Origin of the sequence: Nocardiopsis mwathae (assembly GCF_014201195.1) — a bacterium.
GTDB lineage: Bacteria > Actinomycetota > Actinomycetes > Streptosporangiales > Streptosporangiaceae > Nocardiopsis_C > Nocardiopsis_C mwathae.
On the sequence record NZ_JACHDS010000001.1, the window covers coordinates 3,448,124 to 3,563,466 of the forward strand.

Consider the following 115,343-nt stretch of genomic DNA (forward strand, 5'->3'; position numbering starts at 1 on the left):
AGCGGCGCGGCAACCTGGTGCGGCTCGCGGCCGAGCTCTTCGCCGAGAAGGGCTTCCAGGCCACCACCGTCCGCGAGATCGCCGACGAGGCCGGGATCCTCTCCGGCAGCCTCTACCACCACTTCGACTCCAAGGAGTCGATCGTGGACGAGGTCCTCTCCTCCTTCCTCGACGACCTCCTGCGCGACTACCGCGCCGCCGTCGCCGAGGGCGGCGACCCGCGCGAGCTGCTGGGCCGCCTCGTCCACGCCGCCTACCGGTCGCTCCGGCCGCACCGCGCCGCCATAACGGTCGTGCAGAACGACTGGAACTACCTCCGCCAGTTCCCCCGCTTCGACTACCTCGGCACCTGCGAGCAGGAGATCCGCGACATCTGGATCGACGTCATCCGCGACGGCCAGGCCCGGGGCGTCTTCCGGACCGACATCGACCCCAAGCTCACCTACCGGATGATCCGCGACACCATCTGGGTGACGGTGCGCTGGTACCGGCCCGAGGGCGCGCTGAGCCCCGCTGACCTCGCCGATCACTTCATCTCGGTGTTCTTCGACGGCATCGTGCTGGGCGAGCGCGGCACCGCGCCACGGCCGGCGGCGCCGCCCTCCGCATCGACCTCCCCGGACGACGCATGACCGCGCACCTCGGGCTGATCGCCGCCGTCCGCGACCGGCTGTGCGAACTCGCCGACCCCGACAAGGCGGGCCCGATGCGCGCCTACATGAAGTCCGAGCTGCCGTTCCACGGGGTGCAGGCCGGGCCGCGGCGGCGCGCGATGGACGAGATCTTCGCCGCCTACCCGCTCGACGACGCCGCGGCGTGGGGGGACACCGTCCGCACCCTGTGGCGGGCGGCCACGCACCGCGAGGAGCGCTACGCCGCGGTCCAGCTGACCGGGCACCCCCGCTACCTGGACTTCCAGGGCACCGCCGCGGTGGGCCTGTACGAGGACCTGATCGTGGCCGGGGCGTGGTGGGACTACGTGGACGAGATCGCGGTCCGGCGCATCGGCCCGCTGCTGCGCGAGGACCCCGAGCGGATGCGGCCGCTCGTCCGCGGCTGGGCCCTGTCGGGCGACCTGTGGCTGCGACGCACGGCCATCATCTGCCAGAACGGCGCCGGTGCGCGGACCGACCCGGGGCTGCTGTTCGGCGTCATCGAGCCGAACCTGGACCACCAGGGGTTCTTCATCCGCAAGGCCATCGGGTGGGCGCTGCGCTCGTATGCGCGCGTCGAGCCCGACGCCGTGGCCCGCTTCGTGGCCGACACCGGGCAGCGGATGTCGCCGCTGTCGCGGCGCGAGGCGCTGAAGCACCTGCGGGTCCCCGAGAACGGACACGGCGCCCGCGCCCTCGTCTGACCGGCCGCGCCGACCCTGCGCCGGCCCCGCACCTCCCAGGAAATTCCCAGCGATCCGCGTTCCGGCCGTGACCCGAAGGCCGGGCGGCGTTACGCTGAGCGGGTTCGCCGATCCCCGGTGGTTGGACGGAGGGTGCCCATGGCCGAGCGGACGTCGTCGGCCGCTCAGCGGCTGCGTACCCGCAGGCGCACCTGGTACGGGATGAAGAGGCACGTCAAGCGGGTCCTCGGGTGGAGGCTGCCGAACCTGGCCATGCGCGGTGCGGTGCGGGTGGCCGCGCCCTCGCTGCGTGCCACCGGTCGGCTGCCGGCCCCCGCCGGGATCCCGGAGGTCACCGGCCGCGTCTACGGCTCGGAGTTCGCCATGCTCCGGCCGGCGCGGTGCGTGGTGGCCAAGGAGCTGTACTGGGGCGGCGGTCACCGCCCGCAGCCCGCCGACGACTTCGCGGTCCGGCTCTTCGCGGCCGTGGCCCGGCGCTGCGGCACGATGTTCGACATCGGCGCCTACACCGGGCTGTTCACCCTGGTCGGGACGGCCGTCAACCCGCGGATCCGGGCGCACGCCTTCGAGATCGCCCCCGAGGTCTACCACGCCCTGTTCGACAACTGCGTACGCAACCGGGTGCTGGACCGGGTCACCCTGCACCACACGGGTGTGGGCGACCCGGCGCGGCGGGCCACCATGCCCGTGCGCTCGGCCGACTCCGCCCTGCCCTGCTTCTACTCCGACGACATGGCCTTCGACGACGGGGTGCCCGTCGAGATCGTCGCCCTCGACGCGTTCACCGACACGGTGCCCCAGGGCGGCTCCACCGTGCTCAAGGTGGATGTCGAGGGCACGGAGACCGCGGTGTTCGAACACGGGTCGCGGTTCGTCAAGGAGCACCGCCCCGACATCCTGTGCGAGGTGCTTCCCGGTGCCGACACCGGCCGGCTGCACGCGCTGCTGGAGCCGCTGGGCTACCGGTTCCACCTGGTCGGCGAGCAGGCACTGGCCCCGGCCACCCCCGTACGGGGCCATGACCGGTTCCGCGACTGGTTCTTCACCACCCGCGCCCCCGCCGGGCTGCGGGAGCTCGGGATCCCGGTGGCGCGACTGCCGGAGGGACGGCGACCGGAGTCCGCCACGAGCAGCGCCGCGCTGCCGTAGGCGCCGCCGAACCCGGTGCACAGCGCCACCTCGGCGCCGGGAACCTGGTTCACGCCGTCGCCGCGCAGCTGGCGCACGGCCTCGGCCACGTTGTTCAGCCCGTGCACGTAGCCCTCGGAGAGCAGTCCGCCGTGCGGGTTGACCGGGATGCGTCCCGTGGCGCCGATGGCCCCGGTACGCAGCGCGTCGGCGAGGCCGGCCGGCGCGACCAGCCGGAAGTCGGTCAGCTGGCGGGGGACGAGGAAGGAGTAGGCGTCGTAGAGCAACGCCACGTCCACGTCCCGCGGCCCCATCCCGGCTGCGGCGTACAGCCGCGGGGCCAGGTCCGAGGAGAACACGGCGGCGGGATCGGGGCTGCGGTCGAGTCGGGAGAGGTCGGGGCGGCCACCGCGCACCACCGCGCGCACGCGCGGAGCACCCGCGGCGTCGGACCGGTCGGCCGCGGTGAGAACGAGCGCGCAGGCCCCGTCGGTCTCCTGGCAGCAGTCGGCCCGGCGCAGGGGGTCGGCCACCATCGGGGCGGCGCGGTGGTCGGCGGGCGGCAGGGGTGCACGGCGAAGGGCGCGCGGGTTGGCGGCGGCGTGGTCGCGCGAGGCCGCGACGACGGCCGCCAGGTCGTCGGTGTCCAGGCCTGCGGTGTGCAGGTAGGCGCGGGCCACCAGGGCGAAGTGTTCGACCGGGCCCAGGACGCCGTAGGGGAGGGTGAACTGGGCCTCGATCCCCGTGCCCAGGCGCAGGCCCTGCCGGTTCATCCGGTGCCCGGAGCGCCCGTTGAGGGCGCGGGAGACGAGCACGGTGGCCGCCTGCCCGGTGGCGATGAGCATGGCGGCGTCGCCGAGGAGGGAGGCGCACTGGGTGCCGCCGCCGTGGACGTCGTTGTGCCAGCCGAGCCGGGGCAGGGCGAGTTCGCGGGCGAGGCCGGTGGCGGGCGCCTGGTCCGCCTCGCCGAGGTGGTAGGTGAGGATGGCGTCGACGTCGGTCGGCTCCAGTCCGGCGTCGGCCAGCGCGGCGCGGGCGGCCTCGGCGGCAAGGGACAGCGCACTGCGGCCGGAGGAGCGGGTGAGGGCGGTCATTCCGACGCCGGTGACGGCGGCGCGGTCGGCGATCCCGTCGTGGCGGCGCATCGGTGCCCTCCGTCGGTGCGGCCGATCGCGCGGCGGTTCGGCGGAGGTGGGCGGCGCGGTTCGACGCCACCTGCCGGAGAAGGGGCGCGATCCATCTCCGACAGGCGACGCGTTCTTCCATGCCTGCCGTCCGGCACACCCGGCGGACCTGCGGTCCGCCGAACGCTCTCACCGGGCTGCGGCCATGTCCCGACGCTAATACCGAATCATGTTCCGGGGCAAGCCTCGAAAAGGAACTTGTTACAGTTCGTTCCGCCCGACCACAGGAGACCGAGAGAAGCACCTGGGGGCGTGATCACCGGGTTCCACGCACGGCGGACACCCCACTTTGAAACCAGAACAAGAACATGATCTAACTCAGTGTCGCCCACCGGAGAGCATCCGCCGGACACGACCTAACCGGGGTCGGTGATGCGGATCTGCGCCGACGCGCGGTCGGCGAGCAGCGGGCGGATCAGGGCCAGCACCTCCTGGTGGTCGGGGTGGTCGCGGTACACGTCGAGCGCCTTCTCGTCGGCCAGGTCGGCGACGACCGCGAAGTCGTAGGTGCCCTCGCTGACACCGAGGTCCGACCCGAAGGTGTAGTCCCTCAGCTCGGGGATGCGCGAAGGCAGCCGGGACAACCCGTCGACCACCGCCTCCACCTGGTCGGGGGTGACGCCGTCGGTCCAGCGGAACAGTGCGATATGCCGAAGTGCCATGGTCGCGAACCTACCGCGCGCCGGTCGGACGGGGACAGGCGGCAGGCGGCAGGCGGTGCGGGGCGCCGCCGCATCGCGCCGCCCGTGGATCTGGCCGCCCTCCGACCGCCCTGTTACGCTGACCAAGCGAGCGCTTGGTGAACTTGGTGTGCGCACGGCGCCGCCGCCATCCGCGTGAGGAGCGGCTCCCGATGAGGTTCTCCACCTTCCACCTGTTCCACCGGTTCGACGGCCAGTCGCACCGGGAGGTCTACGACCACCACATCGAACTCGTCGAGCTGGCCGAGGAGCTCGGCTTCGACGGTGTCCGCCTGGCCGAGCACCACTTCCGCGACTACGGGGTGGTGCCCTCGATCCTCACCTTCCTCGGCCACCTCGCGGCGCGCACCGAACGGCTGCGGCTGGGCACCGGCATCGTGGTACTGCCGCTGCACCACCCCGTCCACGTCGCCGAGCAGGCCGCGCTGGTGGATGTACTGTCCGGCGGGCGGCTCGACTTCGGGGTCGGCCGCGGTTACCAGAGCTTCGAGTTCGACGGCTTCGGGGTCGACCTCGCCGAGGCGCGGGCGCGCTTCGACGAGTCCCTGGACGTCGTCCTGGGCCTGTGGAGCGGCAAGGAGTTCCGGCACACCGGGGACTTCAGCCGGGTCGCACCCGGCCTCGCCGACGGCGTGCGGCTGCACCCCGCGCCCTTGCAGGCGCCGCATCCGCCCGTGCACGTCGCCGCCGTCAGCCCGGAGACGGTCGAGCGGTACGCGGCGCGCGGACTGCCCATCCTGGCCGACCCGGCCGCGCCCTTCCGCCGGGTCGCCGAGGCCGCCGCGGCCTGGCGCGCGACCGCGACCGCCCACGGTCACGACCCCGAAGCGGCGGAGCTGGTCGTGAGCCGGTCGGTGTACGTGGCGCCCACCGCCGAGCAGGCCCGCGCGGACCTGGAGCGGTTCGAGGCCTCCTTCGACCGCGCACGCCTGTTCAACCGGCGCAGCGCTCCCATCGACGCCCGCACCGGCGAGGTGGCCCAGGGGTTCGAGTACTGGCAGAACCGGTACCTCAAGGGCGGCTCGGTCGGCCCCGACTTCCGCTGGGAGCAGCTGGAGGTCATCGGCGACCCCGGGCGGGTGATCGGGCAGATCGGCATGCTCCGCGACATGGGCTTCGACCACCTCCTCTGCGACTTCGGCAGCACCCGTCCGATGCCCGTCGAGGAGGCCCGCCGCGTGCTGTCCTTCTTCGCCGCCGAGGTCATGCCCGCGTTCCGGTGACGCCCGGGACCCGCTCCCCCCTCCCCGCCCCGTCCACCCGGTGTCCTGACGCCCGACCCCCCCGCGACGAACGGAGACCCCCATGCCCGAGCCCGCCGCGAGCGGCACCGCCGCGCTGCCCGCGACCCGGCCCGACACCGTCCACCGGCTCACACTGGGCGACATCCTGCGCGAGCACCGCCGCAGCCACCCGCACACCACCGCCGCCGTCGACGGCGGCATCCGGCTCACCTACCCGCAGCTCGACGACCGGGTGAACCGGCTGGCCGAGGCCCTGCGCGCGGCCGGGGTGGGGCGCGGGGACCGGGTGCTGCACATCGGCCGCAACTCGGTGCGCCTGCAGGAGGCGCTGCTCGCCGCCGCCAAGCTCGGCGCCGTCTTCGTCCCCGCGAACTGGCGGCAGAGCACCGACGAGCTCGCGTTCGTCCTCGGCGACCTCGCCCCCGCCGCGGTCTTCTGGCAGCCGCGGACCGCGGCCGAACCGCTCGCCCGGGACCGGGCCGCGGCGGGAGCCCCGGAGCCGTGGATCCGGTGCGGCGGCCCCGACGACGCCTACGAGCGATTCCTCGCGTCCGGGCCGGCCCACGACCCCGAGGAGCCGGTGCACGGCGCCGAGCCCGTCCTCGGCCTCTACACGGCGGCCTTCGACGGCCGCCCCGACTGCGCGCTGCTCAGCCACGACGCACTGGTCGCGCACAGCACCACGCTGCTGTGGCTGCGCCGCATCCGCCCGGGATTCACCTTCCTCAACAGCGGCCCGCTGTTCCATGTCGGCACCCTCATGTTCCACCTGGCCGCTTTCCACGCCGGGGGCACCAACGTCTTCATGCCCGACTTCGACCCCGCCGAGGCGGCGCGGCTGATCGAGGCGGAGCGGGTGGACCACATGTTCGGCTTCGGCCCGATGCTCGACGCCGTCGCCGCCGCCAACACCGCCGGGGACGGCCGCCCCCGGCACGACCTGTCCAGCCTGCGCTTCACCTCGCACTCCCCGGACTGGGACGCGCAGATCACCGTGGGAACCGACCCGTGGAACGCCTCGGGGATGGGCGGCTACGGCCAGACCGAGGTCGGCGGCATGCTCACCTTCCTGGCCCTGGGCATGGGCGGGGCGGGGACGGCCGGACGGCCCTCGCCCCTGGCGCAGGTGCGCGTCGTCGGACCGGATGGCACGGAGCTTCCGGTGGGCGCGACCGGCGAGCTCGTGGCGCGCGGGCCGAGCCTGTTCAGCGGCTTCTTCGACCGCCCCGCGCTCAACGCCCGCAGGGCGGCGGGCGGCTGGCACCATACCGGCGACCTCGGGCGGCGGGAGCCCGACGGCACGATCACGTTCATCGGGCCGTGCACGCGGATGATCAAGTCCGGCAACGAGAACATCTACCCGGCCGAGGTGGAGCGCGCGCTGGCCGCGCACCCGGAGGTGGCCGAGGCCGCGGTGATCGGCGTCCCCGACGGCACGTGGGGCCAGAGCGTCACCGCGATCGTGCGGCGCGCGCCCGGCTCCGCGCTCACCGGGGAGCGCCTGATCGAGCACGTGCGCGCGGCCATCGCCTCCTACAAGAAGCCGCGCCGCGTGGTGTTCGTCGACGAGGAGCTGCCGAAGTCGGGGCCGGGCCCCGACTACACCGCGCTGGACGCCGCCTACGGCGGCGGTGGCTACCCGGGGGCGTCCGGCACCTGACCCCGGGCGCGCCGTGCCATGGCGCGCGGTCGGGGCCTTCGTCTCCCGCTCCTCGTGGTCCCTCGACCACCGGCGGTCCGCCGACCCGTCCGCCGGGTCGGGGAAACCGGCCCCAGGAGCGGGGGACAGCCCCTGGGACCGGAGTGGGGGATGGGCGGTCCGGCCAGCGGCTCCCGGGATGGTGCTCGGACCGGGTGCGCGACCGGAGGGGGGTTCCGCACGCCCATGACGTTAGCGGGGTCTAGGTCACGCCGACGGTCTATTCAGATAACCGGAATGTCTCGATTCAATGGAGGAGGCAACCATCCGCAATAAGGCTGACCTGCCACCATAAGCGGAACATAAAGCGAAACTCCAGAGGTTCCGGTATGTCCGTTCCTACAGAACTCTCCGGGACGATCCCATCGAACCGGCTAGAGGACCGCCAGCGGATTGATCGGACTTCCGGTCCCGCCCTCGATGGGCAGGGGAACCGCGATGAAGAGGAAGTCGCAGCGCCGCGCGGCCGCGGCCGCCTCGGCCAGCTCCTCCAGCCACAGCAGCTCCGCCAAGTGGATGCCGTGCCGCCAGAGGAGTGTCAGGTGCAGGTCGTCGTCGACGTCCTCGGCGGACCGGCCGTCGGCGCCGAGCCCCTGCACGGCCGCGTTGTCCATGGCGACCATCACCACGTCCCGCTCGGCCAGCCAGCGCCCGGCGTCGGCCGCGAGGCCCGGCTGGCCCGACCGGTACAGCGCGGGGTCCTCGGCCCAGGCCCGCGGCCAGCCGGTGCGGACGACCGCGACGTCGCCGGGGCCGGGCTCGGAGCCGACGCGCGCGCAGATCTCCGCCAGCTCCGCCGCGCCGATCCGGTCGGCGGGTTCCAGCCGGGCCGCGCCCCGGTGGGCGGCGGCGTCGAGCAGCACCCCCCGGGCGACCACCCCGCGCGCGGCCGCGTGCTCGATGCCCAGCCGTGTGGCCCCGTAGCTGCGGACGCGCGCGGCAGGGTGTCCGTTGTACAGCTCCTCCCCCGCCCACATGTGGCACAGCGCGTCCATGTGGGTCGTGGTGCCGTGCGGTGAGAGGAGCAGCGCGTCGTCGGCGATCCTCGCCCCGTCGGAGCGGACACCGGCGGCGTAGTCGCCGCCGTCGACGGACATGAAGTGCTGCGGGAGGGGTCTCCCGGCCAGGTGCGGGACGGTGGTGGGGGCGGGCCCCGAGGTGGCGCCCCGGATCGGCATGGCGAGGCTGACCACCCGCCCGTCCCGCGCCGCCCCGAGCGCGGCGAGCACGGTCGCCGGGGTCAGGAGGTTGAGGGCGCCCTGCTGGTCGTCGTCCCCCCAGCGGCCCCAGTTGTGCGGTGGTTTCGGCATACCTGACACCCTCTCGTGTGGTTCGGGTGGATTACAGTCGGTCCGGCAGGGGCGCCCGCGCCCCGCGCAGGGACGCCGGGGGCGGCCACGAGGCGAAAGGGAGTGGGACGTGGCGATCGCGACGGGGGAGGCCGGGATCCACGGCGCCTGCGCACCGGAGTTCGCGCGGGTCCGCGAGGTCTTCGCGGACAACTTCGCGCGCGGAACGGAGACCGGCGCGGCCTTCGCCCTCTACATCGGTGACGAGCCGGTGGTGGACCTGTGGGGCGGCCTCGCCGACCACAGGGCGCAGACCCCCTGGGAGCACGACACCCCCTGCCTCGCCTTCTCCTGCACCAAGGCGCTGACCGCGGCCGCGGCGCTGCGGGCCGCCGAGCGCGGCGGCCACGACCTGGGCGCGCCGGTGGCCTCGTGGTGGCCGGAGTTCGCCGTGCGGGGCAAGGAGCGCGTCACCGGCGAGCAGCTGCTGGCGCACCAGGCCGGGCTGCCCGCCTTCGACCGGGGCGTGTCGGTGGCCGAGGCCGCCGATCCCGCGGCCATGGCCGACCGGCTGGCCGGGCAGGCGCCCGAGTGGGCGCCGGGCACCGCGCACGGCTACCACGCGCTGACCTACGGGTGGCTGGCCGGCGAGATCGTACGCCGACTCGACGGGCGCACGGTCGGGCGGTACGTGGCCGAGGAGATCGCCGGTCCGCTGGGGCTCGACCTGTGGGTCGGGGCTCCGGACGGGGTCCTGGACCGCACGGCCCGGCTGACCACCGGCCGGACCGGCCGGACCGACCGGGCACCGGCCGCGAATCGGACCGGTACGGACGGCGGGACCGCACCGCCCGCCGCCTCCGGGGCCCGCCCGGCGGACGGCCCACCGGCCGACGGTCCGCGGGCGCGGCTGGCCCGCGACGCCGCCGACCCGCTGAGCATGTTCTCCCGCGCCTTCGCCAACCCCGACGTCGCCGCCGTCCCCGGGCGCTACAACAACCGCGAGGTACTGCGCGCGGGCTGGCCGGCGTCCGGCGTCATCACGACCGCCCCCGCACTCGCCGGGTTCTACCGCGACCTGGCCGCAGGTCGGATCGTCTCCCCCGATACGCTGCGCGACGCGCTGCGGCCCCGCGCCACCGGCCCGGACCGGGTCCTGCACCTGGACAGCTCCTTCGGCCTGGGATTCATGCGCCCCTCGCTGACCTTCGCCGTCCCCCGCGCCGCCCGGCAGGGCGCGTTCGGCCACACCGGAGCGGGCGGCTCGATCGGCCTGGCCGACATCGACCACGGCATCGCCCTCGCCTATGTGATGAACCGCACGGGCACCGAACTCTCCGGCGGCCTGCGCGCCATGCGCCTGATCAAGGCCGCCTACGACTGCCTGCGCTAGTCGTACTGCTCCGCGAGGCCGGTGACGCGGGAGGCGGGAGGTCCGCTCATCGCGGGGTGGAAGCGATGGCGATCGCCGGGGTTCGGCCGTCCGGCGGACGCCCTCCGCGTCTCGGTTGCGGACCGGTGGGGGCGTGCGCAGGCCCGTTCTCCGGACATGGTCCGTTCGGAGCGCTCGACCGTGCCGTAGGTCCGGGACCGGTACGGGCGGGTGCGCCGGTGCTGGGTCCCGTGCCGGAACGCGGCGGCGGTCGCCGTCTTCCGGCCGGGCGGCATCGCGCCGCAGGCCCGGCGGGAGTGGTCGTCGACGGCGCCGGGGATGCGGGCGGCGCCGGAGGCCGCCGCGGCCCACCGGCCCCGGGGCCAGGGCCCCGCGTCCGGACCGCGCACCCCGCACCCCGCGCATGCGCGGGCCAGGTGCCGTCATTGCATGGTGATCCCGCCGCTGACCGACAGCGTCTGGCCGGTGATGTAGGCGGCGGACGGGGAGGCGAGGAAGGCGACCGCCGCAGCCACGTCGGCGGGGGTGCCGAGGCGGCCGGCGGGGATCCGCCGGGTGAGCTCGGCCACGAGACCGGGGTGGCGGGCACCGACCTCGCGCAGCATGGGGGTGTCGGTCGGGCCGGGGCAGACCACGTTGCTGGTCACCCCGTACCGGGCCGTCTCCCTGGCCAGGGTCTTGGCCAGGCCGAACAGGGCCGACTTGGTGGCCGCATAGGCGCCCTCCCCGCCCGCCCCGGCGCGGGCGCCGTCGGAGGAGACGAACACCAGGCGGCCGCGGCCGCGCGCGATCATCCCGGGCAGGAACGCGCGGGTGAGCAGCATGGGGGCGCGGGTGTTCACCCGCCACATGAGGTCCCAGTCGGCGGGGTCGCTCTCGGCGAAGGGGCCGAGGACACCGATGCCCGCGTTGTGCACGAGCACGTCGACGTGCGGGGCGATGCCGCGGATCCGTGCCACGCCCGCCTCCACCCGGGACCGGTCCCCCAGGTCGATGCCGACGGCCCGGCCCGCGGGCAGGGTCCGGGCGACCTCCCGCGCCCGGTGTTCGTCGAGGTCGCACACGATGACCTCGGCCCCCGCCTCGGCGAGTGCCGCGCAGACGGCGCGACCGATACCGCCCGCGCCGCCGGTGACGAGCGCGGTGGGGGCGCGGGTTCCCTGCGGTGTGCCAAGCGACTCGGCCATACGTCTCGCCCCTTCTCCCACCTGGCTCCGCGGGCGCCGGACGCGCCTCATCGCCGGTCCGTTTCCGGCATATTGTCGACCACCCAAGCATACGCTAGGTTGGTTAACCGAACGTGCTCCGTCGGCGCTCCACCGGCACGGGAGGAGGCGGGCCGGCAGGATGAACACCCAGCAGCAGCGACCGCACCCCGCCCCCACCGCGCTGACCGAGCCCTACTGGGCCGCATGCCGTGCGGGCCGGCTCGCCATCCAGCGGTGCGCCGACTGCCGCCGCTACGTCCACTTCCCCGAGCCGGCCTGCCCGTTCTGCCGCTCCCGCTCACTCGGCTTCGAACCCGTCTCGGGCCGCGGCCGCGTCGTCACCTACACCGTCGTCCACCGCCCCTTCGTCCCCGGCTTCGCCGACCTGGCCCCCTACCCCGTGGCCTGGGTGGAGTTGGCCGAACAGCCCGGCCTGCGCGCCTTCGGCGGGATCCGGGACTGCGCACCCGACGACCTCGCCATCGGCATGCCGGTGGCCGTCACCTTCACCGAACTCCCCGGCTTCGGCCCGATCCCCGACTTCCGCCCCCGATGACCGAACCGCGGTGAACCGGACCGCCCCGGCCCCCGTGCTGTAGGCGAACACCCGGCCCGACCCCCACCGACACGACGCCACCGAGGAGGCCGCCGTGACGCGGACCGGAACCGTCAACTCCTTCGGCAACTACGGCTACGCCGTCCTCACCGCCGGGGCGCTGGCCATGCCCGACAAAGTGGCGCTGACCTACTGCGGCACCCGCAGCCTCACCTACGACCGGCTCAACCGGGCCGTCAACCGCCGCGCCCACGCACTGGCCGACTCCGGGGTCCGCCCCGGGCAGCGGGTCGCGGCGCTGATCAGTGAGACACTCGGCGTCGCCGAGGTCTACCTCGCGCTGTTCAAGACGGGAGCCGTCACCGCCGCACTCAACCCGTTCTGGGACGCCGACGTGCTGGCCGGCGTGGTCGAGCGCTGCGGCGCGACCGCGCTCGTCTACGACCCCGGCATGGACGCGCTGGTCGACCAGGTGCGCCCGCGGCTGGCACGCGTCCACACGTGGATCCGGCTGGGCGGCCCGGTCAGGGAGACCGTCGACCTCGACGCGCTCAGCGCCCGCGCCCCGGACACCGAACCGGAGATCCACGGCACCGGCGACGACCCCATGGCGCTCTTCTTCACCTCCGGATCCACCGGGCCGCCCAAGGCCGTCGTGCACACCCACGCCAGCTCCCTGGCGAGTGCCCGGCTGTGGCTCGACATCCCCCGCGGCGCCGACTCCGTCTTCGGCACCGGGGCGATCATCTGGGGCATCGGTTTCACCGCCATCGCCGGTCCCGCGCTGTACGGCGGGCTGCGGCTGGTGCTGGAGCAGGACTGGGGGCCGAAGGACTTCCTGGCGGTCGTCCCCCGCGAGCGCGTCACGCACGTCAGCCTGATCCCCAGCTTCTTCAGCGCGCTGTTCGCCGATGATGAGCACACCGGGGCCGACCTGTCGTCGGTGACCACCGTCATCCTCGGCGGGGAACCTCTGGCCCCGGCCCTGCTCCGGCGGATCAAGGAGCGGATGCCGGGCGCGGCGGTATACGGCTACTACGGCCAGACCGAGGCCCCCTACTCCGCCTGCGGCCGCCTCGACGACGGCAGCCAGGACCTGCGGTCGGCCGGGCGCGCCCGCACCGGCTTCGCCGTCCGGGTCACCCGCCCTTCCGGTGAGCCGGTCGTGGGCGAGGTGGGCGAGATCCACCTGGCCGGTGCGCACCGCATGGCCGGTTACGACGGGGACGCCGACGCCACCGCGCGGGTGCTGCGGGACGGCTGGTACGTCGGCGGCGACCTCGGCCGCCTCGACGCCGACGGCCGCCTGTACGTGCTGGGCCGCCGCTCCGACGCCATCCTCAAGGGCGGCCGATGGACCCGGCCCGCGGAGATCGAGGAGGCCGCCGCCGAACTCGACGCGGTGGCCGAGGCCGGGGCGGTGGGCACCCCGGCCCACGAGGAGACCGCCGGATCCGGGGAGCCGGTGGAGCAGAAGGTGCTCCTGGCCGTGGTGCCGCGCGCCGGGTCGAGCGCGACCGAGCTGGGTATCCGCGCCGAGCTGGCCGCTCGGCTCCCCGAGCACCGGCGCCCCGACGCCGTCGTGCTGGTCGACGGGCTGCCGCACGGCCAGGACGCCTCGGGCGGGCCGGGCAAACTCCTGCGCGACGAGATCCGGGCCCGCTACGGGCACCTCGCATGACCGCGGCCGGCGGAGACGCCGCGCCCCCCGTCCCCCTCGCCGAACCGCGGGTGAAGCGGCTTGCCGCGCAGGCCGGCATCCCGGTCCCACGCGGCGCGACGGCGGCGGCCCCGGGCGACCTCGCGACCGCCGCGTCCGGGCTGGCCGCACCGCTGGTGCTCAAGGCCTTCGGCCCCGGGATCGACCACAAGAGTGACGTGGGCGCGGTGCGCCTCGGTATCCCCACCCCGGTCCGGCTGGTCGGGGCCGCCGAGGAGATGCGGGCACAGCTGGCCGGACACGGGATCGAACCGGCCGGGTTCCTGGTGGAGGAGCAGGCGGCGCCGGGCCTGGAGCTCATCGTCGGCGCCGTCCGCGACCCGTCGTTCGGCCCCGTCCTGCTGGTGGGGCTCGGCGGGATCTGGGCGGAGGCGCTGGGCGACACCGCACTGCGGCTGTGCCCGGTCACGCGCGCCGACGTCGAGGCGATGCTGGCCGAGCTGCGCGGCGCGGCACTCCTGGACGGCGTGCGCGGCCGACCCGGCGTCCACCTCTCCGCGCTGACCGACCTGGTCCTGGCCGTCGGCGGCCCGGGCGGTCTGGTCGACCGCCTCGGCCGCGACTGGCGGGAGTTCGACCTCAACCCCGTGGTGTGCACACCTGAGGGGGCGACCGCCGTCGACGCCCGGCTCCTGCTCGTCCCAGGCGCCGCCGAGCCCGCCGACCTGCCGGCGCCGCCGGCCCCGCAGCGTGCGGCCGGGCGCTCACCCGGTCCCCCCGCGGAACCGCCGGGCACCGACTTCTCCCCGCTCTTCGCACCGCGCGGCATCGCCGTCGTCGGCGCGTCGGCCTCCAAGACGACCTTCGGCAACATGTTCCTCGCCCAGTACCGCGCCCTGCACGCCGAAGGGGGACGCCGCCCCCGCCTGGTGGCGGTGCACCCCGAGGCGCACATCGTCGGCGGCGTGCGCGCCGTCCCCTCCCTGGCGGACGTCCCCGACGACGTCGACTACGCCCTCGTCGCCGTCCCCGCCGCGGCGTGCGCCGACGCGGTGCGCGCGGCCCAGGGGATCGCGTTCGTCCAGGTCATGAGCGGCGGCTTCGCGGAGGCCGGGCGGGCTGGGGCTCGGTGGGAGAAGGACCTGCTCGCCGCCGCCCGCGAGAGCGGGACCCGCATGCTCGGCCCCAACTGCATGGGCGTCTACTCCCCCGCCGGAGGGCAGACGTTCCTGGGCGGGGAGCACGGCGCGCCCGGCCACATCAGCCTGGTCTCACAGAGCGGCGGGCTCGCCGGAGAGGTCGTCAAGGTCGGCGAGCGCCGCGGGCTGCGCTTCGCCAAGGTGGCAACGGTCGGCAACTGCGCCGACGTCACCCCCGCCGAGCTGGTCCGCTACCTGGCCGCCGACCCCGACACCCACGTCCTCGGGCTCTACCTGGAGGACCCGCGCGACGGCCGCGCCCTGTACGAGGAGCTGTCGGCGGCCCGGGGGCGGTTGCCCGTGGTGGCGCTCGTCGGCGGGCGCAGCGCGCAGGGGCGTCGGGCGGCCGCGTCGCACACCGGAGCCATGGTCGGCGACGCCCGCGTGTGGCGCGCACTGGCCCGCCAGTGCGGCGTCGCGCTGGTGGACGGCCCCGGCGCGCTCATCGACGCGCTGGACTTCTGCGACCTGCACGCGCGACGGCCGGTGGGCGGCGGCCCGGACGTGCTGGTGGTCGGCCCCAGCGGAGGCGCCGGGGTGCTGGCCGCCGACGTGTTCGACGCGGTCGGCCTCAGTCTGGGTCCGCTCACCGGCCAGGCCCGCGCCGCCCTGCGCGACCTGGGCCTGGGCGCGGGGACGCCGCTGTCCAACCCGCTGGAGGTCCCCCTCGGCCCGCGGTCGGCCACGGACCTCGTACGGCGGGCCGTGGAGAGCGTGGAGAGCGCCGCAACGGCCACGTTCCGGCCACCGTTCCCCGACGTGGTCGCACACGTCAACGTGCAGAGCTTCACCACCTTCGCCGGGTCCGGCCGCAGTGCCCCCTCCCGCACCGCGGCCGGACTCACGGGACTCCTGGAGTACGTCGACCACATCGCCGCCCTCCAGGCCGCGCTCCCCGGATCCCGGGTCACCCTGGTACTCCGCAACACCGAATGCGGCCCACCCGAGGTCGCCGACGACGCCCGCGCGACGGCCCGCGCCGCCGGAGTCCCGACCTACCCGACACTGGAGGCGGCCGCCGCGGCCATCCGTGCCGGAAAGACCGTCGCCCGCGCGCGATCGGACCTCTGAGGAGTTCGCCGGCGGAAGGGCGCTCGTCCCACCCCTTCTCGCCCCCGCGCGCGGCCGATCGGCGGCTGTTCGGACTCGGTGGACGGTTGGGGGTGGGAGGACCGGGGCTCCCCGAAGATGATCGGGGGCTCGCATCTCACGGTGTCCGGATTGCGCGATTTTTTTCCATGATCATCGCACGGAGGAGAGGAAAGGGCGCGGCTCGGGCTAGGTGTCGCCGTTCCGGCGGGAGCCGGAGCCCTTGAGACGGCCGACCACGGTTTCGAAGTCGGTGCTGAACGGGTGGTCGTGGACCATGTAGGTCCAGGTCATGGAAGGGCGCTTGACGCCGATGACGGTGACGTCGATCTCTCCGTCGGCGACCTCGGCCTCGGCGAAGGTCTCCGCCGCGCGGGCGCGGGCGCCGTCGAGAAAGCCCTTGAAGGCCGGGACCGCGTCGCGGTTGAACTCGTCGAGTGGGTCACGGCGGCCCAGGAAGCGCAGGTGGATGCCCTCCCGCAGCTCGGCGAGGAACGCGTTGTGGTCGGTCCAGCCGCGGTCGAGGTGGTAGAGCGTGATCAGCCGGGCGGCACGGGCGACCTCCTCCGCGCCGACCTCCTCCACCAGGTCGGCGTGCTGGGCCGGGCAGTCGATGGCGAGCTGCTTGTCGCCCAGGGCCTCGGTGAGCACCGCTTCGCGGTGCTCCAGCACGACACTGCGCTGCACGTCGATCAGCTTGTTGTAGCGCCAGGTGTTGCGGTGGATGTCCAGCAGCTGCCCCTCGGAGACCCGCTGGGCGTGGTCGACCGTGCTCAGCCAGCTCGGGTCGGTGATCTCGCCGTCGGCCTCGGGCCGGTAGCCGGTGGTCTCCGGGACGTTGTTGGCGACGAGGTCGTCCTCGACGCTGACGAAGAAGACCGATCCGCCGGGGTCGCCCTGGCGTCCGGCGCGGCCGCGCAGCTGGTCGTCGAGGCGGCTGCTGGGGTAGCGGCCGAAGCCCATGACGTAGAGCCCGCCGGTCTCCACCACCCGGTCGCGGTCGCTCATGTCGCTACCGCCGAGCCGGATGTCGGTACCGCGTCCGGCCATCTGCGTGGAGACGGTGATGGCGCCGTACTGGCCGGCCTCGGCGATGATCGCGGCCTCGTCCGCGTCGTTCTTGGCGTTGAGGACCGCGCACTCCAGGCCCTCGTCGGCCAGGCGCTTGGCCAGCAGCTCGGACTCTGCGACGTCCTGGGTGCCGATGAGGACGGGCCGACCGGTGGCGTGCACCTCGGTGACCTCGTCGACGAGGGCGTCCTCCTTCTCCTCGCGCGTGGCGTACAGGCGGGTGTCCTCGTCGACGCGGACGTTGGGCTTGTTCGGCGGGATGACGGCGACTTCGAGTTCGTAGAACTCGCGCAGCTGCTCGGCGACGGACATGGCGGTGCCGGTCATGCCGCAGCGGGTCGGGTAGCGCAGCACCAGCGCCTGCACGGTCATCGAGTCGAGCACCTCCCCGGTCTCGCTGACCGCGACCTTCTCCTTGGCCTCGACCGCCGCCTGCAGGCCGTCGGGCCAGCGCTGCAGCAGCGCGATGCGGCCGCGGGACTCGTTGACCAGGCGGACCTCGCCGTCGCGGACGACGTAGTGGACATCGCGCTGCAGCAGCACGTGGGCGTGCAGGGCGAGGTTGACGCGGGGCAGGACGGAGGTGTCGTCCTCGGAGTAGAGGTCGACGCCGCCCAGCGCGCGCTCCACGGTGTCGATGCCCGCGTCGGTCAGCTGGACGTTGCGGCCGTCGCCGTCGATCTCGTAGTGGACGGAGGGCTTGAGCGTGCGGACGAGTTCGGCCATCTCCTCGTCGGCCTCGGAGCTCTCGGCCGCGCCCGCGAGCACGAGGGGGACCCGGGCCTCGTCGACCAGTACCGAGTCGGCCTCGTCGATCAGGGCGACGCCCGCCTCGGGCACGACCCGCTGCTCGGGGTCGGTGGCCATGCGGTCGCGCAGGACGTCGAAGCCGAGCTCGCTGACCGACGCGTAGGTGATGTCGGCGGAGTACGCGAGGCGCCGCTGCGCCGTCGTGGACTCCTCGCCGATCCACGCGACGGCCACGCCGAGGAGGTCGTAGAGCGGGCGCATCCATTCGGCGTCGCGCCGGGCCAGGTAGTCGTTGACGCTCAGGACGTGCACGCTGCGGCCGCGCAGGGCGAACCCGGCGGCGGCGAGCGCGCCGGCCAGCGTCTTGCCCTCGCCGGTGGCCATCTCGGCGATGTGTCCGTCGAGCAGCGCCATGACGCCCAGCAGCTGGACGTCGAAGGGGCGTTCGCCGAGCGTGCGGCGCGCGGCCTCGCGGCCCACCGCGCACAGCTCGATCAGATCGTCGCGCTCGTAGGGCAGCTCGGCGTTGCCGAGCTCGGTGGCCTTCTCGGTGAGCTCGGCATCGCTGAGCTCGCGAAGCTCGGGCTCACGGGCCTCGATCGATTGCAGAAGCTTGGTATAGGGCCGCACGTCCACCGCGCCGGGCTTGCCCAGGAGCCGGCGGACGCTCTCAGCCATTCGTCCGAACACCACGCAAGAGTAACGCCGCCGGACGCGACCGGGTTCCCTCGCACGTTCACGATTGGGTCTCCGCCGGGTCTCCCCGCCGTGCCGCACCGTGCGACCGCGGCTCCGGTCCGGGCGCCCCTTGCCTTCGGCGATGCCGCACGCGGAAGGCGGAACATCGGCCCGACCGCGACACCGAGACCCCGGGGCGCCACGTTCGGTTGCGGAGCGCATATAGGGAAAAAGGGGGAGTTGACACCCGCGTTCGGCGGATGCACTCTTTTCCTATACGTTCGACATTGTCGAACGATGGTCGACAGTGTTATCCGCGCTTTCCGCCTGTAGATGGACCGGCACGTCGGCCGACACAGCCGAAGATGCGGCGCCCGCCGGGGTGTCGGGGCCTGAGAGAGCCGACACTAGGGCACGCGCCGCACCACTGGCGGCGTCTCGCGGGGGCGGGCGGCCGCCGACGCATCCGCCCACGACCCGACAGCGCCCACCCTCCACCCCGACGAGCCCACCCGACCACCGGATCGAACAGGTTGACCCACAGATGAGCACGACCACCACGCCCCAGCTCACCCACCCCACACGGGAGCAGGCCCGCGCCGAGATCACCCGCGGCACCTTCGACCTGCTCGTCATCGGTGGCGGCATCCTCGGGACGTCCGTCGCCTGGATGGCCACGCAGGCCGGTCTGCGGGTCGCCATGGTCGACGCCGGTGACTTCGCGGGTGCCACCTCCAGCGCCTCCTCGAAACTCGTCCACGGCGGCCTGCGCTACCTGCAGACCGGCAACGTCAAGCTCGTCGCCGAGAACCACCGAGAGCGCCGCGCCCTGTCCAAGGACGTCGCGCCGCACCTGGTCAACCCGATGCCGTTCCTCGTGCCCGTGTACAAGGGCGGCCCGCACGGCGCCGCCAAGATGGGCGCCGGCGTCTTCCTGTACTCGGCCCTGTCCGCCTTCGGCGACGGTGTCGGCCACGTCAAGTCGCCGCAGAACGCGCAGCGCCTGGCTCCCGGTCTCAAGACCCAGGGACTCAAGGCCGTGGCCGCCTACGGCGACCACCAGATGAACGACAGCCGCGTGGCCATCATGACCGTGCGCGCCGCCGTCGACGCCGGTGCCGTCGTCCTCAACCACGCGCGCGTGGAGGGCCTGCGCACCACGAACGGCCGGGTCACCGGCGCCGACCTGCGCGACGGCGTAGACGGCGCGGAGTTCGGGATCGACGCCCGCCTGGTGCTCAACGCCACCGGCCCGTGGGTGGACCACCTGCGCCGTATGGAGGACGCCGCCGCCGACCCCAGTATCCGGCTGTCCAAGGGAGCGCACCTGGTCGTCAAAGCCGACCGACCGTGGCGCGCCGCCCTGACCATCCCGGTCGACAAGTACCGCGTCTCCTTCGCCATCCCGTGGGAGGGCCAGCTGCTGCTGGGCACCACCGACGAGGAGTACGTCGGCGACCCGGCCGAGGTCGGCGTGGTGCAGAGCGACATCGACCAGATCCTCGGCGAGGCGAGCACCGCGATCGACTCCGCCCAGCTCGACCCCGCCAAGATCAACTACGCCTTCGCCGGCCTGCGCGTGCTGCCCGGCGGCCCCGGGGGCACCAGCTCCGCCAAGCGCGAGACCGTGGTGACGCGCGGCCGCGGCGGGATGCTGTCGGTCGCCGGCGGCAAGTGGACGACCTACCGGCACATCGGCCAGATGGTCATCGAGCGGCTCAAGACGCTCGGCTCGGTGCCGCTGGCCGAGGAGATGAGCCCGACCCTCAAGACCGTCCCGCTGCCGGGGCTGGGGAGCCCGGCCGCGGTGGCCCACCGGCTGGTGGTCGACCAGGAGCCGCCGGTGCGCATGGACCCGCTGGTCGCCCGGCACCTGGCCACCCACTACGGCAGCGTGTCGATGGACATCGCCGAGCTGGTGCGCCGCGACCCCGCCCTGGGTGAGCGCATCCACCCCGACGGCCCGGACATCTGGGCGCAGGTCGTCTTCGCCCGCGACCACGAGTGGGCGGTCACCCCCGAGGACGTGCTGCGCCGCCGCACCACGGTCACCATCCGCGGCCTCGACGACGAGGACGTCCGCAAGCGCACCGAGGTGCTGCTCACCGAGGGCGTCGGGTAGGGCGGGATCCGCACCGGAAACCGCGCCGGAGGCCACCGGGGAGACCCGGCCGCACCGCGAGGGGTGCGGCGCCACCGTCGCCGATGAGCCCGCGCGCCCGTGTCCGTCGACCTTCCCACTCCATCCCCGATGGTCACGGGCGCGCGCCCTCGCCGGATCGGGCGGCCGCCGCCCCACTCAATCCTCGTACATGGTGATGTAGGCGAGGTAGCGCGCGGCGCCGACCGGGTCCAGGAACCACGATTCCAGGTCGGTCGGGTCGTCGAAGCCGTTGGCGAAGCGGTCGGCGATCCCCCTGTGGCGCTCGGCGGCCTCGATCAGCCGCAGCATGTGCGGTGCCGGTGGCGCCAGCATGGCGTCGGTCCACTCGGTGACGGGCCGCGCGTAGGACCAGTACCGCTCGAACGTCCGGGCCATGAACTCCGCGTCGAACGGCCGGTCCCCGTGCTCCCGGATGGCCTGCCGGTACAGCGCCGCGCACTTGCTCGCGGAATTTGAGCCCTGGCCGGTGATGGGATCGTTGGCCACGACGACGTCGGCCATGCCGAGCACGGCCCGCCCGTTGGGCAGCCGCCCCACGGGGCCGCGCACCACCGGGGTGTAGCCGCCGGTCAGCACCGCTCGGGGATCCGTCAGCTCCACGTTCCGGCAGCGCCCGTACTCCCACGGGGTGAAGAGCCGCATCAGCTCCAGTGTCCGCCACAGATGCTCGTCCGGGGTGCGGATGTCGCCGAAGACGTCGAGCGGGCCGCCGGGGATGCCCTCGAAGAACAGGATGTCGCAGGGGCCGGTGTGGGTCAGCGCCGGCATGACGAACAGCTCGCCCACGCCGGGGATGAGGTTGCAGCGGACCGCCTGGACGCCGGGGTGCTCGGGGCGGGGCGCCATGCCGTGCACGTAGACCACCGACAGGGAGCGCTGCGGCGCGGTATGCCGGGAGCGGGCGTCGTCGCGGTCGAAGAGGTGGACGATCTCGCCCTTGCCCGCCGCGACGATCACCAGGTCGTACAGGTGGGCGTAGCCCTCAAGGTCACCGACGGTGGCACCGTGGACCACGACCTTCCCGCCCCGGCTCTCGAACTCCTCCAGCCAGCCCGCCATCTTCACGCGCTGATCCACCGACTGCGCCGGGACGTCCAGGTGCCCGAGCCAGTCGATGGCGCGTCCGCCGAACCCCACGGCGCCGACCGAGACCCCGAGGCCCTCGATGGCGGGGGCGGAGGAGTCCCACAGGTTGAGCCGCTGCTCGCGCTCGATCGCCAGCGCCCGGCCGAACATGCACTGGGTGGAGGTGACGTACCCGGCGCGGATCTCGTCCGACGTGCGCGCGGACACGACGGTCACGTCGTATCCGTCGTCCAGCAGTCCGAGCGCCAGCTGCAGTCCCGACTGGCCCGCGCCGCACACCAGGATCCTGCGCATTCGAGCCCGCCCCTCTGGACTGTGATCACGGTGACCGTGGCGAGCGAAAGTGTAGAGGGGTCGTGCAACGGCCCGGAAACGCGAAACCGCCCACGGGGACGGGGTTCCGGCGGCCCTCCCGCCCGCGGCCGCGCCCCGGCGTCAGGCCGGCCGACGCACCGGAGCGGGGTCGGCGGACTCAGTGGACGAGCTGGCCCCGCTGCCGCGCCTCGACGTCCATCGCATGCTTGACCAGGGCGACCAGGACGTTGAGCACCGACTGGCGGTCGCGCGCGTCGCACCACATCACCGGCACGTCCGGGGTGAGGTCCAGTGCGTCGCGCAGGTCGTCGGCGGTGTAGCCCGGGTCGTCGTCGAAGGCGTTGACCGCGATCATGAACGGCAGTCTGTACTGCTTCTCGAAATAGTCCAGGGCCTGGAAGGAGTCCTCCAGGCGGCGGGTGTCGACGAGGATGACCGCTCCCAGGGCGCCGCGGACCAGGTCGTCCCACATGAACCAGAACCGCTGCTGGCCGGGGGTGCCGAAGAGGAACAGGGTCAGGTCGGTGTCGAGCGAGATCCGCCCGAAGTCCATCGCGACCGTGGTGCTCGTTTTGTCGGGGGTCTTGGAAAGGTCGTCGATCCCCGCGGCCGCCGAGGTGACGGCGGACTCCGTCCGCACCGGCGGGATTTCCGAGACCGCCCCGACCAGGGTGGTCTTGCCGACACCGAAACCGCCGGCGACGATGATCTTGGTGGAGAGTTTCGGCGACTCGTTCACTGGTTCCTCTTGTCCTCACGGCACGTGGTCCGGCGCAGCGAATTCTCTCGGAGGCGTTCTGCGGACGCGGACCCTGCGCCGTTCGGGGATCGTGGCCCACTGGATAGCAATACCACGGAGTGAACCTAGCACCGCGGGGCTCCGTCGGGTGACCGCTTCGCCACAGTTTCCCCGGCATGAGACGCGGCGCACATCCGGTGCCCGGTATCGGCGGCTCCGGATCCGCACGCAGAATCCCCCCGGCCGCGATGTCAAGGACCCCCAGTCAAACGTCATGCCCACATTGCCCGGCTTTATGACATTGTGAGCGGCCCATTTCGGCCGCCGCGAATACTGGGCCTCGCTCTCTCCGAGGTCTAACGTGAAGAAGAGGCACGCCCCTGCAGCGACCGCGACCGCGCACCTGGCACGTGACGGTGTCGCGGCCGCGACGGGACGGACCTCGCCGGCACGCCGAGCGTGGGGCCGTTCGCCGACGTCGCACCGCGACGCCGGCCCGTATCGGTCGATGCTCCCCCGTGCCCGACGGCCCCACCGGCGCGCACTCCGTCCACGTGAGCCGGTGGGGCCTCATCGCCGCGGCACGCGGCCGCCACCCGGCGCCTCCGCCGCGCGTGCCGGGCCCGCTCACCTCGGCTGTCGGTTCCCCGTCGCGCCGGGTGAGGGCCTACCATTGAGCTCATCGCGGCCGACCCGATCCGCACCGGATCCCCAGGGGCGGCCGGCGCGAAAGATCCCGAGGCGCCGCGTCGCCGGCGCCAGCCCTAAGGAGCCCTCCGCACCCATGTCCGATCAGCGCGTCGTCCGTCCCACGCCCATCAGCGGCTTCCCCGAGTGGTCGCCCGAGATCCGGTCCGTGGAGCAGCGCTGGCTGGACCATATCCGTGCCGGGTTCGAGCGCTACGGCTTCGCGTCCGTCGAGACGCCCTCGGTGGAGAACCTCGACGTGCTGCTGGCCAAGGGCGAGACCTCCCAGGAGGTCTATACGCTGCAGCGGCTGCAGGCCGACGACGGGGACGAAGAGGACACCGCCGCCCGGCTGGGGCTCCACTTCGACCTCACGGTGCCCTTCGCGCGCTACGTCGCCCAGCACTTCAACGAGCTGGTCTTCCCGTTCAAGCGCTACCAGATGCAGCGCGTGTGGCGGGGCGAGCGCCCGCAGGAGGGCCGCTACCGCGAGTTCACCCAGTGCGACATCGACGTCATCAACGTCGACAGCGTCCCGCTGCACTTCGACGCCGAGCTGCCGCGCATCGTGCACGAGGTCCTCTCCGGCCTGGACATCCCGGCCTGGACGATCTGCGTCAACAACCGCAAGGTACTCCAGGGCTTCTACGAGGGCCTGGGCATCGACGACCCGCTCGCGGTGATCCGCGCCCTCGACAAGCTGCACAAGATCGGCGAGGAGGGTGTGCGCACCATCCTGGCCGACCCGGGCGAGGGCCACCCGGGGCTGTCGGAGGAGCAGATCTCGGCCTGCCTGGAGCTCGCCCGCATCCGCGGCGCCGACACCTCGGTCATCGACCAGGTGCGCAAGCTCGGCGTCACCTCCGAGCTGCTCACCGAGGGGCTCGACGAGCTCGGCTTCGTGCTGGACTCGCTGTCGGACCTGCCCGACGGCAGCGTCGTGGCCGACCTGTCCATCGCCCGCGGCCTGGACTACTACACCGGCACGGTCTACGAGGCCGCGTTCGACGACGACCCGGGCTACGGCAGCATCTGCGCGGGCGGCCGCTACGAGGACCTCGCCGGGCAGTTCATCAAGCGCAGGCTTCCGGGCGTGGGCATCTCCATCGGCCTGACCCGGATCTTCGCCAAGCTCGTCGCCGAGGGTCGGATCACCGGCGGGCGCACCTGCCCGACCGACGTCATGGTCGTCGTGCCCAGCGCCGAGCGCCGCGGCGAGGCGCTGCGCACCGCCGCGGTGCTGCGCGGGCGGGGGTTCAACACCGAGGTCTTCCACCAGGCCGCCAAGCTCGGCAAGCAGATCCAGTACGCGTCCAAGAAGGGCGTGCCCTTCGTCTGGTTCCCGCCGTTCGAGGACGGCGGCAAGCACGAGGTGAAGGATCTGACCACCGGCGAGCAGAACGAGGCCGACCCCACGACCTGGACCGCCAGACCCGCCGCAGGGTGATCCGCGCGGGCCGGCACCGGGCGGGCGGGCCGCCGAACGGCGCGTCCGGTCCGCCCGCGCCGTCCCCGTGCTCCCTTGACGTGCGCCTGACGAGCCGATGAACATGGGCCTCACCTGACCCCTGGAGTCCACCCCGCAACCGGAATCGGTCACCGCTGCAGACAGGCGCCCCTCCGCATGGAACACTACGAACCAGTGCCCACGCCCGCGCCGGCGCGCCCCGCCTGCGCGCCCGAACGGCTCCGTGGAACGCGGCCGCCCAGTGAACGAGGCCATGTCAGACCCTCGCCATAATCTGCCCCTGTCCGCCGACGACTTCATCGGACGCGAACGCGACATCAGCGATCTGTGCCGCCTTCTGGGCAACTCGCGGCTGGTGTCGCTGACCGGAACCGGCGGCATCGGCAAGACCCGGCTGGCCGTCCACGTGGCCGACCGGCTGGTGTCCACGTTCCCCGACGGCGCCTGGTTCGTCGACCTCAGCGAGAGCACCACGGCCGAGCAGGTGGTCCGCTCGGTGGCGCGGGTGCTGCGGGTGCGCGAGGGCCACGGGGAGGAGACGGCCGAAGCCGTCGTCACGTCGCTGCGCCCGCGGCGCGTGCTGCTCCTGCTCGACACCTGCGAGCTCGCCACGGCCGCCATCGGCGATCTGTGCAGGCGGTTCCTGGAGAGCTGCCCGGGCGTGCGCATCCTGGCCACCAGCCGCCAGCCGCTGCGCGTGACGGGCGAGAACATCTGGCGGGTCCCTCCTCTGTCCCTGCCCGCCCGGCCGGCGCCGGTGGCGGTGTCCGGCAGCGCCCTGGTCCGGCTCCCGCACCGCGAGGCACTGCGCTACGAGGCGGTGCAGCTGTTCGTCAACCGGGCCCACACGGTGCGCCCCGGCTTCGCGATGACCCGGGAGAACTCCGAGCAGATCATCGACGTCTGCCGGATGCTCGACGGGGTCCCCCTCGCCATCGAGTTGGCCGCCGCCCGGATCCGGATCCTGTCCGTCCAGCAGATCCTGCACCGCCTCGACGACCGGTTCCGGCTGCTCGCCACCGACGGCCACGACCTGCCGGCCCGACAGCGCAGCATGCGCGGGGCCCTGGAGTGGAGCCACGACCTGCTGACCGAGGCCGAGCAGGTGCTGCTGCGCCGGCTGGCCGTGTTCTGCACCTGGAGCCTGGAGATGGCCGAGGAGGTCTGCTCGCACGACGGCATCGACCGCGAGGACGTCCTCGACCTGCACTGCTCCCTGGTCGACAAGTCGCTGATCGTCGTCGACAACGAGGTCGACGGGACCGTGAACTACCGCCTCCCCGACACCGTCCGGGCCTACGCCGCCGAACGGCTGGCCGAGGCCGGGGAGGAGGACGAGCTGTGGGAGCGCTGCCTGCGCGAGTCGGTGTGCTGGGCGGAGAACATGGCCGCCGCCGTCGGCGGCCCACTGCCCTGGCCCGACCGGCTCCGCTACCTGCGGCGGCTGGACCACGACAGGGAGAACGCCACGCGCCTGCTCGACTGGGTGAAGCGGAAGGGCCGCGCCGAGGAGGGCATCCGGTTGTGCCTGGCGCTCCGCACCTACTGGTTCGTCCGCGAGCTGTTCACCGACGGCAGCGCGCACCTCAGGGAGCTGCTCGACACCGACCCCGAGCGGCAGACGCGGCCGGTGCGCGCCCGGGGGCTGGCCCTGTACGCCGAACTGTGCCTGGACGTCGACGGTGCCCAGGCGTCCGACGCCTCGGCCCAGGAGGCGCTGGTGCTGGCCCGCGCGTGCGGCGACCCGCACGCCACCGCCGTCGCGCTGTCCGCCCTGTGCACCATGGCGGTGCGCACCGGGGAGAACGCCAAGGCCTACGACTACGGCCACCGGGCGCTCCGCGCCGCCAAGGAGGTCGACGACCACTTCACCGAGGTCACGGCGCTGGACGTGCTCGCCCGCGTCGCCAAGCGTCGCGGCGAGAACGAGGCCGCCGAGCAGCTGCTCAACGCCAGCATCGGCATCGGCGAATCCATCGGCGACCAGTGGTCGGTGGCCCGCTGCCTGAACCGGCTGGGCATCCTGTCCACGGAGCGCGGCGACCTCGACGACGCGACCCGCCGGCTCGACAAGGCGCTGCGGCTCTTCGCCGAGCTCGGGGTGGCCCCCGAGACCGCCCGCTGCACGGCCGCCGTGGGCTACCTCGAACTGGCCCGGCGCGACATCCCCGGGGCCCGCCGCCACTTCTCCAGTTGCCTGCGGATCAGCGTGGCCTCCGGCCGCCGCGGCGGCATCGCCCGCGCCCTGGAGGCCCTGGCGGCGCTCGCGGTCGCCGAGGAGCAGGCCGACCGCGCCGCCTCGCTGGCCGGTGTCGCCTCCTACCTGCGCGACCGGCTCGACCAGCCCTCCGACCACGCGAAGCGCCTGCTGGCCGAGGTCAAGGAGATGCTGCCGCCCGAGGCAGCGGACAAGGCCTGGGAGGCGTGGCGCAACCTGCCCATCGAGCAGGTGGTCGAGCGGGCCCTGGCCTTCCCCACCGGAGCGGCCACCCGGTGGGAGACCCCACCCTCGGCGCCACCCCCGCCCATCGACGCGCCGCCGACCCCCGACACTCCGCAGGGCGCCCCCGAGCTGCCGTCCTCCCTGCTCTCGGCCGCTCCGTCCGTGCTGACCCCGCGAGAGCGCGAGATCGCCGCGCTGGTCGGCGGCGGGCTGACCAACCGGCAGATCGCCGAGCGGCTCATCATCAGCCAGGCGACGGTCGCCCGCCATATCGCCAACATCTTCCGCAAGCTCCTCTTCACGTCGCGGACCCAGCTCGCGGAATGGGCCCGGCGGCACGGACTCGGGTCCTGATTCGGTCCGCCGAAGCCGCTCGCCCCGAGCACGCTTCCGACGCGCGTCCACAAGATTCCCGGTATCGCTTGCACCGGCCATCGACACCTACTAAGACAGAAGCTCAAAGGTATCGACGCCGCAGTCCCCCGAAAACCCCGGTACAGATTCCGTTTCGCCCCGAACCACACCGAACTCGACACACCGCGCTCGCCTCCAGGCAAGGTGAGTGCGGCCCCCGACCGCCTATCGCGTGAAGGCCATGGCACCTCAGACCGCGCCGGCGCGGCAGAACCTCCCACTGGACTCCGACAGCTTCGTCGGCAGAGAGCGTGACCTCAGCGACCTCCTCCGGCTGCTCGACGCGGATCGCGTGGTCACGCTGTGCGGCGTGAACGGTATCGGTAAGACCCGGCTCGCCCTCCGGGTCGCCGCCCATGCCACCGGCTCCTTCCCCGACGGCGTGTGGCTGGTGGAACTCGCCCAGGCCCGCGGCCGCGACGAGGCCGTCGCCCGCATCGCCGCCGCGGTCGGGGTCGCCGAGGAGGCCGGTCGCGACCTGGAGTACACACTGCGCGACGCCCTGGCCCGGCGCCGCCTGCTGCTGGTCCTCGACGGCTGCGGACCCGTCCTCGACCTGCTCCCCGACATCTGCCACCGGCTGCTGGCCGACTGCCCCTCGGTGTCGCTGCTGATCACCGCCGAGGAGCCGGTCCGGTTGGAGGGCGAGGCCATCTGGCGGGTGCCGCCGCTGTCCCCGCCGCCCCGCGAGAAGGAGCGCGACCCCACGTCCTCCGAGGCGGTCCGCCTCTTCGTCGACCGCGCCAGAGCGGCGTCACCGGGTTTCTGCGCCGACTCCGACGACCTTCGGGTCGTCGCCGACATCTGCGGCGCGGTCGACAGCATCCCCTACTGCGTCGAGTTGGTGGCCTCGTGGGTGCGCCGGATTCCGCTGCCCGAGATCGCCGCGGAGATCCGCGCACGAGTCGGCGAGCTGTACTCGCGCCACACCGGCGCGGCCGACCGCGCCCGGCTGATGACCGAGGTCATCCGGTGGAGCTACGAGCGGATCGGGCTGCGTGAGCGCATTCTGCTGCGGCGGTTGGCGGTCTTCGCCGACTGGGACCTGGAGCTGGCCGAGCGGGTCTGCCCGGACGGCCCCCTGCCCGAGGCCGAGATCCTCGACCTGCTGTCCGCCCTGGCCGGCCGCTCGCTGATCACGCTGAACGGTGAAGCACAGGGCCGGGTCCGCTACCGGTTCCCGGCCGTCGTACGCCGGTTCATGGCGCACCGCCTGGCCGAGGCGGGCGAGGAGGAGGCGTTCCGGCTCCGCCACCGCGAGCAGATGGTCCTCATCGCCGAGGACCTCGGCCGCAGCGCCGTGCTGGGCCGCGCCGTGCCGTGGGCGCAGCGCTTCGCTTCCTGGACACGGGTCGTGACCGAGTACGACAACATCCGCGAGGCGCTGCACTGGTCGGCGGAGCGCGGGGACGCCGAGGCGGGGCTGCGGCTGTGCATCGGCCTGTCCCCGTTCTGGGTGACCGGCTCCCGCTTCATCGAGGGCGGCGTGTGGAGCGACCGCTTTCTGGAACTTCCGGGTGCCGCGGAGGGGCTGCGCGGCCGCGCCATGGTGCGCCGCGCCGAACTCGCCCGAGCCGAGGGCGACCGGCGCTACGCGTCGGAGATCGGCGAGGCCGGCCTGCAGCGGTGCCGCGCCGCCGGCGACACCGAGTCGCTGATCATGGGGCAGAACCTGCTGGCCATGGTCGACGTGCGGGAGCACGCCGACGACCGGGCGCACGAGCGGCTGACCGAGGTGCTGGAGCTGTCCCGCAAGACGGGCGACCTGTGGAACGAGGCCGTCGCTCTGGGCACCCAGGGCATGCTCGCGACCCGCTGCGGCGACTTCGACCGGGCCGACGTGCACTACAGCACGTCCATGATGATCCTGCGCGGCATGGACCACCGGTGGGGTGTGGGGGCGATGCTCATCGGCCAGGGCATCGCCGCGGAGGCGCGCGGCGACCTGGCCGGGGCCGACCGCTGCTACCGGGAGTCGCTGGACATCCAGCGCGACTTCGGATCGGCCGCCGAGCTCGCCCGCTGTCTGGCCGGCGTGGGGCGCATCGCGCACGCCCTGGGGGCCACCACCCAGGCCTTCGACTACCTCTCCGAGAGCCTGTCCCTGAGCCACAGCGCCGGGCTGCGCCGCGCCGTGGCGTCCGCGCTCGCGTCCATCGCCAAGGTCGCCGCCGGCGAGGGCATGGTCGAGGGTGCGTGCCGCCTGGGCGGGGCGGCCGCCGCCATCCGGGAGGAGACCGGGCCGGCCACCGCCACGCGGTCCTGGCCGCTGAAGGGTACGGGCTGCGACGGCGAGCCCGCGGCCCTGTCGCAGTGGTGGGACGAGGGGTTCGCGATGGGTGTGGACGACGCGGCCGCCCTGGCGCTCCACATCACCGAGACCGGCCGGGTGCCGCGGCCGCGGCCCTCCCGGACCACCCGAACGGCGTCCCCCGAGCAGACGCTGACCCGGCGCGAGCACGAGATCGCCCGGCTCGTCGGCGAGGGCAGGAGCAACCGCGCCATCGCCGAGCAGCTGTTCATCACTCCCGCCACCGTCGCGCGCCACGTCGCCAACATCAACCGCAAGACGGGGTTCAGCTCGCGCAAGCAGATCGCCGCGTGGCTCAACGACCATAAGGCTTCCCGATAAACCCATATCGACCTGCACTTTCGTTGTCGCATGCATACGCACCCGCAAAAACTACATATGCAACTGCACACGAGGATGCATGTGCAAAAGCGCGCGAGAACGCTAGGGTCTGAGCCATGAGATCGCACTCCGCCGTGACCCGTACGGCGACCGGCACGAGGGCGCCTCATGCGCCCTGGAGCGCCGATCTCCAGGGAGCCGCGGAGGCGACGACCGTGTGGGATGGAACAGCCGGCCGATGTCGGCCCCCGTCCGGCGCGGGGGCGACGGGGCGGGCCCTGCCCGCCTCCTCCGCCACCTCCGGGGCATCGCTGAAGAACCGTGCGTCCGCGGGTGCGCAGAGGGGAGGCACCCGCGGCACCGACAGGCACGGTGCCTCCGGGCTCGCCACGTGGAGGGGGCGTGACGAGCCCGGACGGCGATATCGCGGCCGGCGCGCCGGCGCCCGCACCGGCTTTCCCATGACGACCGGCCCTTCCGGGAGCGGGAACCGCCCCGGTCGGGGCGCGGGTGTCGGCCTCGGTGACGGTGCGGACTTCACCAGCAGTGGCGGCTTGGATGTGGGGGATGTATGAGGGTCGGCCGATTGACCGGACGCTCCGGCCTCGAATGGCCGTTTCCGGCGGATGACGGCACCGGGCCCGTGGGGTCGCTCACCGGCGGGCTGGCCGACCGCCTGCGGCGCCGCGGCGGGCGCGCGACGGTGGCCCCGGCCCGGGACGGCCGCCCGGTGGACACCCTGTCGTTCGCGGTCACCGTCGAACGGGCCGCCGCCGGGCTGAGCCGCAGGGGGATGTGCCCCGGTGACGTCGTGGGGGTACTCGCCCCGGTCTCACCCGAGCGGCACACCGCCATCTACACGGTGATGGCCGTCGGCGGCATCGCACTGCCCCTGGAGCTCACCTCCGACCTGGAGACCCTGATCGAGGTGCTCACGCGGACGGACGTCCGGCTGCTGCTGGTGACGGTCCCCCTCGCCGGGATCGCGCTGGAGCTCGCCGACCGCTCGCGGGTCCGGCAGATCATCGCGTTCGGCGAGGCGCCCGACACCACGCCGTTCAGCGAGCTGCTGCTGCCCAGCCCCGACGGCAGCGGGTACGACCCCGCGCGCGGGCTGTTCGACAACGGGATCCTCGCCTACCAGGGGTCCGCCAACAGCGTCCTGACCACCCTGCACAGCCACACCGACCTGCTCGGTACCTTCCGGCGGCTCTCCGCCGACCTGACGCTGACCGCCGAGGACACCGTCGCCGTCGACCCCCACATGCCCGAGACCGTCCGGTCCGCGCTCGTCGCGGTCGCGCTGTGGAACGGGGCGTCGGTGGTCACCACGACCAGCGAGACCGAGGCCGACCTGCGCGAGGACCTCAAGGCCTTCGACGTCACCGTGCACGGCTCGCCGGTGCCCGCCCGGATCTGACAGCGCGTCCGGACGATCACCTCCGGCCCGCGGCCGACCGGCCCGCCCGCCGGGGGCGGCGGGCTCAGCCGGCGCCGGGGGACCCGCCCGGGTCGGGGACGTCGATCTCGAACCACGCCACGTGCGTGCTGTCGGTGCGGTACTCGCCGCTGCGCGAGGTGCAGCTCTCGATGATGAGCTTGCCGCGGCCGTAGTCCCCGTGCCCCTCGCGACTGTGGCCGCCGGAGGCCGCGCCGTCGCTCTTTTCGCCCTGGTCGGCGACGGCGACGCGGACACGGTCGCTGTCGCGGCGGATGAACAGCGTCATGACTCCGCCCACCTGGCCGGAGCGCGAGTGCAGCAGCGCGTTGGTGGCCAGTTCGCTCGCGGCGAGTTCGGCGTCGTCGAGGAGGGGGGTGGGGATGCCGGTGCCGGTGAGGAAGTCGCGCACCCGGGCGCGGATGGAACGGACGGCGGTCAGGTTTCCGACGCAGCTCCACACCGTGTGGTCGGTGGCCGGTTCGGCGAGCTCGGTCGCCTCTAGCGTGGGCGCGTCGAAGGGGTCGGCAGCGGCGTACTCCCGGAGTCGCTGCGAATCGGTCATCCCCGTGTCACTCCCATCACCCGGCTGTGGCCGATGGCCTCACCTTAGACAACGGCGCACCATGAACAGGACAGCACACGGCGGCCCCGATGATCTCGCATACCCCACAAAACATGGCCACGTGTCCCATCGCGATACGACAAAGGAAACGGTCGCCGCTTCACGAAATCACCTCTGACCAGCAAGTTCGTGGCAATCGCCCGGTCCGGGCGGCCGGGCGCGGCCACAACCGGCCCGATCCGCCGCGGCCGCGGCGGATCGGTAACGACACGATCCGGTGAAATCACCGTCACCACTCCGAATGTGCAACGATAATCGTTTCCATCGGGATGCCCCCGGCGGCGCCCGCGTCCGCCGCGGTTCCGGCCGCGCGCTCCCGCGGCGCCCCCACGGCACATCCGGCCCGCCCTCCGAGCGGTCGCGCCCGGCCCGACCGGGCCACCCGCTTCCCGCGGGCACCGCCGCACGCCCGCCGGGGATCCCGACCGGCTGTACACCCGAAACGGAAACGGAAGAGGCCCCAGGTGCGAATCGCATTCGCCGGTAAAGGCGGTAGCGGGAAGACCACGCTCTCCGCCCTGTTCACCCGCTACCTCGCCGACACCGGACTCCCGGTGGTGGCGATCGACGCCGACATCAACCAGAACCTCGGCGCCGCGCTCGGCGTCGAGGACGGCGCGTCGGCCCGTGTGCCCCCGCTGGGGGCACACGTCCGCGAGATCAAGGAGCTGCTGCGGGGCGACAACCCGCGCATCGGATCCGTCGACGAGATGGTCAAGACGACACCGCCGGGGCGCGGCTCCCTGCTGCTCGACCTCTCGGCCGCCAATCCCCTCCACCGCCGCTTCGGGTGCCCGGCGGGGGGTGCCACCCTCATGGCCACCGGCCCGTTCGAGGAGAGCGATCTGGGCGTCGCCTGCTACCACTCCAAGATCGGCGCGGCCGAGCTCTACCTCAACCATCTCGTCGACGGCCCCGGGGAGTACGTGGTGGTGGACATGACGGCCGGGGCGGACTCCTTCGCGTCGGGGCTGTTCACCCGCTTCGACGTGACGTTCCTGGTGGCCGAGCCGACGGTGCGCGGCGTCGGTGTGTACCGCCAGTACGCCGACTACGCCCGCGATCACGGCGTCGCCATCCGGGTCATCGGCAACAAGGTCCAGGACGCCGAGGACGTGGAGTTCCTGCGGGAGCAGGTCGGCGACGCGCTCGCCGCCTGCTTCGGCCGGTCGCGGTTCGTGCGCGCGATGGAGAAGGGGCAGCACCCGCCGCTGGACCGGCTGGAGGGGGACAACCTCAAGACGCTCGCCTGGATGCGCGACACCGTGGACGCGACGCCCAAGGACTGGGCTCGCTTCACCCGGCAGGGCGTGGAGTTCCACCTGCGCAACGCCCGCGCGTGGGCGGACCGGGCGACCGGCGCCGATCTGGCGACGCAGGTGGACCCGGAGTTCGTCATGGGGCCGGAGGCGCTCGCCAACCAAGCAGTCGCTTGATATGCGACAAAAACCCACAAATCAACCTTAAACAACAAGGTTTCGCTACCTGACGACATCGATTGCGTCACGCCGCCGGAGCCCCGAGACGCGCTTTCGGGGCTCCGGCGCACGCTTTTCCGCAATGCGCACCGACCACACGGCGCCACTCCCCCACACGCCCAACCCCGCTGCTCACCAACGCTTCCGCGCACGAATCCGACACATCCCGAAATGCTCCGATCGGACACGACTCGCACTCATCGTAACCAGATGAACACGGTTTGACGTAGGAATCGGGGCTGGTGAACATCTACAAGGTCTGGCGCGAGCCGTGCGCGCCGCGGACTGGGCCCACCATGACCTGCGTTCACCACGAACCGTGCGCACGGTGGACCCCGACCGCGGTGCTTCTCGGCGCGCGCCGCCCCCACCCACAGGGCTCATCCCCCCGTCACCCGGTCGGCTCTCCGCACGGGGCCGCCGCCTGGTGCCGTGCCCGCACTCCTGTCCCCGGCTGAACGAGGTCCCCAGTGCCGTCTCTGCCCCTGCCCGACCACCGCCCGCACTCGACCCCCGCGCCCAGCCGCCGCACCGTCCTGATGGCCGGTGCCGCCGGAGCCGCCGTCCTGCCCGCCCTGTCCGCCTGCGGCGGTGGCGACTCGGGCGGCACCGAAGGCGGGCGGCTCCGGGTCGGTGTCGCCGGCGGCTCCGCCAAGGACACCCTGGACGCGCACAAGGCCACCGACAACACCGACATCGCTCGCGTCTACAACCTCTACGACGGCCTGTGCGGCTTCAACCCCGACTACTCCATCGAGATGGTGCTCGCCGAGTCGGTCGAGCCCAACGACGACGCCACGATGTGGACCGTCAAGCTCAAGGAGGGGCTGAAGTTCCACGACGGCTCCGACGTCACGGCCGACGCCGTCATCTTCACGCTCAACCGCATCACCGACCCCGACGACCCGGGCAGCACCGCGGAGCAGTTCGCCACGCTCGACCGCGACAACATGGAGAAGGTCGACGAGCTCACGGTCGAGCTGCCGTTCACCGATCCCTACGTCAACCTGCTGGAGGTCTTCGCCGAGTACGGCGTGGGCATCGTCCCGGAGGGCTACGACCCGCAGAACCCGGTCGGCGCCGGCCCCTTCAAGTTCTCCGAGTTCACCCCGGGCGAGCGCAGCCTGTTCGTGAAGCACGAGCAGTACTGGCGCGACGGCGAGCCGCACATCGACGAGCTGGAGATCCTCAACTTCCCCGACGAGACCGCCCGGGTCAACGCGCTGGTCGGCGGGCAGGTCGACGTGATCAGCCAGCTGCCGCACAGTCAGATCAAGGTCGTGGAGGCGGACGACAACCTGGACATCCTCGACTCCGAGACCGGCATGTGGCTGCCGTTCACCATGCGCGTCGACCAGGAGCCCTTCGACGACGTCCGGGTCCGCCAGGCCTTCCGGCTCATCGTGGACCGCGAGGAGATGGTCGAGCAGGCCCTGTCCGGCTACGGCAGCGTCGGCAACGACATGTACAGCCGTTTCGACCCCGGCTACAACGACGACCTGCCGCAGCGGGAGCAGGACATCGAGGAGGCCAAGAAGCTGCTGGCGGAGGCCGGCTACTCCGACGGCCTGGAGGTCGAGCTGGTCACCGGAGAGATCAGCCCCGGTGCCGTGGGCGCGGCCCAGGTCTTCAAGGAGCAGGCCAAGAAGGCCGGGGTCACGGTCGACCTCAAGCAGGTGACCTCCACCGAGTTCTTCGGCGACAACTACCTGCAGTGGACCTTCGCCCAGGACTACTGGAGCAGCCGCAACTACCTCGCGCAGGCCGCCCAGGGCTCCATGCCCGACGCCGCCTACAACGAGACCCACTGGGACGACGAGGAGTGGATCGAGCTCATCCAGAAGGCCCGGGGCACCGTCGACGACGACGAGCGCGCGGAGATCCTCAAGGAGGCCATGGAGATCGAGTACGAGCGCGGCGGCTACATCGTCTGGGGCTTCGTCAACACCGTCGACGGCTTCCACAAGAAGGTGAAGGGCCTGGAGCCCTCGGTCACCGGTCACCCGCTGACCTCCTACGGGTTCCGCCGGGTCCGGATCGACGACTGACGCGACCGGCCGCCCACGAAGACTCCGCCAGAGAGTGACCAACGATGATACGCCTGATCCTGCACCGCCTCTTCTACGGGTTAGTGACCCTGTTCGTGGTCTCACTCGTGGTGTTCCTGGCGACGCAGGCGCTGCCTGGGGACGCCGCTCAGGCCATGCTCGGCCGTGAGGCCACCCCCGAGCGCCTCGCGGCGCTGCGCGACCAGCTCCGGCTGAACGACCCCCTGGCCGTCCAGTACGGCAGCTGGATCGCCGGGATCTTCACCTTCGACCTCGGCATGTCGTACGCGGCCAACATGCCGGTCGCCGACCACCTGGCGCCGCGCGTCACCGCGAGCCTGTCGCTGATGGCGATCGCGGCCCTGGTGGCGACCCCGATCTCGCTGCTGCTGGGCGCTTACAGCGCGCTGCGGCGCGACCGCGCCCTGGACCACGGCACCTCGATGGCGACGCTGATCCTGGCGGCGATCCCCGAGTTCGCCGTCGGCATCCTGCTGATCCTCGCCTTCTCCACCGGATGGCTGCAGCTGTTCCCGGCCGTCTACGCCGGGAGCGCGAGCGACGTCATGCGCGACCCCCGGCAGCTGGTGCTGCCGGTGGCGACGCTCGTGCTGGCGGTCAGCCCGCCGATCATCCGGATGATGCGCGCCTCGATGATCGAGGTGCTGGAGAGCGAGTACGTCCAGCAGGCCCGGCTCAAGGGCCTGCCCGAGCGCACCGTGATCCTGCGCCACGCGGGCCCCAACGCGATCGGCCCGGTCGCCCAGGTCATCGCGCTCCAGCTGGGCTGGCTCGCCGGCGGTGTGGTCGCCATCGAGTTCCTGTTCCGCTTCCCGGGCATCGGCCTGGCGCTGATGGACGCGATCGACACCCGCGACATCCCGGTCATCCAGGCGGTGACGCTCTTGATCGCGGTCGTCTACATCGTCGTCAACCTGCTCGCCGACGTCGTGGGCCTGGCCGCCAACCCGAAGGTGAGGGTGTCGTCCCGATGAGCAGCACTGTGACCCCCGCCGCGTCGGCCCCGCCCACCCCCGCCAGGCGCCCCGGCCTGATCCGGACCGCCTGGGGGCACGGGCGCACCCGGGTCGGCGTCCTCTTGGCCGGACTCATCGTCCTGATCGCGGTGGTCGGCCCCCTGGTCAGCCCGTACAGCCCCACCGAGTTCGTGGGCACGCCCAACTCCACCGACGTGGAGGGGGCCCTGTTCGGCACCGACCAGTTCGGGCGCGACGTCCTCAGCCGCTTCCTGCACGGCGGCTACACCCTGATCTCGATCGCCGTCGTCTCGGCGCTCGCCGGCGTGACGGCCGGCGCGGTCCTGGGCATCGTGGCCGGCTACCTCCGCGGCAGGACCGACGAGTTCGTCATGCGCGCCAACGACATGATGCTCGCCTTCCCGCAGCTGGTCCTGGCCCTGCTGGTGATGTCCATCATCGGCCCCAAGGTGTGGCTGATCATGGTGCTCATCGCCGTGTCCCACGCCTCCCGCGTCGCCCGGGTCGCCCGCGAGGCCACGCTGAAGGTGGTCGAGCAGGACTTCGTCAAGGCCGCCGAGGCCATCGGCCTGCCCCGGGCGCGCATCATGGCCACCGAGATCCTGCCCAACATCACCAGCCCGCTGCTGGTGGAGCTGGGCCTGCGGATCACCTACTCGGTCGGCCTCATCGCCACCCTCAGCTTCCTCGGCATGGGCCTGCAGCCGCCCATCGCCGACTGGGGCCTGATGATCAACGAGAACCGGGTCGCCATCACGGTCCAGCCGTGGGCGGTCGCCCTGCCGGTGGCCGCGGTCGCGATCCTGACCATCGGCGCGAACCTCATCACCGACGGACTCTCCCGGGCGTCCATCGGCATCGACCGAGGGGTGGAGAAGTGATGACAGCACCGTCAGCGAAACCCGCGGGGGCCGCCAAGCCCGCCGCCGACATCGCCCTGGACGTCCAGGGCCTGACCGTCATCGGCCGCCCGTCCGACGTCGAGATCATCTCCGACATCACCCTGCGGGTGCGGCGCGGCGAGATCCTCGGCCTGGTCGGCGAGTCCGGCTCCGGCAAGACCACGCTCGGACTGTCCCTGCTGGCCCACTGCAAGCGCGCCACCGAGGTCGTCCGCGGGGACATCACGGTCTCCGGCACCTCGCTGGTCGGCCGAACGCCGACCGAGATCCAGCGGCTCCGCGGGCGGAAGGTCGCCTACATCCCGCAGTCGCCGGCCTCGGCGCTCAACCCCGCGCTGCGGCTGCGCACCCAGCTGGGCGAGGCGCTGCACAACTGGGACGAGGCCGCGATGCCGGCCATGGACCGGGTCCGGGAGGTGCTGCGCGAGGTCGTGCTGCCCGACGACGACGCGTTCCTGGCCCGCTACCCGCACCAGCTGTCGGGCGGGCAGCAGCAGCGCGTGGCCATCGCGATGGCGTTCGTGGGCCGCCCCGACCTCATCGTCCTGGACGAGCCCACGACCGGCCTGGACGTCACCACCCAGTCGCACGTGGTGGAGACCATCCGCCAGATGACCCGCGACTACGGCACGGCCGGGGTCTACATCAGCCACGACATGGCGGTGGTGGCCGAGCTGGCCGACGACATCGCGGTCATGTACCGCGGCGACGTCGTGGAACGGGGCCGGGCGGCCGAGGTGTTCGCCGACCCGCGGCACCCCTACACGCGCAAGCTGCTGCGCGCCGTGCCCCGGATGAAGACGGACGGGCACACCGCCGACGCCTCCGGCACCGCCGACCTGTCCGACGCGCCCCTGCTGCACGTCCGCAACCTGCAGGCCAGCTACGGCAGGACGGTGGTGCTGGAAGGCATCGACCTGGACGTCATGCCCGGCCAGTGCGTCGCCCTGCTCGGCGAGTCCGGTTCGGGCAAGACCACCCTGTCGCGCGCCATCGCAGGGCTGCACCACCAGTTCACCGGGAACGTGACGTTCGACGGTGACGAACTGCCGCCCAGCAGCTACCGGCGTACACCGGAGCAGCGGCGCCGGGTGCAGTACATCTTCCAGAACCCCTACGAGGCCCTGAACCCCCGCAAGCGGGTGCGCGACCTGATCCTGGGGCCGGTCACGCACCTGCAGGGAAAGGTCGCCGACCCCGACGCCGCCGTGGCCGACGCGCTCCGGCGCGCCGCGCTCCCGGCGGCCTACGGGGACCGTTTCCCCGAGCAGCTGAGCGGCGGCGAGCGGCAGCGGGTGTCCATCGCCCGCGCGATCGCCACCGGCCCCGACATGCTCGTCTGCGACGAGATCACCTCGGCGCTGGACGTGTCGGTGCAGGCGGAGATCGTGCAGCTGCTGCGCGGACTGCAGGACGACGGGCTGTCCCTGCTGTTCGTCACGCACGACATCGCGCTGGTGTCCAACATCGCCCAGCAGGTCGCGGTGTTGAACAAGGGCCGGATCGTGGAGTACGGGCCGGTGGGCGAGGTCGTGTCCGCCCCGCAGCACGACTACACCCGGGCACTGATCGCCGACACGCCGGTCTTCGGCGACGCCGCCGCGGAGCGGCGCGCGATCGCCTGACACCGGGCCGCACATCACCGTGGGGGCGGCGCACACGCGTCGTCCCCGCAGTCGTCCGTCGCCCGGCTCCGACCCCTCAGAAGTGGAACACCGCGCGGGTGGAGTCGCGCAGCACGCATTCGTTGGGGAAGGTCTCCGCGTACCGCTCGGCTCCCTGGGCGAACGCCGTGACCGGGTCGTAGCTGAGGGGGCAGATCTCGCCCCGCGCCGGGATGCCGGCGATGGAACCGAAGGCGTCGATGTCCTCGCACGCGTGGCGCGCCTGCGAGTGGGTGCCACCCGCCGGGTTGCAGGTCAGCACCGCGCTGCGGGCCCCTTCCCACTCCAGCGACCGCCCCCGGTCGGACTGCGACCCCGGGACGACGGCGATGTGGTAGATATCGGCGCCCTGGCCGTCCACCCCCTGCGGCGCGGCATGGGCCGCTCCGGTGACGAGAGGCGCCGCGAGCGCGAAGGCACCGGCGACCGCGAGAGTGTGCCGAATCCTCATCGGGTTTCCCTTCCCCTTTCCTGCACTGTCCTGCACTGACCGGCCATGGGGCGGCACGACGAACGCGCCACAGCGGAAGACTACCGAATTTTCACGGCCAAACACTCAGAGTGACCACTCTCGCCCCGCGCCATCCGCCGGGACGCCCCGCGCCGGGGGCGCCGGGTCCCCGACGAGGCGGCCGGGCGCCTACACGCGCGCACTCCCCAGCGCGGCCGTCGCCGCGTGAGCGAGGCGGTCGAGGTAGTCGGCCGCCGCGGCGCCGCGCGTCACGGCGAGCCGCCAGTACAGCGGGCCCAGGATCATGTCGAACGCCAGGTCCACGTCGGTGCCCTCGGGCAGCTCGCCACGCTCCACCGCGTTGCGGATCACCACGGAGCTGATGTTCTGCTGGGTGTCGCGGATCGCGGTCTCCAGCGTCCGGGCGATCTCGGGGTTGCGCGCGGCCTCGGCGAGCAGGTCGGGAACGATCTGGGACGCCAGGGGATGCCGCAGCGCATAGGCCCCGGCCTCCAGCAGGTCGCGCACGTCGCCGTAGAGCGAACCGGTGTCGGGCACCGGGGTGACCTGGGCCGCGGCGACCGAGACCACGTCGATGACCATCGGCAGCTTGGAGTTCCAGCGCCGGTAGACCGCCGTCTTGCCGACTCCGGCGCGTTTGGCGACCGCCTCGATCGACAACCGCCCGTACCCCACGGCGGCGAGCTCGGCGAAGACCGCGGCGCGGATGGCCTGGGTGACGTCCTCCTGGAGCACGGCGGCTCCGGCCGGGGAGCGGCGGCGCGGCGGCTTCGCCTGCACCGGTTCCTTCCCCGACCGGTTCACCGACTGTTCGTCCTTCTCGGGTATCGCGGCGGCGGACATGCCCCTACCCTAGCCGAGCGCGACGACGAAACGGTTGCGTTCTATCGATGTGTCGCGTACGCTCACGTATCGACGAAACGGTTGCGTCCCATCGCTGGGGCGGTCGACCGCTCTTCCACCACCTTCGAGGGCCCATCCGCAGTGAGCACACAAGCAGTACCGGCAGACTCGGCAGAGCAGGCCGTGAGCCCCGCGGCACTCGCGGCACTCCACGGCCTCACGGACTCCAGCGCCCGCCCCGGGCTGCTCGACTACGTTCGCCGGTTGTGGGGCCACCGGCACTTCATCAGCGAGTTCGCCAGGGCGAAGTCCACCACCAAGTACAGCGGCGCCCGGCTGGGCGGACTCTGGCACGTCATGACGCCGCTGCTCAACGCGGCGGTGTACTACCTCATCTTCGGTCTGCTGATCGGCACCAGCCGCGGGGTCCCCGATTTCATCCCCTTCCTGGTCACCGGCGTCTTCATCTTCACCTTCACCCAATCCTCCGTGCTCAGCGGCGTCCGCGCCGTCTCCGGCAACCTCAGCCTCATCCGCGCCCTGCACTTCCCCCGCGCCGCACTGCCCATCGCCCTGACACTGGTCCAGCTCCGCCAGCTGCTGGTGTCGATGCTGGTCCTGCTGGCCATCGTGCTGGCGATGGGGCAGGTCCCGCAGTGGTCCTGGCTGCTGGCGGTCCCCGTGCTCGCCATCCAGTCGCTGTTCAACACCGGCCTGGCGCTGATCGTCGCCCGGCTCGGCAGCACGATCACCGACCTCGCCCAGCTGATGCCGTTCGTGCTGCGGACATGGATGTACGCGTCCGGGGTCATGTACTCGATCGCCCACATGGCGGCGCACGCCCCGGCGGCCGTCCGCACCCTCCTCGACCTCAACCCCGCGGCGATCTACATCGACCTGATGCGGTTCGCCCTCATCGACAGCTTCACCGCCGCACAGCTGCCCCCGCACGTGTGGGCCATCGCCCTGGCCTGGGCGCTCACGGCGGCCGTCGGCGGCTTCGTCTACTTCTGGATGGCAGAGGAGCGCTACGGCCGTGACTGACCAGCAGACCCTCCCCCCCGCCGAGCCGACCGCCCCCGGGGCCGCACCGGCCCCGCCGACCGTCATCGTCGACGACCTGCACGTCACCTACCGGGTCCACGGAGCGGGCGGCGGCAAGGTCGACCGCGGCGGCGGCGCCACCGCGGCCCTCGCGCGCATCCTCACCCGACGGCGCGCCACCGGAGCGCGGACGGTGCATGCGGTCAGGGGCGTCGGCTTCACCGCCCATCGCGGCGAGGCGATCGGCCTGATCGGCTCCAACGGCTCCGGCAAGTCCACCCTGCTGCGCGCCATCGCCGGGCTGCTGCCACCCGCGAGCGGCCACGTCTACACGGCCGGCCGGCCCTCGCTCCTCGGCGTGAACGCGGCACTGATGAACGATCTCACCGGTGAGCGCAACGTGATCCTCGGCTGCCTCGCCATGGGGATGACGCCGGAACAGGTGCGCGAGAAGTACGACGGCATCCTGGAGTTCTCCGGTATCAACGACAAGGGCGACTTCGGCTCGCTTCCGATGCGCACCTACTCCTCCGGGATGTCGGCGCGCCTGCGGTTCGCGATCGCGGCGGCCAGGAGCCACGACGTTCTGATGGTCGACGAGGCCCTGGCCACCGGCGACGCCGCCTTCCGAAAGCGATCCGAGGCGCGCATCCGCGAACTGCGGGAGAAAGCCGGAACCGTCTTCCTGGTAAGCCACAGCAACAAGTCCATCCGGGACACCTGCGACCGGGTGTTGTGGCTGGAGCGCGGCGAACTGGTCATGGACGGCCCCACCGACGAGGTCGTCACGGCCTACCAGGAATTCAACGACAAGGAGAAGTAGCCGCCCCTAGAACTGGAAGACCGCTCCCTTGTCGGAGTTCAGGCACCACCGGTTGGAGTAGGTCTCGCGGTATTTCTCCGACCCCACGGAGAACGCGGTGACCGGGGAGTAGATCCTCGGACAGTACGCACCCTGGGCGATGCGGGCGATGGATCCGGACTCCGCGATGAGCTCACACGCCTTCTCCGCCTGGGGGTGCGAACCGCCCGCCGGGTCGCAGGTCAGCGTCGCCGACTCGGCCTTCGACCAGTCCAGCGGCCACTGCGGGTCGGTCATCGAACCGGGGACGACGGTGAGCTTGTAGACCGAGGCGGCAGCGCCGGCGTCGACACCGTCCTGCACCCCGGCGTGCGCGGCCCCGGTCGACATCGCACCGGCGACCACCGCCGCACCCACCACCGCACCGAAGTTCTTCCAGAAGCTCATGAGGGGTCTTCCTCTTTTCTACGTCCTACGCCAGGTAAGCGATAGGCCGACAAGTCGTGCGCCCCAATACGGACGCGACCATGTATAACACATGATCGCGAATTCCGAATATCACTACAGAATTCAACAGAATTCCGACGAGAAATCCAGGCCCGCCGGTCGGCCTTGTCGGTGATCGGCCTTTGCGATATGCGGCGGAAGGTGGCGCCGAAGGCGGTGGGGGCCGGGGCGCCGGTCGTCCGGCCGGTGGGCGGGCGACCGGGTCGGCGGAGGAGGCCGCCCGGCACACGCAAGGCCCCGGCCCGCCGGGGCGGCGGGCCGGGGCCTTGCGCGCGTCCCTCCGACCTCTCGATCAGGGGGCGGTGGTTCAGGGTCTCAGCGGCCCAGCAGCTCCAGGGACTGGACCGCGATTTCCAGCTCCTCGTCGGTCGGGATCACCATGACCGGGACCTCCGCGCCCTCCGGGGAGATGACCTGCTCGGTGCCGCGCACCAGGCCGTCGTTCTTCGCCGGGTCGATCCGCAGGCCCAGGCGCTCCAGGCCGGCCACGGCCCCCGCCCGCACGCGCTCGTCGTTCTCGCCGACGCCGGCCGTGAAGACCAGGGCGTCGACGCTGCCGAGCACCGCGTAGTAGGCGCCGATGTACTTGCGCAGGCGGTGGCAGTAGACGTCCACGGCCAACCGGGCACCCTCGTGCCCCTCGTCGACCATGCGCCAGACCTCGCGCATGTCGTTGGCGCCCGCCAGCGCCAGCACCCCGCTTCGCTTGTTGAGCGCGGTGTCGACCTCGGCGGCCGACATCCCGGCGTTGCGCGCCAGGTAGGCGGGGAGGGAGGGGTCGACGTCACCGCTGCGGGTGCCCATGACCAGGCCCTCCAGCGGGGTCAGGCCCATGGAGGTCTCGACGCTGCGGCCGCTCTCGATGGCGGTGGCGCTGGCGCCGTTGCCGAGGTGCAGCACGATGACGTTGGTGTCCGCCGGGTCCTGGCCGAGGATCGCGGCCGCGCGCCGCGAGACGTAGGCGTGCGAGGTGCCGTGGAAGCCGTAGCGGCGCACCTTGTGCCCGGTCCGCCATTCCTCGGGCACGGCGTAGGTGTAGGCGGCGGGGGGCAGGGTCTGGTGGAACGCCGTGTCGAACACCGCCACCTGCGGCACGTTCGGAAACGCCTTGCGCGCGCCCCGGATCCCGGCGAGGTTGGCCGGGTTGTGCAGGGGTGCGAGCGGGGCCAGTTCCTCGATCGCGCTCTCCACCCCGTCGTCGACGAGGACCGCCCCGCCGAAGCGGTCGCCACCGTGCACCACCCGGTGCCCGACCGCGGCCGGCCGGATTGCGTCCAGGTCCGGCCCGGCCGCGGCGAACGCGTCCAGGACCGCCTTCAACCCGGCCTCGTGGTCGGCGTAGGGCTCGGTGCGCTCGTACCTGCGGGTCTCTCCCCCGGGGTCGGCGGCCGGGACCTTGTGGGTGAGGCTGCTCCGCCCCTCACCGATCCGCTCCACGATGCCGGAGGCGACCGGGGTGCCCTGCGCCATGTCGAGGAGCTGGTACTTGATCGACGACGATCCGCTGTTGAGAACGAGCACGTGGCTCATGAACCACTTCCTTGTGTTCCTTGGGCCTGGACGGCGGTGATCGCCACGGTGTTGACGATGTCCTGCACGGTGGCGCCCCGTGACAGGTCGTTGACCGGCTTCTGCAGCCCCTGCAGCACCGGGCCGATCGCCACGGCCCCCGCGCTCCGCTGCACGCCCTTGTACAGGGTGTTGCCCGTGTTCAGGTCGGGCACGACGAACACGGTCGCACGCCCGGCCACGAGGCTGTCCGGCATCTTGGTCCGCGCGACCCCCGGGTCGATCGCGGCGTCGTACTGGATCGGTCCCTCGACCAGCAGGTCGGGGCGGCGCTCCTTGACCAGCTCGGTGGCGGTGCGCACCTTGTCCACCCCGGCTCCGGACCCCGAGGCGCCGGTGGAGTAGGACAGCATCGCCACGCGCGGCTCCACGCCGAACTGCTCGGCGGTGGCGGCCGAGTCGATGGCGATGTCGGCGAGCTGCTCGGCGGTGGGGTCGGGGTTCACGGCGCAGTCACCGTAGACCAGCACCCGGTCGGCCAGGCACATGAAGAACACGCTGGACACCAGCGACGAGCGCAGGATCTCGAACGATGGCCGGATGGTCTGCGCCGTCGTGTGCGCAGCGCCCGACACCATGCCATCGGCGAGCCCACACTGCACCATCAGGGTGCCAAAGTAGGACAGCTCCCCGACGGTGTCCATGGCCAGTTCCTTGGTGACGCCCTTGTGGGCGCGCAGCCGCGCGTACTCCGCGGCGAACCTCTCCCGCAGGTCGGAGGTGTCGGGGTCGATGATGGTGACCGCGCTCAGATCGAAACCGAGGTCGGAGGCCTTGGCGTTGACCTCGCGTGGGGAGCCGAGGAGGACCAGGTCGGCGACGTCGCGGCGCAGCAGCAGATCGGCGGCGCGCAGCACGCGCTCCTCGGTGCCCTCCGGCAGCACGATGCGCTTGCGGTCGGACCGCGCCCGCTCCAGCAGCGTGTGCTCGAACATCAGCGGGGTCACCGTCTCGGTGCGCGCGACCTGGAGCCGCTCCAGCAGCGCCTCGCCGTCGACGGCCTCGGCGAAGGCCGCCAGCGCCGACTCGATCTTGCCCTCCGCGCCGGGGGTGATCCCGCCCCGGACGGCGGCCAGGCGGGTGGCGGTGGAGAAGGTGTCCTGGTCGGTGGCGATCACGGGCAGCCGGACGTCCATGCCGGCGAGCAGGCGGAAGACCGGTTCGGACATGTAGATCTCACCGGTCAGCACGACTCCGGCGACCGACGGGAAGTCGGTGGAGTGGTGGGCGGCGATCAGCGCGGGCAGCATCGCGCCGGCGCGGTCGGCGGCCATGATGACGAGGCGGTCGGCTTCCATCCGGTCGAGCACGTTGGGCAGCGACATAGCGGCGACCACCAGGCCGGAGGTCTCGCGGCCGAGCCGCTTCTCCTCGCCGAAGATGAGTCGGCCGTCGCACGCGCGCTGCAGGTCGCGCACGGTCGGGGCGCTCAGGCCGGGGACCTCGGGCAGCACGTAGGCGGCACCGTCGAGTTCCTTGCGCAGCGACTCGGCGCGCCCCGGGTCGACGCGGTCGACCACCGTGGCGAGCCGGGTGGCGTGTTCGCGCGCGAGCTCCTGGCGGGCGAGGCCGGTGGCGTCGCGGATCTCGGTGTAGTCGCGCTCGGCGCCCGAGACGACCAGCAGGACGGGGGTGGCGAGGTTGGCGGCGACCCGGGCGTTGAAGGTGAACTCGGTGGGGGCGCCGACGTCGGTGTAGTCGGTGCCGACCACGACCACGGCCGAGCAGCGCGCCGCCAGGGCGCGGTAGGAGCGCATGATCGCGGCCATGGCGGAGTCGGGGTCGGCGTGGACCTCGTCGTAGGTGACGCCGACGCAGTCCGAGTAGTTGGCCTTGAGCTTGAAGCGGCGGCGCAGCGTCTCGATGACGGAGTCGCGCCCGGACGCGTCGACGACCGGGCGGAACACCCCGATCGAGCCCACCGTGCTCGACAGCAGCTCGGCCATGCCGAGCGCGATCGTCGCCTTGTCGCTTTCCGCGTCGCTGGACGCGATATAGACACCGTGCGTCATGTTCACTCTCTCCGGCGGCCGGTGTTCAGGGGTCGCGGGCAAACGGCGACCGCTATTTGCGAGTTTACGTCCGGTTTACCCCGTCTCCTGGCGGTTTCCGCAGTTCACGGCGGTGGTGTGCGTCCCAGGGGGGTATGGCGTGGGACGCTCTCGCCGCCCCCCTTCCCTTCCTCGGGCCGCCCACCCGCACCATCGCCCACTCCCACAATGAACCTAGCGCTCGCTTGGCACTCGGTTTAGGATGCAGCCCACACCGCCCCGGGAGGCCATGGACGATGACCGCACCGAGCGCCCTCACCGACTACTGCAACTTCATCGCCGGGGAGTTCCGCCCCGCCCGCGGCGGAGAGTGGCTGGACAGCGTCGACCCCGCGACCGGCCGGGTCTGGGCGCGTGTCCCCGCCTCCGACGCGGCCGACATCGACGACGCGGTCGCCGCCGCCCGGCACGCCTTCCCCGGCTGGCGCGCCACCCCTCCCCCGCAGCGCGCCGCCCTGCTGCACCGATGGGCCGAAGCGGTGCTCGCGCGCACCGGCGAGCTGGCCGCCATCGAGAGCCGCGACAACGGGCGGGTCCTCAAGGAGACGCAGGGCGGCGACGTCCCCGGTGGCGCGATGAACATCCGGTACAACGCGAGCCTCGCCGACAAGATCACCGGAGACACCATCCACCTGGGCCGATCCGTCAACTTCACCGTCCACGAGCCCTACGGCGTCGCGGGCGTCATCATCCCCTGGAACGCCCCGCTGGCCATGTTCTTCGCCAAGGTCTCCGGCGCGCTGGCCGCCGGGAACACCGTCGTGGTCAAACCCGCCGAACAGGCCGCCTGCTCGATCCTGGCCGCCTGCGAGCTGTTCGCCGCGGCCGACCTCCCGCCCGGCCTGGTCAACGTCGTGTGCGGCACCGGACCCACCGCCGGCGCCGCCCTGGTCGACCACCCCGACGTCGCCAAACTGCACTTCACCGGCTCCACCGACACCGGACGCCGGATCGTCCGGCGCGCGTCGGCCGACCTCAAGGACGTCACCCTGGAGCTCGGCGGCAAGTCACCGAACATCGTCTTCGACGACGCCGACCTGGACGCCGCCGCGCGCGGCGTGGCCGCGGGGATCTACACCGGCGGAGCCGGGCAGTCCTGCGTGGCCGGGTCGCGCATCCTCATCCACGACACCGTGTTCGACGAGTTCACCGAGCGCCTGCGCGGCCGCGCCGCCGCCATCCGCCTGGGCGACCCCCGCGACCCCGCCACCGACATGGGGCCGATCGCGTTCGCCGGACAGTACGACCGGGTGCGCGGGTACTTGGAGCTCGGGCCGCAGGAGGGCGCGAAGCCGCTCTTCGGCGGCCGGACCGGCGCGGACGCGGCCGGGCGGCCGGCGCTCGCGGGCGGCTACTGGGTCGAGCCCACGCTCCTGGCCGCCCCCGACAACGGGCTGCGGATCTGCCAGGAGGAGATCTTCGGTCCGGTGGCCGTGGCGATCCCCTTCCGGTCCGAGGGCGAGGCCTACGCGATCGCCAACGACACCCGCTACGGCCTGGCCGCCGGGGCATGGACGCGCAGCCTCGACCGCGCTCACCGCGCCATCGCCGCCCTCCGGGCGGGAACGGTCTGGATCAACACCTACCGCCGACTGCACTGGGCGGTCCCCTTCGGCGGGCACAAGCAGAGCGGCAACTACCCGGCGAACGGGGTGCGCGGGCTGCACGAGTGGCTCACCCTCAAGGCCGCCTGGATCGAACCGGGAGGGGAGCACGGAAGGTGACCACGATGAAGATGCGCGCGGCGGTCCTGGCCGAGTTCGGCGCCCCGCTGGAGGTCCGCGAAGTCGAAGTGGCGGACCCCGGCCCCGGAGAGGTCCGGGTGCGGGTCGCGGCGTCCGGAGTGTGCGGATCCGACCTCAAGGCCGTGGACGGCGCGAGCCCGGTCGTGGCCGGACCACCCGTCGTCTGCGGACACGAGAGCTCGGGCACGGTCGAGGCGGTGGGTGCCGGCGTGACCGCCTTCGCCCCCGGCGACCCGGTGCTGATCGCGCTGAACAGGTCGTGCGGCCGGTGCCGGATGTGCGGCCGCGGCGGGGGCCACCTGTGCACGGACGGCGCGCGGCTGCGGGCGATCATGGGGCTCATGCCCGACGGTTCCACCCGGCTGCGGCTGGACGGTGAGGCCATCCGCCCCTACCTGGGTATCGGCGCGTTCGCCGAGTACGCGGTGGTGCACGAGCGGCAGCTCGTCGGGCTCTCCGGCGAAGCGGACCTCGTGGCGATGTCGGTGCTCGGCTGCGCCGTGGTGACCGGGGTCGGCGCGGTGCTCAACACGGCCCGGGTCGAGGCGGGCGCGACCGTGCTGGTGGTGGGCTGCGGCGGCGTCGGCCTCAGCGTCGTGCAGGGCGCGGTGCTGGCGGGTGCGTCGCGCGTCATCGCGGCCGACATCGCGCGGCCGAAGCTCACCGCGGCCGAACTGTTCGGCGCCACCGACACGCTGCCGATCAGCGCCGCCTCCGACCCGGCCGACCTGGGCACGCGCGTCCGCGACCTGCTTCCGGACGGTGCCGACCACGCGTTCGACGTCACCGGCGTCCCGTCGGTACTGGCCGCCGCGTTGGCGGCGACCCGGCCCGGAGGCACCACGGTCATGGTCGGCAGCCCGCCGCCCGGCTCCACCGCGGCCGTCCCGACCGGCGCGCTCTTCGCCTCGCGCCGCCTGATGGGCTGCCAGGGCGGTGACGGTTCCCCCGCCGCCGACCTCCCCCGACTGGTCGACCTGTGCCGCTCCGGGCGCCTGGACCCCGGCGGCCTGATCAGCGAGCAGGTGGGCCTCGACGACATCAACGACGCGATCGACCAGGTGCGCGCGGGCGAGGTCGTCCGGTCCGTCGTGGTGTTCTGAGACCGCCCCGAACCACGCGCGCACGTTCCCGCCCCTTCCTTCGTTGATCTCGGAGATATCGGGGTCTCGCGGCCGATTTTCACCCCGATATCTCCGAGATCAACGGATGAGATGAGGGGGCACCGCGGAGAAGGCCGCTCGGCGGTCCCCCGGTTCCACTCCCGCACGTCCCTTCGAGAGATCGAGCCAAGCAATTGCTTGGTTGCTTCTGGCGGGTTACCGTTGGCGTGGGCGGAAACCGAAGCGGGTTCCGCCGTGCGGCGACGGAAAGGAGCCCCCGTGCCGTTCGCCGACCTCCCCGATGTGCGGATCTTCCATACGGTGGACGGACCGGCCGACGACCCGTCCTCCGGCCCCCCGGGTAGGCTTCCGGTGCTGCTGGTCCACGGGTGGGGGTCCGACTCCCACGAGTGGGTGCGCCACATCCCCGCGCTCGCCGCGCGGCGTCGCGTGATCGCTCCCGATCTCCGCGGGCACGGGGCATCCGGCGTTCCCCGGCGCGGGAACACTCCGCGCGCGATGGCCGGGGACCTCGCCCTGCTGCTGGAGCGGTCGGCCATGGATCGGGTCGCCGCGGTCGGCCACTCGATGGGCGGTCAGGTCATCGGCCATCTGGCCACCGAGCGCCCCGATCTCGTCTCCGCCCTCGTGACGGTCGACCCCGCCTACGGGTTCGGCCCCGAGCTCGCCGACTCCTTCCCCGTCCTCGCCGACAGGCTCGCCGGGCCGCGCGGGACCGCGACCGCGCTCGCCTTCGACGCCTGGGGGTCCACGCCGGCCACGCCGTCCTGGGTCCGCACCTGGCACACCCGGCGGCTCCTCGCCACCCCGCCGCACGTGCTCGCCGAGGCGTTCACGGCCATGTTCACCGATCCGGGCGCCATCGGGCCGCGTGAGGAGGCCGAGACGCATCTGCGGCGCCGTGCGCAGGCCACCCTGTCGTTCCGGGTCGACCCGGCCATGGCCGAGTGGGAGCGGCCGCTGCTCACCGCACCGGGGTCGGCGGTGGTCTGCTGGCCCGGGTCGGGGCATCGGCTGCACGAGGAGCGGCCCGAGGAGTTCGTGCTCGTCTGCACCCGCTGGCTCGACGAACTGGAGGCACGATGAAGTTCGCCATCTTCATGAACCCGCAGATCCCCGGTTCCGGGTTCGCGGCCGAGGAGCACGCCCGCGCCCACCGGCCCATCGGGCGCGACGTGCACGCCTACCAGGACCTGCTGCACGAGGTGCGGGAGATCGCCGTGCACGCCGACCGGATCGGCTTCGACGCGCTGATGCTCACCGAGCACCACTTCCACTCCGAGGGGTTCGAGTTCTCGGTCAACCCGCTGATGGTCCTGGCCGACCTCGCCGCCCGCACCGAGCGCATCCTGCTCGCCCCGCTGGGCCTGGTGCTGCCGGCCTGGGACCCCATCCGCGCGGCGGAGGACGTGGCACTGCTCGACCACTTCTGCCGGGGCCGCCTGCGCCTCGGTGTGGCCCGCGGCTACCAGTCGCGGTGGGCCAACGTCCTGGGCCAGCGGTGGCGGTCGCAGGCCGCGCGCAGTGACGGCTCGGCGAGCGACGACCGGAACTTCGACGTCTTCGGCGAGCTGCTGAAGATCATGAAGATGGCGTGGACACAGGAGACGCTGCGGTATAAGAGCGATGTCGTGGATTACGAGATCCCGTCTCCTTACAGCGGGATCGAGGGGTGGCCGGCCCAGGAGTGGACGCGCACCTTCGGCGCCCCCGGTGAGCTGGACGGGGAGGGTCGCGTCCGGCGCGTCTCGGTCGTGCCGCGCCCCTACCAGGACCCGCACCCCGAGCTGTGGCAGCCGTTCACCATCAGCGACCGCTCGGTGCGACGCTGCGCCCGGGAGGACATCCTGCCGTGGATGTTCACCCCCCTGCCGGGGGAGCACCGCAAGAAGGCGGAGCTGTACCGGGAGGAGGCCGCCCGGCACGGGCGCGACTACCGGTTGGGAGAGCACACCGGGATCCTGAAGATCGTCGGCATGGCCGGCAGCAAGGAGGAGGCCGTCGCGACCTACGGCGCCGGCATGCACCGCGACTTCTCGTCGTTCTTCGGCCCGTTCGGCTACCTGGAGGTCCTGCGCACGGCGGAGGACGACGCCCGGCGGCCGATCAGCGCGGAGAAGGGCGACTTCCGGCGGATGGCACAGGTGCGGATGGCACTGGTCGGCAGCCCGGACGACGTCAAGCGCGGCATCGAGGAGACGCTCGCCGAGGTCCCCGACCTGGAGTGGTTCGGGCTGTTCATGCAGGGCCAGCAGGGCGTCCTGCCGCTGGACGCGGTGAAGCGCAATCTGGAGATGTTCGCGGAGAAGGTCATCCCGGAGTTCCGCGGCTGAAGCCGCTGGTGAACCGCCACGTCAGGACCCCGACGGGGTCCTGTTTTTTTGGCCCCTCCCAAACGGGGAACGCGGGCTATGGGAAAAACGGCCGAAACCGGCCATAATCTATGACCCGCCGTGGCCGGATAACCACAATAGAGAGCACCGCATGGAGCTGGAAAGACTCGTCTTGGGCCTCATCACCGCCATCCTGCTCCCTTATTCGATTCCGGCCATTCGCATGCGGCTGGCCGTCGCACTGGCCGTGAGCACCGGTTATGCGGTTTACACACTGCTGCCCGTTGCACTTTCAATCAAACCGCTGGTCCTGCTCCCCCTGTGCCTGGCCGCCAGCTGGGCCCTGGCACACCTGGTCAGAGGCGACGAGGACATGCAGGGGTCCCCGCGGATCTTCCTCCCGGACGGGGTACAGAAGTTCACACTCGTACCCACAAGCCTGACGGCACTGACGGTTCTGTCCGCCGCGGCGGTGTACGGGGTGCCTCAGATGCTGGAAGCGACCGGTGAGATTATCATGGATGACGGGATGGCGATCGTGATCTCCGGATTCCTGATCTCCACCTTCGTCGGGGGTGAAGTGGTCACACACATACTTCGCCCCTTCTCCGCAGAACTGAAAAAGGTAGACGAAGAACAAATGGCGCCCCTGAAGGGGGCAGGCACGGTCATCGGCTGGCTGGAGCGCTCGCTCACCTTCATCTTCGTGGTGGCCGGGCGGCCGGAGGCCGTGGCCGTCGTCGTCGCAATAAAGGCACTGGCTCGATTCCCAGAACTACAGAGCCATCAGAAAAGATTCGCGGAGTACTTCCTCATCGGCACGATGACCAGTATCGGTGTCGCGTTACTCACAGCGGTGATCGTCCGCATCGCGATAGGGGTAAATGCATTAGGATAACGGAGCACAAGGGTGACCGAACAGATCACAATTCATCAGCACCCGTTGTTCATCGCACTCGAAGAACTCGATCTCCCCCGGCAGGACTTCATCATCGCGGGCAGCGGCCCCCTCCTCGCCCACGGCATCCGCGACAACATCACCGACCTCGACATCGTCGCGCGCGGCCCGGCCTGGGAACTGGTGCAGACGATGGCGCCCATCCAGCCCGCCCCCTGGGAGGACGTCGCCCGCGTCCTGCTGTTCGACGGTCGGCTGGAGATCCTCAACGGCTGGTTCCCCTCCATGTGGGCCGTCGACGAGTTCATCGACGACCGGGAGATCCGGCACGGTCTGCCGTTCGCGCCGCTCGACCGGGTCCTGCGCTGGAAGAGCCGCCTGGGGCGTGCCAAGGACCTGGCCGACATCGACGCGACGCTGCGCTACTTCACGGCCGCGGCGCTTCCCCCGGGAGGATAGACGGCGCCGCCCCCGGAAGGCGCGGGGCCGCGGGCCTGAGGGACCGGGGCTTCCGGGCGGACCCGCCCCCGGCTCCCGTGTGCCGCCGGAACGGACGGACGGCGGACGGCACGGGGGTCGGCGGCGGGACGCGGCGCCGGGTCAGAACAGGACCGACATCACCGCGCCCACCTCGCGGAACCCCACGCGCCGGTAGGTGGCCCGCGCCGGGGTGTTGTAGTCGTTGACGTAGAGGGTGACCCGGGGGGCGATCACGGCCTGCGCCATGCGCGCGACGGCCGCCACACCGCCTGCCGCGTACCCCCGGCCGCGCAGGTCGGGGTGGACCCAGACCCCTTGGATCTGGCAGGCGTAGGGGGTGACCGCGCCGATCTCCGCCTTGAAGACGATGCGCCCCTCCTCGATGCGCGCGAACGCCCGCCCGGTCCGCACCAACTCCTCGACCCGGGCGCGGTACAGCGCGCCGCCGTCGCCGGAGTCCGGTGGCACCCCCACCTCCTCGGTGAACATCGCGACGCAGGCCGGGACCAGCATCCCGATCTCGCTCACCCGCACCCGGCGCACCAGCGGGTCGGACGGGACGTGCGGGTCCTCACTCAGTTCGAGCACCGGCTGGTTGGCGCGGATCGCGCGGGCCGGGCCCCAGGCCGGGCCGAGCCGTTCCCACATGTCGGTGACCTGGTCGATCGGTCCGACGATGGAGGAGCAGCGGCGGCCCTGCCAGCGGGCATGGTCGGAGAACTGCCGGATGGCCGCGGGTGACGCGCCGACGGGGACCAGGTTGGCCCCGGAGTAGCAGAGCGCCGAGAGCGCACCGCGCTCGATGTAGCCCCACACCTCGGTGCCCAGTCGCCCGGTGTCCAGGCCGGTGGCGCGCACGCGGGAGCTGACGAAGACGTTCCCGACGGGGTCGGCGTCGAGCAGGGCGTGCACGGCGGCGCTGTCGCGCTCGCCGAGGACGCGCACCGACGAGGTCCGCAGCACCCGCATCACCTCACCTCGTAGCGGCCGCTCCGGTCGTCCGTTCGGGGGCGCCCAGGAGGCGTTCCCGCGGATCCGGCCACTGCCGCGAACCGTCGTGATCCTCGCGTTTCCAGCCTAATCGACTGGTTACCGACCCGTTCACCGGTTGATCCGCGCAAGGGCGCCGATGGCCGGGATGACGGGGAAGCCCGCGGAAGCGCCGGACGTGCTCGGTGGTGCCGATCCGAGCGAAACGCCGGGGTCCGGGGCCGCCTGCCGCTGCGGTGCGGGCGACGGCTTGCGCGGCTCGGGCTCGGGGCGGGCGCCGCAGACGAGGTCGCCGCCGTCGGGGGTCCCTCCGGCGTCCGGGAGGCGCCCCTCGCGCAGGTAGTCGATGACGGCGTCGTCCACGCAGGTGTTGCCGCGCAGGGCGACGCCGTGGGAGAGCCCGCCGTCCTCGATGACCAGCCGCGCCTCCGGGAAGCGCCGGTGCATCGCGTAGGCGCCGCCCACCGGTGTGGGGCCGTCGCCGGTTGCGTGGACCAGCAGGGCGTTCTCCACCCGCTCTCCGTCGACCTGGAACCACTCGCCCGGTTCGGCCGGCCAGAACGCGCACGGCGCATTATACCAGATATTGTACCAACCGAGGAACGGGGCGTCGGCGTGGACGCCGCGGGCGTCGGTCCGCCACCGCTGCCAGGAGCGCGGCCAGGGCGCGTCGGTGCACTCGGTGGCGAGGTAGGCGGCGAACGACGGGTCGTGGTCGGGTGACTCGCCCATCCGGTCGAAGGCGCTGACGAGCCGGGCCGGGCGGTTGTCGTTGGACAGGTCGGCCAGGGCGCTCGCGAGAAAGGGCCAGGCCTGCGCGGCGTAGGCGGCCACGAGGAAGGTGGACTCCAGCTCGGTGGGTCCGATGCGGTCGTCGACGGGCCTGGCGCGGAGCGCCTCCCGCGTGGCGTAGTAGCGTCCGGCGACCTCCTCGGCGGTGTCGCCGAGGCCGTAGGCGGAATCGTGGCGCGCGACCCAGTCGAAGAAGCGGCCCGCGGCGGCCTCCAGCGACCGGCTCTGGGCGAGGTTGCCCTGGTACCAGCTGCGGTCGGGGTGGACGACGCTGTCGAGGACCAGGCGGCGGACCCGTTCGGGGTAGAGCGTGGCGTACACGCCGCCGAGGTAGGTGCCATACGAGTAGCCGAGGTAGTCGATGCGCTCGCGGCCGAGCGCGGCGCGGATCGCGTCGAGGTCGTGCGCGCTGTCGGTGGTGCGCATGTGGTTCAGCAGCGCGCCGCCGGTCCTCTCGCAGGCCTCGGCATAGGTGCGCGAGCGCTTGACCATCAGCCGCTCGTCGTCGGCGGTGGCCGGCACGGAGTCGGGCCGGGGTGCGGTGAAGTAGTCGGGGTCGCAGCCGACGGCGGGGGTGCTGGCCCCGGTTCCGCGCGGATCGAAGCCGATCACGTCGTAGGAGTCGCGCAGGTCGCCGGGGAGGCTGCCGGCCGTCCGGGCGGCCAGGAAGCGCCCGCCGCTGCCAGGTCCGCCGGGGTTCACCAGCAGGGCGTCGGTGGCTTCGGCGCGCGCGGGGACACGGGACAGCGCGATCTCGACGACCGCGCTGCGCCCTCCGGCGTGGTGGTCGAGGGGGACGGGCAGGGTGGCGCACTCCAGTTCGATGCCCTTGGGCGCCTCCAGGTCGGTACAGGCCGCCCAGTCGAGCCCGGCGCCGACTGCGGGCGGGTCCGCGGCCGCGCCCGGTGGGGCGGTGGCGGCCGACGCCTCCCCGGCCATCGGGTGGGCCAGTGCCACCATCGTCGACACCAGGAGCAGCCCGGTTCCGGCCGCCGTATACCTGTGTGCGTTCCCTCGCACCTCGCCCCGCCTTCCGCCCGTCGGTGATCACTCGAATTCTCTACGTGATCGTGCGCGGCGGGGTGAAACGACACGGTGGCCGCCGACGATGTGATGGCTCGATAACATCGTTCTCCGACCTGCGGAGCGAGGGAGCCACATTGCGTTTGGATCGCGTCGACGAGCGGATCATCGCCATTCTCGGCGCCGACGCGCGGACCAGTTTCGCCGATATCGGCGCGGCCGTGGGGCTCTCCGCGTCGGCGGTGAAGCGGCGGCTGGACCGGCTGGTGGAGTCGGGTGCCGTGCGCGGCTTCACCGTGATCCTGGAGCCCGCCGCCATCGGCTGGACCACCGAGGCGTTCATCGAGGTGTACTGCCGCCCCCGCACGTCGCCGGCCGAGATCAAGGCCGGGCTGACCGGGTACGCCGAGGTGACGTCGGCCTGCACCGTGACGGGTGAGGCCGACGCCATGGTCCAGGTCCGGGCCAGGGACATGCAGCACCTGGAGGAGACCATCGAGCGCATCTGCGCCGAGCCGTTCGTGGTGCGGACCAAGAGCACGCTGGTGCTGTCCCGGCTGGTGGACCAGTCGATGCTGAGCGGGTCGGCCGACCGCCCGTCGGCGGGCGGTCGGCCCTCGGCTCAGTCCTCGGGGAGCTCGACCGGCGCGACGTCGTCGTAGCGGTCGCCCGGTCCCGGGTTGAGGGGGTCGGTGGAGCCGCCGAAGTGGGTCATCACGCCCCACACGGCGTTCAGCGCGGTCTGCACGGCGCCTTCGGCCCACCCCGCGGTCCAGGAGATGTCGTCGCCCGCGAGGAAGAGGCCGCGGTGGTGCTCCTCCAGCCGGTCCTGCTTGAAGTGGGTGAACAGGCGGCGCTGGTAGCGGTAGTGGCCGGGCAGGTTGGCCTTGAACGCGCCCATGAAGTAGGGCTCGTCCTCCCAGGAGACGGTGACGGGGTCGCCGATGATGTGCGAGCGGATGTCCACGTCCGGGTAGACCTTGGCCAGCGAGTTGAGCATGACCTCCATGCGCTCGTTGGCCGACAGCGGCAGCCACTTCAGCGAGTCGTCGCACCAGGTGTAGGACAGGCAGATGGCGGCGGGGCCGTCCCCGTCACCGTCCAGCAGGTAGGTGCCGCGGGTCATCCGGTCGGTGAGCGTCATGCTCATGGTCTCGCGCCCGGTGGCGGGGTCGACGTCGCGCCAGAACGGGCGGTCCACGGGCACGAACAGCTTGGAGGACTCCATGTAGTGGGTGCGCTCGATCGCGGTCCAGTGGTCGATGGGCAGGAGTCCCTCGTCGCACTCGATCTTGCTGAGCAGCATCCAGCTCTGTGCGGTGAAGACGGCGGCCGGGTAGGTGCGGATCGAACCGGAGGCGTCGGTGACGGTGATGTTGCCCGGTCCCCCGCCCGGGGCCGCGGTGCGGCGCAGCCCGGTGACGGCCGGCCGGGGTCGGCCGTCGTGCAGCGAGGAGAGGCTGGTGCCGGTGGGCCAGTGGACCAGCTTGGCCGGCGCGTCCTCCCACAGCCGCTGCGGGAGCTGCTGGCAACCGCCGACGATGCTGAGGTGGTCGTCGTCGGCGCCGGTGTAGGTGACGCGCAGGATCTCCAGGATCGAGTTGGGGAAGTCGGTGTCCCAGCCGCCGGTGCCGAAGCCCACCTGGCCGAAGATCTCCCGGTAGCGGAAGGAGGAGAACTCCGGGGAGTCGCAGAGGAAGCCGTAGAAGGTCTGGTTGTCCAGCTCCGCGACGAGCCCGTTCCAGATCTCCTTCATCCGGGCGACGTCGCGGTCGCGGATGGCCTGCTGCATCTCGGTGTGCCGGGCGCCCCGCTCCAGGGTGTCGTTCCAGGCGCGGGCGACCGCACCGTAGACCTCGGGGAGGTCGTCGGTGGTGCGGGCGTAGTGCGACTCGCCCTTGAGGTCGATGACGGTGCTGGGGGTGTCGGGGGCCAGCGGGTTGGGGAACGGGGTGGTGCCCAGGCCCATCTTGTCGACGTAGTGGAAGAAGGTGGTCGAGGACGGCGGGAAGCGCATGGCGCCCATCTCGGCCACGACGTTCTCGGCGGAGTCGGGGACCGACGGGAAGCGCTCGGTGCGCAGCCGCCCGCCGATCCGGTCGGCCTCGTAGACGACCGGCTTGAGGCCCATCTTCATCAGCTCGTAGGCGGCCACGATGCCCGACAGGCCGCCGCCGATGACGGCCACTTCGGTGCCGTGGTGCTCGGCGGGGACGGAGCCGAGGCCGGCGGGGTGCGCCAGGAACTCGTCATAGGCGAACGGGAAGTCGGGGCCGCACATGTTCAGCGGCGCCTGCGACGACGCGGCGGCGGACTCCGATGCCTCGGTGTTGGGCACGGCGGTGGGCACAGCGGACGTCATGGGGGTGGTTCCTCCAGGTGGGCGCGGTCAGCGGATGAGCGGCGCGGGGTGTCGGATGGCGTCGACCGCGGGAGCGCGGCCGGTGGCCCGGGTCAGGGGGCGGTGAGGGCCGAGTACAGCTCGGGTCGGCGGTCGTCGAGGTAGGGGGTGGCGGCGCGGGCCGCCCGCAGCACGGCGGTGTCGACGTCGGCCACCAGCAGCCGCTCGTCGGCCCCGGCGCGCAGAACCTCGCCGCCGTCCGGCCCGACCAGGCAGCTCAGCCCGCAGTAGTCCAACTCGCCCTCGCGGTCGCAGCGGTTGACGTAGGCGACGAAGAGCCCGTTCTCCAGCGCGCGGGCCGGGACGATCGTGGTGGCCACGCCGGTGTGCGGGAGCATCAGCGCGGTGGGCACCAGCAGCAGTTCGGTGCCGGCCAGCGCGTGGGCCCGGACGATCTCGGGGAACTCGACGTCGTAGCAGATGAGCAGGCCGAGGCGGACACCGTCGAGGGTGGCCTGGACGACCGGTCGGCCGCCCGGGGCGAAGGCGGCGCGGTCGAGGTCGCCGAAGAGGTGGTTCTTGCGGTACTCCGCGAGCACGGCGCCGGAGGGGTCGACCAGGCGCACCGTGTTGTACACCCGATCGCCGTCGCGCTCGGGATACCCGTAGAGGAGGGCGATGCCGCTCTGTGCGGCGATCCGGGCGACCTCGGTGTGCAGCGGTCCGTCGGCGCCCTCGGCCAGGCGGGCGATGCCGTCGCCGATGTTGTAGCCGGTCATGGACATCTCGGGGCCGACCATGAGTCGGGCTCCGGCCGCGGCGGCCGCGTGGGCGCGGCCCTCCAGCCGCCGCAGGGCGCTGTCGACGTCACCGCTGGTGCCGGTGCCCTGGTCCAGGGCGACGCGCAGCACCGCTCCCGGGTCGGTGGCACCGGCACCGGTCGGGTTCGCAAGCCTGGTCATGGGGGTCCTCCCATCGTTCCCGTCGACGGCGGGCCGATCCGCGGTGGCCGGCCGCCCGATCCACTGTAGACGCAATGCCCGGCCAGAATATTGCGCTCCACCTGGATATTCATTGCGTTGTTCCGGAACGCTCAAGCGAATCGTTGACGACTCGTGGGAAATCACGGACGAAACGGGAGCGGGGGTGGTGCCGACGGTCGGACCGTCGGCACCACCCCCGCGTCGCCGGCTCACGCCCTGGGGCGTGTTTGGCGGATGCTTTCCGGTGAGCGAGCGGCCGTCCGGGGCGGCGCTCGCAAGCCGCTTCACGAAGTCAATCCAGGTCGGCTTCACGAGTGGAGCGGCGCAGCGAGCGTCGTTCCGGTGGCCGCGAGCCGGGAATGATCCGTCAAACACGCCCTAGGGGCGCTGCTCCGCGGGGGCGGCGGTGGCCTCCGCCTCCAGCCGGGAGTTGCGCATGCTGTAGCCGAAGTAGATCACCAGGCCGGCGGCCAGCCAGAGACCGAAGGTGACCCAGGTGGCCACGCCCATGCTCAGCATCAGGTAGGCGCAGGACAGCACGCCCAGTACCGGGGTGAGCGGGGCGAAGGGCACCCGGAAGTTGCGGGGCAGCTCCGGGCGGTTCCGGCGCAGCACCAGCACGGCCACGTTGACCAGCGCGAAGGCGAACAGGGTGCCGATGCTGGTGGCGTCGGCCAGGTGGCCGAGCGGGACCAGGGCGGCGAGCACGGCGATGAACGCGGTGATGATGATGGTGTTCCACCGCGGGGTGCCGTTGGCGTCGACCTTGGAGAAGATCTTCGGGATGAGGCCGTCGCGGGACATCGCGAACAGGATGCGGGTCTGGCCGTAGAGCACGACCAGCACGACGCTGGCGATCGCGATGACCGCGCCGGCCGCGAAGACGACCGACCAGATCGGGGTGCCGGTGACCTCGGTGAGGATCTGGGCCAGGGTGGCCTCGGTCTCGCCGAAGATGCCCCACGGCACCGCGCCCACGGCGGCGAAGGCGACCAGGCAGTACAGCGCGGTCACGATGATCATCGAGAGCATGATCGCGCGCGGGAGGTCCCGCTGCGGGTTCTTGGCCTCCTCACCGGCGGTGGAGGCGGCGTCGAACCCGATATAGGAGAAGAACAGGGTGGCGCCGGCGGCACTCACGCCCGCCATGCCCAGCGGCATGAAGGGGGCGAAGTTGCCGTCCTGCACGGCGGTGATGGCGATGGCCACGAACATGACCAGCACGCCGAGCTTGATGACGACCATGACGCTGTTCAGCCACGCGCTCTCGCGGATGCCGACCAGCAGCGCGGCCATCGCCAGCACGACCACCACGGCCGCGGGGATGTTGATGATCCCGCCCTCGGCGCCCGGCGGCTGCGTGAGGCCTTCCGGCAGGCTGATGCCGGTGACGAGGAAGAGGAGCTGGTTGATGTACTCACCCCAGCCCACGGCGACGGCGGCCACCGACACCCCGTAGGTGAGCATCAGACACCAGCCGCACACCCAGGCGACGAGCTCGCCCATGGTGGCGTACGAGTAGGAGTAGGCCGAGCCGGAGGCCGGGATCATCCCGGCGAGCTCGGCGTAGGCGAGCGCGGAGAAGAGCGCGGTGATGCCCGCGATCACGAACGCCAGGATGACGGCCGGCCCGGCGACCGGCACTGCCTCGCCGAGCACGACGAAGATGCCGGTGCCCAGGGTGGCGCCGATGCTGATCATCGTCAGCTGCGCCAGTCCCATCGACCGCCTCAGGCTGCCGCCCTGGCCCTGGCCGGTCTCGTCGACCAGCCGCTCCACCGGCTTGCACCGCTTGATGCGCGTACCGATCCCGGTCGGAGCCGGGGCTGCGGCTTGTTTCTGCGCGGTGTCCTCGACCAACTGCATGCTCCTCGGGGGGTGTCGGAGGGAACGCACGGCGTGCACGACGACGTACGGACGCACGTGGATGTACGGGAGAGCGCCTCCGGCGACACGGGAAGGTCGGCATCATGCGCCACACATGTACCGATATGCCGGAAAAGCACCGTTGCAACGGTACCCGTGTTACCTGGGCAACAGAACCATCATCCTTTGCAGGATCAAGGTGAACACCCTGCAAACGTTGCCCCCACGCGCAATGAAACGCACGCAATTGTGCGTGATGTCACATTTGCCTGTGGCGCGGACGTCATGATCGACATCACCCCACACCAGAACGCGAGGTGGTAAATTTCTGTGTCTCCTACTCCGACCGTGTGCTCCCGATCACCGCGGACATAACCGAGGAGTGGGGGCGCCTGAGCGTTCCCGACCCTCTGCCCGTGATCGACGGCCTGTCGGCGGCGACGGCAAAGGTGCACGGACTGACGCTCGTGACCCGCAACACCAAGGACGTCCGTCGACCCGGCGTGGACCTGCTCGACCCTTTCACCTTCGGGAAGTAGCACGAACGGGCGGGGAGCCGTCGGCTCTCCGCCCGTTCGTGGGGTCGGGTGCGGTGTCCGCGACACCGGGAACTCGGTCAGTCGGCCACCGAGACGCTGGGTTCGCCCGACTCCGCGCCGGAGTCCTTCATCTCCTCGGCCAGCCGCATGGCCTCCTCGATCAGCGTCTCCACGATCTTGGACTCGGGGACGGTCTTGATGACCTCGCCCTTGACGAAGATCTGGCCCTTGCCGTTGCCCGAGGCCACACCGAGGTCGGCGTCGCGCGCCTCGCCCGGCCCGTTGACGACGCAGCCCATGACGGCCACCCGCAGCGGCACGTCCATGCCCTCCAGGCCGGCGGTGACCTCGTCGGCCAGCGTGTAGACGTCGACCTGGGCGCGGCCGCAGCTCGGGCAGGAGACGATCTCCAGGCCGCGCTCACGCAGGCCGAGCGACTCCAGGATCTGGTTGCCGACCTTGACCTCCTCGGCCGGAGGCGCCGACAGCGACACCCGGATCGTGTCGCCGATGCCCTCGGCGAGAAGCGCTCCGAAGGCCACCGAGGACTTGATCGTGCCCTGGAAGGCCGGGCCGGCCTCGGTGACGCCCAAGTGCAGCGGGTAGTCGCACTGCTCGGCGAGCAGGCGGTAGGCGTTGATCATCACGACCGGGTCGTTGTGCTTGACCGAGATCTTGATGTCGCGGAAGCCGTGCTCCTCGAACAGCGAGCACTCCCACAGCGCCGACTCCACCAGCGCCTCGGGGGTGGCCTTGCCGTACTTGGCCATCAGGCGCTTGTCCAGCGACCCGGCGTTGACGCCGATGCGGATCGGCACACCCGCGTCGCTCGCCGCCTTGGCGATCTCGCCGACCTTGTCGTCGAACTTCTTGATGTTGCCCGGGTTGACGCGCACCGCCGCGCAGCCCGCGTCGATCGCGGCGAAGACGTACTTGGGCTGGAAGTGGATGTCGGCGATCACCGGGATCTGCGACTTCTTCGCGATGATCGGCAGTGCCTCGGCGTCGTCGGCGCTGGGCACCGCGACCCGCACGATCTGGCAGCCGGAGGCGGTGAGCTCGGCGATCTGCTGCAGCGTGGAGTTGATGTCCGCGGTCACCGTCGTCGTCATCGACTGGACGGACACCGGCGCGTCGCCGCCCACGGGCACGTTTCCGACCATGATCTGCCTCGATCGGCGCCGGGTCGCGAGCGGGCGCGGGGGCGCTGAGGGCATTCCGAGATCGATGGTCACGCAGTCTCACTCCTCGGCCACCGGAGTCGGCCGGCGGCGTCGCTTGACGAAGTCATGAGTACCTAGGGGCACTTGGGCACCTGGCGGTACGCGGGGGCCGACGAGGCACCACGGTACCGGGAGGCACCGACGTACCGTCCTGGCACGCGCGCGGCGCCTCGGGCGGACGCGGAAGGGACCTCGCGTGCCTGCGTCCGCGTATGCCAGATTACCGGCCCTGCGTGGGACAGTGCGCCGAATGTGGGCGAAACAACGGGTGATGAGACGTCTGCGTCCTGTGTCTTCTCACGCCCGCACCTCGCCCGCGCCCGGCGTCACTGGACCAGGCGGACCGGGTTCACCACATCGGCGACGAGCAGCATCAGGCTGAACGCGATGAAGCACACCACGACGATGTAGGCCACCGGCATGAGCTGGGCGACGTCGAACGGCCCGGGGTCGGGGCGGCGGAAGAGCCGCGCGAGGTTGCGGCGCAGCGACTCCCACATCGCCCCCACGATGTGGCCGCCGTCCAGCGGCAGGATCGGCAGCATGTTGAAGGCGAACAGGAACAGGTTGACGCCGGCCAGCATGTTCAGCAGGAAGGCGGTGCGCTCGACGAGCGGGATCGGCTGGGAGAGGATCTCCCCGCCGATGCGCGAGGCGCCCACGATGCCGACCGGGGAGTCGATGGTGCGCTGCTCACCGAGGAAGGCGGCCCGGAACACGTCGTCGACCTTGGACGGCAGCGCGATGATCGCCTTGCCGACACCGACGACCATGTCGCCCATGTAGGCGGCGCTCTCGCCCGGCCCCATCGCCTGGCGCTCGCGGTCGAAGGTGATACCGAGGAATCCGGCGGTCTGCAGCTCGGGGACCTGTATACCCCGGTCGTCCTTGACCGGGTTCCCGTCGGCGTCGGTCTTGTAGACGATGTCGCCGTCGGCGTCGCGCGCCACGACCTGGTTCTCGATGAGGTCGGGCGTGAGCGTGTGGATCTCGCCGTCGCGCCGGACCTCGATCTCGGTCGGCCCGATCGCGTCGCGGATGGCCAGGTTGGCCGCCGCCCAGGTGGGCGTGGGCTCGCCGTCGACCCGGACGATCTCGTCGCCGGGCCGGAACCCGGCCGCGGCGGCCGGGCTCGGCGTGGCGTCCGCCGGGCACTCCGTCGACGTGGCGTCTGCGGGGACGACGCACTCGCTGACGGAGCCGACGGTCGTGGTGGGCTGCATGACACCGATGCCCATGAGCACGATCGAGAACAGGATGACCGCGAGGATCAGGTTCATCGCCGGGCCGGCCACCATGACGATCAGCCGCTTCCACGGCGCCCGCTGGTAGAAGAGGCGGTCCTCGTCACCGGGCCGGATCTCGACGTGGTTGGCCTCGCGGGCGTCCTCGATCATCGCCCGCCAGCGCGACATCGGCTTGCCGGAGGTGTCGCGCCGCTCGGCGGCCGGGGGGATCATCCCCACCATCCGGACGTAGCCGCCGAGGGGGATCAGCTTCACGCCGTACTCGGTGTCGCCCCACTTCCTCGACCAGAGGGTCTTGCCGAAGCCGACCATGTACTGGGTGCACCGGATGCCGAACATCTTCGCGGTGCCGAGGTGCCCGAGCTCGTGCCAGGCGATGGAGAACAGGAGCCCGAGGAAGAAGAGGATGATCCCGAGCGTGGTCAGAAGCGTGACCATAGACCTTCCATGCCTCTCGTCATGCGGACCGGGAGATCAGCTCCCGGGCCCGGTCGCGGGCCCACGCATCAGCCGCGTAGACATCGGCCAACGTGAGAGTGGAGCCGGTGTCCGGCTGCTGGTGCTCTGAGACTACCTGGGCGATGGTGTCCACGATCGCGGGAAATGCCAGCCTCCCGGCGAGAAACGCGTCGACCGCCTCCTCGTTGGCCGCGTTGTACACGGCGGGGGCGGTGCCCCCGGCGGCGCCGACCTCGCAGGCCAGATCGACCGCGGGGAACGCCTCGCCGTCCAGGGGTTCGAAGGTCCAGGTGTGCGCGGCGGTCCAGTCGACGGCCGGGGCGGCGGCGTCGACGCGGTGCGGCCAGCCGATGCCGTAGGCGATGGGGATGCACATGCTGGGCGGGCTGGCCTGGGCCAGGGTGGAGCCGTCGGTGTATTCGACCATGGAGTGGATCACCGACTGCGGGTGCACCACCACCTCGACCTTGGCCAGCGGGACGTCGAAGAGCAGGTGCGCCTCGATGACCTCCAGGCCCTTGTTGACCAGCGTTGCCGAGTTCACGGTGATGACCGGTCCCATGCTCCACGTGGGGTGGTCCAGCGCCTCCGCGGGGGTGACCGCGCCGAGTTCGGCGCGCGACCGGCCGCGGAAGGGACCGCCGCTGGCGGTGATGACGAGTTTGCGCACCTCCGCCGTCGGGGCGTGCACCTGGCCCATGGCCAGGCTGGTCAGCTCGTCGCCGAGGGCCCGGGGGTAGCACTGGGCGAGCGCGAAGTGCTCGGAGTCGACGGGGACGATCTGGCCGGGTTGGGCCACGGCCCGCACCAGCGGGCCGCCGATGATCAGCGACTCCTTGTTGGCCAGGGCGAGGAGGCTCCCGGCGCGCAGCGCGGCCAGGGTGGACTCCAGGCCCAGCGCCCCGGTGATGCCGTTGAGCACGACGTCGCACGGCCATGCGGCGAGTTCGGCGACCCCCTCGGCCCCGGCGAGGACCTTGGCGGGGTGGCCGCGCTCGCGCAGCCGCCGGCTCAGGTCGGCGGCCGCGTCGGGGTCGGCCACGGCCACGACCTCGACGCCGAGCGCGCAGGCCTGGTCGACGAGGAGGTCCGGGCGTCCGCCGCCGGCCGCCAGCCCCACGACCCGGAACCGGTCGGGGTTGCGATTGACCACGTCGATGGCCTGGGTGCCGATCGACCCCGTGGACCCGAGGATGATCACCTCCCGCCGCGGTGGGGAGGAGACGTCCTGGGCGAGTAGCTGTTCCGCGATACGCACGGTCCCATTCTCCCGTACCCGCGGGGCTGAACGTCTGCGCCGGGACGCGGGGCCGGACACACTCCGTCCCCGGGGCGACACGTTCGCGGACCACGCCCTTTACAAAACTGGCCGCCGTGTCTTAATTTAACTCCGACGTAAGTTACCTAACAGTCAACTACGTCGCATTCACCTACCCACGGGTCGGCCGACGGCAGACGGCCGGCACCGACCCGAGACGCGCAGCGGGCGCCCGGCGCCCGGGCCACGACCGCCGAACACCGGCGCGGTCACGGCCACCCGATGCCCGGTGGGCCGACCCGACCGACCCCAGGCCTGCCGATCCCCCGATCGCCCCGCACTTCCCGAGGTCGCACAATGCAGAGACTGTGGGCGGCACTGTCCGCTACCTTCGTCGCATTACTCACCGTGGTCGCATTCGCACCGCCCGCCACGGCGGATGCCGCCGTCGCGTCCACCGTCCAGTACCGCACCATCCCCGGCCACGACGGCGTCGGCATCCGGGCGATGGTGATCACCCCGACCAACGCCGAGGGCCCCTACCCGCTGCTGGTCATGCCATCGGCGTGGGGGACCAACAACCTGCTCTACGTGGGCGCGGGCCGAAAGCTCGCGCAGGAGTCCGGGTACCAGGTCATCAGCTACACCTCGCGCGGCTTCTGGGACTCCGGCGGCCAGATCGAGGTCGCCGGCCCGGAGGACATCGCCGACGCCCGCAAGGTCATCGACTGGGGCCTGGAGAACACCGATGCCGACCCCGACCGGATCGGCATGGCCGGGATCTCCTACGGCTCGGGCATCAGCATGCTCACCGCCGCCCAGGACGACCGGATCAAGGCCGTCGGGGCGATGAGCGGCTGGACCGACCTCGAATCCTCCCTCTACCCCAACGAGACGATCAGCTTCCAGGCGGTCGAGGTGCTGCTGGGCCTCGGCAAGCTCGCCGGCCGCCCCGGCGCCACCCTGCGGGAGGTCGAGCGCGAGTACCGCAGGGGCAACATCCAGCCGGCACTCGACATGGCCCAGGCCCGCTCGGTGCTGGACCGGGCCGACGCCCTCAACGCCAACGGCACCGCGGTCATGATCGCCCACGCCTGGAACGACGGCATCTTCCCGCCCGCGCAGCAGACCGAGCTGTTCGACCGGCTGACCGGCGCCAAGCGGATGATGATCTCGCCCGGCGACCACGCCACCCCGGAGGCGTTCGGCGCGGCCGGGCTGCCCAACGAGACCTGGGAGTCGCTGACCCGCTGGATGGACCACCACCTCAAGGGCGTCGACAACGGGATCGACGCCGAGGCCCCCGTCCAGCTCAAGCCGAACAACGGGCGCGGCCCGTGGACCGGCTATCCGGACTGGGAGTCGGCGTCGCCGGACGCCACGACGCTCTACCTCGGAAAGCCGAGCGCTTCGTGGACGCGCTGGCAGGCCACGGGCGGCCTGGAGGACGAGCCGCAGACCGACTGGACCTACGGCATCCGCGCCGGTGTCGGCACCACCGCCCGCAGCGGCACCCTGCTCGTCTCCGGTGCGCTGCAGCAGTTCGCCGACATCCCGACCGGAGTGCGCCTGCCCCTGGTGGACCGCTCGCGCGCGGGCGTGTGGACCGGGCCCGCCTACCCCGACGGCGTCCGTGTCAGCGGCGCGCCGCACGCCCGGTTCACCGTCGCCCCGACGGCCCGGGACCAGTCGCTCTTCGTCTACCTGTACGCGATCGACCGGCATGGGCGGGGCGCGCTGCTCACGCACAAGCCCTACACGGTGCGCGGCGCCGAACCGGGCACCCCGGTGACGGTCGACGTCGACCTTGAACCGGTGGTGTGGGACGTCCCGGCCGGGCACCGGCTGGCGCTCGTGGTCGACACCGCCGACAGGCGCTACACGAGCGAGAGCCGGGTGGGCCAGCGGGTGGTCTTCAGCTCACCCGAGGACAGCCCGTCGAGCCTGACGGTGCCCACCGCCTGATCCCGCTCCGACACGCCGGACGGCGCGACGTGCGCCCCATCTTCGGGTGGGGCGCACTTTTCGTCGTCCGACCCCCACCGCCCCCACTCGAAGTAGGGGTGGGATAACGGTGTGTATGGCATGCTCATGATCATGTTCTCGCCCCTCATCCCCCGGGTCCTCGGCCCCGTCGCGGCGCTCGGCCTGATCCTGGCCGCCGCGCCCGCCGGCGCGGTCGGCACCGCCGAGCCCCCCGGTGGCACCGCCCCCGCACCCGGCGCGGACGCCGCCGACGGCGCGGCCGGGATCGCCCGCCAGTCCGCCGAGCGGGGGCCGCTCGCCCGGGCGGACATCCTCGCCTACTGGACGCCCGAGCGGATGGACGCCGCGGTCCCGCTGGACCGGCTCCTGGACGACGTGCTGCCGTTCGTTTCGCTCGTCCCGCTCGCCGACGACATCCTCGCCGCCCCGCAGGCCCCGGCTCCGCGCGCCGACAGCACCGGTGAGCGGTGGACCCACGGCGGCCGGGTCACCCGGACCACCGGCAAGGCCTACCTGACGCTCGACGGCCGGGACTTCACCTGCAGCGGGTCGGTGGTGCACGCCGACAACCGGGACACGGTCCTCACCGCGGCGCACTGCCTGAAGGACGGGACGGGATCGTGGGCGCAGAACTGGACGTTCGTGCCGGGCTACGCCGACGGGCAGGCGCCCTACGGCCGCTTCACCGCCCGCGAGATGCTGGTGCCCGGCCAATGGGCACAGCGGACCGACGAGAGCTACGACTTCGGCGCGGCGGTGCTCGACACCTCCGGCGGGGTGCACGTCCAGGACCGGACGGGGGCGCAGCACGTCGCCTTCGGCCGCCAGCACGAGCACACCTACTCGTTCGGCTACCCGGCCACCGGCCACTACCGCGGCGCCCACCTGCACTACTGCTCGGGCGCCACCCGCGCCGACCGGGGCCGCACGTCCGCCAGCGGGATGCGCTGCGTGATGACCCAGGGGTCCAGCGGCGGCCCCTGGCTGGCCGACTTCGACCCGGCGACGGGCGTGGGCACACTGGTCTCGGTCATCAGCTTCAAGTACGTGACCGACCCGACGACGCAGTACGGCCCCCGCCTCGGCCCGGAGGCCCGGCGGCTGTACCGGCTCGCCCAGTCCCTGTGACACGCCGCCCCGGGGGGCTCGGGAGGGCCGCGGTCCCATCGGGGGTCCGGACCGTCCTCCCGGGTCCGCCGGGGCGGAGGCGGGACGGTGTGGGTCAGTGATCCGTACTGGCCGCCGGTGCGGGCGCTTCGGGTGCTCCGCGCCTGCGACCGAACACCATGAGGCCGAACGCCAGCGAGACGGCGAGCAGCACGGCCATGAAGACCAGCATCGGCATCGGGCCGAACGCCACGATCAGCGGGATCGCCGCCGCGGTGACCAGCCCGCCGCCGAAGAACGGCTCCAGCGCCAGCTGCTTGTAGCCGAAGGCGGGGTAGGCGGGCGTGCGCAGCTCGGGGTCGGCGATGCGCATCAGGATCAGGCCGGTGGCGGTCACGCCCATGGACTGGCCGAAGTCGCCGATGCCGCGCTCGAACCAGTAGTCGGGCAGCATCCGCGGCGCGAGGAACAGGAACGCGCCCACCGACCAGGCCAGGCCGCAGACGACCAGCAGCAGGAACGGCATGAAGTTGTCGGCCAGCACCTGCAGGGAGAGCGTGCCCAGGGCGGAGATGATCAGCATGTCCAGCGAGAAGCCCTGGATGCGCTCGATCATCTGCTGGTCGACGACCTGGTGCCGGTCGAACCGGTCGATGACGGCCTGGACGATGATGCCGCCGATCATCGCGATCGGGAAGAGCGGCACGTACTTGAAGAGCTCGATGGTGTCGGCCCAGAACAGCTGCTCGACCCACTGCATGGCCGACAGGATGACCTGGCCGACGATCACGGCGATGGCCAGCAGGCCGAAGTGCAGGGCCAGCGGTTCGATCGAGGAGGGGTGCACCGTCAGCGTGGCGGCCGAGCGGCGGTTCTCGCGCTCGACGATGCCCATCTGCTGGGAGACCGACGGCGTGGCGGACTTCTTCAGCTCGGCGGTCTTGTTGCGGCGCACGCCCCAGTTGATCAGGACGATGCCGAGGATGATGCCGGAGAGCAGGCCGACGGTGGCCATGCCGAGCGCGAGGTCCTGGCCCTGGGGGAAGCCGAAGTCGGCGAAGGTGTCGCCCAGGCCGGCGGCGGTTCCGTGCCCGCCCTCGAAACCGATCTCGATCAGCGCGCCGGTCAGCGGCGGCAGGCCGAACACGGGTCCGAGCACGATCAGCGCCAGCAGCAGGCCGATGACGTACTGGCCGCTGGCCAGGGTGAGCCCGAACATGATCTGCGGTCCGGCCATGCGGCCGGCCTCGCGGGCGCTGGGGATGCGGTGGCCGAGGAAGAGGCCGGCGAACACCACCGAGATCAGCAGGCCGGGCAGCTTGGACCACACCTCGCGGATGTCCTCGGTGAAGATCCCGGCCTCGGCGAAGCGGTCGGTGCCGAGCCACGACGCGATGGCCCCCAGCACGTCCGGGCCGAGGATCAGGGCGATGCCGCCACCGATGATCGAACTCGGGATGAACAGCGTCTGCGCCAGACGCCATCTGACCCGGATGAGCTTGGCGACCAGGAGAAGCACTCCGAGCAGGAGGAGCGCGAATCCGATGGTGTCGGGGGACATCCTTGTCCTTTCCACGTGGGAGCGCTTACGGAGTGTGTCCACGCCACCGCGCCCGGATGGCGTTCGCATTCCACTTCGATGTGAGCCACACCGCAGGTAACGGCGCCACGATGCTATGCCCCGTAAGGGACTCGTAAGTACGCACGCGACACGGCGGGACAGGCGAGGCCACCCCCACCGTAGTCACTCTCAGTAGCAAAGGCGGCACGTCCGGAAGTCGTGGCTTCCGGACGTGCCGCCATCCAGGGAGTTCGGGGACGACCTGCGGATACCCTGGCGCCCCCTGCAAGTTACCCGCCGGTCACCACCGCGCGGGACGGGTGACACTCGTCACAGGTCGACGCCGGTCAGCACCAGGACGCGCTCGTAGGTGAGGTCCTCCATCGCCGGGCGCACGCCCTCCTTGCCGACGCCGGACTTCTTCACCCCGCCGTAGGGCATCTGATCGGCGCGGAAGGTCGGCACGTCGCCGATGACCACGCCGCCCACCTCCAGCTCGCGGTGCGCCCGGAACGCCACCTGCACGTCGCGGGTGAACACCCCGGCCTGGAGCCCGAAGTCACCGTCGTTCACCGCGGCGAACGCCGCGTCCACACCGCTGACGCGGCTCACCACCAGCACGGGGCCGAACACCTCCTCGCGCACCACCCGGGAGTCGGCGGGCGCGTCGGCCAGGACGGTGGGGGCCAGGGTGACGCCGTCGCGCCCGCCCCCGGTGAGCAGTTCGGCGCCGCCGCGCACGGCCTCCTCGACCCACCCGGCGACGCGCTCGGCGGCCGCCTCGTCGATCATCGGCCCGACCTCGGTGGCCGGGTCGCGCGGGTCACCGGTCGGCAGCTCCTCGACCCGCCGCACCAGCTGCTCGACGAACGCGTCGTAGACGGCGTCCTCGACGATGACCCGCTGCACGCCGATGCACACCTGCCCGGCCTGGTTGTTGCCGAACAGGGCGATGCGGCGGGCCGCCCAGTCCAGGTCGGCGTCGGCGAGGACCACGGCCGCGGCGTTGCCGCCGAGCTCCAGGGTGACGTGCTTGTGCGGGGCCAGGCGCTGCAGCTCCCAGCCGAACTGGCCGCCGGTGAAGGAGATGACGGGCAGCCGCGGGTCGGTGATGAGCGGGGCGGCGCGCTCGTTGGGCATCGGCAGCACGGAGAACATGCCGCGGGGCAGGTCGGTCTCGGCCAGGATCTCGCCGAGCACCAGGGCGGTCATCGGGGTGGCGGGGGCGGGCTTGAGGATGATGGGCGCGCCGACGGCGATGGCCGGAGCCACCTTGTGGGCGACCAGGTTCAGCGGGAAGTTGAACGGCGAGATGCCCAGCACCGGGCCCTTGGGGACGCGGCGGATCAGCGCGATGCGGCCGGTGCCTCCGGGGTCGGTGTCGAGGCGCTGCAGCTCCCCGCTGTCGCGGCGGGCCTCCTCGGCGGCCAGGCGGAACACCGATACGGCCCGCCCGACCTCGCCGCGCGACCACTTCACGGGCTTGCCGCTCTCGGCGGTGATGATGTCGGCGATCTCCTCGGTGCGCTCGGCGAGCCGCCGGGAGACGTGCATGAGGGCTGCGGCGCGGACGTGCGCGGGCAGCGCCGCGGCCTCGGCCGCCACGGCGTCCGCGGCGGCCACGGCCTGCTCGATCTGGGCGGTGGAGGGCACCGCCACGGTTCCCGTGACCTTCCCGGTGTAGGGGTCGGTCACCGTGATCTCATCGTCGCCGGTGGCAGCAGCCCCGGCCAGCCAGAACGGACGCGTAGTCATGCCGACGACGCTAGTCCGCGCCGCCGCCTCGGATCTTGTCCACCACGGAGTGGGACCGAGGGCGGGTTGGCCCGTTCGTACAAGACGGGAGGGGTGCCCGCCCCGGCGCGGAATGGCAGAACGGCCGGGCATTTTCTGTACTGACCGAAACTCGGCGAGGAATATCGGGTTCACCGGCCGCGACACGTGAAAACCGAACCACACGCGCCCGCGGTTTCCCTATAACGGCCACCGGCGCGTGTAAATTGCGAATCCGAAACGCACGGGCGCCGCTGCCGCCGTACCCGGACCATCGTGAGCGAAAAATGGCAGCGGCGCCGCACCACCCGCTCCACCCGACACCGCACACAGATGAATAGGAAGGCGTCAGATGCCGGTCAGACGGGTCATCCCCCACGCTCGGACCCTGCTGTTCACCATCGCCACCAGCGCGGCTCTGGTCGTGTCGACCACCGTTCCCGCAACCGCCGACACCGCATCGGACGGCCGCGACGCACTCGCCGACCTCCGCAGGGACATCGACGCCATCCTCGACGACCCCGCCCTCGCGGGAGCGGTCTCCGGCGTCCTCGTGCGCAGTCTGTCCGAGGGCGACACCCTCTACGGCAGGGACGCCGCCACCCGCCTCATCCCCGCCTCCAACATGAAGCTGGTGACCGCGGCGGCCGCCATGGACGTCCTCGGCCCCGAGTACACCTTCCGCACCACCGTCTGGGCGGGAGAGGACCCCTCCGACGGCACGGTCGACGGCGACCTCTACATCGAGGGCACCGGCGACCCCGGCCTCACCGTCGACGCCTTCGCCGAACTGGCCGCAGAGGTCGCCGACAGCGGCGTGGCCGAGGTGACCGGCGACCTGCTGGCCGACGACACCTGGTTCGACGACACCCGCCTGCACCCCGACTGGGAGCGCGGCGACGAGCCCTTCTACTACGCCGCGCAGATCTCCGCGCTGACCGTCGCCGCCAACCAGGACCTGGACACCGGCGTCGTCAACGTCACCGCCGTCCCCGGCCCCCGCGTCGGCGCCCCGGCCGACGTGGCGCTGGAGCCGATGACCGACAACCTCTCGCTGGACAACCGGGCGGGCACCGGCCGACCCGGCGGCCAGCGCACCGTGGACGTACGCCGGCCCTCGGGAAGCAACGTGTTCACCGCCACCGGATCCCTCCCGCTCGGCGGGGCCCCCTACTCCACCCTGCGCACCGTGCACGAACCCACCGACCATGCCGCGCACGTCTTCGCCGACGCGCTGGCCGACGCGGGCGTCAAGGTGCACGGCACCGTCGGACGGGGCACCGTCCCCGGCGGCGCCGACGAGGTCGCCGTGCGCCACTCCGCCGAACTGAGCGACCTGCTGATCCCGTTCATGAAGCTCTCCAACAACGGGCACGGCGAGATCCTGATCAAGGCGATGGGCGCCGAGACCCGTGGCGAGGGCACCTGGCAGGCCGGGCTCACCCAGGTCAAACCGGCGCTCGACCGGATCGGCGCCGACGTCACCGCGCTGCGCCAGGCCGACGGTTCGGGGCTGTCGCGCGGCAACCTGATCCGCGCCGAGGGGGTGCTCAGCCTGCTCGACGCCGTGCGCGATGAGCCGTGGGCCGACGCCTGGCTGAGGTCGCTGCCCGTCGCCGGGGATTCGGACCGCATGGTCGGCGGGACGCTGCGCAACCGGATGGCCGGAACCCCGGCGGAGGGCAACGTGCGGGCCAAGACCGGCACACTGACCGGGGTCAGCGCCCTGTCGGGCTACGCGACCGCGGCCGACGGCGAGGAACTGGCCTTCGCGATCATCAACAACGGGCACCGGGGACCGGCTCCGCGCGGCGTCCAGGACGCGATCGCCGTGCGCCTGGCCGAGTTCTCCCGCACCGCACCGACCAGCGGCGATACTCCGGCGGACTACCGGGGCGGATCCGTGGCCCCGGCCCCTGACGCCCAGCGGCACGGCCGGGGCGACCTGGAGTGCACCTGGGCCGAAGCCTGCTGAGCCCGCGGGTCGCGGACGGGTCCCCGACCGTCCGCGACCCGCGGTGCGGGGCACTCCGCCCGCCGGCGGCGAAACCGCAGCTGGATTGGCAAAGCATCACCCATTAGGCCACAGTTGTCCTTGAGGGCCGATCCAGGTACGCCCATGCCGCAGGCCACGAGGTTCCACAGCCCTCCGGAGCCGGCCACCGACAGGAGATCAGGAGTGTCCCTCGTTTACCGCAGTATCGTCACGGTCCCGCAGGATCACGACGTCATCGCGTCGACCTCGGCGGTTCTCTCCGAATGGCTGAGCAAGCGCGGAACAGCGGGTGCGCGGGTCGATTTCGCCCGGTCGGGCGCCTATGAATTGAGTAAGCGTTCGCGGGCGATGGTGCTGCGGCACGAAAACCCCGACGAGGACATCACCTTCCTGCGGCTGACCACCGAGTCGGATAAACCGGACGGCGTCTGGCGCACCACGGTGACCGCGGTGCGGGACCCCAAGCGGCTCACCCACCGCTATATCTGGATCGACATGACCGTCGACCCGCGCGCGGGCATCTCCGGCAGCGAGCGCCTCGACATCGCCCCGCCCGACGCGGTGCGCATGCTGCTCGACAAGGTCCCCGGGTTCGACGGCGGCCACCGGCTCCCGGCGGTACCGCATATCGTGCGCGGCAAGGACGACACCGCGGTCCGCACGCTCCTCGACTCCGTCAACGACCCCGACCGCCGCCTGGCCATCGTCGTCACCGCCGCACCGGAGGACATGACCGTCGCCGGGTGGTGCGAGACCATGGGAAGCGTCCTGGCACGGTCGACCGGCATGTGCGCGGGCTATGTGCTCGACGCCGCCGCACACGAGGCCCTGGGGCGGATCCTGCCCCGGGGCTTCGACGTTCCGGCCGGGGGTGTGCGCACCTTCCTCCCCCGGGTCGACCTCAACGACGCGGCCGACTCGCTCCGACATCCCAGGATGAGCGCACAGACCCTGGACACCGCCCGCGACGGCGACCGGGTGCGCGCCTGGGTGAGCCTCGCGCTCGCCCGCTCGGTCCGCGACAACGCCCTGGAATCCCCCCTCCCGCCCGCGCTGCACGACATCGACGCACTGCTCAACGAGGAGGAGATCGACGCATTCATCCACGACGCGGAGGACGACCCCAGCGTCCCGTCGCGCCCCTCCCCGGTGGCCGCCGGAGGCGACCAGCAGGCCGCCGACTTCATCGAACTGCTCCGCACCCGGCTGGCCGACAAGTCCCACGAGGCCAACCGGCTGAGCACGGAGGCCAAGCGGCTCGGCACCCGCCTGGCCGAGCAGGTCAAGGAGAACGAGCGGCTCAACGCCGAACTGACCGAGCTCACCGAGGAGACCGACGCCGCCCGCGAGTCCCTGCACGCGGCCCAGCACGAGATCGCCTGGCTGCGCGAACGCCTCTGCCAGGAGGGCCTGTACCGGCTGGCCACGGAGTCGCCGCCGCCCGACCCCAGACGCCGCCCTCCACACAAGGTGGAGGACCTGCTCGACCGCATCACCGACGGCTCCAACTTCCCGCACCTCTACTTCACCATCGAGGACCACGACACCGTCCGCGAGCTCACCGGCAGCCGGAAGGAGAACCTGTGGGTGGCGCGCGCCTGGGAGGCACTGCTCGCCCTGGACGACTACGCGCGCTTCCAACTGGAGAACCCGGGCAGCGGCCTGAACTTCCACGGCTACCTGCGTGAACCGCCCGACGGCTACCGCGCCATCCCGGTCCGGCGACTGGCCTCGCGCGAGAGCGACCACGTGCGCAACCGCGAGAAGCTGAGCGAGAAGCGGGTCTTCAAGGTGCCCCACGAGGTCGACCCGCGCGGCGAGGTGCCCATGTTCGCCCACATCAAGCTCGACACCGAGTACGGCATCTGCCCGCGGCTGTACTTCTACCCCCACCTCGGCCCGCAGACCACCAACCGCATCTACATCGGCTACCTCGGCCGCCACCTCCCCGTCCAGCGGACCAACTGAGCGCCGGCCCCCGTACACGCCCTAGAAGGGAGGGTCCCCCGCGGACTCCCCCGATCCCCCGGTCGGCGCCGGCACCGGGGACGGCGCCCGCGACGCGGCCGACGCGGTACCGGTGTCACCCGCGGCATCCTCCGTCCGCGGCGGCGGCACCACCGACCGCCGCGCCCCCGCACCCCACCCTCCCGCCCTCCCCACCCGGCTGACCTCGGCCGCCGTCCAACGCAGCGCCGGAGCCACCTCGTGCACCCGCACCTCCCACGCGGTCCGCGCCACCCCCTCGGCCGCGGTGTACCTGCGCTGCCGCAGCTCGCCGACGACGATCACCCGCGTGCCGCGCCCCACGCTCTCCGCGATGTTCTCCGCGTGGGCCCGCCACGCGGAGCAGGCCACGAACGCGGTCTCGCCGTCGCGCCACCCACCGGCGGCGCGGTCGAACACCCGGGAGGTGGCCGCGACCGTGAAGCGGCACAGCGCCGTACCGTCCTCCAGGAACCGGACATCCGGATCGCGCACCAGGCGGCCGACCACGGTGACGACGGTCTCGTACACAGGGCATCCCTCCAGCGTCAGGGAGGCGGTTGCTTGGCTGGTGGTGCGCCGGCCGATCGGCCGGCGCACCACCAGCCAAGCAACCGCCTCCCCCGCACGGCCAACCCGATCCGCCCGCCTGTGGACGACTCCGCGGTCGACCGCCCCGCGGAACACGACCTAACCTGGAATCCGATGAACACCCGCACCGCGAACTCCACGGCCGCCGGCACCGCGCCGACCGCGCCCCTGGAGGAACACGTCTGGCAGGAGCGCGAGGCGCGGCACCGGAAGCGCGCCGACGCGCTGCTCGCCGGCCACCTCGAACGCCGCCTCCGCGGCGTGGCGCACCCCGTCGAGGACTTCCTGTTCACCTACTACAGCTACAAGCCCACCCAGCTGCGCCGGTGGTATCCGGGGGCGGGCGCGGTCCTGCTCGGCGCGGCCGCCCGCAGCCGGCTCGACGAGCGCTTCTTCACCGAGGTGCGCTCCGCCGACGCCGCGGGGCGGACGGTCGTCGGGGTGGGGCTCGACATGGAGGCGTTCCTGGCCAAGCGGGCCCCGACCGCCCGGTTCGTGGTGTCCCTGCTCCGCGCGGTCGCCTCGCGCCCCGCCCACCTGGGCTGCTTCGGCCTGCACGAGTGGGCGATGGTCTACCGGCAGTCGCCCGAAGAGGTGCGGCACTCCGCGGTCCCGCTGCGCCTCGGCCCCGAGGGCACCGACCGGGTGGTGGAGTCGCACCGCATCCAGTGCTCGCATTACGACGCGTTCCGCTTCTTCACCCCCGAGGCGCGCCCGCTCAACCGGCTCCGTCCGTCCCGCGACACCCAGGTCGAGCTGGACCAGCCCGGCTGCCTGCACGCCACCATGGACCTGTACAAGTGGGCCTACAAGCTGGCCCCCGCCGTACCCGGCGAGCTGCTGCTGGACTGCTTCGAGCTCTCCCGCGACGTGCGCGAACTGGACATGCGCGCCTCCCCCTACGACCTGGGCGACCACGGCTACACGCCGGTCCGCATCGAGACCGCGCAGGGCAAGGCCGACTACATGGCCGCCCAGGAGGCCTTCGCCGAGCGGGGCGCCGTCCTGCGGGCGCGCCTCCTTGAGGCCCTGGCCCCGCTCGTCCCGTCCGACGCCGCCGACGAGGACTGAGCGGCGGCCCGGCGCGTCGGCGCCCGTCCCCCGCGCACCGAGGGGCGGGGACCCATGGGTCCCCGCCCCTGCCGTTCCGCGGTTCCGGCCCGGTCGTGGGACGCTACGCCTCGTCGTCGGCGGGCGCCTGTGCCGCGGCCTTCTTCTTCCGCGCGGAGTACATGGCGGCACCGCCGCCGCCGATCGCCGCGAGGCCCGCGGCGACGAGTCCGGCCAGCGCGGCACCGGTCACGGGAAGGCCGCCGCCACCGGAGGTGGTGGCCTTCTGCTCGTCGGCCTCCGCGGCGGGCGAGGGGCCCTGCGCGTCGCCCTCGTCGGCCGACGGCGCCGTCTCGCCCTCGGGTCCGGCGCCCGACCCGGTCTTCGCGCCGTCCTCTCCGCCCTTCCCGGACTCCTCGGCCCCGCTCTCGGACGTGCCGCCGGGCTGCTGCGGGGCCTCCTTCTCCTCGGTCTCCTCGCCCTTGTCGCCGTCGCCGCCCTTGCCGGTCTCCTTCTCCTCCTCGGAGGGCTTGTCCGCGGTCGCGCAGTCGACCCAGAAGACCTTCTGCTTGGCGCGGCCCTTCTGGCCCTCGAAGTTCCAGAAGAGCTTGTAGTGGCCATCGGGCAGGGTGTGGGTCCCGGTGCTGCCGTGACCCGCGTCGTCCAGGGTCAGCTCGCCGTCGAGGACGACCGGGCGGTCCTTGGCGCCCGTCCCCGGCGGCCACTCGCGGATCTCCCACGTGACCTTCTGCTCGGGGTCGAACTTGGAGCCGACCAGTGTGAACTCGCAGACGCGCGGCTCATTGCGCATGTCGGAGTCGGGGGTCGTCGCGTCGTGGACCTTCACGGTCCCGTTGTCCCCGGGGGGTCCGCCGCGCGTCTCCTTCTCGGCGGCGACATTGGTGGAGTCGGCGGCGACGGCCACACCGGACAGGCCGAGCGTCGCTCCGACGAAGAGCACGGCGCCCACCGCGACGCGGGAGGCGCGTGAGACATGGGTGTGCCACGTAGACAAGGGATGACTCCCAAGAGGATGGGGGATGAGGAGGCTCAACTTAGCGGTTGGTTTCGGACATCCGACACAGCTTCCGTCACGGTCCCATAACACCTGCGTGATCTGCGAAAACGTACGTATGAACGGGGTGGGGGAACTCGACGCAGCGTCATCCCGGCCACGCGGAGCGCGCACGGCGCGGGCCTGGCCGCGCCGCGTTCCCGGTATGTCGCGCCCGCGCGGCGGGCCGCCCTGCCAGGCGCTCGCCGCGGCCTGCGCCAGAACCATCACCGTTCCGATCACCGCTGCGCCCGTTACGGACAGCCCGAAAAACGCGGCCCCGAGCCAGACCAGGCGTGCCCGCACCACCGCCCACACGCGCCGGGGCGCGGCCTCGGGCAGGACGGAACCCTGGGCGACGGAGTGTTCGGATGGCATGCCCCACGGCCTGTCGAAGTCGGCAGGCCTTGGTAGAGGGCCATGCCACCGCTCGCGGATGAGGATCACCCGGCCGGGCGGTGACGGATGTCATGCGTCGACCGGGCCGTGTCACGCGTCCACGATGTGCCGCAGGTACTTGTCGGGCACGGCGAGGAAGCGCTTCCAGTGGTCGACCACCTCCAGCTCGTCCCACGCGGGGCGCCGGATACCGTGCTCGCCGACCTCGACGATGTCCGCTCCGGGCGTGGCCGCCAGGACCGGCGAGTGGGTCGCGCAGATGATCTGCGCACCCGCCCGGCCCGCGTCATGCAGCAGGCCGACCATCTGCAGGCAGGAGGCGAAGGACAGCGCGGACTCGGGCTCGTCCAGGAGGTAGAGGCCCGGCTCACCGAGGATCGTCCGCAGCACGGTCATGTACCCCTCACCGTGGCTGCGGACGCGCAGGTCGTCCTGCCAGTAGCCGGGGATGATGATGTCGGAGGAGCTGATGAACTCGATGAAGTCGAACGCGGTCTCGGCGCGCAGGAAGTAGCTGCGCGACTTGAGCTTCCGGTTGGCGGCGTACTTCGCGCCCAGCGCGGTCGGCTCCAGCTCGATGTCCCTGCCGAGGACGGACTTGTCCCCGGGGTCCCTCCGCCGCTGGATCCGCCCCCGGCCACCGCGCGGGTCGATGTCGTAGGCCTCGGCCATCGCCTCGACGATGGTCGACTTGCCCGAGCCGTTCTCACCGACCAGGAAGGTCACCGGCCGACGGAACTCCAGCCCCTTGTCGGCGATCTCGGCTACGGCGGGAATCGTGTAGGGCCACGCTTCTCGGTCGATCCCGTCCTCGCCCTGCCACGGCTCGGGCACGTGGATGCGGCGTACGAGCATGGATGCTCCCCCTCTGGTTCCCCGGCTGCGCGCAGCCACTGACCTGCGGGGAAAGGAGGATAGCGGCATCAAGGGACCATTCCGGCACCCGAGGCGCGGTCCACCGGCCCCCGGCGCTGCTCAGTCGGCACCTCCACCGCCGTCACCGCCGTCACCGCCGCCGCCGTCATCACCGCCCCCTCCGTCGTCGCTACCGCCCCCGCCGTCGCCGCCGGTATCGCCCCCGCCGGACCCGCTGCCACCGCCCGCACCCGACGCGTCGGCAGAGCCGACGCAGTCCCCGGCGAAGCCGCAGAGGTCCCCGAGGGCGACGTCTCCGTGTGCCCCGGACGTTCCTTCGCCCGTGCCCGGAGCGATCGCTCGGGCGGCAAGATCGCTCCCGGTCGCAGGATCGACGGGCATGCGCCCCATGTCGGCCAAGCCCGTCAGGGCCGTGAAGCGCAGGGCGGCCGCCACGGCGAGGCGTTCATCGCCCCTCGGCCGCGCCCGGACGTGGCGCCGCCGTGCCTGTGCCAGAACGGCGTCACCGGCGGCGGTACGGGCGGTCAGCTCACCCCCGGTGAGGATGCCCAGGATGCGCAGCACCGCCCAGGACACGACCAGGACCACGCCGATACCCAGCGCCTGCGCCCCCATGTCCCGAGTCCAGGCATCCGGTGCGACCACGAACACGGCTCCCCCGGCGAGCAGGGCGAGAATGCCCACGTAGGCGATCCACCTCAGCAGGCCCAGCGTCCAGGAGCGCATGCGGAGCGCCCGCGACAGCTCGGCCGAGCCGACGTAGAGGCGCAGGGCGGTGAGTCCACTCGGAACGGAGCGCCGCCCGTAGTCGGCCATGGCCGCGGCGATGAGCCGCTTCGCGCCGGCATGCCCACGGAAGCGCAGGGCGCGCAGGATCGCCTGCTCCATCGGGTGGTCCTCGCCGGTCACAGGGTGAAGGCCCCCGACGCCGGCGAAGGAACCGTCGCGCCCACGGGCGACCCGGCCCCGCAGGTACATGTCGGTGAACACCACCTCGGCCATCCGCCGGGCCCCGCCGGCCAGGAACGCCAGCTCGGCAGGGGGCAGGTCATCGGCGTCGGGCGGCGCGATCGGGGTCGCGCCCCGGACCTCGGCGCGGTGGACGAGGTATCCGCGCATCTGGAATATGCCGAGGATCAGGACGATCACGAGCATCTCAAGGCCGAGGATCACGATCGGGAGATATCCGGCCGGGTGCGTCATGTGACCTCCTTGCCGCGGCCACATGCGGACGAGTGGACGGGTGGACGGATGGACGAACGGAGAGCTCGGGCGGGCTGCGCCTTCGTCCCCATTGTCCGGCCTCCGGACGCGGGGAGGGGATTCCGCACCCCTCAGTCGTGCGGCCGATAACGGTCCAATCCCACCCGTAAGCCCACATACCACGCCCGTTCAAACCATGGAAATGGCGGCGCCCTCCCCACCGCCTATAACGACCGCCATGACCCTCACACGGCACCAGTTCATCGCCGCCGGGGCCGGTGCCCTCGGCGCATCACTCCTCCCCCCGTCGGTGCACACCGCGCTGGCCCGGCCCATCCCGCAGGGCGGGCTGGAGGCCATCGGCCACGTCGTCTTCCTGATGCAGGAGAACCGGTCCTTCGACCACTACTTCGGCACGATGAAGGGGGTGCGGGGCTTCGGCGACCGCAACGCCATCGAGCTGCCGGACGGCGGCGGCGTCTTCGAGCAGCCGAACGACTGGGGCGAGGCCGTGCTGCCGTTCCCGGTCCGCGACGCCGCCGAACTGGTCGGGAAGGACCTGCAGTACATCGACGCCCTCCCCCACGGGTGGCCCGACGGGCAGCGGTCCCGCGGCGACGGCTGGCACAACGGCTGGATCCCGGCCAAGAGCGCCGCCACCATGACCTTCTACGACCGCCGCGACATCCCCTTCCAGTACGAGCTGGCCGACACCTTCACCATCTGCGACCACTACTTCTGCTCGGTCCTGTCGTCCACCAGCCCCAACCGCAACTACCACTTCACCGGCTACACCGGTTACGAACCCGGGACACGGCGCCGCGCGATCGCCAACGACGCCTACGCCGAGGACACCCACCCCGGCTACGACTGGGCCACCTACGCCGAACTGCTCGAACAGGCCGGGGTGAGCTGGCAGGTGTACCAGGAGTGGGACAACTTCACCGACAACCAGCTGGAGTTCTTCGCATCGTTCAAGGACATCGCGGTCAAGGCGCTCCAGGGCGATCACCCGGCGATGGTCTACTACTACGACGCGCTGGCCAAGGCGTCACCCGCGGAGCGCGAACGGATGGAGGCGCGCCTGGAGGAGGGCGTCGCCCGGCTCGGCGACCACGAGCGGCGCCTGTTCGAGCGGGCCCTGCGGCGCCACCCCACCGGACGGACCGCGGCGGCCTTCCGCGCCGACGTCGAGGCGGGCACGCTTCCGCAGGTCTCCTACATCGTCCCGTCGGCCGCCGACTCCGAGCACCCCTCGGTGTCCTCGCCGATCCAGAGCGCCACCATCACCTACCAGGTGCTGGACGCGATCGCGTCGAACCCCGAGGTATGGGACTCGACGGTGCTCTTCATCAACTACGACGAGAACGACGGCTTCTTCGACCACATGCCGCCACCGGTTCCGCCCGACGACGTGGCGGAGGAGTTCTACCGGGGCGATCCGATCGGCCTGGGCATGCGGGTGCCGATGATCGCGATCTCGCCGTGGACCGTGGGCGGGTACGTCAACTCCCAGGTGTTCGATCACACCGCGGTGGTGCGGTTCCTGGAACGGCGGTTCGGGGTGACGGCGCCGGACATCAGCGATTGGCGGCGCACGGTCTCCGGCGACCTGACGTCGGTGTTCGACTTCACCGCGGCCGGTAGGCCACCCCGGCCGACCCGACCCGGCCCGGTCCCGCCCTTCGAGGGCCGCTGGCGGCCGCTGCCGCCCCGCGAGCAGCGGATGCCCGAGCAGGAGCCGGGGACCCGGCCGGCCCGCCCGCTGCCCTACCAGCCCGACGCGTCCGCCCGCGTGGTGGACGGCGCCGTCGAGCTCACCCTGCGCAACACGGGCAGTGAGAGCGTCCACTTCATCCTCTTCCCCTACGGCGGCGAGCTGCCGCGGCCGCGCCACTTCGACGTGTCCGGCGAGGCGAGCGAGCGCATCGGCGTCGGCGGCGACGCCTACCGGCTCGTGCTGACCGGCCCCAACGGGTTCCGCCGGGAGTTCGCGGGGTCGGTGGCGGACGGGGCCTCCCGCGCCGCCGAGGTCGCCACCGAGATCGAACCGAACGCGCGTACGCTGCGGCTGCGCTTCGCCAACCGCGGCGAGCGGACGCTGACGTTCTCCCTGCGGCCGCGTGCCTACACGGATCGGTCGGGCAGGACCGTCACCGTGGCCCCGTCCTCCCAGCGGACGGTGGTGTGGCCGACCAGGGACGGCCACGGATGGTACGACCTGGACGTGACACTGGCCGAGGACGAGGGGTTCTCCCGCCGCCTCATGGGCCACATCGAGAACGGCAGCCCGAGCATCACGGGGTGAACCCCCGCGTCGCGACCGCTCGGGTGGCGGAGCCGGGGGAGGCACCGCCACCTCAGGCGCGTGCCTCCTCCTACGCTGTCGTCCATGCCGATTTCCATCCATGAGGCCGCGTGGGACCACCCGACAGGAGTACGGCTCCGCCGTGACCAGGAGCGGGAGACGATCTCCCGCTACGACGGGGACCTTGAGCTGGGGCCGAAGCCCTCGGCGGCCGACATCGACGTGTTCCTGCTGGCCGCGGAGGCCGAGACGGGCGAGACCGTGGGCTGCGGCGGGCTCCGGCGGCTGGACCCGGCCACATTCGAGATCAAGCGGATGTATGTGGTTCCCGAGTGGCGCGGGCGCCGCATCGGCCGGGAACTCGTGCGGGCGCTGGAGGACGCCGCGCGGCAACGGGGCGCCGCGCGGGTCCGACTGGAGACCGGCGACAAGCAGCCGGAGGCGATGCGGCTGTACGAAACCTGCGGCTACCACCGCATCGAGCGCTACGGCTACTACGTCGGCTGCGAGGCCAGCGTCTGCTACGAACGCGTCCTCGACGAGGACGCCCTCACCCCATGACCCGGCGCACCCCCGACGCCGTCGGGTCATGCCCCCGACCGCCCGACGCGCAGCGGCCCCGAGAAGGCAGGGAGACCATCGTTCCCGGTACTTCGCGCCGCCCCTGTGCCACCCGGGTACGGCCGTGGCGGAGGCGACGCGGAGTCCCGTCATTCGGAACGGGCCCACGTGCCGCACCTCGACGTCTCGAAGGCGTGGTCGCGGGCATCGATGGTCACGACCTGGGGACCGGAGCCCACACTGTCGGTGATGACCGAGTCGAAGGATCCGCGGCCTCCTCGGTCGCCGCGAGCGAACCGAAGATCCCCCGAGCATGAACGCGCCCACGGCGGCAAGGACGCGAAGCGCTGCCTCGGCTCCACCACGGACGTACGGCCCGCCCGTTCAGGCCCCTGCCGCAGGGACGAGCATGCGCGCGTCGCCGCGCATCAGGGCGCGGAAGTGTCCGACGATGCGGCGCACCGTGTCCGGGTCGTGTACCAGCACGCCGACTTCGATGTTCTCGTTCATGGCGTGGCCGGTCAGGTTCGCGCTGCCGATCAGGGCGACGCGGTGGTCGGCCGCGATCACCTTCGCGTGGAGTGAGGCTCTTCCGTCGGCTCCTCGGTGTTCGCGCGGCCAGCGCCAGAAGTCCGCCAGACCGGCCACGCGTGCGAACGCGTCCACGGCCCCCGTCGCGTCCTCCAACACCACGTTGATCCGGACTCCGCGCCCCGCCGCGGCGGCGAGTGCGTCCATGACGCCGTCGGCCCGGTAGGCCGCGTAGCTGACGATCAGCAGCTCGCGCTCGGCCTTCCCGATCACCTCGGCGACCACGGCGGAGGTCAGCCGTGTGGGGACATCGGCCACGGATGGCCCGGTGATGACCACGTCACCGCGCCGATCGGCCGTCCGCTCGCTCACGTGGGAGGCGGCCAGCAGGGCGAGTGCCACGGCCGAGCCGGGAGTGTCGGGAGACCCGGCCCAGGCCGCGACGAGTCGGTCGGCCAGTGGCGCCAGCCCGTACCCCGGGCGAGACGCGAGCAGATGAGCGGTCAGGCCGGCGGCGCTCGGCCCGGAAGCCTCCTCAAGCACCCGCGCCCACGCGGCGGCGTGCCCTGGGGCGAGCTCCTGCGCGACCTCCGCGAGGGCGGCGGGCAACGTCCCGCCCTCCGCGGTTCCCCGGCCCGGAGTCCGGGGCGCACCCCCTCTCCCCCTCACCCGAAGAACCCGATCCCCGCCTCCGCGTCGACGATGGTGTCGACGACCAGCGCGCGGTCGAGGTAGTGGTTGCCGCGTACGCAGGAGGTCTCCGCCGCGTACAGGCACGCGTGGCACGCCGCCCCGGAGAGGCGGGCGTGGTCGGCGGGGTCGTACTCCGCGCACAGGGGGTCGGAGCTGCACAGCCGGGCGGCCTCCAGCGCCTGGGAGACGAGGGAGTCCAGCCGGGCGTGGTCGGCCCCCAGGGAGACGAGGCCTCCGAGGGTTCCCTCGCTGTCGGAGGCGGCGGTGTAGAGGAGCACCCCCGCCATCGGCTTCTCGCCTCCGCGCGCGTAGACCCGCTCGGCGATACCGGCCGCACTGTACCCCGATTCCAAGGAGAACTCGCGGATCAGGCAGTGCGCGAAGGAGTGCAGCAGCACGTAGCGTGCCCCCGGCCACTCACTCGGGTCGAGCCCGCGGGCGGTGCGCCACGCGATGTGCCCCCGGCGCAGCCGCTCCTCGCGCCGCCGCACTTCCGGCCTGCGCTCCCAGGCGGCGATCCTGTCCTCGTCGAACTGGAGGAAGACGCCCTCGCCGCGCTGCTCCGCGCACGGCACCCAGGTGGGCGGCTCGACGGACAGCCGCGCCACTCGGCTCTCCTCGGTGTGCAGGACGTCGAACTCCGGGGGGTCGACCCGGGTGAATCCGTACAGGGCACTGACCTCCCGCAACCGGGGCACCAGCACCACCCGGTGCAGGAACTCCGCCGCCTGGCGCGGCATCCGCTTGGGCCGGGCCGTGGTGAAGTCAGGGACGTCGACCGGCTCCGGGCGGGTGAACGCCTCCCACTCCGGACCCGCGATATCGATCGCGTCGCCGGTGTCGCCGGTGTCGTCGGTGTCGTCGCCGTCGCCGTCCGAGCCGGCCCGGTCCTCGGCGGCCCGGCCCTGGACCGCCGCCCACACTTTCTCGAACCCGAAGGGCTCGAACTCCGGCCAGAATGCCATGGCGGGCAACACGTCGCGCGCCGCCTCCTGGGGCAGCCGCGCGACGGTCGACAGCCCGAGGTTCCAGTGCTTCTCGATCTCGTGGTCGAGCGGTTCATCCTGCTCCGGCAGGCTGAACACGGGGATCTGCAGGGGGAACCAGCCGTTGGTGGCCCCCAGCGCCATGGCACGGGGCTCCTCCCCGCACCCCTCGAAGACGCCGAGGTGCGGGTGGCGGCCCCGGCAGGCGGGCAGGTTCTCGTCGGCGTTCTTCTGCCCCATGGCGTCGACCATCGAGCGCGACGCGCCGCACCCGCACTTCACGATGACGTTGGCCGCCTCGCCGGACGTACCGAACTCCACCATCTTCAGGGTGTGCCCGACGTCGGCGGAGTCGGGTTCGGCGCCCCGGTGCACGAAGTACATCCACGGGAAGTCGTCGAGATGGCCGTTGCCGCAGGCCATCACGAAGCGCGCGGGAACGGCCGTGGGGCGCTTGTTGCCGCTGCCGTAGCAGTTGTGGACGTAGCGGCTCTTCTCCGGCCTGAAGGCGTTGGGCACCATCTCGAAGCTCCCGCCGCTCGACACCCCCGCCACCGGTACGCGGCCGAGCCGGTTGCAGTCCCGCCGGGTACACCGCAGCCAGCGCGGAAACGCGGCGACGGGCACCCCGACCTGTGTCCAGGGCTGGAACACGTCGGTGGACGCGGGGGTGTAGGGGGGCATGCGCAGTTCGGCGACCTGGTCGCCGAGCCGCTTCCGCACGGCGGCCAGCAGCCGGTTCTCGGTGATCCGCGCCGCGTGCTGCCGGTCCCACCGGTCCAGCCCCCGGATGATCACCGAAAGGTTCGGCATGTCGGTGACCGCGCCGATACCGAAGGTGTGCAGGAGTTGGCTGGCCCGCAGCTCGCCGACCCGCAGCGTCTCGTGCGCGCGCTCGGTTCCACGCTCGCTCATGCGCCCTGCCCCGTTTCCATCTTCGCGGTCGTCGCGCCCCGCGGCCGGAACCCCGGCGCGTCGTCGTCTCCGAGGTCGTCGGCGGTGTCCAGCACCAGGCGGATTCCGTCCTCCACCTCCCGCAGCGAGGTGGGGCAGGTGGTCCGGCCCCATCCGCCGCCACGCGGCTCGGCCAGCAGCCCCATCACGTCATCGCTCGTGCCGGACAGCTTGTAGACGAGGTCGGCGCCCTGTTCCCGGCGCCGCTTGTCCCAGATGTCCAGGCGGGTGTTGAGCTGGTCCTCGACGCTCCGCGCCGCCGCCTGGTCACCGGTGACGTCGCGGGCGCGGTTCTTGACCTCGGACAGGACGTAGGCGGCGTCCTTCCCGCTGCGGTCGAAGATCTGCGCGGTCGCGTTCGCGTTGTAGGTGCTCTCCAGGTTGCGGACCAGGGCGACGAGCAGCCCCATCAGCCCCCGGTCGACCGCGCGGGGCGCGAACGGGGTCACCGACAGCGCCTCGACGTGCCGGTACATGGTCGCGTGGAAGTGGTCGAAGCGCTCGTAGTGGGAGAGGTCGCGAGGGCGCGACCAGTTGTACACCGTGAAGACGACGCCCGGGTGCCGCCGGCCCACACGGCTGGTGGCCTGGATGTATTCGGCGGTGGACTTCGGCTGGTTGTTGACGACCATGACACCGAGCCGGGGCACGTCGAGCCCGACCGCGATCATGTTGGTCGCCAGCAGCACGTCGATGGGACGCGGAGCGCTCTTCACACGGGTGAACGGGCGCCCCAGGCGCTCCCGGATCTTGGGGATGTCGTCGCTGGACATGCGCGAGGTGAGTTCCTCGACGATGGGGTCGCGGCGCCGGGCCAGTCCGCGGCCGTCGGCCCGCCCGAGGCGGGTGGACACGTCGTCCTCGACCAGCCGGCGCATGCCGCCGAGGTCGCGCAGGCTGTTGAAGTACCCGACGAGTGTCATGTAGGGATCGGTGACCTCGTTGGCCCCGTACCTGTCGTGCAGCTTCTGCGCGGCGGCCAGAACGGCGGTGTAGACGCGGATCTGCGCCGACTTGATGCGCACGCCGTGGGCGCAGATCCCGACGTAGCGGCGGCCGGGGGTGCGGTCGGTGGGACGCTGCCGGGAGAAGAAGTTGTCGGCGGCGTCCAGGCTCTGGGGTGGGAACACGCGCGTGGTGCGCCCGGCGAACAGCGACCCGATCTGTTTGGCGGCGCGCCGCACAGTGGCGGTGGAGGCGATCACCTTGGGGCGGACCTGCCGTTCGACCTTGCTGCCCGGCGGCGGGTAGCTCCACGCCGCCAGGCGGTCGACCGCGGTCTCGTACAGGCCGACCATGGAGCCGAGCGGGCCGGAGATGAGGTGCAGCTCGTCCTGGATGATCAGGTCCGGCGGGCGCAGCCGACCGGTGCGCCGGACCGTGGCGGCGGGGTGTCCGGCGCCGCCGGTCCCCTTCTCGGCCTGGTGCGCCGAGGCCCCGCCGCAGGCGTCGCGCTGCAACTCACCGGAGAGGTAGCCGTGGCGCGTGCAGACGCGCTCGACCCGCCCGAACAGCGCCTGCGTCTCCCCCTTCCAGGCGAGCTGGGCGAACTTGTCGACCGTGGCGATGACAAGCGAGGGCACCAGCCGGTAGATCTCCTCGTCGACGACGAGGACCGGCAGTCCCTCGCCCCCGCTGGCCCACCTGCTGAACGGGCACTCCAGGTCGGGGCAGAACATGTGGGCGCGGCGCTCGACCATGTCGACGTCGATGTCCTGACCGGCGGTGATCGCACTGCCGCACCAAGGGCAGGACACGAGCTGGTGCGGGGAGCCGATCGCGCGGTTGCCCGAGCCCCGGTTGGGGTTGCGGACGGCCTTGAGCCAGTCGTGCGCCTGGTCGACCCTGTTGGGAGTGGACTTGTTGCCCACCCACAGGCCGATCCGGAACGGTTCCCTTCCCCACGTGGACTCGTCCTCCCGCCGCTCGACCTCGCAGGCGCAGATGAGGGCGGCGGCGCGCTGGAACTGGTCGATGGTGAGCAGGCGGAGCGTGTAGCGCATCAGCACCGCGACGCCCGCGTGCCCGGAGAGGCCGGCCACCTCGCCCTGTCGGCGCCGGATGGCCAGCGTGTAGGCGGTCAGGCCGAGGTAGGCCTCGGTCTTGCCGCCGCCGGTGGGGAACCAGAGCAGGTCGGCCATGCGGCCGTGGTCGCCGGTGCGCTCGGGGTGCCCGGGGTCGGTCAGCGAGGGGAGGTTGAGCAGGATGAACGCGAGCTGGAAGGGGCGCCACCTGTGGTTCTTCGGGCGGTCGAGCTCGGCCTTCAGCTCCGCGAGGTCCGGGTCCTCACCGCTGCTCTGGGCCCTGCGCCGCTCCTCGGCGAGGAGGGTGTGCACGCGCTGGCCGGACATGACCGCGTTGGCGAACCGGAAGCAGCGCAGTGCCTCGGCGTCGGTGGCGAGCAGGTCGATCGCGGCCGCGATGCGCCCCGCCGCCTCCTCGGCGTCGGCGAGGTTGGCCTCCGCGTCCTTGGTGAAACCGTTCAGGTGGTGGGCGGCGGGGGTGGCGAGGCGGCCGCGCTGGCGGGCGATCCAGGCCCGGTACCCGGTGACGAGCGGTTCGAGGCGGCCGCGGACGTCGGCGGCGCCGAGGGCGGCCAGCCGCTTCATGTCGAGTTCGACGTCGGCGAGCTCGGGCAGGTCGGGATCGGCGTCGGCACTGGGGACGTCGGTGTGGGCGAGCTCGTGGCGCGGGACGGCGGCGGTGCGCACGGCGGTGGCGCGCCGCGGGTCGTCGGGCAGGGTGTCGACGGCGACGGCGGTGCTGTGCCCGATGGCGAACTCGGCCGAGTACCGGTGGGTCATGGCGAGCCGCCGCTGCTCCGCGCGGTCCATGGCGTCGCCGCCGGAGACGTGGTCGTCCCGGGGGCGGAAGACCGGGGCGGAGCCGTCGGCCGCGGTGAGCTCCAGTTCGGCCTGGAACAGCCACTTGTGCTGCTCACGAGGTTCCCCGGTTTCGCCGTTGACCAGGAAGACCGTGACGAGCTTGTCCTTCTTGTGGGTGCGTACGCGGCCGCGCACGCACACCCGCGGCTGTTCGGGGTCGAGCGGCAGGGGGCCGAAGGCGCCGTCGGTCAGCGGGATGGCCACTTCGCCGGTCCCGGGCTCGCGCCGGTACACCCGCTCCTTCGACCGCGGGTCACTCGCCGCTCCGGCGCCGGATGCCTGCTGCTGGACGTACCTCCCCCAGGAGGCGCGGGCACGCAGCTCACCCACGTCGGGATCGACGGCCGCGGTCAGCCCGTAGGCCGAGCAGTACATGCTGGGGACGGAGGGGGCCTCGGGCTCGGGGTCGGGGTCATCGGGCTCGTTGATGGGGACCGAGGTGTCCTCCAGGCCGTTCTCGGCCAGGTTGTCCTGCTCCTCGGGCTGGAACAGGGCCCCGTTGGGCGCGAGTCTGCCGAGGATGTAGTAGTCGGTGGGCCGGTCCCCGCCCAGCTCCTCCTCGTCCCCGCCGATCGGCCCGTAGAGGTCGGTGACGACGAGGTCTTCGAACTCGCCCCGGATCTCCTGCGGCGTCGGGGGTTTCAGCACCGGTTGATCACCCATGGGACAACCTTAGAGGCGATCTGTGACGTTCCGTCCGGCCATTGCGCCATCCCAGGTGGCAAGGTCGCCGGAGGCCACCGATGACCATGGGATTCGATCGGACAAAAGGGGCACGATCAGATACCAGCCCATGATCAACGCCAAGATAACGTCATACCGGGCGGCGGCCGCGCCGCTACGGGCCGGGATCTCTGTCGGCAGACTCAGCCCTTTCCTGAGCCGATGTGCTTCTCACCGCAGACTCGGGCGTCTTCGTTGAAGCGGTCCAATGAGCGGTTGGTTCCCTGCGGAGCACTCAGGTGGCCATTGTCGACGATGTTGCGGACGACTTCTGGAGCGTCCGACTCGCGATACTTACGCCCTCCCTTCCCGGTGACTTCCGTCATGAGGATTCGCTTGGGGTCTGCCATCCGTCCGGTATCCCGACCCACGCGGCGCTCGGGAATCTGCCAGGTCGTCACGGTGTCGGCAAGCGCGCCAGGGAAGAGGAGAAGCCACGCTTCCATTTCCGCCGCGGCGAGTACGTAGTGCCCGGTGCCGAGGGATTTGCTCAACTCCTGTTCGACCTTGGCATGTGCCGCGGTCCAGGCCGCTCCATCTGGCCGATCGAAGTCCTCATGGATGAATACACACGCCACATCGGCTTTCTCGCGCTGGGCGCGCGCCTTCACCTTGCGGGCGAGCGTACGGATCCGAGACGTGAGGTTCTCACCGGTCGCCTTGTGCAGCCGCACATCATCGCTGATCTCGACGATCCGCCCGCGCATCTGCGGACAGACGGCCTCCAAGAGGATGCGAAGGCTGGCGCGATCATTGCGGTCCTCCCCCGCGACCACCACAACCGGGTGCTTCGTCGGCCGCTTCGCTGTCCCCTTCCTCCCCTTTCCGCGGCTCACAGATCTCCACCAAGGCTGCCGGAGAACCAGAGCTCGCCGAGTGGCTGGTCTTCGCTCGCGTCAACGATCCGCTTGATGTCGCGGACCGATACGGCCGGAATCTGCGACTCGCCCCTGTCGTCGCGCTCGCACACGATCAACTCGGTCGGCCGGAGGCGATCGGCGAGCGCGGGCGAGTGCGTCGCTATGAGGAACTGCGTACGGTGGCTCGCGTCCCGCACACGTTCGACCAGCAGTTCCAGCGCCTGGGGGTGCAGGCCGTGGTCGATCTCTTCGATGCAGGTGAGTGCGGGCGGCTCAGGGTCGTAGAGGAGTGCGAGCAGCCCTAGGAGCCGGATCGTTCCGAAGGACGCATCGGCGAGTTCCGTCGGCTGGCGCAGTCCGCTTTCGTGCAGCACCACGACGACCTCGCGCGCCGGCCCCGAGGGAAAACTGAAGTCGATCCCTTCCAGCTGGGGAAGAACCTGCCTGGCGTCGGCCTCCAAGCGCTGCCACGCACGCACATCGGTCCGATGCAGTGCGAACAGGAACTCCGCGAGGTTGGCTGCGTCATCGTCCAGCCGCATACGGTCCTCGTGCATGTAGCGCGTCATACGCGACGCGGTACAGGCTGTGGCGACGTCGACATCGAACACGCGGAACGAGGCGAGCTGCCGCGCCAGGGCCGCAACCTCGCTTCCACCGGCGTCGTCGGCCAACCGGGGCAGGGTCGAGAGGCCACTGCTGAGTCGGCGGAGACCGATGGAACGCTCTTCTTCGCCGCCTTGCCCGCCCCGGTCGACGACGCGGGCCTTCTCGCCACTGATCGTGATCCGTCTCCCCCGGCCCTGAGTCCGCTTGAACTTGAACGACTCCCTACGCGAGAGCGTTTCGCCCTCCCCCCTCGCCCGGCGACTGATCCGCAACTGGTACTCGTCGGGCGCTTTGAGGCTGCTGTGCCTCGTCCAGGTCGCCTTCAAGCGGATCTCTATGGAGGAGGGGATGCGATCGGCCCCACGGAAGGCCACGCTGGCGTATCCGCCTCGGCTCTCCAGGGCGGGTTCGATGTCGGTGTGGATGATGTCCGCCAGGAAACGGAACACGTCGAGCACGTTGGTCTTGCCCGCACCGTTGGCGCCGACCAGCACGTTGAGCGGGCCGAGTGGGACACTGATCTTTCGCAGACTGCGAAAGTTCTCGACTTCGAGCTCGATCAGCCGCTTCTCCATGGCATCAGCATCTCCTACCTTCGGCTGGACTCGCACGAACACGGGCCGAATCCAGCCGAACGTCTCACAGACTGCGCCAGTGCCAGCCGCGTCCAGGCTCGGCGGCCGGGAACCGGGGTGGAGTTGCTTCAGTTCGGTAGACGCCTGTGAGCTTGGGTTTTACGCGGCTTCAGCCAGGTCAGGCAGACCACTCTTGGTCGCTTCAGCGTGACGACGTTCATACTCGGCCGGGCTGAGCTGGCCGTTGGCCGAATGCCTGCGCCACCGGTGACCTTGCCGGCGAACTCGCCGACGTGCTCATCTACCTCGCCGCGATCGCCAACCGGGCCGGAATCGACCTCTGTGACGCGTTGCGGGAAAAAGAGCTGGTCAACGAGGCGCGCACCTGGTCCTAGCCGTCGAGTAGGCGGAGCACAGCCAGGTGGTATGCGGCCTGCACCGCCACCAGGGAGTCCACACGGACCCGCTCATCGATTCCGTGCAGCCCTTCGTAGTCCGCACCGAATCCTGCGGTAGCCGCGATCCCGAGCGCGGCCAGGTAGTTGCCGATGTTGGAGGGACCGGCCACCTTCGGCTCCACCGCCAGCCCGACATCCACGGCCCCGCGCAGCAGTGCGGCCACCAGCCGGTGCTCCGGCTCCAGGGCGTAGGCCGGCCACGACAGCACCGGCTCCACCGACGACGGAGGAGTTCCCGGCCAGCCACGGTCCACTTCGGCCACCGCAGCGGCCACGGTCTTCTCCGCCCACGCGGCATCGGCGGCCGGGGAGGTGCGCACATCCACGTTGACCGTGCACGCGTCAGGCACCACCGACCAGCTGTCGCCCCCCTCGATCCCGGTCACCGTCACCCTCGGCGCCTTGGGGAAGGTGTCGGTCGGAGCAGATCCGGTGTCTAGGGCATGCAACACGCCCACGAGCTGTCCGGCGAAATCCGGCTCGCGGTGCAGCGCGGCGCTGACCTGCGCGAAGCGGCCTGACGATCACATGCCCCTGTCCGATTCGACTTGACACACTCCGTCCAGGTAGGCCACGTCGCGAGAGCGCGACCCGGTCACGACCAGGCACCGCTGCGCGCCCTGCACGACCCGGCGCATGGCTTCCAGCAATTCGCCATGGGCCTTCAACAGGCGCGGCTGCGCCACCCGGCCCGGGGCGTCCTGTCGTGTACCGGCCTCAGTGACCTGACGCGCCCGGTCCCCGAGGGGAAGCGGGACCGGGCGCCCTCAGTTGCCGCTGTCGCCTGCCGTCCGCCGTTCCCGCCGCCGCACCTCGTCCCGAAGGATGCCCCGGAGCTCATGCGGGCCGGGCGTTGCCGGACGACGCCCGGTGCCGGTGGTTCACACGGTGAGCCAGGCGCTGTTGGTGAGGTCGTAGTCGAGGCGGAACCAGACCCGGCGGAAGCTGGACTGCCCGCTGTCGCCCCACGCGGTGGAGAGCCGGTCGACCAGCCCGAGGCCGCGGCCGGACTCGGCGGTGAGGCGGTCCTCCGGGTCCAGAGGAGTGAGGTAGCGCTGCTCCCTGCGGTCGCACCGCTCGTCGAGGCTGCCCCAGTCGGCGCAGATCAGAGTGAGGCCGTCGACCGAACGCTCCACCTTCAGGGTGTAAGTGCGGCCCGGCGTGCCGGAGCGGGTGTGCTTGATGGCGTTGGTCGCCAGCTCCGTACCCAGCAGGTCGAAGATGTAGCGGTACTCGGGGCTGCCGGCCGCCGCGCAGGTGTGCAGGTAGGCGTGGACCAGCGGCATGAACACGGGCTCGCCCCGGAAGGAGAAGCAGCGCCGGGTGAAGTAGGGGCGGTCGGTGCTGCGGTTGAAGTAGTGCTCGTAGCCGTGCGGGATGAGCAGGTTGAGCGGGATCGTCACCTCGGGCATCGGGGGTACGGGGGTCAGGACGGACATGAAGTGCTCCTAGATGCACCGGTCATGGACGTTCGGCAAGAGGGGTGTATGACCACAGCCGCTGAAGTTGCTGTTGTGAGGACGCTGGAGGCGGACGCGTCGTAGCGTGGTGAGCATCGACACCGGGTAGCGCTGCGATCACTGCTGACACCTCCGAAGTTAAAAGTGAATCTCACGATCGTCAAGCGATTCTCGTGAGATTTCCAAAGAAGGATCGAAGGCGTTACCCTCATGCGCATGCACCATCCGCACAGCCCCTCCCTGCGTCGGCGCCGCCTGTCGACCGAGCTCCGCCGCGCACGCGAGAGGGCAGGCCTGACCACGACCCAGACGGTCAAGTCGCTCAAGTGGGCGGCCGGGAAGCTGAGCAAGATCGAGAACGCCGAGACCCAGACGGTCAAGGCGGCCGATCTCGACAAGATGCTCGACCTGTACAAGGTCACCGACCCCACGGTGCGCGAAGCCATGCATCAGCTGGCCCGCGACGCCAAGGAGCGGGGCTGGTGGTCGAAGTACCGCGACGTCTTCAAAGATGAGACGCTTCCCGACTTCGAGGCCGAGGCCTCAGGTCTACGCACCTACGAGTCCCAGGTCATCCCGGGCCTCTTGCAGACCCCGGACTACGCGCGAGCAATCTTCGAAGGTGGCCTCTACACCGGAGCAGAGGAGGTCCGACGCCGGACTGAGGCCCGCATGGCCCGACGCGAGATCCTGACCAAGTTTGATCCAGTCCACCTACGTGTGGTGATGGACGAAGCCGCTCTCCGCCGCCTGATCGGCGGGTCACAGGTGATGACCGAACAGCTGCGACACCTGCTGCACATGGCGAGGATGCCCCATATCCACCTTCAGGTGCTGCCCTTCGATGTGGGGTCCCACGCGGCCCTGACGGCTCCCTTCACCATCCTGGACTTCCCCAACCCTCTCGACCCCACCATCGTGTGCATCGAGACGCTGACCGACGCCCTGTATCTGGAACTCCCTGAGGACGTGGAACGGTATAGCGTGACATTTGGCGACATTCAGGGCTCGGCGGTCAGCGCCACCCGATCCGCCACCATCATCACCGACGTGCTGAAGTCCTTAGAGAGTCCTCGATGACCGACCAAATGGAGTTCCGCAAGAGCAGCTACAGCGGCCAAGGCGTGAACTGTGTCGAAGTGGCGAACCTAGGCCCCCGACTCCGGAAGAGCAGCTACAGCGCCCAAGGCCAAGCCTGTGTCGAAGTGGCTCACGTCCCCGCCGACTTCTGGAAGAGCAGCTACAGTGCCCAGAACCAGAACTGCGTCGAGGTAGCGGATCTCCCTCAAAGAATCGCTATCCGCGACTCAAAGCAGCCCGAGCGCGGCCATCTCACCTTCCCCACTTCCGAGTGGGCAGCGTTCCTCAGCAACACGCGTCACGGTGAGCTGTAACCACCTCACAACGACCAGGCCTTGCCCCTTCAACTGAGGGCAAGGCCTTCTTCTTGAACGATTAGAACATCGTGCCTTGCGGCGGGAAGAGCGCACCGTCCGGGAAGAGTGAAGCTTCGTCATCCTTCTTGGATGAAGCAGATCGTTTCTTCCGCTTCTTCGGCGGAAAAATTCCCTTACGTTCTTCTTCCTTATGGCGCTCGAAGTTTAGCTCCAGGAGGCGGTCTAGCACCTCGATACGGGAGGTGGGGCTGATGGTCCAGCGCACACCCTGTGGAGTCTCATGGTGACCATGATCAAGATCGAGATCAAGCCAGCCGTAGGCCTGCTTCACGGCTTCGTCGATCTGCGCATGCATCTCACGAAGTCGGTCAATCTCGCCGTCGGCATAATCAGGATCGTGGACTAGATTATAGAGTTTAGTCAGTCCAACTTGCCGAGTTCCCAGCAAACGATAACGGAACTCATTTAGCTCTACACCAACCGCAGCCATGTGTGACGTAAATGCAGGCTTGGGAAGTGTTTCGTAGACGTCAGTGGGCGTATACCGCAAGTCACCTTTCATACTAGACGCGCGAGCCACAGCCCACGAGTAGTGGATATCACTACTCAACAGCGAGAACATCTCATCTCTCTGATCAGAAAATACGCCAAGCGCATGAGAAAAAACCTGACCCGTTTTCTGCCAAACAGGAAGCGCAGTACGACTCATCAGCGCAATTACGAGAACACGCTCAAGCCCGGTGATTGCTTCACGAAGCGTGGGACGTTTGTCCGCGTACTGCCACCAACGCTCCGGAAGAGGCCGCCGGAGTACGTATTCCCCGTTGGGCTTCTTTCGTTGCCTAACCGGACGAACTTTGTTCTCAACAATTTCAAAGACGTCCGGATACGACATCGCTTCTTCCAGGGTCCGGTCATAGAAATCGATCACCCAGCGGCTCGGCGAACAATCCGGGCGAGAGTTAAGGTCTTTCCCGTTCAAGTATGGAAACAACACTTCTCGATTCCGCGAATCACGCTCGATGAGTTCCTGCGCCTCTTCCGGCTCCAGGATGAAGCCCTCGCCCAGCACGATAGAACCCTGAAACGCTTGATCCGCGTTGGCCACGAGATTCCACGGCTTCCCCGTCACCCGTGTTCTCGGGTCGAGTGATGGAGTGATCCCCTTGACCTTTGTCCCGTCGAGAACCGGCTGTTCGCCCTCTCCCGCGTGCCCCGCCCACAGCAGCGACACATGCACATTCGCGGTTCCCGGCCAGACCTGGGACTTGATCGCCCGGTAGATGCTCCATCCCCGGTCGGTCACCTGGTCGAGGCCCACCTCTCGGGTGTCGCCCTGGGCGATGGTGTTGGTGGCGATGATGCCGGTTCGCCCCTTCGGGGCGATTTTCAGGTTGCGGAGCAGGAAGTACGAGCACAGGTCGGCGCTGCCACGTTTACCACCCGCGATGTCGACCACAAGGTACTCGCGGACGTCGGTGCCGAGCGTCCCGGTCAGTCGCTTTCCTCCACTGAACGGCGGGTTGCCCACCACCGCGTCGAATCCGCCTTCCCCCATCACCTCAGGGAATTCCAGTGCCCAGTGCAGCGGGCGGATCGGCTGGTCGCGCTCGCCTGTCAGCCAGTCGGTGATCCGTTCCCGGAGACGTTCCTCCTCCAGGAAGCTGTACGTGTCCTCGCCCAGGAGCCGCTGTACATCCCCCGCGATATTGACGAGCAGGTCGTTGTAGGCCTCGCGCCAGTTCAGTTTCTTGCTCTCGGCGTCGCCGTCCACCCACCAGCGTTCGACTTCCGTGTACCGGTCGGCGGCGAGGGCCGCAGCGATGACCGCGTCGGCCGCCAGCTTCAGCCGCTGGGACTGCTCATCGGCTCGGTCCAGCAGTTTGGTCTTGCGCTCGGCATCGCCCTGGTCCACCACCGGGGACTCTTCGATCTGGGTTCGCAGGTCGGTGACGTCCTTCAGCACGCGGTCGATGTACTCGCTGATGTCACCCGTGATCTGGTTGTTGATCCTGCGCCCTTCCCCCGGGTCGGTGTGGAAGGTCCGGACCTGTTCCTCGCTCACCAGTCCGACTAGCGAGTCGCCGCACCGCAGGGCGTGGTCGAGGAAGCTGAAGGGCTTGTTCTTCGCCAGCGTCTCCAGCCACAGCGACAGCTTGGCCAGCTCGACCGCCATATCGTCGCGGTCGACGCCGTAGATGCACCCGGCGGCGACCCTGCGCTTCGCGAAGAGGCGCAGCTCGTCCAGCTCGTAGCGGGTACCGACCGCCTCCAGCACGTCGTCGGGGAGGCCGTCACGCTGCCAGGCCTCCACCACACGGTCGGCCAGGTACCGGACCGCCGAGACCAGGAACGCCCCCGACCCCATGGCCGGGTCGCAGACCTTGAGTTTCAGCAGCTCGGCGGCGGGCTTCACCCGCCACTGCGACTCCTCGGCCCCGTCCGCCGGGCCGGGGCGGTAGGACAGCGGGGCCAGGGTGTGTTCGACGACCTCCTCCGCGAGCGCTCGCGGCGTGTAGTGGGTGCCGGTCTTGCGGCGCTCCCCCACCTGGGTGAACAGCACCGAGTCGGTCGGGAAGATCGTCGGGTCGTTGCGAAGGTCGGTCCGGAGCAGCCCCCAGTACGGCAGCGCCCGCTCGGCCAGCTCGGCATCCGAGTCCCCGGCGGCGTGCAGGGCGGCCCGCTGCTCCGCGGTCGGCTCGGCGTCGAGCGCCCTCTCCAGCTGCCGCGCGGTCGCGCCGGTCTCCCCCTTCAGCCACTCCACGAGGAGCTTGCGGCCGTGCTCCTCCATCGGGGAGTACTCCCGGTACCGCTCCTCCAACACCCGCAGCGGCAGCTCCGGCTCCAGCTTGCCGATGAGCCCCACGTAGGGCTCGTCGACCTTCATGCAGGAGAACTCCAGCAGGCCCTCGTAGATGTGGCCGATGTCCTCGACGCCGAGGCCCTTGTAGGAGATGCGGGTGGCGGCGTCCTTCTTCCGCTTCCCGCGTAGCATCAGCAGCGCGTCGAGGATCTCGAACACGACGCGGTCGGTGATGGCGAAGTCGGCCAGCCACGCGAAGCGCCCCGGGGAGAAGAGGGAACCGCCGTAGGCGGGCAACCGGAGGTCGGGGTGCTCGGCTCCCCCGTGGATGCCCGTGAAAAGGGCGAGCAGGCGCGGCCAGGCCGCGGCGCGGCGGTCGCCGACCTCGTCGCCGTAGCGGTTGCGCTCCTCCTCCAGCTGGTCGTAGAGGCGGGTGACCGAGTAGTGGTCGGCGTAGAGGTCGTCGGTGGGCAGAAGCCGCTGCTCCTCCGCGTACAGCAGGAACACCATGCGCATGAGCACGGTGAGCGCGCCGCGGTAGATGTCGCGCTCGTCGATGTGCGCGAGGAGGCGCCCGCCGGACTCCCGGTCGAGCCGGGCCAGCTCGCCGACGAGGAGTTCGACGGCCTGGCGGACCTGGAGGCCCAGTTCCTCGGTGAGCTTGCCCTGTGCGCCTGCCGTGCGGGAGAAGAGTGCGGCGGTGGAGTCCGACGACTCCTTGCCGTCCCTGCTGACCGGCGGGATCTGCACGCGCTCGGAGGCGAGCAGCGCCGCGAACGCCTGGAGCAGCAGGGGCTCTTCGAGCCACAGGTCGGCGTCGAAGACGCCGCAGGAGGTCGGTTCACCGGCGCGGGCGTGGACGAGCGCCCAGAGCCGACCGTCCGTGACGAGGGCCAGCGGCACACCGTCGCGCCGGCAGTGGGCGGCGGCCTGTTCGACCGGTGCGGGGCGGTCGGCGCGGGAGGTCGCGACACCGCTCCCCCAGTCCAGCCGGTAGAAGAGCAGGCGGGGTTCGCGGCCGCCCCGCTGCCCGGGTCCGGTCAGCACGAAGTCGGGGTGCGGGCCGGAGCCGTGCCGCTCGGGCTCGGTCCGGTACTTGGCGGCCCAGCCGAGGAGTTCGCCCAGGATGAGCTCCGTCCACTGGCTGCCCAGGAGGTCGGGGGCTCCCTGCACCTCGTCCCATGCCTGGCGGACGCGGTCGCGGCGCTCCTTGCCGACGACGGGCAGTCCGGCGCCGAACGCCTCGACGAGCACGTCAACGGAGAGGAACGGGCCGTCGGGGGCGAGCAGGCGGAGCCATTCGGCGTGCTGCTCGGCGGGCGACTGCTGGGGAACGCGGGGGCGACGGCGGGCTGGTGGCATGACACCGAGATTATCGAGCACGGCCGACCCGCGGTGACGTTCTGGGACGGATGCACCGCTACCCCGCTGGGACGGGGCGGCGTGGGGTTCCCGCGTGCACTCGCGCGGGGTCGGTTCGAGGCGACGTTGCTCCACGCCTGGGCTATTCGACGATACTGATCGTCCGCTCATCAGCGCCGGTAGCGCCCCACGCTGTTTCGACACTGATGCGGATGGTGATCTCGCCGGTACCGTAGCGTCGCGTCGACAGCCCATACGCACCCGCGCATGTGGCGGAGCCGGTGTCGACGACGGAGCCGTTCTTGACAACCTCCAGGCTGGTGTAGCAGTCGCGCCTGATACTGCCGATCCGGTCAGATACACGGACCCCCACCCGCATGTTGTGCACCTGTCGCCAGGTGTTGACGCCGACCTGGGAGTTGTTGTCGATCTCGATGGTGACGGTGATGGGGGTGTTCGCGTTGCGGACCTCCTCTGGGCCGGGAGGATCGTTATGCTCCGGAGGAACCGGCGGAGTACCTCGGGTAACTCCCGGGCCAGGGGTGAAGCCATCATCGCCGGAGCGAGGAGTCGGGGTCGGAGTCCGGGTCGGATGCGGGGTCGGGGTAGGGGGCTCGTCCGGTGGCTCGGTCGGCGGGGAGGACGGTGTGGGGACAGGAGGCGTGGTCGAGGGCGGCTCCGGCGCCGGCCCATCCTCACTGTTGGCGTTCTCGTAGATCCACACCCCGGTAATTCCGGTTATCCCGCAAAATGCCGCCAGCCCGGCGCTGATTGCCGCTATTTTTTTCCCAAGGCCCATCGCTGTCTTTCCAATACACCGTCGTGATCCCGAGGATCATTCTCCTACGTATATTTGCAAGAGCGCCGGGGAAAGAATGCCTTCCATGGGCATACGCCCGCCGAAGGGCGGCTGCGGCTTGATGCAGGGGGCTATCCCACCAGTCGGAATACAGCTCCACCCGCACGCCCTTTCGCATGAAGGCAGGGCAAAGTCCCGTCGCAGCCTTGATTCCCAGCAGAGACATCCGGATATTTCGGAGTCGACATTCTCAAGCATCGCGAAGGCAGGCAGCAACCGACGATCCTGAGCACAGCGCCCGCCCATGATGCGTCGTGCCTGCATTCCATCACAGGCGCACGGCGGACGATCCAGCCAGGGGCAAGCCATACGAGAAGCCGATCAGCCGATCCAATTCCGAAACGAATTCACGTACGGCACCCGGCAGGGAACATAAGCGCACCCGAGATCGAACGCATGAAACGCCGTCGACATGGAGCACCGAGAGCGATGGCAGCTTTACTAAGCGTCTGACCCGCCTCCCCAAGAGTGTCGATCACAGCCTGATCGGGTGAAAAGCAAGCTTCAGCCGAAGCCTACTACAGCTGCCCCCTTCTGCACGGGAAAGCAGGCCTCCATGCAGAATCCGACGGATTTTTTCGCCGTGACCGATTCGTACATCACGGCATTCCGCGTCGTGATCGGCCATATTCGGGGAGACTCGCGGACACACCTCCGGCACCGTCCCGGGCGTCATCCCCGCGAAATGCTGACCGCCGTGGCTCTGCCCATGCAGGCGGTCGTCAGTCCGCCACCCAGCGCCTGCCGCCGTTGGCAAGCGAGACGGCTTGGCAGCGCGCCATCGCGGACTGGCTCACGATCCGGGTCGGGGCCTACGCGGGCGACGCGCCTCATCCTCGTCGAGGCAGTCCACCGGCCACGATCATGAGGTCGACCAGAAGAATCGTCACCGGGGCGCCCTAGGATCACCGCGTGGGCAGTGAGCATCCCACGCTGTTCGCAACCACGGACACCGCGAACCGCGGTGGTCCGGCTTCAGCAACCCCCTGCGCCGGCAGGCCGACCAGCCGCGCCGGGCGTCAGAGGAATCCCTTCTCCGAACTGCGGAGCTGAGGGTACTGAAGACACTTTGCTTGGCCACACGAGCAACCGAGGAGCACTGTGTTCGACGAACGGCAGCTCGCCACCCTGATACTGCTCGCTCTCCTCACGATCACCTCAGCACTCGCACCTCCCGTCCGCGCCGCGGGCAGGCGCGTCATCAGGGCCTGTACCCGCCCGAGCATTCTCGTCGCCGTCACCCTCTATCTGATCTGGGTGGCGCTGCTGCACGCCCTCGCCCTGAAGCTCGGGTTCTGGAACATCCGTCTTCTCGGCGAGTCGATCTTCTGGTACGGCGCATCGGGACTCGCCATCTTCTGGAGGATTCCAGAGGCCGGAAGCAAGTCACGAATCTTCCGGCTTCAAGCACTCAGTGTGGTAAAAGCATCCGCTTTCGTTGCGTTCTTCGTCAACATCAAGCCCTTCAGCCTGCTGGGAGAGCTACTTCTCCAGGCGTCCGTCGGCGTACTCACCGCACTCCGCCTCACTGTGGGCGAAAAAGAGGAATTTGCACCTGCGCGACGTGTGTTCGACGTCATCCTCACCATCATCGCCGTCGGTGTTCTGATCCATGTTTCCCACTTCGTCATCAACCAGTGGCAGCAGGTCGACAAATACCAAGAGGCACTCAAACTCTTCATGCCGATCTGGCTGACGCTCGGCTCTCTTCCCTTCCTGTTCGCGCTCGCGGTCTTCGCCCAGTACGAGGTCCTGACGAAATCATGGAGGACGAGGCCGAAACGCCTTCGGCCTGGCCGGCGAGCCCGGCTCGGCGTCATCCTTGCCTTGCGTGGAAGGCCCCGGGATATTCACGATTTCAGCAATGCCGCCTATCATTCCGATAGCACCACAACGCTACGAGAGGGCATCACAGCCGTCCGTACTTTCAAGAATCGACGCGCGGAACGGGCGGCGGCAGAACAGACCAGGACCGAACGACCGGCGCGATACGCCGACGTCGACGGCACCGACGAGAAGGGTCGGCGTCGGGACCAGCGAGAATTCAAGGAGAGCAAGGACGCTCTCCTCCGCCTCTCCTTCGACCAGATGGGGTGGTACGACAATCTAGGTGGCCGGTACCGACCCGATCTCCTCGATTTTCCTGGTAGTCCGAAACGCATTGCCCGCTACGGTCTCCCGGAGGATCACGGTATCGTCATGAAGGTACGTAACGACGGGCGAGCCTGGTACGCCTACCGGCGGACGGTATCCGGCTGGGTGCTCGGTATCGGATCTCAGGACAACCCACGCAAACAGTGGTTCTATGAAGGCCCCGAGCCGCCGTCGTCGTTTCCCGCACGGGGAAACGGGTGGGGCGACCGACCGTATAGCCATATGCCTAACTGGGGTTAGGACAGCGCGAAGGACCCACTTGATGAAATGCCGCGTCGATCACGGTAGGACCATCAGCGTCCGCTTTTGGCCAGTGATGCCGGGACGAGGAACGTCACGGCGGCCGGGAACCACCGGGCCTCGGGGTCGGCGTAGCGGCGGCGCAGGGCGGCGGTCTCGTCGCGTTTCTGGTCGGGGATGGCCTCCAGGCGCTCGGTGAGCGCTTCGCGGTCTTTGCGCAGCTGGTCCTTCTCCCCCTCGGTGAACTCGAAGAGGCTGTCCTGGCGCCACGTGGGGGTGTCGGCCAACGCGGCGCGGATACTCTCGGCGAGTTCGTCGAGCACGGCCTCGATGGCGGCGACCTCCTCGTCGCAGCGGCCGGCCAGACCCTTCTCCAGGGTCCTGGCGCGCTGCGTGGCCCGGGCCTGCAACGCGCCGCGGGCGGCGCCGGCCAGGTTCGGCCACATGGCGGACAGGCGCTCGCGCATCGGTTCGGGGACGGGGGTCGCGGTGGCGGCGCCCAGCCACGCCTCGACCTCGGTCTCCGGGACCCGCTTGAACCTCCCCTCCTCGATGCGGCCGCCGGCGACGAGGACCTCCTCGTGCAGGCGGCTGCCCTCGGCGCCGGTGATGACCACGCGGCCGTGGGCGACGACCGCCGGGGTGCGCAGCACATCCGATTCCACGACACGGGCCGTCACCCGGGTGAGCCGGTCACCGTCGGACCACAGCTCGCGGCGGAGCAGGGTCAGGCACAGGTCGACCAGGCGGTGCTTGAGGTGCAGCAGCACCACATCGTTGCGCCCGATGACCGCGTTCGGGTCGAAGGTGACGACCCGCTCGGCGCCGGTCACCGGGTGCATGAGGCCGTCGTTGCGGGCACCGGCCCACGCCCCGGCCAGTTCCGGCAGCCGGAAGCAGGGGGCGGTCACGCCCTCGGGCGGCTCCGCCTCGATCAGGTCCTTGCGGTGGGCGAGCCGCAGCCCCGTCCGTACGACGCGCTCCAGGGTCTCGGGCCGCAGGTCGAGCCGGACACGGCTGCCGGTCAGCTCCTCGCTGAGCCGCTTGAGCTCCTTGGCGAGGTCCCGTTCGATCCTCAGCCGCGCGTTGGTGGCCCGCGCGCGGATCTCGACGTCGGTCTCGGCCCAGTCCGAGCGGGCGCCCAGCATCTTCTGCTCGACCTGAGTGGCGATGACGTCTCCGGCGCTGCCCAGGTCCTCGCGGATGCGGTCGACCTTCTCGGCCGCCACCCGCAGGAAGCCGAGCTCGTCCTCCAGGCTGCCCGACTCGGCCCCCTCCCATCCCCGCGGGACGAAGTGCAGGATCTCGACCCGCTCGGCGTACTGGCCGTGCCGGTCGACGCGGCCGTTGCGCTGCTCCAGCCGGTTGGGGTTCCAGGGGATCTCCCAGTGCAGCAGCCGGTGGCAGTGGCGCTGCAGGTTGATGCCCTCGCTGGCGGCGTCGGTGGCGATGAGGATGCGCACGTCGTCGAGGTCGGGGCGGTCGGTGAACACGCTCTTGACGCGCTCGCGCTCCCTGGGGTCCTGGCCGCCGTGGAGCAGGGCGATGCGGCGGCCGTCGGACCCGCCGTAGCCGGCGGCGTTCAGCTGCTCGTGCAGCCACCGCTGGGTGTCGCGGTACTCGGTGAAGACGATGACGCGCTGGTCCCCCCACTGCGCGTCATCGCCGGGTCGGCCGCCGGTGAACAGCACCTCGTCCAGCCACTTGCGCATGGCCCGGAACCGGGCGTCGGGGCGGTCCTGGGCGTCGCGTGCCCAGGTGCGCAGCCGCCGCAGCAGCTCTTGCTCCTCCGGGGTGAGCGGCGGCGCACCGCGCCGGGCGACGCCGAAGGCCTCGGCCTCGGCCTCCCGGTAGTCCTCTTCGTGCTCCGCGGTGGCCTCCAGCCGCTCGGCGAGCGGGGCGAGGACGGGGCGGACGGCCTCCTCCGGCAGCCGGCGCGCGCCGCCCTCGGCATCGCCATCGCGCGCGGTCATGGTGGCGAGGTGGGTGTCGACGGTCTCGGCGAAGGCCTTCGGCGAGGAGAACAGCCGCTTCTTCAGCAGTGTGGTGACGAAGTCGGCGGCGTGCCGTCCCCGGCGCCCGGCCTGCTGGCGGCGGCTGTCGGCGTAGGCGGTGAGGAGTTCGTGGGCGTCGCGCTCGGCGTCGCCGTAGGCGACCTCCAGGTAGCCGAGTTCCCGTCGGGGGAAGCGCGGCGATCCGTCCCAGCGCGGGGGCAGGTCGCGCTTGAGGCGGCGGACCATGGCCCGGGCGAGCTGTTCCTGGGTGGGGGCGACACCGCGGGCGAACCGCTGGTCGTCGAGGAGTTCGAGGAGCGCGGAGAAGGACTCGGGGTACCCGTTGTGCGGGGTGGCGGAAAGGAAGAGCCGGTGCTCGCAGTGCGGGGCGAGTTCGCGGATGGCCAGGGTGCGCTGGGAGTCGACGGCGTAGCGGCCGCTGCCGGAGGGGGCGCAGGTGTGCGCCTCGTCGACCACCAGCAGGTCGAAGGTGCGCGGGTAGCGGGGGCTCGCGGGCAGGACTTCGCGCAGCAGGCGGCGGGGCCGCTCGCGCTTGAGCCAGTCGATGCTGACGATGAGGCGCGGGTAGTGGGTCCACGGGTTGGCGTACAGGCTGCGTTCGCGGCGCAGCCGCTTCACCAGGGAGGTGTCGACGATGCGGAACTCCAGCCCGAACTTGTCGCGCATCTCGTCGTGCCACTGGGTGGTGAGTCCGGCCGGGCACACGATCAGCATGGTGCGGGCGCGGTGGCGCAGGTGGAGTTCCTGCATCACGAGCCCGGCCTCGATGGTCTTTCCCAGGCCGACGTCGTCGGCGATGAGGAGGTTGGTCCGCGGCATGGACAGGGCGCGCACCACGGGTTCGAGCTGGTACTCCTCGATCTCGATGCCCGAGCGGAAGGGGGCTTGGAGGGCGGAGGTGTCGGCGGAGGCGATGGCGCCCCAGCGGACGGCGTGCAGGAACGCGTCGAGCTCGGCGGGGTCGTCGAAGCCGCGGCCCGGGTCGGGGAGCTCGTGCACCTCGTGGATGGCGGTGCCGGGTTCGAGCTGCCAGAGCACGTCGATCCGGTCGTCCTGGGCGTCGTCCTCGATGCTGATGAGCGAGACGACGTGCTGGGCGCGGGCGGTGGCGGCGTACGGGTCGCTGGAGGCGATCGATCCCGGCTTGACGTCGGAGACCACCCACCGGCGGTTGCGGACCGTGACCAGTTGGCCGGTCTCGGGGACGGCGGTCTCCGCTTCGGGTCCGGCGATCCCGGTCGCCTCCATGGTCATGTTCCCGATGCTCCTCACTTGGCCGGGTCTCCGATCCTCCTGTCATACCAGCGATCCGCGCCGCCCGTGGGCCGCTCCGAGAGGGCGGGTGGGGTAACCGCCGGGTGCCCGGGGCGGCCCGCCGCCCGATCTCGGTGAGGAACGCGCTGGTCGCGCCCGGTTCCGGGCGGACATGGGGACGACTGCGCGCCGCGTTCCCTACCCTGTAAGGGATCTGTCACGATCCGCACCGCTCGGGGATGATCCGGCGGCGCCGTACGCGGCCGTGCTCGCGGCCGGGATCGAACCGAACACCGCCGGACGGAAAGAGGACTCCCTCGTGCCTCAGCTCGCGATCGCCAAGGACTTCCTGACCCGGTACGCGAGGCTGGAGAAGCGGCTCCAGCGTGCGGTGGACGATGCCCTCGACAAGTTCGCCGACACCTACTACGCGGGCGGGCACCTGGAGAAGGTCACCGATGCCCGTGACTCGCGGGCGCGCACGCTGCGCATCACGCAGGGGTATCGCGGTGTGGTCCTCGCCCCCGATGCGGGCGACACCTACCTCCTGGTCACGGTCCTACCGCACGATGACGCCTACGCCTACATCCGCGACAAGCGGTTCTCGGTCAACCAGGCCCTGGGCGTGCTGGAGGTGCGCGACGAAGGCCGCCTGGAGGTGCTGGCCACGGCGCTGGCGCCCGCGGCCGAGGCCGTCGAGTCGCGGCTCTTCGACCACGTGCCCGACAAGCACCTGGCCCAGCTCGGGATCGACCCGCAGACGCGGGCGATCGTCCGCTTGCTGCCCGACGAGAGCCACCTCGACGCCATCTCGGGGATGATGCCGGCCGCCCAGCACAACGCCCTGGTCGCGCTGTCCTCCGGCATGACCGTGGAGGAGGCCTGGGCGGAGGTCAGCAAGGACCTCGTCGATCCGGTCGGCCCCGAGCACATCGACCCGGACGACCTCGCCACCGCGATCCGCCGCACCCCCGGCGAGGCCGTGTTCGTCGAAGGCCCGGAGAGCCTCCGCGAGATGCTGGACCATCCCTTCGACGTGTGGCGCACGTTCCTCCACCCGCGGCAGCGCAGGATCGCCTACCGCCCCTCCTACAACGGGCCGACCATGGTCACGGGCGGCGCCGGGACCGGAAAGACCGTCACCGCCGTGCACCGGGTCGCGCACCTCGCCCGCAGGTACGCGGACGGCCCGCCGCAGATCCTGTTCACGACCTTCACCACGACCCTCGACGCCGCGCTGCGCGCCCAGGTGGAGCTGCTGATCGAGGACCCGGCGCAGCTGGCGCGCGTCGACGTGCGCAACCTCGACAAGGTGGCCTACCAGGTGCTGCGCAAGGAGCGCGGCAGGGGACCGGACTTCCCGAAGCGGCGCGAGCTCGAACGGCTGTGGGACGAGGCCGGTGCCGATGCGGGCTGCTCGGGCGCGTTCCTCCTCTCCGAGTGGGAGCAGGTCGTGCTGGCCCAGAACCTGCGCACCGAGCGCGCCTACCTGGCCGCACGGCGGCGTGGGCGCGGCAGTCGGCTCGGCGCCGAGCAGCGCAAGCGCGTCTGGCAGGCGATCCTGGCGGCCACCGCGCGGATGGCGGCCGCCGACCAGTGGACGTTCGTCCAGGCGTCGGCGGAGGCCGCCGACATCCTCGAACGCACCGGTGAGCGCCCCTACCGGCACGTCGTCGTGGACGAGGCGCAGGACCTGCACCCGGCCAAGTGGCGGTTGGCGCGGGCGCTGGCACCCGAAGGCGCCGACGACCTGTTCATCGCGGGGGATCCGCACCAGCGCATCTACGACCACCGGGTCTCGCTCGGCGGGGTGGGCATCGACGTCCGCGGGCGCAGCCGGAAGCTGACGGTGAGCTACCGCAGCACCCAGGAGATCCTGTCGTGGGCCGTGGGGCTGCTGGGGGCGGCGCCGACCACGGGGATGGACGACCTTGAGGACGACCTGGACGCCTACACCTCGCCGCTGCGCGGGCGCAGGCCGACCGTGCGGGGCCACCGCGACCGGGCGTCCGAGCTCGCCGCCCTGGCCGACCAGGTCGAGGTGTGGCTCGGCCAGGGCGTGGAGCCCGGCTCCATCGGCGTCGCGGCACGAACGGAGGAGGTCGCCCGGCGGGTCCGCGAGGAGCTGGCGGGGGCGGGTATCGCGACCTGCGGGCTCACCGGGGGCGAGGGCGTACGGGGGGGCACCATGCACTCGATGAAGGGGCTGGAGTTCCGCTGTGTGGCGGCGGTGGGGGTCGGTGCGGACCTGGTGCCGCTGGAGGCCCGGGTCACACCCGCCGCCGAGGACGCCATCGCGCACGGGCACGACCTGCAGCGCGAGCGCAACCTCCTGTTCGTCGCCTGCACCCGCGCCCGCGACGCGCTCCATGTCTCCTATGCCGGGGAGCCGAGCCCGTTCCTTCCCCGGTCGTGACGGCGCCCGACGCGCGCGGACCTGCGGCTAGGGCCGTGCCCTGTGCGCCTCGATCCGGCTGCGGGCGACGTCCAGTTCGGCCGGGGTGAAGAGCCGGGCATAGGAGGGGTGGCTGAGGACGACGGCTTCGACGGTGAGGTCGAGCCGGCCGCGTTCCCAGAGCTCGACGAAGCCGTCGGAGATCGTCGGCTTGGCCAGCAGCTGCTTGGCCGTGGCCAGGGCTCCGTTCTCGTGGAGCATCCGCCGGAAGAAGTGCGCCCGGTACCCGGCCTCGTACTGCGCGCGGTCGCAGGCGCTGTGGAGGGCGTCGTCGAAGGCGGCCCGCACCTCGGGGGCAGCGGCCGCCTCCTCCCCGTCGCGGGGCATCGGTGCGTCGGCCCCCGGGGTGAGGCCCGCGGCGACGGCGTTGCGCCGCCGCGCGTAGTCGAGAATCGCCTCCACCGAGGTGAAGACCCGGTACCCCAGCCCCTCCAGCGCGGCGATGTCGGCCTCGTCGGGGTCGAGTTCCAGCACCACCGGGTCGTCCTGGCCGACCTGCAGGCCATCGGCCCAGAAGGCCTCGGCAACGGCGAGAACGCGGCCGTTGACGGGGTCGCAGATCTCCACGTCGAGCTCGGGAGTGGCGCACCCCAGCGAGGCGAGTTCGCCCCTCAGCTCTGTCAGCTGGGCCGATCGGGCGTCCTGCTCGGATTCCTGGTCGGTGACCGCGTCGAGCCGCCCCAGGTCCCTGCGGGTGGTGGCGCCGCCCTTGCGCAGCTCGTCCAGGAAGCGGTTGGCGGCGTCGGCGAGCAGCTCGGTGCGCTGGACGAGGAATTCCTCGTAGTGCTCGACGTCGCGCAGTCCGGAGTCGGCGGGGATCCACTGGGAGCGCAGGACGCCCGGGTGGCGCTGCTCGACGTCGGCGAAGTAGGCGGCAGGCGCCTTCTTCCCGATCTTGATGTTGGTGTCCTGGGTGAGGAAGCAGAAGTTCGCGATCGCGTTGACCTTGTTGCGCGGGTACCGCTCCTTCAGCAGGGCCTTGGGGAAGATGTGGTGGACCTGGAGGCCGCTGAGGTGGCCGAGGAGTTCGGCGTGGAGCGGCAGCCCCGAACCGAAGTCCCGCGCCTCGCCGATGCGCGTCAGCAGGTACAGCAGCGGGTAGAAGCGGGAGCCCATCGTCGATCCGGCGAAGTCGACCGGCCGGATGTGCAGGGAGCCGCCGCGGGAGTCCTCCAGGATCCGGATGAGCCCGTCGACTCCGTCGGACTGGAGGGCGGCGTAGTCCTGCGCCAGGACGGTCTCGATCGGGCCGGTGAAGCGCCCGCGGAGCGAGGCGTGCACATACCAGTACAGGACGCGGTCGCGGTGCCCGGCGTCGTCGAAGTCGCCGCCGTTGAGGTGCAGCAGGCGGCAGACGACGGGGATCCCCATCCTGCCCATGAGCACGCGGTCATGGTCCAGTCCCAGGCGCCCGGCCAGGGCGTCGAGGAACTTCCCGATGTAGCGGACGGTGGATTCCAGGGACTCCCGGAAGTGGTCGGGGCTGACGTCCTTCAGCGCCGAGAAGACCGCGCGGCCGGTCGCGACGGCGGTGACGCAGCGGAGCAGCCAGTCGAGGGTGAACTTGAACCCGGCCTGCTCCCACCTGGCCAGGTGCTCCCGCATGGTGGCCCGTGCCTCGGGCCACTCGGAGCAGAGCTTGGCCAAGGCCAGGTCGCCCTTGGAGAGCTTGGTCCCGCCGGAGTTGACCCGGTTGAAGATGTCGACGACGATCTCGACGGTCTTGTCCTTGCCGGTGATCTTCTCCTCATGGAAGTCGCGGTCCTGGATGGAGTGCAGGTTGGCCAGGCGCTCCATGCACAGCAGGATGTCGGGCCCTGAGTCCAGCCCCTTGAGGGGTTCGAGCATGGGCCGCACTCCCTCGGCGAAGAGCCGCGAGACGTCGATCCAGCGCGGGTCCTCCCGCATCTTGGTGGCCATGTAGAACTGGAACTCCAGAGTCTCCACGTTGAAGTGGAGGCCGGTGAAGGCGTTGGCGTCCCCCTCGAAGAACTCGGGCGGCCGGCCCCGCATCACGCCGTAGAGGGAGGTGATGCGCTGCTGGCCGTCCAGCAGCAGGGCGCGCGTCCCCGAGGCGTTCTGCGTACCGCGGACGGCGGCCGGATCGACTTCGGACTCCCACACCAGCAGGGACCCGACGGGGTAGTCGAGATACAGGGACCGCATCAGGCCCCTGACCTGGTCGCGGTTCCACACATAGCCGCGCTGGAACTCCGGCAGCAGCATCGCGCCGCTGTCGACATGGTCCAGGAGGGTGGAGAGTTTCGTCATCGTGTCCTCTACGACGCATCGGTTCGTTACGGATCCCGCGCAATTATTCCGCTGCCGCGCGCTTTCGCGCGCCGTCATCGCGTATCGCCGCGGGCGCGAACCGACGCGCTCGTGCGGAAGGGGGAGCCGTTGTCGTCGAGTTCGATCACGTGGGGGGTGTCGTCGACCAGGACGTGCACCCGGAGAATCCAGGTGACCAGTGACCGTTGGGTGGTCGCGACGACGGTGAACAGTTCCCGTGTGCTCTCGGCGTCGAAAACGTTCAGGGGAAGTCCCAGTCCTCTTTGCCCTCGCCGCGCATGTCCTCTACGAGGAGGCGCCGTCCAGCGGCGCGGCCGTATCGGTCACGCGCACCTCGACCCGCATGATGTCGACGTTCTCCGCTGTGTCGTTCTCCACCACGAAGGACGGCGCGGTCAAGTCCGCGTCGACACCCCCGCGGGCGTAGGCCCGATCTCGGTAGCCGTCGTACCCCCGGCTCTGTGCCCAGTCGTCCATCTCGTAGGGCAGCATCGGCCGATGAACCGGCATCCCCGCGGAGGCAGGGAAGACGAAGGACGGCTCAAGGTGGGAGCCCTGGCTGCAGGTGTAGGGCCACACGTCGATGGACGCCGGGGACGGTGAGGCGACGCCGTGTCCGGAGCGGCCGCCGGGGAGGCGCCCCTGCTCCTCCTCCGGCCCAGGTCGCGGCCGCGTGCACGCCGATGATCCCGACTGTGGCACTGAGGGCGGCGCGGCGGGGAGGCAGGCGCATGCCCTATCGGTTCCCACACGTTCCACTGTGAATGCGGCGAAATCGCTGTTTTCTGCTACCCCGTTCGGGGCCTTGCCACGCTGTCACCGTCGATCAACGTGCCGGCCGCGTATCAGCCGAAATCGTCAAGGCGTGCCTAGCGGGGCCGACCGGAGGACGACGCGTGGGGTGAGGGAGCGTGCTCCGCGGGGTCGACCGCGCTGGTCCGGAACGGGGATCCGTTGTCGTTCACCTCCACCACCTGTGCGGTGTTGTCGATGAGGAGATGCACCCGGATCACCCACTCGACGTACGACCGCCGGGTCGTCGCAAGGATGCTGAACAGTTCCCGATCGTTGGCCTCTACGGTGTCGTCGACACTCAACGGAAAGTTCCACGGCTCGGGATGCATACCGCCGGCGGTCACTCGGGGCGGGGCATCCGGATCGTCGAGGTCGATGACCAGAGTTCGGGGCGGCCCCAGCCCGGCCCCGTGTGCGAGGAGGACCGCGCCATCCAATGGCTCGGACCTCTCGACCACGCGCACATCGACCAGCAGGATGTCGACGCGCTCTGCGGTGTCGTTCGCCACGGAGAAACTGACGTCGGTCCAGTTCGCGTCGACTCCCCCATGCTCGTAGGCCCACTCGCGGTAACCGTACTCATAGCCCTGATCCCACGCCCACTGCTCCCGTCGCCAGGAGTCCACCTTCCCGATCTCGACCTCTCCTGCGCTCGCCGGGAAGACGAAGGACGGCCCAAAGGGCGCGCTGATGCTGCAGGCATAGGGCCAGACGTCCACAGTGGCGGGGGACGGTGATTCCACGCGCTGTCCGGGGCGCCCGGTCGGAAGGCACCGGTACTCGCCATCGGCAGGGGCGTTCCGGTCGATGTTCGGGTCGTCGACGTCCACGGGGACGTCCGCGATGGGCGTCGGCGGAGCACTGACCTCCCTCGGCCCTGTTCCCGCGGCACCCCCTCCGCCCTGCCTAGACGGGGTGAAGGTCACGACGACACCGGCGGTCGCGCCCACGAAGACGATCGCCCACACGGCCACCAACGTGTGAAACGCGGGGGTGCCGAGGCGGCCCTGCAGATTCAGCGTGAGAAACGACGAGACAACGGTGGCCGGACCATGGATGGTGGTATTCGTCCGATTCGAGATATCCCGCCCTTGGACGGTCACCCCACTGACGGAATCGGCCGTGACGGTGTTCCGCGTCCCCGCCCCAGGAGACTCGTCCTTCCTATCCTTCATCGCGCCGGAGGAGATCCGACGTCCGGCCACGTCCTGGCGCCAGACGGCGATCAACAGCCCCGCCGCGCCGACGACGGCCGCCGCCCGCAGGGCGATCCACCATCCGAGGTTCCCCTCCGGCCCGCCCCCGGCCCAGATCGCGGCCGCGAGCACACCGGTGATCACCATCGTGGCGGCCAGGGGGGCGATTCGGGGCGGCACACGCATGCGCGGATTATGCCCGGAAATACCCTGCGAAATCAGCCCGATATCCCTGCCGAAATTCGGGTCGCATCGCTGTTACCACCCGCGCCCCACCCGAAAGTCGCGTCACATATCCCATGTCTGCCGCACCTGGCGCATTCACCACGTTTCCTCGCCTCCACGGCGTGGTCGGAAGGGCCACGGCGTCCGCCGCCGTGCGGGCTTCCCACCGCACCCAAGGAGGCCGGCACTCGACCGCGTCAGCCCTGGTCGCGGTCGCGCTACTACCGCCCGGCGGTATCCGTGCCATCGGCGGCATCCGTGCCATCGGCGGCGGCCGCATCGTCGGCCGGGAACCTGCGCTCGTTGATGGCGACCTTCTCCTTCAGCGCCGCTTCGAGGTCGACGTCGAGGACGTCGGCGAGGCGCAGCAGGTAGCTCAGGACGTCGGCCATCTCCATCCGGACGGCGTGGGCCTTGTCCGGGTCGTCCATGACGCGGGCCGCCTCCTCGGGGGTCAGCCACTGGAACTCGGCGGCGAGTTCTCCCGCCTCGCCGGTCAGGGCCATGGCGAGGTTCTTCGGGGTGTGGAACGGTTCCCAGTCGCGGCGGGCGGCGAAATCGGCCAGGAGGTCCTGCAACGCTGTCATGCTCACCCGTCATGACTATCACCCCGCCGCAGGGGGCCGTGACCGGTGCGCCCGGGAGGCCCCCTGTGTTCCTCGCCCACGCGGGGATGCGACGGCATCCGGGTGACGACGAACACCACTTCTTTGGAAATATCTTCCTATGTAGATATCGTTTCCCATGCGGAGCTCGACCACCGCAACCGACCCCCTCCACCGCGCCACCGGCCGCCCCCCGCCCACGACCCCGGCGGAGCCGTCGCGCATAGTGGTGGGATCACCGGACCTCGCGCGGGATGGTCGCGGCTCCGCCCCTTGGAACCATCACCCACGCCACCGATGGAGAACGCATGGAATCGACCCGGACCGAGCGCGCCGACACGGAGGAGGAACCCGCGACCGACAGCGGGCGCGCACCGCTGCTGATCGTGCTGGCCCTCGGGGCGCTGACCGCGCTGGCGCCGCTGTCCCTGGACATGTACCTGCCGGCGCTGCCCGGAGTCGCCGACGACCTCGGGGTGGCCGCTTCGACCGCGCAGCTCACGCTGACCGCGTGCCTGGTCGGCCTGGCGGTGGGGCAGCTCGTGGTGGGGCCCCTGAGCGACGCGCTCGGGCGGCGGCCGCCGCTGATCGTGGGAATGGCCGTCTACAC

The 115,343-nt window shown here is 71.3% G+C and carries 82 protein-coding genes and 1 pseudogene (2 of these 83 running past the window's edge); 41 read left to right on the forward strand and 42 right to left on the reverse strand.

Annotated features, from left to right (window positions below):
* From HNR23_RS14880 to HNR23_RS26830, 3 genes and pseudogenes are all read left to right on the forward strand, one after another.
* Positions 1-632 carry the 3' portion of a TetR family transcriptional regulator gene (locus HNR23_RS14880; RefSeq protein ID WP_184076145.1) on the forward strand. It extends 121 nt beyond the left edge of the window, so only the last 632 of its 753 coding nucleotides appear in the window; its start codon lies beyond the left edge, outside the window; the stop codon is at positions 630-632.
* A complete protein-coding gene (locus HNR23_RS14885) occupies positions 629-1,357 on the forward strand; it encodes a DNA alkylation repair protein (RefSeq protein WP_184076146.1) in 729 nt (242 codons plus the stop codon). The genes HNR23_RS14880 and HNR23_RS14885 overlap by 4 nt, the downstream gene beginning before the upstream one ends.
* 486 nt (positions 1,358-1,843) lie before the next feature.
* Positions 1,844-2,266, forward strand: a pseudogene (locus HNR23_RS26830) (FkbM family methyltransferase); the annotation flags it as partial.
* A 50-nt stretch (positions 2,267-2,316) separates the two neighbouring features.
* Here HNR23_RS26830 and HNR23_RS14895 read toward each other — a convergent pair.
* Both HNR23_RS14895 and HNR23_RS14900 read right to left on the reverse strand, forming a co-directional pair.
* Positions 2,317-3,630: a thiolase C-terminal domain-containing protein gene (locus tag HNR23_RS14895; protein WP_246421769.1), complete on the reverse strand. Its 1,314-nt coding sequence runs from the start codon at positions 3,628-3,630 to the stop codon at positions 2,317-2,319.
* Between the two features lie 395 nt (positions 3,631-4,025).
* Positions 4,026-4,331 carry a Dabb family protein gene (locus HNR23_RS14900; RefSeq protein WP_184076148.1) on the reverse strand — a complete coding sequence of 102 codons (306 nt, stop codon included), beginning with the start codon at positions 4,329-4,331 and terminating at the stop codon, positions 4,026-4,028.
* Positions 4,332-4,522: 191 nt separating this feature from the next.
* Here HNR23_RS14900 and HNR23_RS14905 point away from each other — a divergent pair, with 191 nt between their 5' ends.
* Together HNR23_RS14905 and HNR23_RS14910 are read left to right on the forward strand one after the other, a co-directional pair.
* Entirely contained in the window at positions 4,523-5,593 is a 1,071-nt protein-coding gene (locus tag HNR23_RS14905) for an LLM class flavin-dependent oxidoreductase (protein WP_184076149.1), read from the forward strand.
* A gap of 82 nt (positions 5,594-5,675) precedes the next feature.
* The gene (locus tag HNR23_RS14910; RefSeq protein ID WP_184076150.1) at positions 5,676-7,274 is read left to right on the forward strand and encodes an AMP-binding protein; all 1,599 of its coding nucleotides are present in this window, start codon (positions 5,676-5,678) and stop codon (positions 7,272-7,274) included.
* 413 nt (positions 7,275-7,687) lie between these two features.
* On the opposite strand, the gene HNR23_RS14915 is transcribed toward HNR23_RS14910, so the two are convergent.
* Positions 7,688-8,623 (reverse strand): cyclase family protein, encoded by a 936-nt coding sequence (locus HNR23_RS14915; protein WP_184076151.1) that lies wholly within the window; start codon positions 8,621-8,623, stop codon positions 7,688-7,690.
* A 109-nt stretch (positions 8,624-8,732) separates the two neighbouring features.
* Here HNR23_RS14915 and HNR23_RS14920 point away from each other — a divergent pair, with 109 nt between their 5' ends.
* Positions 8,733-9,995: a serine hydrolase gene (locus tag HNR23_RS14920; protein WP_184076152.1), complete on the forward strand. Its 1,263-nt coding sequence runs from the start codon at positions 8,733-8,735 to the stop codon at positions 9,993-9,995.
* On the opposite strand, the gene HNR23_RS14925 is transcribed toward HNR23_RS14920, so the two are convergent.
* Both HNR23_RS14925 and HNR23_RS14930 read right to left on the reverse strand, forming a co-directional pair.
* Complete coding sequence (locus HNR23_RS14925; protein ID WP_184076153.1) at positions 9,992-10,384, reverse strand: hypothetical protein; 393 nt, start codon at positions 10,382-10,384, stop codon at positions 9,992-9,994. The two genes, HNR23_RS14920 and HNR23_RS14925, sit on opposite strands and share 4 nt — an antisense overlap.
* A gap of 33 nt (positions 10,385-10,417) precedes the next feature.
* Positions 10,418-11,182, reverse strand: a complete 765-nt coding sequence (locus tag HNR23_RS14930) for an SDR family NAD(P)-dependent oxidoreductase (RefSeq protein WP_184076154.1) — start codon at positions 11,180-11,182, stop codon at positions 10,418-10,420.
* A 160-nt stretch (positions 11,183-11,342) separates the two neighbouring features.
* Between HNR23_RS14930 and HNR23_RS14935 the strand changes: the two genes are divergently transcribed.
* The 3 genes from HNR23_RS14935 to HNR23_RS14945 all read left to right on the forward strand — a co-directional run bounded on the left by HNR23_RS14935 (position 11,343) and on the right by HNR23_RS14945 (position 15,689).
* Complete coding sequence (locus HNR23_RS14935) at positions 11,343-11,759, forward strand: Zn-ribbon domain-containing OB-fold protein (protein WP_184076155.1); 417 nt, start codon at positions 11,343-11,345, stop codon at positions 11,757-11,759.
* Positions 11,760-11,925: 166 nt separating this feature from the next.
* Positions 11,926-13,440, forward strand: coding sequence for a class I adenylate-forming enzyme family protein (locus HNR23_RS14940; protein ID WP_184080351.1), 1,515 nt, complete (start codon positions 11,926-11,928; stop codon positions 13,438-13,440).
* Complete coding sequence (locus HNR23_RS14945; RefSeq protein WP_184076156.1) at positions 13,437-15,689, forward strand: acetate--CoA ligase family protein; 2,253 nt, start codon at positions 13,437-13,439, stop codon at positions 15,687-15,689. The genes HNR23_RS14940 and HNR23_RS14945 overlap by 4 nt, the downstream gene beginning before the upstream one ends.
* Positions 15,690-15,896: 207 nt before the next feature.
* On the opposite strand, the gene secA2 is transcribed toward HNR23_RS14945, so the two are convergent.
* Complete coding sequence (gene secA2, locus HNR23_RS14950) at positions 15,897-18,206, reverse strand: accessory Sec system translocase SecA2 (protein ID WP_184076157.1); 2,310 nt, start codon at positions 18,204-18,206, stop codon at positions 15,897-15,899.
* Between the two features lie 544 nt (positions 18,207-18,750).
* Between secA2 and HNR23_RS14955 the strand changes: the two genes are divergently transcribed.
* Positions 18,751-20,328, forward strand: a complete 1,578-nt coding sequence (locus HNR23_RS14955; RefSeq protein ID WP_184076158.1) for a glycerol-3-phosphate dehydrogenase/oxidase — start codon at positions 18,751-18,753, stop codon at positions 20,326-20,328.
* 177 nt (positions 20,329-20,505) lie between these two features.
* On the opposite strand, the gene HNR23_RS14960 is transcribed toward HNR23_RS14955, so the two are convergent.
* Both HNR23_RS14960 and HNR23_RS14965 read right to left on the reverse strand, forming a co-directional pair.
* Entirely contained in the window at positions 20,506-21,750 is a 1,245-nt protein-coding gene (locus HNR23_RS14960; RefSeq protein ID WP_184076159.1) for a styrene monooxygenase/indole monooxygenase family protein, read from the reverse strand.
* Positions 21,751-21,928: 178 nt separating this feature from the next.
* Positions 21,929-22,510 carry an ATP/GTP-binding protein gene (locus HNR23_RS14965; RefSeq protein ID WP_184076160.1) on the reverse strand — a complete coding sequence of 194 codons (582 nt, stop codon included), beginning with the start codon at positions 22,508-22,510 and terminating at the stop codon, positions 21,929-21,931.
* Positions 22,511-23,294: 784 nt separating this feature from the next.
* On the opposite strand from HNR23_RS14965, the gene hisS reads away from it, so the two are divergent.
* The 4 genes from hisS to HNR23_RS14985 all read left to right on the forward strand — a co-directional run bounded on the left by hisS (position 23,295) and on the right by HNR23_RS14985 (position 31,574).
* Positions 23,295-24,644 carry a histidine--tRNA ligase gene (gene hisS, locus HNR23_RS14970; protein ID WP_184076161.1) on the forward strand — a complete coding sequence of 450 codons (1,350 nt, stop codon included), beginning with the start codon at positions 23,295-23,297 and terminating at the stop codon, positions 24,642-24,644.
* Positions 24,645-24,918: 274 nt separating this feature from the next.
* On the forward strand, positions 24,919-27,462 hold the full coding sequence (locus HNR23_RS14975; RefSeq protein ID WP_184076162.1) for a LuxR C-terminal-related transcriptional regulator: 2,544 nt from the start codon (positions 24,919-24,921) through the stop codon (positions 27,460-27,462).
* A gap of 241 nt (positions 27,463-27,703) precedes the next feature.
* Positions 27,704-30,154, forward strand: coding sequence for a LuxR C-terminal-related transcriptional regulator (locus tag HNR23_RS14980; protein WP_184076163.1), 2,451 nt, complete (start codon positions 27,704-27,706; stop codon positions 30,152-30,154).
* Between the two features lie 586 nt (positions 30,155-30,740).
* On the forward strand, positions 30,741-31,574 hold the full coding sequence (locus tag HNR23_RS14985) for an AMP-binding protein (RefSeq protein WP_184076164.1): 834 nt from the start codon (positions 30,741-30,743) through the stop codon (positions 31,572-31,574).
* A gap of 64 nt (positions 31,575-31,638) precedes the next feature.
* Here HNR23_RS14985 and HNR23_RS14990 read toward each other — a convergent pair whose 3' ends face one another.
* Positions 31,639-32,157: an ATP-binding protein gene (locus tag HNR23_RS14990; RefSeq protein WP_184076165.1), complete on the reverse strand. Its 519-nt coding sequence runs from the start codon at positions 32,155-32,157 to the stop codon at positions 31,639-31,641.
* Between the two features lie 524 nt (positions 32,158-32,681).
* Between HNR23_RS14990 and HNR23_RS14995 the strand changes: the two genes are divergently transcribed.
* From HNR23_RS14995 to HNR23_RS15015, 5 genes are all read left to right on the forward strand, one after another.
* Positions 32,682-33,653: a nucleotide-binding protein gene (locus tag HNR23_RS14995; RefSeq protein ID WP_184076166.1), complete on the forward strand. Its 972-nt coding sequence runs from the start codon at positions 32,682-32,684 to the stop codon at positions 33,651-33,653.
* 512 nt (positions 33,654-34,165) lie between these two features.
* A complete protein-coding gene (locus HNR23_RS15000) occupies positions 34,166-35,743 on the forward strand; it encodes an ABC transporter substrate-binding protein (RefSeq protein WP_394353779.1) in 1,578 nt (525 codons plus the stop codon).
* A 44-nt stretch (positions 35,744-35,787) separates the two neighbouring features.
* Positions 35,788-36,738 carry an ABC transporter permease gene (locus tag HNR23_RS15005; RefSeq protein WP_184076167.1) on the forward strand — a complete coding sequence of 317 codons (951 nt, stop codon included), beginning with the start codon at positions 35,788-35,790 and terminating at the stop codon, positions 36,736-36,738.
* Positions 36,735-37,622, forward strand: a complete 888-nt coding sequence (locus HNR23_RS15010; protein ID WP_184076168.1) for an ABC transporter permease — start codon at positions 36,735-36,737, stop codon at positions 37,620-37,622. Before HNR23_RS15005 ends, HNR23_RS15010 begins: the two co-directional genes overlap by 4 nt.
* Complete coding sequence (locus HNR23_RS15015; RefSeq protein ID WP_184076169.1) at positions 37,622-39,268, forward strand: ABC transporter ATP-binding protein; 1,647 nt, start codon at positions 37,622-37,624, stop codon at positions 39,266-39,268. Before HNR23_RS15010 ends, HNR23_RS15015 begins: the two co-directional genes overlap by 1 nt.
* Before the next feature lie 76 nt (positions 39,269-39,344).
* On the opposite strand, the gene HNR23_RS15020 is transcribed toward HNR23_RS15015, so the two are convergent.
* Entirely contained in the window at positions 39,345-39,758 is a 414-nt protein-coding gene (locus tag HNR23_RS15020) for an SSI family serine proteinase inhibitor (protein ID WP_184076170.1), read from the reverse strand.
* Between the two features lie 189 nt (positions 39,759-39,947).
* On the reverse strand, positions 39,948-40,622 hold the full coding sequence (locus HNR23_RS15025; RefSeq protein WP_184076171.1) for a TetR/AcrR family transcriptional regulator: 675 nt from the start codon (positions 40,620-40,622) through the stop codon (positions 39,948-39,950).
* 183 nt (positions 40,623-40,805) lie between these two features.
* Between HNR23_RS15025 and HNR23_RS15030 the strand changes: the two genes are divergently transcribed.
* Positions 40,806-41,666, forward strand: coding sequence for an ABC transporter permease (locus HNR23_RS15030; RefSeq protein ID WP_343070569.1), 861 nt, complete (start codon positions 40,806-40,808; stop codon positions 41,664-41,666).
* Positions 41,659-42,489 (forward strand): ABC transporter ATP-binding protein, encoded by an 831-nt coding sequence (locus HNR23_RS15035; protein WP_184076173.1) that lies wholly within the window; start codon positions 41,659-41,661, stop codon positions 42,487-42,489. The genes HNR23_RS15030 and HNR23_RS15035 overlap by 8 nt, the downstream gene beginning before the upstream one ends.
* A gap of 6 nt (positions 42,490-42,495) precedes the next feature.
* Here the strand turns inward: HNR23_RS15035 and HNR23_RS15040 are convergent, their stop codons facing one another.
* From HNR23_RS15040 to pta, 3 genes are all read right to left on the reverse strand, one after another.
* Complete coding sequence (locus HNR23_RS15040; protein WP_184076174.1) at positions 42,496-42,915, reverse strand: SSI family serine proteinase inhibitor; 420 nt, start codon at positions 42,913-42,915, stop codon at positions 42,496-42,498.
* Between the two features lie 375 nt (positions 42,916-43,290).
* A complete protein-coding gene (locus tag HNR23_RS15045; RefSeq protein WP_184076175.1) occupies positions 43,291-44,505 on the reverse strand; it encodes an acetate kinase in 1,215 nt (404 codons plus the stop codon).
* The gene (pta, locus tag HNR23_RS15050) at positions 44,502-46,556 is read right to left on the reverse strand and encodes a phosphate acetyltransferase (RefSeq protein ID WP_184076176.1); all 2,055 of its coding nucleotides are present in this window, start codon (positions 46,554-46,556) and stop codon (positions 44,502-44,504) included. Before pta ends, HNR23_RS15045 begins: the two co-directional genes overlap by 4 nt.
* A 275-nt stretch (positions 46,557-46,831) precedes the next feature.
* Between pta and HNR23_RS15055 the strand changes: the two genes are divergently transcribed.
* From HNR23_RS15055 to HNR23_RS15080, 6 genes are all read left to right on the forward strand, one after another.
* Positions 46,832-48,319, forward strand: a complete 1,488-nt coding sequence (locus HNR23_RS15055) for an aldehyde dehydrogenase family protein (RefSeq protein ID WP_184076177.1) — start codon at positions 46,832-46,834, stop codon at positions 48,317-48,319.
* 5 nt (positions 48,320-48,324) lie between these two features.
* Positions 48,325-49,443, forward strand: a complete 1,119-nt coding sequence (locus tag HNR23_RS15060) for an alcohol dehydrogenase catalytic domain-containing protein (RefSeq protein WP_184080355.1) — start codon at positions 48,325-48,327, stop codon at positions 49,441-49,443.
* A gap of 279 nt (positions 49,444-49,722) precedes the next feature.
* The gene (locus HNR23_RS15065; protein ID WP_343070570.1) at positions 49,723-50,550 is read left to right on the forward strand and encodes an alpha/beta fold hydrolase; all 828 of its coding nucleotides are present in this window, start codon (positions 49,723-49,725) and stop codon (positions 50,548-50,550) included.
* Positions 50,547-51,797, forward strand: coding sequence for an LLM class flavin-dependent oxidoreductase (locus HNR23_RS15070; protein ID WP_184076179.1), 1,251 nt, complete (start codon positions 50,547-50,549; stop codon positions 51,795-51,797). The genes HNR23_RS15065 and HNR23_RS15070 overlap by 4 nt, the downstream gene beginning before the upstream one ends.
* 151 nt (positions 51,798-51,948) lie before the next feature.
* A complete protein-coding gene (locus tag HNR23_RS15075; RefSeq protein ID WP_184076180.1) occupies positions 51,949-52,695 on the forward strand; it encodes a hypothetical protein in 747 nt (248 codons plus the stop codon).
* A gap of 12 nt (positions 52,696-52,707) precedes the next feature.
* Positions 52,708-53,154, forward strand: a complete 447-nt coding sequence (locus HNR23_RS15080; protein ID WP_343070571.1) for a hypothetical protein — start codon at positions 52,708-52,710, stop codon at positions 53,152-53,154.
* 141 nt (positions 53,155-53,295) lie between these two features.
* Here HNR23_RS15080 and HNR23_RS15085 read toward each other — a convergent pair whose 3' ends face one another.
* Together HNR23_RS15085 and HNR23_RS15090 are read right to left on the reverse strand one after the other, a co-directional pair.
* Positions 53,296-54,138, reverse strand: a complete 843-nt coding sequence (locus HNR23_RS15085) for a GNAT family N-acetyltransferase (RefSeq protein ID WP_184080359.1) — start codon at positions 54,136-54,138, stop codon at positions 53,296-53,298.
* Between the two features lie 138 nt (positions 54,139-54,276).
* Positions 54,277-55,917 (reverse strand): alpha/beta hydrolase, encoded by a 1,641-nt coding sequence (locus HNR23_RS15090; RefSeq protein WP_184080361.1) that lies wholly within the window; start codon positions 55,915-55,917, stop codon positions 54,277-54,279.
* A gap of 200 nt (positions 55,918-56,117) precedes the next feature.
* On the opposite strand from HNR23_RS15090, the gene HNR23_RS15095 reads away from it, so the two are divergent.
* Complete coding sequence (locus HNR23_RS15095; protein ID WP_184076181.1) at positions 56,118-56,642, forward strand: Lrp/AsnC family transcriptional regulator; 525 nt, start codon at positions 56,118-56,120, stop codon at positions 56,640-56,642.
* On the opposite strand, the gene HNR23_RS15100 is transcribed toward HNR23_RS15095, so the two are convergent.
* The 3 genes from HNR23_RS15100 to HNR23_RS15110 all read right to left on the reverse strand — a co-directional run bounded on the left by HNR23_RS15100 (position 56,603) and on the right by HNR23_RS15110 (position 61,170).
* Positions 56,603-58,342: a flavin monoamine oxidase family protein gene (locus HNR23_RS15100; protein ID WP_184076182.1), complete on the reverse strand. Its 1,740-nt coding sequence runs from the start codon at positions 58,340-58,342 to the stop codon at positions 56,603-56,605. The genes HNR23_RS15095 and HNR23_RS15100 overlap by 40 nt on opposite strands.
* Positions 58,343-58,434: 92 nt before the next feature.
* Positions 58,435-59,283 (reverse strand): carbon-nitrogen hydrolase family protein, encoded by an 849-nt coding sequence (locus HNR23_RS15105; protein ID WP_184076183.1) that lies wholly within the window; start codon positions 59,281-59,283, stop codon positions 58,435-58,437.
* A 399-nt stretch (positions 59,284-59,682) separates the two neighbouring features.
* Positions 59,683-61,170, reverse strand: coding sequence for an amino acid permease (locus HNR23_RS15110; protein ID WP_184076184.1), 1,488 nt, complete (start codon positions 61,168-61,170; stop codon positions 59,683-59,685).
* A 269-nt stretch (positions 61,171-61,439) separates the two neighbouring features.
* Between HNR23_RS15110 and HNR23_RS15115 the strand changes: the two genes are divergently transcribed.
* Positions 61,440-61,709: a PIN domain-containing protein gene (locus HNR23_RS15115; protein ID WP_221308697.1), complete on the forward strand. Its 270-nt coding sequence runs from the start codon at positions 61,440-61,442 to the stop codon at positions 61,707-61,709.
* A 77-nt stretch (positions 61,710-61,786) separates the two neighbouring features.
* On the opposite strand, the gene ispG is transcribed toward HNR23_RS15115, so the two are convergent.
* The 3 genes from ispG to dxr form a co-directional block, all read right to left on the reverse strand.
* The gene (ispG, locus tag HNR23_RS15120) at positions 61,787-62,944 is read right to left on the reverse strand and encodes a flavodoxin-dependent (E)-4-hydroxy-3-methylbut-2-enyl-diphosphate synthase (RefSeq protein WP_184076185.1); all 1,158 of its coding nucleotides are present in this window, start codon (positions 62,942-62,944) and stop codon (positions 61,787-61,789) included.
* Between the two features lie 314 nt (positions 62,945-63,258).
* Positions 63,259-64,617 (reverse strand): M50 family metallopeptidase, encoded by a 1,359-nt coding sequence (locus tag HNR23_RS15125; RefSeq protein WP_184076186.1) that lies wholly within the window; start codon positions 64,615-64,617, stop codon positions 63,259-63,261.
* A 19-nt stretch (positions 64,618-64,636) separates the two neighbouring features.
* Positions 64,637-65,836: a 1-deoxy-D-xylulose-5-phosphate reductoisomerase gene (gene dxr / locus HNR23_RS15130; RefSeq protein WP_184080365.1), complete on the reverse strand. Its 1,200-nt coding sequence runs from the start codon at positions 65,834-65,836 to the stop codon at positions 64,637-64,639.
* Positions 65,837-66,253: 417 nt separating this feature from the next.
* On the opposite strand from dxr, the gene HNR23_RS15135 reads away from it, so the two are divergent.
* Together HNR23_RS15135 and HNR23_RS15140 are read left to right on the forward strand one after the other, a co-directional pair.
* A complete protein-coding gene (locus HNR23_RS15135) occupies positions 66,254-67,861 on the forward strand; it encodes a CocE/NonD family hydrolase (RefSeq protein WP_184076187.1) in 1,608 nt (535 codons plus the stop codon).
* A gap of 120 nt (positions 67,862-67,981) precedes the next feature.
* Positions 67,982-69,010 (forward strand): trypsin-like serine peptidase, encoded by a 1,029-nt coding sequence (locus HNR23_RS15140; RefSeq protein WP_246421771.1) that lies wholly within the window; start codon positions 67,982-67,984, stop codon positions 69,008-69,010.
* A gap of 94 nt (positions 69,011-69,104) precedes the next feature.
* Here the strand turns inward: HNR23_RS15140 and HNR23_RS15145 are convergent, their stop codons facing one another.
* Positions 69,105-70,550: a sodium/glutamate symporter gene (locus tag HNR23_RS15145; protein WP_184076188.1), complete on the reverse strand. Its 1,446-nt coding sequence runs from the start codon at positions 70,548-70,550 to the stop codon at positions 69,105-69,107.
* Between the two features lie 330 nt (positions 70,551-70,880).
* Positions 70,881-72,305 (reverse strand): aldehyde dehydrogenase family protein, encoded by a 1,425-nt coding sequence (locus HNR23_RS15150; RefSeq protein ID WP_184076189.1) that lies wholly within the window; start codon positions 72,303-72,305, stop codon positions 70,881-70,883.
* Positions 72,306-72,675: 370 nt separating this feature from the next.
* Between HNR23_RS15150 and dacB the strand changes: the two genes are divergently transcribed.
* Both dacB and HNR23_RS15160 read left to right on the forward strand, forming a co-directional pair.
* On the forward strand, positions 72,676-74,298 hold the full coding sequence (gene dacB, locus HNR23_RS15155) for a D-alanyl-D-alanine carboxypeptidase/D-alanyl-D-alanine endopeptidase (protein ID WP_184076190.1): 1,623 nt from the start codon (positions 72,676-72,678) through the stop codon (positions 74,296-74,298).
* A 204-nt stretch (positions 74,299-74,502) separates the two neighbouring features.
* A complete protein-coding gene (locus tag HNR23_RS15160; protein ID WP_184076191.1) occupies positions 74,503-76,287 on the forward strand; it encodes a coiled-coil domain-containing protein in 1,785 nt (594 codons plus the stop codon).
* Positions 76,288-76,308: 21 nt separating this feature from the next.
* Here HNR23_RS15160 and ssb read toward each other — a convergent pair whose 3' ends face one another.
* Positions 76,309-76,836 (reverse strand): single-stranded DNA-binding protein, encoded by a 528-nt coding sequence (ssb, locus tag HNR23_RS27220; RefSeq protein ID WP_184076193.1) that lies wholly within the window; start codon positions 76,834-76,836, stop codon positions 76,309-76,311.
* Between the two features lie 174 nt (positions 76,837-77,010).
* Here ssb and HNR23_RS15170 point away from each other — a divergent pair, with 174 nt between their 5' ends.
* Positions 77,011-77,967, forward strand: coding sequence for a 3-methyladenine DNA glycosylase (locus HNR23_RS15170; RefSeq protein WP_246421772.1), 957 nt, complete (start codon positions 77,011-77,013; stop codon positions 77,965-77,967).
* A 103-nt stretch (positions 77,968-78,070) separates the two neighbouring features.
* Here HNR23_RS15170 and HNR23_RS26840 read toward each other — a convergent pair whose 3' ends face one another.
* The 3 genes from HNR23_RS26840 to HNR23_RS15185 form a co-directional block, all read right to left on the reverse strand.
* On the reverse strand, positions 78,071-78,961 hold the full coding sequence (locus HNR23_RS26840; protein WP_184076194.1) for a hypothetical protein: 891 nt from the start codon (positions 78,959-78,961) through the stop codon (positions 78,071-78,073).
* Between the two features lie 528 nt (positions 78,962-79,489).
* Positions 79,490-80,254, reverse strand: coding sequence for an AAA family ATPase (locus tag HNR23_RS15180; protein WP_184076196.1), 765 nt, complete (start codon positions 80,252-80,254; stop codon positions 79,490-79,492).
* A 120-nt stretch (positions 80,255-80,374) separates the two neighbouring features.
* Entirely contained in the window at positions 80,375-81,478 is a 1,104-nt protein-coding gene (locus HNR23_RS15185; protein WP_184076197.1) for a TIGR04222 domain-containing membrane protein, read from the reverse strand.
* A 238-nt stretch (positions 81,479-81,716) separates the two neighbouring features.
* Between HNR23_RS15185 and HNR23_RS15190 the strand changes: the two genes are divergently transcribed.
* A complete protein-coding gene (locus HNR23_RS15190; protein ID WP_221308129.1) occupies positions 81,717-83,786 on the forward strand; it encodes a phosphocholine-specific phospholipase C in 2,070 nt (689 codons plus the stop codon).
* 84 nt (positions 83,787-83,870) lie between these two features.
* Entirely contained in the window at positions 83,871-84,347 is a 477-nt protein-coding gene (locus HNR23_RS15195; protein ID WP_184076199.1) for a GNAT family N-acetyltransferase, read from the forward strand.
* 384 nt (positions 84,348-84,731) lie between these two features.
* Here HNR23_RS15195 and drmC read toward each other — a convergent pair whose 3' ends face one another.
* From drmC to HNR23_RS15230, 7 genes are all read right to left on the reverse strand, one after another.
* Positions 84,732-85,487 (reverse strand): DISARM system phospholipase D-like protein DrmC, encoded by a 756-nt coding sequence (drmC, locus tag HNR23_RS15200; protein ID WP_184076201.1) that lies wholly within the window; start codon positions 85,485-85,487, stop codon positions 84,732-84,734.
* Positions 85,488-85,543: 56 nt separating this feature from the next.
* Positions 85,544-87,472: a DUF1998 domain-containing protein gene (gene drmB / locus HNR23_RS15205; RefSeq protein WP_184076202.1), complete on the reverse strand. Its 1,929-nt coding sequence runs from the start codon at positions 87,470-87,472 to the stop codon at positions 85,544-85,546.
* Entirely contained in the window at positions 87,469-91,059 is a 3,591-nt protein-coding gene (drmA, locus tag HNR23_RS15210) for a DISARM system helicase DrmA (RefSeq protein ID WP_184076204.1), read from the reverse strand. The genes drmB and drmA overlap by 4 nt, the downstream gene beginning before the upstream one ends.
* Positions 91,060-91,262: 203 nt before the next feature.
* The gene (locus HNR23_RS15215) at positions 91,263-91,955 is read right to left on the reverse strand and encodes a hypothetical protein (protein WP_343070574.1); all 693 of its coding nucleotides are present in this window, start codon (positions 91,953-91,955) and stop codon (positions 91,263-91,265) included.
* The gene (locus tag HNR23_RS15220) at positions 91,952-93,163 is read right to left on the reverse strand and encodes an AAA family ATPase (RefSeq protein ID WP_184076206.1); all 1,212 of its coding nucleotides are present in this window, start codon (positions 93,161-93,163) and stop codon (positions 91,952-91,954) included. The genes HNR23_RS15215 and HNR23_RS15220 overlap by 4 nt, the downstream gene beginning before the upstream one ends.
* A 391-nt stretch (positions 93,164-93,554) precedes the next feature.
* Positions 93,555-94,073, reverse strand: coding sequence for a peptidase dimerization domain-containing protein (locus tag HNR23_RS15225; protein ID WP_184076208.1), 519 nt, complete (start codon positions 94,071-94,073; stop codon positions 93,555-93,557).
* A gap of 429 nt (positions 94,074-94,502) precedes the next feature.
* A complete protein-coding gene (locus tag HNR23_RS15230; protein ID WP_246421773.1) occupies positions 94,503-95,060 on the reverse strand; it encodes an ATP-binding protein in 558 nt (185 codons plus the stop codon).
* Positions 95,061-95,297: 237 nt separating this feature from the next.
* Between HNR23_RS15230 and HNR23_RS15235 the strand changes: the two genes are divergently transcribed.
* Together HNR23_RS15235 and HNR23_RS15240 are read left to right on the forward strand one after the other, a co-directional pair.
* Positions 95,298-96,161, forward strand: coding sequence for a helix-turn-helix domain-containing protein (locus tag HNR23_RS15235; protein WP_184076210.1), 864 nt, complete (start codon positions 95,298-95,300; stop codon positions 96,159-96,161).
* Entirely contained in the window at positions 96,158-96,475 is a 318-nt protein-coding gene (locus tag HNR23_RS15240) for a DUF397 domain-containing protein (RefSeq protein WP_184076212.1), read from the forward strand. The genes HNR23_RS15235 and HNR23_RS15240 overlap by 4 nt, the downstream gene beginning before the upstream one ends.
* A gap of 61 nt (positions 96,476-96,536) precedes the next feature.
* Here the strand turns inward: HNR23_RS15240 and HNR23_RS15245 are convergent, their stop codons facing one another.
* Together HNR23_RS15245 and HNR23_RS15250 are read right to left on the reverse strand one after the other, a co-directional pair.
* Entirely contained in the window at positions 96,537-100,643 is a 4,107-nt protein-coding gene (locus HNR23_RS15245; protein ID WP_184076213.1) for an Eco57I restriction-modification methylase domain-containing protein, read from the reverse strand.
* Between the two features lie 142 nt (positions 100,644-100,785).
* Positions 100,786-101,442 carry a hypothetical protein gene (locus HNR23_RS15250; protein ID WP_184076215.1) on the reverse strand — a complete coding sequence of 219 codons (657 nt, stop codon included), beginning with the start codon at positions 101,440-101,442 and terminating at the stop codon, positions 100,786-100,788.
* A gap of 1,161 nt (positions 101,443-102,603) precedes the next feature.
* Here HNR23_RS15250 and HNR23_RS15255 point away from each other — a divergent pair.
* Positions 102,604-103,896 (forward strand): hypothetical protein, encoded by a 1,293-nt coding sequence (locus tag HNR23_RS15255; RefSeq protein WP_184076217.1) that lies wholly within the window; start codon positions 102,604-102,606, stop codon positions 103,894-103,896.
* A gap of 53 nt (positions 103,897-103,949) precedes the next feature.
* Here the strand turns inward: HNR23_RS15255 and drmD are convergent, their stop codons facing one another.
* A complete protein-coding gene (gene drmD, locus HNR23_RS15260; RefSeq protein WP_246421774.1) occupies positions 103,950-107,165 on the reverse strand; it encodes a DISARM system SNF2-like helicase DrmD in 3,216 nt (1,071 codons plus the stop codon).
* Positions 107,166-107,484: 319 nt separating this feature from the next.
* Here drmD and HNR23_RS15265 point away from each other — a divergent pair, with 319 nt between their 5' ends.
* Positions 107,485-109,581 (forward strand): UvrD-helicase domain-containing protein, encoded by a 2,097-nt coding sequence (locus HNR23_RS15265; RefSeq protein WP_184076218.1) that lies wholly within the window; start codon positions 107,485-107,487, stop codon positions 109,579-109,581.
* Positions 109,582-109,608: 27 nt separating this feature from the next.
* Here HNR23_RS15265 and HNR23_RS15270 read toward each other — a convergent pair whose 3' ends face one another.
* From HNR23_RS15270 to HNR23_RS15285, 4 genes are all read right to left on the reverse strand, one after another.
* Complete coding sequence (locus tag HNR23_RS15270; protein WP_184076219.1) at positions 109,609-111,891, reverse strand: GmrSD restriction endonuclease domain-containing protein; 2,283 nt, start codon at positions 111,889-111,891, stop codon at positions 109,609-109,611.
* 306 nt (positions 111,892-112,197) lie between these two features.
* Entirely contained in the window at positions 112,198-112,404 is a 207-nt protein-coding gene (locus HNR23_RS15275; RefSeq protein ID WP_184076220.1) for a hypothetical protein, read from the reverse strand.
* Between the two features lie 377 nt (positions 112,405-112,781).
* Positions 112,782-114,089 (reverse strand): hypothetical protein, encoded by a 1,308-nt coding sequence (locus HNR23_RS15280; protein ID WP_184076221.1) that lies wholly within the window; start codon positions 114,087-114,089, stop codon positions 112,782-112,784.
* 260 nt (positions 114,090-114,349) lie between these two features.
* Positions 114,350-114,715, reverse strand: a complete 366-nt coding sequence (locus tag HNR23_RS15285) for a nucleotide pyrophosphohydrolase (RefSeq protein WP_221308701.1) — start codon at positions 114,713-114,715, stop codon at positions 114,350-114,352.
* A 326-nt stretch (positions 114,716-115,041) separates the two neighbouring features.
* Here HNR23_RS15285 and HNR23_RS15290 point away from each other — a divergent pair, with 326 nt between their 5' ends.
* Positions 115,042-115,343, forward strand: partial view of a multidrug effflux MFS transporter gene (locus HNR23_RS15290; RefSeq protein WP_184076223.1) — the start only. It continues 958 nt past the right edge of the window; the window shows 302 of its 1,260 coding nt (coding positions 1-302); its start codon is at positions 115,042-115,044; its stop codon lies beyond the right edge, outside the window.

Bases quoted from the DNA above. Each gene is read 5' to 3' on its own strand.
- HNR23_RS14885 (WP_184076146.1), top strand. From the start codon at position 629: ATGACCGCGCACCTCGGGCTGATCGCCGCCGTCCGCGACCGGCTGTGC.
- HNR23_RS14895 (WP_246421769.1), bottom strand. From the start codon at position 3,630: ATGCGCCGCCACGACGGGATCGCCGACCGCGCCGCCGTCACCGGCGTC.
- HNR23_RS14900 (WP_184076148.1), bottom strand. From the start codon at position 4,331: ATGGCACTTCGGCATATCGCACTGTTCCGCTGGACCGACGGCGTCACC.
- HNR23_RS14905 (WP_184076149.1), top strand. From the start codon at position 4,523: ATGAGGTTCTCCACCTTCCACCTGTTCCACCGGTTCGACGGCCAGTCG.
- HNR23_RS14910 (WP_184076150.1), top strand. From the start codon at position 5,676: ATGCCCGAGCCCGCCGCGAGCGGCACCGCCGCGCTGCCCGCGACCCGG.
- HNR23_RS14915 (WP_184076151.1), bottom strand. From the start codon at position 8,623: ATGCCGAAACCACCGCACAACTGGGGCCGCTGGGGGGACGACGACCAG.
- HNR23_RS14930 (WP_184076154.1), bottom strand. From the start codon at position 11,182: ATGGCCGAGTCGCTTGGCACACCGCAGGGAACCCGCGCCCCCACCGCG.
- HNR23_RS14935 (WP_184076155.1), top strand. From the start codon at position 11,343: ATGAACACCCAGCAGCAGCGACCGCACCCCGCCCCCACCGCGCTGACC.
- HNR23_RS14940 (WP_184080351.1), top strand. From the start codon at position 11,926: ATGCCCGACAAAGTGGCGCTGACCTACTGCGGCACCCGCAGCCTCACC.
- HNR23_RS14945 (WP_184076156.1), top strand. From the start codon at position 13,437: ATGACCGCGGCCGGCGGAGACGCCGCGCCCCCCGTCCCCCTCGCCGAA.
- secA2 (WP_184076157.1), bottom strand. From the start codon at position 18,206: ATGGCTGAGAGCGTCCGCCGGCTCCTGGGCAAGCCCGGCGCGGTGGAC.
- HNR23_RS14955 (WP_184076158.1), top strand. From the start codon at position 18,751: ATGAGCACGACCACCACGCCCCAGCTCACCCACCCCACACGGGAGCAG.
- HNR23_RS14960 (WP_184076159.1), bottom strand. From the start codon at position 21,750: ATGCGCAGGATCCTGGTGTGCGGCGCGGGCCAGTCGGGACTGCAGCTG.
- hisS (WP_184076161.1), top strand. From the start codon at position 23,295: ATGTCCGATCAGCGCGTCGTCCGTCCCACGCCCATCAGCGGCTTCCCC.
- HNR23_RS14975 (WP_184076162.1), top strand. From the start codon at position 24,919: ATGTCAGACCCTCGCCATAATCTGCCCCTGTCCGCCGACGACTTCATC.
- HNR23_RS14980 (WP_184076163.1), top strand. From the start codon at position 27,704: ATGGCACCTCAGACCGCGCCGGCGCGGCAGAACCTCCCACTGGACTCC.
- HNR23_RS14990 (WP_184076165.1), bottom strand. From the start codon at position 32,157: ATGACCGATTCGCAGCGACTCCGGGAGTACGCCGCTGCCGACCCCTTC.
- HNR23_RS15005 (WP_184076167.1), top strand. From the start codon at position 35,788: ATGATACGCCTGATCCTGCACCGCCTCTTCTACGGGTTAGTGACCCTG.
- HNR23_RS15010 (WP_184076168.1), top strand. From the start codon at position 36,735: ATGAGCAGCACTGTGACCCCCGCCGCGTCGGCCCCGCCCACCCCCGCC.
- HNR23_RS15015 (WP_184076169.1), top strand. From the start codon at position 37,622: ATGACAGCACCGTCAGCGAAACCCGCGGGGGCCGCCAAGCCCGCCGCC.
- HNR23_RS15020 (WP_184076170.1), bottom strand. From the start codon at position 39,758: ATGAGGATTCGGCACACTCTCGCGGTCGCCGGTGCCTTCGCGCTCGCG.
- HNR23_RS15025 (WP_184076171.1), bottom strand. From the start codon at position 40,622: ATGTCCGCCGCCGCGATACCCGAGAAGGACGAACAGTCGGTGAACCGG.
- HNR23_RS15040 (WP_184076174.1), bottom strand. From the start codon at position 42,915: ATGAGCTTCTGGAAGAACTTCGGTGCGGTGGTGGGTGCGGCGGTGGTC.
- HNR23_RS15045 (WP_184076175.1), bottom strand. From the start codon at position 44,505: ATGAGCCACGTGCTCGTTCTCAACAGCGGATCGTCGTCGATCAAGTAC.
- pta (WP_184076176.1), bottom strand. From the start codon at position 46,556: ATGACGCACGGTGTCTATATCGCGTCCAGCGACGCGGAAAGCGACAAG.
- HNR23_RS15055 (WP_184076177.1), top strand. From the start codon at position 46,832: ATGACCGCACCGAGCGCCCTCACCGACTACTGCAACTTCATCGCCGGG.
- HNR23_RS15060 (WP_184080355.1), top strand. From the start codon at position 48,325: ATGAAGATGCGCGCGGCGGTCCTGGCCGAGTTCGGCGCCCCGCTGGAG.
- HNR23_RS15070 (WP_184076179.1), top strand. From the start codon at position 50,547: ATGAAGTTCGCCATCTTCATGAACCCGCAGATCCCCGGTTCCGGGTTC.
- HNR23_RS15075 (WP_184076180.1), top strand. From the start codon at position 51,949: ATGGAGCTGGAAAGACTCGTCTTGGGCCTCATCACCGCCATCCTGCTC.
- HNR23_RS15090 (WP_184080361.1), bottom strand. From the start codon at position 55,917: ATGGTGGCACTGGCCCACCCGATGGCCGGGGAGGCGTCGGCCGCCACC.
- HNR23_RS15100 (WP_184076182.1), bottom strand. From the start codon at position 58,342: ATGACGTCCGCTGTGCCCACCGCCGTGCCCAACACCGAGGCATCGGAG.
- HNR23_RS15105 (WP_184076183.1), bottom strand. From the start codon at position 59,283: ATGACCAGGCTTGCGAACCCGACCGGTGCCGGTGCCACCGACCCGGGA.
- HNR23_RS15110 (WP_184076184.1), bottom strand. From the start codon at position 61,170: ATGCAGTTGGTCGAGGACACCGCGCAGAAACAAGCCGCAGCCCCGGCT.
- HNR23_RS15125 (WP_184076186.1), bottom strand. From the start codon at position 64,617: ATGGTCACGCTTCTGACCACGCTCGGGATCATCCTCTTCTTCCTCGGG.
- HNR23_RS15135 (WP_184076187.1), top strand. From the start codon at position 66,254: ATGCAGAGACTGTGGGCGGCACTGTCCGCTACCTTCGTCGCATTACTC.
- HNR23_RS15140 (WP_246421771.1), top strand. From the start codon at position 67,982: ATGCTCATGATCATGTTCTCGCCCCTCATCCCCCGGGTCCTCGGCCCC.
- HNR23_RS15145 (WP_184076188.1), bottom strand. From the start codon at position 70,550: ATGTCCCCCGACACCATCGGATTCGCGCTCCTCCTGCTCGGAGTGCTT.
- HNR23_RS15150 (WP_184076189.1), bottom strand. From the start codon at position 72,305: ATGACTACGCGTCCGTTCTGGCTGGCCGGGGCTGCTGCCACCGGCGAC.
- dacB (WP_184076190.1), top strand. From the start codon at position 72,676: ATGCCGGTCAGACGGGTCATCCCCCACGCTCGGACCCTGCTGTTCACC.
- HNR23_RS15170 (WP_246421772.1), top strand. From the start codon at position 77,011: ATGAACACCCGCACCGCGAACTCCACGGCCGCCGGCACCGCGCCGACC.
- HNR23_RS15180 (WP_184076196.1), bottom strand. From the start codon at position 80,254: ATGCTCGTACGCCGCATCCACGTGCCCGAGCCGTGGCAGGGCGAGGAC.
- HNR23_RS15185 (WP_184076197.1), bottom strand. From the start codon at position 81,478: ATGACGCACCCGGCCGGATATCTCCCGATCGTGATCCTCGGCCTTGAG.
- HNR23_RS15190 (WP_221308129.1), top strand. From the start codon at position 81,717: ATGACCCTCACACGGCACCAGTTCATCGCCGCCGGGGCCGGTGCCCTC.
- HNR23_RS15195 (WP_184076199.1), top strand. From the start codon at position 83,871: ATGCCGATTTCCATCCATGAGGCCGCGTGGGACCACCCGACAGGAGTA.
- drmB (WP_184076202.1), bottom strand. From the start codon at position 87,472: ATGAGCGAGCGTGGAACCGAGCGCGCGCACGAGACGCTGCGGGTCGGC.
- drmA (WP_184076204.1), bottom strand. From the start codon at position 91,059: ATGGGTGATCAACCGGTGCTGAAACCCCCGACGCCGCAGGAGATCCGG.
- HNR23_RS15220 (WP_184076206.1), bottom strand. From the start codon at position 93,163: ATGGAGAAGCGGCTGATCGAGCTCGAAGTCGAGAACTTTCGCAGTCTG.
- HNR23_RS15230 (WP_246421773.1), bottom strand. From the start codon at position 95,060: ATGTCCGTCCTGACCCCCGTACCCCCGATGCCCGAGGTGACGATCCCG.
- HNR23_RS15235 (WP_184076210.1), top strand. From the start codon at position 95,298: ATGCACCATCCGCACAGCCCCTCCCTGCGTCGGCGCCGCCTGTCGACC.
- HNR23_RS15240 (WP_184076212.1), top strand. From the start codon at position 96,158: ATGACCGACCAAATGGAGTTCCGCAAGAGCAGCTACAGCGGCCAAGGC.
- HNR23_RS15245 (WP_184076213.1), bottom strand. From the start codon at position 100,643: ATGCCACCAGCCCGCCGTCGCCCCCGCGTTCCCCAGCAGTCGCCCGCC.
- HNR23_RS15250 (WP_184076215.1), bottom strand. From the start codon at position 101,442: ATGGGCCTTGGGAAAAAAATAGCGGCAATCAGCGCCGGGCTGGCGGCA.
- drmD (WP_246421774.1), bottom strand. From the start codon at position 107,165: ATGACCATGGAGGCGACCGGGATCGCCGGACCCGAAGCGGAGACCGCC.
- HNR23_RS15270 (WP_184076219.1), bottom strand. From the start codon at position 111,891: ATGACGAAACTCTCCACCCTCCTGGACCATGTCGACAGCGGCGCGATG.
- HNR23_RS15275 (WP_184076220.1), bottom strand. From the start codon at position 112,404: ATGCTGCCCTACGAGATGGACGACTGGGCACAGAGCCGGGGGTACGAC.
- HNR23_RS15280 (WP_184076221.1), bottom strand. From the start codon at position 114,089: ATGCGTGTGCCGCCCCGAATCGCCCCCCTGGCCGCCACGATGGTGATC.
- HNR23_RS15285 (WP_221308701.1), bottom strand. From the start codon at position 114,715: ATGACAGCGTTGCAGGACCTCCTGGCCGATTTCGCCGCCCGCCGCGAC.